This is a genomic window from Janthinobacterium sp. AD80 (genome assembly GCF_002878455.1).
Lineage (GTDB): Bacteria > Pseudomonadota > Gammaproteobacteria > Burkholderiales > Burkholderiaceae_D > Janthinobacterium.
This window is the reverse complement of the sequence record NZ_NRDQ01000035.1, coordinates 1-92,514: the sequence shown is the minus strand read 5'-3', so window position 1 is coordinate 92,514 and position 92,514 is coordinate 1. Positions and strand designations below refer to the sequence as shown.

The 92,514-nt window shown below is 59.0% G+C and carries 108 protein-coding genes, 1 tRNA gene and 2 pseudogenes; 76 read left to right on the top strand and 35 right to left on the bottom strand.

The annotated features are described in order from the left end of the window. From JaAD80_RS08315 to JaAD80_RS08270, 14 genes are all read right to left on the bottom strand, one after another. Positions 1-1,031 (bottom strand): hypothetical protein (locus tag JaAD80_RS08315; RefSeq protein ID WP_102293747.1); only part of this gene is annotated, 1,031 nt, incomplete at its 3' end. Next, complete coding sequence (locus JaAD80_RS08310) at positions 1,028-1,675, bottom strand: lambda exonuclease family protein (protein WP_102293746.1); 648 nt, start codon at positions 1,673-1,675, stop codon at positions 1,028-1,030. The genes JaAD80_RS08315 and JaAD80_RS08310, both read right to left, overlap by 4 nt. Continuing rightward, positions 1,672-2,811, bottom strand: a complete 1,140-nt coding sequence (locus JaAD80_RS31835) for a RecT family recombinase (RefSeq protein ID WP_308410570.1) — start codon at positions 2,809-2,811, stop codon at positions 1,672-1,674. Before JaAD80_RS31835 ends, JaAD80_RS08310 begins: the two co-directional genes overlap by 4 nt. A gap of 112 nt (positions 2,812-2,923) precedes the next feature. Then, positions 2,924-3,169: a hypothetical protein gene (locus JaAD80_RS08300; RefSeq protein ID WP_102293745.1), complete on the bottom strand. Its 246-nt coding sequence runs from the start codon at positions 3,167-3,169 to the stop codon at positions 2,924-2,926. Then, the gene (locus JaAD80_RS30605; protein ID WP_180979345.1) at positions 3,166-3,306 is read right to left on the bottom strand and encodes a hypothetical protein; all 141 of its coding nucleotides are present in this window, start codon (positions 3,304-3,306) and stop codon (positions 3,166-3,168) included. Before JaAD80_RS30605 ends, JaAD80_RS08300 begins: the two co-directional genes overlap by 4 nt. A gap of 234 nt (positions 3,307-3,540) precedes the next feature. Continuing rightward, on the bottom strand, positions 3,541-3,720 hold the full coding sequence (locus JaAD80_RS08295; protein WP_102293744.1) for a hypothetical protein: 180 nt from the start codon (positions 3,718-3,720) through the stop codon (positions 3,541-3,543). A 146-nt stretch (positions 3,721-3,866) separates the two neighbouring features. Then, entirely contained in the window at positions 3,867-4,100 is a 234-nt protein-coding gene (locus JaAD80_RS30240; protein WP_146012318.1) for a hypothetical protein, read from the bottom strand. Positions 4,101-4,335: 235 nt separating this feature from the next. Beyond that, entirely contained in the window at positions 4,336-4,614 is a 279-nt protein-coding gene (locus JaAD80_RS08290) for a hypothetical protein (RefSeq protein WP_102293743.1), read from the bottom strand. Between the two features lie 99 nt (positions 4,615-4,713). After that, entirely contained in the window at positions 4,714-5,220 is a 507-nt protein-coding gene (locus JaAD80_RS08285) for a hypothetical protein (RefSeq protein WP_146012317.1), read from the bottom strand. Beyond that, positions 5,217-5,552: an STAS-like domain-containing protein gene (locus JaAD80_RS08280; protein WP_102293741.1), complete on the bottom strand. Its 336-nt coding sequence runs from the start codon at positions 5,550-5,552 to the stop codon at positions 5,217-5,219. The genes JaAD80_RS08285 and JaAD80_RS08280 overlap by 4 nt, the downstream gene beginning before the upstream one ends. Beyond that, positions 5,524-6,480, bottom strand: a complete 957-nt coding sequence (locus tag JaAD80_RS30235; RefSeq protein ID WP_180979344.1) for a hypothetical protein — start codon at positions 6,478-6,480, stop codon at positions 5,524-5,526. Before JaAD80_RS30235 ends, JaAD80_RS08280 begins: the two co-directional genes overlap by 29 nt. Before the next feature lie 204 nt (positions 6,481-6,684). Continuing rightward, the gene (locus tag JaAD80_RS08275) at positions 6,685-7,008 is read right to left on the bottom strand and encodes a hypothetical protein (RefSeq protein ID WP_102293740.1); all 324 of its coding nucleotides are present in this window, start codon (positions 7,006-7,008) and stop codon (positions 6,685-6,687) included. Beyond that, on the bottom strand, positions 7,005-7,316 hold the full coding sequence (locus tag JaAD80_RS30230; RefSeq protein WP_146012315.1) for a hypothetical protein: 312 nt from the start codon (positions 7,314-7,316) through the stop codon (positions 7,005-7,007). Before JaAD80_RS30230 ends, JaAD80_RS08275 begins: the two co-directional genes overlap by 4 nt. Next, positions 7,313-8,098 (bottom strand): helix-turn-helix transcriptional regulator, encoded by a 786-nt coding sequence (locus tag JaAD80_RS08270; RefSeq protein WP_102293739.1) that lies wholly within the window; start codon positions 8,096-8,098, stop codon positions 7,313-7,315. Before JaAD80_RS08270 ends, JaAD80_RS30230 begins: the two co-directional genes overlap by 4 nt. 83 nt (positions 8,099-8,181) lie before the next feature. Here JaAD80_RS08270 and JaAD80_RS08265 point away from each other — a divergent pair, with 83 nt between their 5' ends. From JaAD80_RS08265 to JaAD80_RS08235, 9 genes and pseudogenes are all read left to right on the top strand, one after another. Then, complete coding sequence (locus JaAD80_RS08265; protein WP_102293738.1) at positions 8,182-8,517, top strand: DNA-binding transcriptional regulator; 336 nt, start codon at positions 8,182-8,184, stop codon at positions 8,515-8,517. After that, positions 8,514-8,648: a hypothetical protein gene (locus JaAD80_RS31410; RefSeq protein WP_258002872.1), complete on the top strand. Its 135-nt coding sequence runs from the start codon at positions 8,514-8,516 to the stop codon at positions 8,646-8,648. The genes JaAD80_RS08265 and JaAD80_RS31410 overlap by 4 nt, the downstream gene beginning before the upstream one ends. Further along, positions 8,645-8,902 (top strand): hypothetical protein, encoded by a 258-nt coding sequence (locus tag JaAD80_RS30225; RefSeq protein ID WP_146012314.1) that lies wholly within the window; start codon positions 8,645-8,647, stop codon positions 8,900-8,902. Before JaAD80_RS31410 ends, JaAD80_RS30225 begins: the two co-directional genes overlap by 4 nt. 266 nt (positions 8,903-9,168) lie before the next feature. Next, entirely contained in the window at positions 9,169-9,459 is a 291-nt protein-coding gene (locus JaAD80_RS08255; protein WP_102293736.1) for a hypothetical protein, read from the top strand. Between the two features lie 17 nt (positions 9,460-9,476). Next, positions 9,477-9,692 (top strand): hypothetical protein, encoded by a 216-nt coding sequence (locus JaAD80_RS08250; RefSeq protein ID WP_102293735.1) that lies wholly within the window; start codon positions 9,477-9,479, stop codon positions 9,690-9,692. Between the two features lie 76 nt (positions 9,693-9,768). Beyond that, positions 9,769-10,008: pseudogene (locus JaAD80_RS08245) on the top strand (helix-turn-helix domain-containing protein); the annotation flags it as partial. A gap of 20 nt (positions 10,009-10,028) precedes the next feature. After that, a complete protein-coding gene (locus JaAD80_RS30600; RefSeq protein WP_180979343.1) occupies positions 10,029-10,196 on the top strand; it encodes a hypothetical protein in 168 nt (55 codons plus the stop codon). A gap of 27 nt (positions 10,197-10,223) precedes the next feature. Next, entirely contained in the window at positions 10,224-11,012 is a 789-nt protein-coding gene (locus JaAD80_RS08240; protein WP_219726796.1) for a KilA-N domain-containing protein, read from the top strand. After that, the gene (locus tag JaAD80_RS08235) at positions 11,009-11,443 is read left to right on the top strand and encodes a hypothetical protein (RefSeq protein WP_102293733.1); all 435 of its coding nucleotides are present in this window, start codon (positions 11,009-11,011) and stop codon (positions 11,441-11,443) included. The genes JaAD80_RS08240 and JaAD80_RS08235 overlap by 4 nt, the downstream gene beginning before the upstream one ends. A gap of 101 nt (positions 11,444-11,544) precedes the next feature. Here JaAD80_RS08235 and JaAD80_RS08230 read toward each other — a convergent pair whose 3' ends face one another. Then, positions 11,545-12,129 (bottom strand): hypothetical protein, encoded by a 585-nt coding sequence (locus JaAD80_RS08230; protein ID WP_102293732.1) that lies wholly within the window; start codon positions 12,127-12,129, stop codon positions 11,545-11,547. A gap of 35 nt (positions 12,130-12,164) precedes the next feature. Between JaAD80_RS08230 and JaAD80_RS31405 the strand changes: the two genes are divergently transcribed. From JaAD80_RS31405 to JaAD80_RS08215, 3 genes are read left to right on the top strand one after another with little or no spacing between them, the layout of a single operon-like run. Continuing rightward, the gene (locus JaAD80_RS31405) at positions 12,165-14,096 is read left to right on the top strand and encodes a DNA cytosine methyltransferase (protein WP_258002871.1); all 1,932 of its coding nucleotides are present in this window, start codon (positions 12,165-12,167) and stop codon (positions 14,094-14,096) included. Beyond that, positions 14,096-14,878: a hypothetical protein gene (locus JaAD80_RS30220; RefSeq protein WP_146012313.1), complete on the top strand. Its 783-nt coding sequence runs from the start codon at positions 14,096-14,098 to the stop codon at positions 14,876-14,878. Before JaAD80_RS31405 ends, JaAD80_RS30220 begins: the two co-directional genes overlap by 1 nt. A gap of 2 nt (positions 14,879-14,880) precedes the next feature. Further along, the gene (locus tag JaAD80_RS08215) at positions 14,881-16,110 is read left to right on the top strand and encodes a phosphoadenosine phosphosulfate reductase family protein (protein ID WP_102293730.1); all 1,230 of its coding nucleotides are present in this window, start codon (positions 14,881-14,883) and stop codon (positions 16,108-16,110) included. Positions 16,111-16,118: 8 nt separating this feature from the next. Here JaAD80_RS08215 and JaAD80_RS08210 read toward each other — a convergent pair whose 3' ends face one another. Then, positions 16,119-16,775 carry a hypothetical protein gene (locus JaAD80_RS08210; RefSeq protein ID WP_102293729.1) on the bottom strand — a complete coding sequence of 219 codons (657 nt, stop codon included), beginning with the start codon at positions 16,773-16,775 and terminating at the stop codon, positions 16,119-16,121. A 56-nt stretch (positions 16,776-16,831) separates the two neighbouring features. Between JaAD80_RS08210 and JaAD80_RS08205 the strand changes: the two genes are divergently transcribed. The 8 genes from JaAD80_RS08205 to JaAD80_RS08170 all read left to right on the top strand — a co-directional run bounded on the left by JaAD80_RS08205 (position 16,832) and on the right by JaAD80_RS08170 (position 21,722). Continuing rightward, the gene (locus tag JaAD80_RS08205; RefSeq protein WP_219726795.1) at positions 16,832-17,278 is read left to right on the top strand and encodes a nuclease domain-containing protein; all 447 of its coding nucleotides are present in this window, start codon (positions 16,832-16,834) and stop codon (positions 17,276-17,278) included. Between the two features lie 11 nt (positions 17,279-17,289). Then, positions 17,290-18,465, top strand: a complete 1,176-nt coding sequence (locus JaAD80_RS08200) for a site-specific DNA-methyltransferase (protein ID WP_258002870.1) — start codon at positions 17,290-17,292, stop codon at positions 18,463-18,465. After that, entirely contained in the window at positions 18,462-19,097 is a 636-nt protein-coding gene (locus JaAD80_RS08195; protein ID WP_102293727.1) for an HNH endonuclease, read from the top strand. The genes JaAD80_RS08200 and JaAD80_RS08195 overlap by 4 nt, the downstream gene beginning before the upstream one ends. Further along, positions 19,094-19,501, top strand: coding sequence for a hypothetical protein (locus tag JaAD80_RS08190; RefSeq protein ID WP_102293726.1), 408 nt, complete (start codon positions 19,094-19,096; stop codon positions 19,499-19,501). The genes JaAD80_RS08195 and JaAD80_RS08190 overlap by 4 nt, the downstream gene beginning before the upstream one ends. Continuing rightward, positions 19,498-20,310: a YdaU family protein gene (locus tag JaAD80_RS31175; RefSeq protein ID WP_219726794.1), complete on the top strand. Its 813-nt coding sequence runs from the start codon at positions 19,498-19,500 to the stop codon at positions 20,308-20,310. Before JaAD80_RS08190 ends, JaAD80_RS31175 begins: the two co-directional genes overlap by 4 nt. Beyond that, positions 20,297-20,941, top strand: a complete 645-nt coding sequence (locus tag JaAD80_RS08180; protein ID WP_102293725.1) for a DUF6475 domain-containing protein — start codon at positions 20,297-20,299, stop codon at positions 20,939-20,941. The genes JaAD80_RS31175 and JaAD80_RS08180 overlap by 14 nt, the downstream gene beginning before the upstream one ends. 105 nt (positions 20,942-21,046) lie before the next feature. Further along, a complete protein-coding gene (locus tag JaAD80_RS08175) occupies positions 21,047-21,379 on the top strand; it encodes a hypothetical protein (protein ID WP_102293724.1) in 333 nt (110 codons plus the stop codon). A 103-nt stretch (positions 21,380-21,482) separates the two neighbouring features. After that, complete coding sequence (locus tag JaAD80_RS08170) at positions 21,483-21,722, top strand: hypothetical protein (protein ID WP_258002869.1); 240 nt, start codon at positions 21,483-21,485, stop codon at positions 21,720-21,722. 64 nt (positions 21,723-21,786) lie between these two features. Here JaAD80_RS08170 and JaAD80_RS30215 read toward each other — a convergent pair whose 3' ends face one another. Next, the gene (locus JaAD80_RS30215; protein WP_146012312.1) at positions 21,787-22,023 is read right to left on the bottom strand and encodes a hypothetical protein; all 237 of its coding nucleotides are present in this window, start codon (positions 22,021-22,023) and stop codon (positions 21,787-21,789) included. Between the two features lie 11 nt (positions 22,024-22,034). Beyond that, positions 22,035-22,487 (bottom strand): hypothetical protein, encoded by a 453-nt coding sequence (locus JaAD80_RS30210; RefSeq protein ID WP_146012311.1) that lies wholly within the window; start codon positions 22,485-22,487, stop codon positions 22,035-22,037. Between the two features lie 252 nt (positions 22,488-22,739). Between JaAD80_RS30210 and JaAD80_RS08155 the strand changes: the two genes are divergently transcribed. After that, positions 22,740-23,282 carry a hypothetical protein gene (locus JaAD80_RS08155; RefSeq protein ID WP_102293721.1) on the top strand — a complete coding sequence of 181 codons (543 nt, stop codon included), beginning with the start codon at positions 22,740-22,742 and terminating at the stop codon, positions 23,280-23,282. A 243-nt stretch (positions 23,283-23,525) separates the two neighbouring features. Here the strand turns inward: JaAD80_RS08155 and JaAD80_RS30595 are convergent, their stop codons facing one another. After that, positions 23,526-23,699, bottom strand: coding sequence for a hypothetical protein (locus tag JaAD80_RS30595; protein WP_180979342.1), 174 nt, complete (start codon positions 23,697-23,699; stop codon positions 23,526-23,528). A 434-nt stretch (positions 23,700-24,133) separates the two neighbouring features. On the opposite strand from JaAD80_RS30595, the gene JaAD80_RS08150 reads away from it, so the two are divergent. Continuing rightward, positions 24,134-24,207: transfer RNA gene (locus JaAD80_RS08150), tRNA-Gly, on the top strand. 118 nt (positions 24,208-24,325) lie between these two features. Then, entirely contained in the window at positions 24,326-24,670 is a 345-nt protein-coding gene (locus JaAD80_RS08145; protein ID WP_180979341.1) for a GrlR family regulatory protein, read from the top strand. Positions 24,671-24,946: 276 nt separating this feature from the next. Here JaAD80_RS08145 and JaAD80_RS30590 read toward each other — a convergent pair whose 3' ends face one another. After that, the gene (locus JaAD80_RS30590) at positions 24,947-25,117 is read right to left on the bottom strand and encodes a hypothetical protein (protein WP_180979340.1); all 171 of its coding nucleotides are present in this window, start codon (positions 25,115-25,117) and stop codon (positions 24,947-24,949) included. A gap of 233 nt (positions 25,118-25,350) precedes the next feature. Between JaAD80_RS30590 and JaAD80_RS08140 the strand changes: the two genes are divergently transcribed. The 27 genes from JaAD80_RS08140 to JaAD80_RS08010 all read left to right on the top strand — a co-directional run bounded on the left by JaAD80_RS08140 (position 25,351) and on the right by JaAD80_RS08010 (position 52,099). Further along, complete coding sequence (locus JaAD80_RS08140; RefSeq protein WP_102293719.1) at positions 25,351-25,599, top strand: hypothetical protein; 249 nt, start codon at positions 25,351-25,353, stop codon at positions 25,597-25,599. Between the two features lie 18 nt (positions 25,600-25,617). Beyond that, on the top strand, positions 25,618-26,166 hold the full coding sequence (locus JaAD80_RS30205) for a Hin recombinase (RefSeq protein ID WP_146012309.1): 549 nt from the start codon (positions 25,618-25,620) through the stop codon (positions 26,164-26,166). Then, a complete protein-coding gene (locus JaAD80_RS08130) occupies positions 26,147-27,433 on the top strand; it encodes a terminase large subunit domain-containing protein (RefSeq protein WP_102293717.1) in 1,287 nt (428 codons plus the stop codon). The genes JaAD80_RS30205 and JaAD80_RS08130 overlap by 20 nt, the downstream gene beginning before the upstream one ends. Positions 27,434-27,447: 14 nt before the next feature. Next, positions 27,448-28,815 (top strand): DUF4055 domain-containing protein, encoded by a 1,368-nt coding sequence (locus tag JaAD80_RS08125; RefSeq protein ID WP_102293716.1) that lies wholly within the window; start codon positions 27,448-27,450, stop codon positions 28,813-28,815. Next, positions 28,816-30,036, top strand: a complete 1,221-nt coding sequence (locus JaAD80_RS08120; RefSeq protein ID WP_146012308.1) for a hypothetical protein — start codon at positions 28,816-28,818, stop codon at positions 30,034-30,036. A gap of 16 nt (positions 30,037-30,052) precedes the next feature. Beyond that, positions 30,053-30,457: a hypothetical protein gene (locus JaAD80_RS08115; RefSeq protein WP_102293714.1), complete on the top strand. Its 405-nt coding sequence runs from the start codon at positions 30,053-30,055 to the stop codon at positions 30,455-30,457. Positions 30,458-30,571: 114 nt separating this feature from the next. After that, on the top strand, positions 30,572-31,384 hold the full coding sequence (locus tag JaAD80_RS08110) for a DUF6651 domain-containing protein (RefSeq protein ID WP_102293713.1): 813 nt from the start codon (positions 30,572-30,574) through the stop codon (positions 31,382-31,384). A gap of 170 nt (positions 31,385-31,554) precedes the next feature. Then, positions 31,555-32,922: a P22 phage major capsid protein family protein gene (locus JaAD80_RS08105; protein WP_102293712.1), complete on the top strand. Its 1,368-nt coding sequence runs from the start codon at positions 31,555-31,557 to the stop codon at positions 32,920-32,922. A gap of 57 nt (positions 32,923-32,979) precedes the next feature. Beyond that, a complete protein-coding gene (locus JaAD80_RS08100) occupies positions 32,980-33,402 on the top strand; it encodes a hypothetical protein (protein ID WP_102293711.1) in 423 nt (140 codons plus the stop codon). Positions 33,403-33,464: 62 nt separating this feature from the next. Further along, on the top strand, positions 33,465-35,033 hold the full coding sequence (locus JaAD80_RS08095; protein ID WP_102293710.1) for an SGNH/GDSL hydrolase family protein: 1,569 nt from the start codon (positions 33,465-33,467) through the stop codon (positions 35,031-35,033). Continuing rightward, a complete protein-coding gene (locus tag JaAD80_RS08090) occupies positions 35,030-35,545 on the top strand; it encodes a DnaT-like ssDNA-binding protein (protein ID WP_102293709.1) in 516 nt (171 codons plus the stop codon). Before JaAD80_RS08095 ends, JaAD80_RS08090 begins: the two co-directional genes overlap by 4 nt. Further along, complete coding sequence (locus JaAD80_RS08085) at positions 35,542-35,913, top strand: hypothetical protein (protein WP_102293708.1); 372 nt, start codon at positions 35,542-35,544, stop codon at positions 35,911-35,913. Before JaAD80_RS08090 ends, JaAD80_RS08085 begins: the two co-directional genes overlap by 4 nt. Next, positions 35,913-36,287: a hypothetical protein gene (locus JaAD80_RS08080; protein WP_102293707.1), complete on the top strand. Its 375-nt coding sequence runs from the start codon at positions 35,913-35,915 to the stop codon at positions 36,285-36,287. The genes JaAD80_RS08085 and JaAD80_RS08080 overlap by 1 nt, the downstream gene beginning before the upstream one ends. Then, positions 36,287-36,784 (top strand): hypothetical protein, encoded by a 498-nt coding sequence (locus JaAD80_RS08075; RefSeq protein ID WP_102293706.1) that lies wholly within the window; start codon positions 36,287-36,289, stop codon positions 36,782-36,784. The genes JaAD80_RS08080 and JaAD80_RS08075 overlap by 1 nt, the downstream gene beginning before the upstream one ends. Continuing rightward, the gene (locus tag JaAD80_RS08070; RefSeq protein ID WP_102293705.1) at positions 36,781-37,182 is read left to right on the top strand and encodes a phage tail terminator-like protein; all 402 of its coding nucleotides are present in this window, start codon (positions 36,781-36,783) and stop codon (positions 37,180-37,182) included. The genes JaAD80_RS08075 and JaAD80_RS08070 overlap by 4 nt, the downstream gene beginning before the upstream one ends. A gap of 67 nt (positions 37,183-37,249) precedes the next feature. Continuing rightward, the gene (locus JaAD80_RS08065) at positions 37,250-38,455 is read left to right on the top strand and encodes a phage tail tube protein (protein WP_102293704.1); all 1,206 of its coding nucleotides are present in this window, start codon (positions 37,250-37,252) and stop codon (positions 38,453-38,455) included. Positions 38,456-38,587: 132 nt separating this feature from the next. Beyond that, positions 38,588-39,061 (top strand): hypothetical protein, encoded by a 474-nt coding sequence (locus tag JaAD80_RS08060; protein ID WP_102293703.1) that lies wholly within the window; start codon positions 38,588-38,590, stop codon positions 39,059-39,061. A gap of 29 nt (positions 39,062-39,090) precedes the next feature. Continuing rightward, entirely contained in the window at positions 39,091-39,408 is a 318-nt protein-coding gene (locus JaAD80_RS08055) for a hypothetical protein (RefSeq protein ID WP_146012307.1), read from the top strand. A gap of 2 nt (positions 39,409-39,410) precedes the next feature. Further along, positions 39,411-45,140, top strand: a complete 5,730-nt coding sequence (locus JaAD80_RS08050) for a phage tail length tape measure family protein (protein WP_102293701.1) — start codon at positions 39,411-39,413, stop codon at positions 45,138-45,140. After that, positions 45,137-46,612, top strand: a complete 1,476-nt coding sequence (locus JaAD80_RS08045; protein WP_102293700.1) for a hypothetical protein — start codon at positions 45,137-45,139, stop codon at positions 46,610-46,612. Before JaAD80_RS08050 ends, JaAD80_RS08045 begins: the two co-directional genes overlap by 4 nt. Continuing rightward, positions 46,609-48,102, top strand: coding sequence for a hypothetical protein (locus JaAD80_RS08040; RefSeq protein ID WP_102293699.1), 1,494 nt, complete (start codon positions 46,609-46,611; stop codon positions 48,100-48,102). The genes JaAD80_RS08045 and JaAD80_RS08040 overlap by 4 nt, the downstream gene beginning before the upstream one ends. Position 48,103: 1 nt before the next feature. Further along, positions 48,104-48,934 (top strand): hypothetical protein, encoded by an 831-nt coding sequence (locus tag JaAD80_RS08035; RefSeq protein ID WP_102293698.1) that lies wholly within the window; start codon positions 48,104-48,106, stop codon positions 48,932-48,934. Next, complete coding sequence (locus tag JaAD80_RS08030) at positions 48,934-50,538, top strand: tail fiber domain-containing protein (protein WP_102293697.1); 1,605 nt, start codon at positions 48,934-48,936, stop codon at positions 50,536-50,538. The genes JaAD80_RS08035 and JaAD80_RS08030 overlap by 1 nt, the downstream gene beginning before the upstream one ends. A gap of 166 nt (positions 50,539-50,704) precedes the next feature. Then, positions 50,705-51,034 carry a hypothetical protein gene (locus JaAD80_RS08025; protein WP_227742029.1) on the top strand — a complete coding sequence of 110 codons (330 nt, stop codon included), beginning with the start codon at positions 50,705-50,707 and terminating at the stop codon, positions 51,032-51,034. Continuing rightward, complete coding sequence (locus tag JaAD80_RS08020) at positions 51,031-51,468, top strand: D-Ala-D-Ala carboxypeptidase family metallohydrolase (protein WP_102293695.1); 438 nt, start codon at positions 51,031-51,033, stop codon at positions 51,466-51,468. The genes JaAD80_RS08025 and JaAD80_RS08020 overlap by 4 nt, the downstream gene beginning before the upstream one ends. Next, a complete protein-coding gene (locus JaAD80_RS08015; protein ID WP_102293694.1) occupies positions 51,465-51,860 on the top strand; it encodes a hypothetical protein in 396 nt (131 codons plus the stop codon). Before JaAD80_RS08020 ends, JaAD80_RS08015 begins: the two co-directional genes overlap by 4 nt. After that, the gene (locus JaAD80_RS08010; protein WP_102293693.1) at positions 51,857-52,099 is read left to right on the top strand and encodes a hypothetical protein; all 243 of its coding nucleotides are present in this window, start codon (positions 51,857-51,859) and stop codon (positions 52,097-52,099) included. The genes JaAD80_RS08015 and JaAD80_RS08010 overlap by 4 nt, the downstream gene beginning before the upstream one ends. Here the strand turns inward: JaAD80_RS08010 and JaAD80_RS30200 are convergent. Both JaAD80_RS30200 and JaAD80_RS30195 read right to left on the bottom strand, forming a co-directional pair. Beyond that, positions 52,080-52,649, bottom strand: a complete 570-nt coding sequence (locus JaAD80_RS30200; protein WP_146012306.1) for a hypothetical protein — start codon at positions 52,647-52,649, stop codon at positions 52,080-52,082. The genes JaAD80_RS08010 and JaAD80_RS30200 overlap by 20 nt on opposite strands. A gap of 197 nt (positions 52,650-52,846) precedes the next feature. Beyond that, positions 52,847-54,319, bottom strand: a complete 1,473-nt coding sequence (locus tag JaAD80_RS30195; RefSeq protein ID WP_146012305.1) for a hypothetical protein — start codon at positions 54,317-54,319, stop codon at positions 52,847-52,849. Between the two features lie 146 nt (positions 54,320-54,465). Here JaAD80_RS30195 and JaAD80_RS08005 point away from each other — a divergent pair, with 146 nt between their 5' ends. From JaAD80_RS08005 to JaAD80_RS07995, 3 genes are all read left to right on the top strand, one after another. Then, positions 54,466-55,149 (top strand): SOS response-associated peptidase, encoded by a 684-nt coding sequence (locus tag JaAD80_RS08005; protein WP_102293692.1) that lies wholly within the window; start codon positions 54,466-54,468, stop codon positions 55,147-55,149. A 71-nt stretch (positions 55,150-55,220) separates the two neighbouring features. After that, positions 55,221-55,694, top strand: a complete 474-nt coding sequence (locus JaAD80_RS08000; RefSeq protein WP_102293691.1) for a LexA family transcriptional regulator — start codon at positions 55,221-55,223, stop codon at positions 55,692-55,694. Position 55,695: 1 nt separating this feature from the next. Beyond that, positions 55,696-56,997, top strand: coding sequence for a Y-family DNA polymerase (locus JaAD80_RS07995; protein ID WP_102293690.1), 1,302 nt, complete (start codon positions 55,696-55,698; stop codon positions 56,995-56,997). Between the two features lie 318 nt (positions 56,998-57,315). Here JaAD80_RS07995 and JaAD80_RS07990 read toward each other — a convergent pair whose 3' ends face one another. Continuing rightward, complete coding sequence (locus tag JaAD80_RS07990) at positions 57,316-57,594, bottom strand: hypothetical protein (protein WP_102293689.1); 279 nt, start codon at positions 57,592-57,594, stop codon at positions 57,316-57,318. A 291-nt stretch (positions 57,595-57,885) separates the two neighbouring features. Here JaAD80_RS07990 and guaB point away from each other — a divergent pair, with 291 nt between their 5' ends. The 3 genes from guaB (at position 57,886) to JaAD80_RS07975 (ending at position 62,622) form a co-directional block, all read left to right on the top strand. Then, positions 57,886-59,346 (top strand): IMP dehydrogenase, encoded by a 1,461-nt coding sequence (gene guaB / locus JaAD80_RS07985; RefSeq protein WP_092804372.1) that lies wholly within the window; start codon positions 57,886-57,888, stop codon positions 59,344-59,346. A 70-nt stretch (positions 59,347-59,416) separates the two neighbouring features. Beyond that, positions 59,417-61,027 carry a glutamine-hydrolyzing GMP synthase gene (guaA, locus tag JaAD80_RS07980; RefSeq protein WP_102293688.1) on the top strand — a complete coding sequence of 537 codons (1,611 nt, stop codon included), beginning with the start codon at positions 59,417-59,419 and terminating at the stop codon, positions 61,025-61,027. A gap of 398 nt (positions 61,028-61,425) precedes the next feature. Further along, complete coding sequence (locus JaAD80_RS07975) at positions 61,426-62,622, top strand: site-specific integrase (protein WP_102293752.1); 1,197 nt, start codon at positions 61,426-61,428, stop codon at positions 62,620-62,622. A 4-nt stretch (positions 62,623-62,626) separates the two neighbouring features. On the opposite strand, the gene JaAD80_RS07970 is transcribed toward JaAD80_RS07975, so the two are convergent. From JaAD80_RS07970 to JaAD80_RS07965, 3 genes are all read right to left on the bottom strand, one after another. Further along, positions 62,627-62,896 carry an AlpA family transcriptional regulator gene (locus JaAD80_RS07970; protein ID WP_258002867.1) on the bottom strand — a complete coding sequence of 90 codons (270 nt, stop codon included), beginning with the start codon at positions 62,894-62,896 and terminating at the stop codon, positions 62,627-62,629. A 279-nt stretch (positions 62,897-63,175) separates the two neighbouring features. Next, the gene (locus tag JaAD80_RS30190) at positions 63,176-63,661 is read right to left on the bottom strand and encodes a hypothetical protein (protein ID WP_146012304.1); all 486 of its coding nucleotides are present in this window, start codon (positions 63,659-63,661) and stop codon (positions 63,176-63,178) included. A 189-nt stretch (positions 63,662-63,850) separates the two neighbouring features. Continuing rightward, positions 63,851-64,636 (bottom strand): DUF1845 domain-containing protein, encoded by a 786-nt coding sequence (locus JaAD80_RS07965; protein ID WP_146012303.1) that lies wholly within the window; start codon positions 64,634-64,636, stop codon positions 63,851-63,853. An 864-nt stretch (positions 64,637-65,500) separates the two neighbouring features. Here JaAD80_RS07965 and istA point away from each other — a divergent pair. Continuing rightward, a complete protein-coding gene (istA, locus tag JaAD80_RS07960) occupies positions 65,501-67,027 on the top strand; it encodes an IS21 family transposase (protein WP_102293751.1) in 1,527 nt (508 codons plus the stop codon). Next, complete coding sequence (gene istB / locus JaAD80_RS07955; protein WP_102293685.1) at positions 67,020-67,823, top strand: IS21-like element helper ATPase IstB; 804 nt, start codon at positions 67,020-67,022, stop codon at positions 67,821-67,823. Before istA ends, istB begins: the two co-directional genes overlap by 8 nt. Positions 67,824-67,937: 114 nt before the next feature. Here istB and JaAD80_RS07950 read toward each other — a convergent pair whose 3' ends face one another. Next, positions 67,938-68,882, bottom strand: a complete 945-nt coding sequence (locus tag JaAD80_RS07950) for a LysR family transcriptional regulator (RefSeq protein ID WP_102293750.1) — start codon at positions 68,880-68,882, stop codon at positions 67,938-67,940. Positions 68,883-69,013: 131 nt separating this feature from the next. Between JaAD80_RS07950 and JaAD80_RS07945 the strand changes: the two genes are divergently transcribed. From JaAD80_RS07945 to JaAD80_RS07930, 4 genes are all read left to right on the top strand, one after another. Next, positions 69,014-69,589, top strand: coding sequence for a YceI family protein (locus tag JaAD80_RS07945; RefSeq protein WP_102293749.1), 576 nt, complete (start codon positions 69,014-69,016; stop codon positions 69,587-69,589). Positions 69,590-69,628: 39 nt separating this feature from the next. After that, positions 69,629-70,237 carry an FMN-dependent NADH-azoreductase gene (locus JaAD80_RS07940; protein ID WP_102293684.1) on the top strand — a complete coding sequence of 203 codons (609 nt, stop codon included), beginning with the start codon at positions 69,629-69,631 and terminating at the stop codon, positions 70,235-70,237. Positions 70,238-70,265: 28 nt separating this feature from the next. Next, positions 70,266-70,853 (top strand): NADPH-dependent F420 reductase, encoded by a 588-nt coding sequence (locus JaAD80_RS07935; protein WP_102293683.1) that lies wholly within the window; start codon positions 70,266-70,268, stop codon positions 70,851-70,853. A 378-nt stretch (positions 70,854-71,231) separates the two neighbouring features. Beyond that, a complete protein-coding gene (locus JaAD80_RS07930; protein WP_258002865.1) occupies positions 71,232-72,086 on the top strand; it encodes a pirin family protein in 855 nt (284 codons plus the stop codon). A gap of 955 nt (positions 72,087-73,041) precedes the next feature. On the opposite strand, the gene JaAD80_RS07925 is transcribed toward JaAD80_RS07930, so the two are convergent. Together JaAD80_RS07925 and JaAD80_RS07920 are read right to left on the bottom strand one after the other, a co-directional pair. After that, complete coding sequence (locus JaAD80_RS07925; RefSeq protein ID WP_102293681.1) at positions 73,042-73,479, bottom strand: helix-turn-helix domain-containing protein; 438 nt, start codon at positions 73,477-73,479, stop codon at positions 73,042-73,044. A 457-nt stretch (positions 73,480-73,936) separates the two neighbouring features. Next, positions 73,937-74,539, bottom strand: a complete 603-nt coding sequence (locus JaAD80_RS07920) for a DUF4291 domain-containing protein (protein WP_102293680.1) — start codon at positions 74,537-74,539, stop codon at positions 73,937-73,939. Between the two features lie 199 nt (positions 74,540-74,738). On the opposite strand from JaAD80_RS07920, the gene JaAD80_RS30585 reads away from it, so the two are divergent. Continuing rightward, complete coding sequence (locus tag JaAD80_RS30585) at positions 74,739-74,882, top strand: hypothetical protein (protein ID WP_180979339.1); 144 nt, start codon at positions 74,739-74,741, stop codon at positions 74,880-74,882. Positions 74,883-74,945: 63 nt separating this feature from the next. Here JaAD80_RS30585 and JaAD80_RS07915 read toward each other — a convergent pair whose 3' ends face one another. From JaAD80_RS07915 to JaAD80_RS07905, 3 genes are all read right to left on the bottom strand, one after another. Next, positions 74,946-75,479 carry an ankyrin repeat domain-containing protein gene (locus JaAD80_RS07915; RefSeq protein ID WP_102293679.1) on the bottom strand — a complete coding sequence of 178 codons (534 nt, stop codon included), beginning with the start codon at positions 75,477-75,479 and terminating at the stop codon, positions 74,946-74,948. A gap of 61 nt (positions 75,480-75,540) precedes the next feature. Next, positions 75,541-76,053 (bottom strand): superoxide dismutase family protein, encoded by a 513-nt coding sequence (gene sodC / locus JaAD80_RS07910; protein WP_102293678.1) that lies wholly within the window; start codon positions 76,051-76,053, stop codon positions 75,541-75,543. Between the two features lie 93 nt (positions 76,054-76,146). Then, the gene (locus tag JaAD80_RS07905; RefSeq protein WP_102293677.1) at positions 76,147-77,361 is read right to left on the bottom strand and encodes a YbfB/YjiJ family MFS transporter; all 1,215 of its coding nucleotides are present in this window, start codon (positions 77,359-77,361) and stop codon (positions 76,147-76,149) included. Between the two features lie 337 nt (positions 77,362-77,698). Here JaAD80_RS07905 and JaAD80_RS07900 point away from each other — a divergent pair, with 337 nt between their 5' ends. From JaAD80_RS07900 to JaAD80_RS07880, 5 genes are all read left to right on the top strand, one after another. Then, positions 77,699-78,373, top strand: a complete 675-nt coding sequence (locus tag JaAD80_RS07900) for a CsgG/HfaB family protein (protein WP_046684981.1) — start codon at positions 77,699-77,701, stop codon at positions 78,371-78,373. Between the two features lie 8 nt (positions 78,374-78,381). Continuing rightward, on the top strand, positions 78,382-78,753 hold the full coding sequence (locus JaAD80_RS07895) for a DUF4810 domain-containing protein (RefSeq protein ID WP_258002864.1): 372 nt from the start codon (positions 78,382-78,384) through the stop codon (positions 78,751-78,753). Continuing rightward, positions 78,750-79,412, top strand: coding sequence for a DUF799 domain-containing protein (locus tag JaAD80_RS07890; protein WP_102293676.1), 663 nt, complete (start codon positions 78,750-78,752; stop codon positions 79,410-79,412). The genes JaAD80_RS07895 and JaAD80_RS07890 overlap by 4 nt, the downstream gene beginning before the upstream one ends. Before the next feature lie 170 nt (positions 79,413-79,582). Beyond that, complete coding sequence (locus JaAD80_RS07885) at positions 79,583-80,026, top strand: hypothetical protein (protein WP_102293675.1); 444 nt, start codon at positions 79,583-79,585, stop codon at positions 80,024-80,026. Between the two features lie 208 nt (positions 80,027-80,234). After that, entirely contained in the window at positions 80,235-81,062 is an 828-nt protein-coding gene (locus JaAD80_RS07880; protein WP_146012302.1) for a hypothetical protein, read from the top strand. Here JaAD80_RS07880 and JaAD80_RS07875 read toward each other — a convergent pair. Genes JaAD80_RS07875 through JaAD80_RS07865 form a run of 3 tightly spaced genes read right to left on the bottom strand, consistent with a single transcriptional unit; the run spans position 80,981 to position 84,664 of the window. Beyond that, positions 80,981-81,382: a hypothetical protein gene (locus tag JaAD80_RS07875; protein WP_102293673.1), complete on the bottom strand. Its 402-nt coding sequence runs from the start codon at positions 81,380-81,382 to the stop codon at positions 80,981-80,983. The two genes, JaAD80_RS07880 and JaAD80_RS07875, sit on opposite strands and share 82 nt — an antisense overlap. Before the next feature lie 11 nt (positions 81,383-81,393). Then, complete coding sequence (locus tag JaAD80_RS07870) at positions 81,394-83,043, bottom strand: lipopolysaccharide assembly protein LapB (protein ID WP_102293672.1); 1,650 nt, start codon at positions 83,041-83,043, stop codon at positions 81,394-81,396. Beyond that, the gene (locus tag JaAD80_RS07865) at positions 83,018-84,664 is read right to left on the bottom strand and encodes a winged helix-turn-helix domain-containing protein (protein ID WP_102293671.1); all 1,647 of its coding nucleotides are present in this window, start codon (positions 84,662-84,664) and stop codon (positions 83,018-83,020) included. Before JaAD80_RS07865 ends, JaAD80_RS07870 begins: the two co-directional genes overlap by 26 nt. Positions 84,665-84,722: 58 nt before the next feature. On the opposite strand from JaAD80_RS07865, the gene JaAD80_RS07860 reads away from it, so the two are divergent. The 8 genes and pseudogenes from JaAD80_RS07860 to JaAD80_RS07825 form a co-directional block, all read left to right on the top strand. After that, positions 84,723-86,222: a DNA/RNA non-specific endonuclease gene (locus JaAD80_RS07860; protein ID WP_102293670.1), complete on the top strand. Its 1,500-nt coding sequence runs from the start codon at positions 84,723-84,725 to the stop codon at positions 86,220-86,222. Positions 86,223-86,428: 206 nt separating this feature from the next. Beyond that, entirely contained in the window at positions 86,429-86,986 is a 558-nt protein-coding gene (gene tssB, locus JaAD80_RS07855; RefSeq protein ID WP_102293669.1) for a type VI secretion system contractile sheath small subunit, read from the top strand. A 47-nt stretch (positions 86,987-87,033) separates the two neighbouring features. Next, positions 87,034-88,521: a type VI secretion system contractile sheath large subunit gene (gene tssC / locus JaAD80_RS07850; protein ID WP_102293668.1), complete on the top strand. Its 1,488-nt coding sequence runs from the start codon at positions 87,034-87,036 to the stop codon at positions 88,519-88,521. Between the two features lie 73 nt (positions 88,522-88,594). Beyond that, positions 88,595-89,080, top strand: coding sequence for a type VI secretion system tube protein Hcp (locus JaAD80_RS07845; RefSeq protein WP_102293667.1), 486 nt, complete (start codon positions 88,595-88,597; stop codon positions 89,078-89,080). 182 nt (positions 89,081-89,262) lie between these two features. Beyond that, a complete protein-coding gene (locus JaAD80_RS07840; RefSeq protein ID WP_102293666.1) occupies positions 89,263-89,943 on the top strand; it encodes a GIY-YIG nuclease family protein in 681 nt (226 codons plus the stop codon). Between the two features lie 177 nt (positions 89,944-90,120). Further along, a complete protein-coding gene (locus tag JaAD80_RS07835; RefSeq protein ID WP_102293665.1) occupies positions 90,121-90,645 on the top strand; it encodes a hypothetical protein in 525 nt (174 codons plus the stop codon). 166 nt (positions 90,646-90,811) lie between these two features. Beyond that, complete coding sequence (locus tag JaAD80_RS07830; RefSeq protein WP_102293664.1) at positions 90,812-92,020, top strand: hypothetical protein; 1,209 nt, start codon at positions 90,812-90,814, stop codon at positions 92,018-92,020. Between the two features lie 175 nt (positions 92,021-92,195). Beyond that, positions 92,196-92,514: pseudogene (locus tag JaAD80_RS07825) on the top strand (hypothetical protein); the annotation flags it as partial.

The window sequence follows — 92,514 nt, the reverse complement described above, 5'->3', positions numbered from 1 at the left end:
GGCGCGGCAACTTGAGCGGCTTGCTCGGCGGCGCGCGCCACGGCGAGCTGTGCGGCTTGCTCGGCTTGCACAGCTTCATTGGCCAATCGGTCGGCGTCGACCTGGGCCAGCCGTGCGGCTTCTGCTGCAGCGGTTTGCATGTCCAGCAGTTCCTGGCGCTGGCGTGCGATTTCCGCTTGCTCCAGCCGGTTCTGCTCTGCTTGGGCGTCTGCCTGCTTTTTCAATTCAGCGGCATGGGCTTCGCGCTGGCGCAGCTCCTCCGCTTCCTGCTCGGCGACCAGCACCGCGCGGCGGTCGTCTTCGGCTTGGCGTTCGGCAGCGATACGCTCAGCTTCCACCTGGGCGATGCGCCGGGCCTCGGCAGCCGCTTCGCGCAGCTGCGCCAGTTCGGCGCGCTCGGCGGCAATGCGGGCGGCTTCTTCTTCGTTCGCCACTGCTGCGGCATGCAGGCTGGCCAGCTTGGCGCTCACTTCGGCAACGACCTTGGCAGCATCCTTCTCGAATTCGGCAAAGCGCTCCTTATTCACGACGATGGCAGCCACGGTAGCTGCAGCCGCCTGAATATCGGCAGCGGACTTGCCCACCAGTTCCAGCGGCGCATCATGGATTGCCGCAATGTCAGCCTGGATCGCAGTAATGCGTTCGCGCTCCTTCGCAATCGCAGCTTGCTTTTCGGCCTCGACCTTGGTGTCGTAGGCGTCGCGCAGCTCGAACACGCGATTTTCTTCTGGCGTGATCAGCGCAATCAGGTCTTTTTCCTTGGCAATCACCGCCTTGCTGAAGTCTGTCGCGTCTTTGCGTGCGGCCTCACCAACGGCCTTGATGCCGGTGCGAAGTTTCAGCAGGTTCATGCCGATACGGTGTGCCTGCTCGCGCCCGGCCGGATCGATGACGGCGGAGATATCGGTCGAGGCGGCGACCTGCTCTTTGATTTTTGCCTCGTAGTCGACGGCGCCCAATGCTAAGGCCGCGCGCTGCGGCAGGGTGAGGGCGGTGGCGGCCGGCGCGGCCTGGGTGGTTTCGGTGATCATGCTGCCTCCTTCATTCGTAAAATTGTTTCGTTTTCAGTAACCAGTTTTTCAAAATCGACCAGGTCGAGCACCATCGCGTCGATGTAGGCGTCGTCGCGCTCGACGCGACGGAACCACAGCTCTTTGCCGACTGGAGCCAGAGCAGGGCAGTACAGGCAGAAATCCCACCAGCGGCGGCCTGTGATCCACATGCAGCCCTGCACCTGGTCCATGAATTCGCTGAAATCGCCGTTTATCAGAACGTCGCGGAGGCGTTCGGGTGAGATCAGGCATTTGTATTCGCTGCCTCCGTCATCGCCGATCAGCCCGTCCGCACTGGCTCCAAACAAGCGATCTTCGGTAAGGACAAAGCCAGCGCGTTCAACAACGTGACCGCTTTGCACCTCGTGCTCGTGGCGTGCGGCCGGCTCCAGGTCATGGCCGCGTCGCATGGCATAAGTTTCGAATCCTTCGTCGAGCGGCATGCCGCTGATGCGCTCGATGGCCAGGCGGAAGGCGTAATCATTGGCTGCTGACGTGGGCTGGCCTTTGTTTGCACCCGATTTCAGCTTGGCGCGCGCCACCACGAACATGCTGGCGGTGATTACCCCGGCTCGGGCGGCATGCCATTCGGGGCTTCCTTGCTCGCAGGTAAGGATGATCATTTGGACACCTCGACAGCTTCTGCGCGTGCCTTCATTGCAGGGTAGGCGCCGGCCAGCTTGTCCTGCGTGGTCTTGGAGAGCCGATCCCAAGCGCCAACAAATGCTTCCAGGCCCTCTTCAGCGACCGCGCCAAGGTCGGCAGCCAACTCTTCCATTTCAGGCGAAAGTGGGGGAGGGGTTGCACTGGCCAACGGCGCCGCATCAACCGTACGGCTTTGATCTGCAGCCACAGCTTTTGCTTTCAGTCTTTCGTGATCGGCAGCCAGGGCTTTCCGGTTCGGTACGCCAGTGTCAGTCCAGAATTTTTGATACGCAGTTACGCCTTTGCCTGCGGCCGCTTCGGCCGCGTCGATCAATGCTTGCGATGCCTGGGCTGGCGCTGGTGCGCGCATGCCTCCGGTATCCGGCGTAATATCGCGCGCCTCGCGGTTGCCTTCGTCCAGCTCGTCGGGGGTGTAGACACCCAGGATCACGTCGGGGGAGTAGAGGCGGGTCCAGCGTTTCACGGCCAGGTACGCCAGCTGCTGTTTCGGGTCGGTCGCCCACAGCGGGGAATTACGCACGCTGGCCTGCACCAGCAGCAGTTCGAGCACGCGTGGCTCAGCCTCACCGCGTAACGTCGCCCAGATGCGCACGCCCAGGCCATCCTCGTCCTTGAGGTCGTAGTCCGGCACGCGGAACTGGTACTCCTTTTTGTAACCGTTCTCGCCGGGCTTGCCCTTGGCCGGCGCATTGCAGACGCGCGTCTTGCCGATGATCTTTTCCCAAGAGCCGTACCATTCGTAGTTGAAGCGGTCGCGCGTGACACCGCTGGACTGGATCACGGCATTGACCAACTGCGCCTCGTAACCCAGCGCGCCGTTCACCAAGTGCGTTTTCTGCGCCACCGCAAAGGGATTCATGCGCCACTGGATGGCCTGCATGATGACGGCGGCGCAGTCGGCCGGGCTACCGCGCAGGTGCTCCGGGATGGTGGCGCGGCCTTTGGCCATGATGTCGGCCAGGCGCATCATGCTGTCCATACTTGCGCTGTCCAGGATCAGCGAGGCGCTACTGGTGGCTACCACGGGCAGGTCGCCTTGTTCGTACTGCGTTGTCTGCATGGCGGTTCGGCTTTCTTGCGTAACTGCGTTCATGACTTTTTCCTTGTGAGTTTTATGATTTCTGCCTTCAACAGCGCTAGGCGAACGGCGTAGACGATGGCTTGGCCGGCATGCCAGTTGCGCAAGGCCTGGCTGGCCACGTCGATCACGGCTTGGCTGACGACGTCCACTGCGCCTCCCGGTGGGCGCGGCCCAGCTGCTTCACGCGCGCGGCGGATGCGTCCAGGTCGATCAACGCTTCAATCTTTGCGGTGATCAGTTCCTTGCGCAGTTCTTCCAGCCCGGCCAGTTCGCGGCACACGCCGGCCAGGCGCATCTTGTTCATGTGGTGCTGGTGCTGCGCTTGGTAGTAGCGGTGGGTGGCCAGGAGGCGGTGGAAGAGGGCGATCATGGCCGCACCATCGCAGTCACGCCCAGGGCGCCGTCGTCGTAGGCCGCATCAATCAGTGCCGCCAGGTTGCCGATGGCCGCGAAGTGCGCGACATCTTCGGCGCGCGGGCCGGTGCGGATGGTGATCATGTAGCTCATGTCCTGCTCCTCTGGTTAATTGGCTGTTGACGACCCGGTCAATCCGTCGGGCGCGTGATTCCTGCGGCTGGTGGGCCGCCAACACATGACCATCGAGAATCCCTCATGGGACGCCGACACCAGGTGATTAATCTGGCCGTACCTGCTCGGCAATCACCCCGGCAGATTCGATGGTCATGTCTTGGCCGCCGGTTACGCCGGCGAAACGGGCCAGGGCGACTGGCCGGGGTGAAATTAGGCTGCCGACACCTGCGAAGGGCGGAAGCGTTGGCTTTGCGTCGAGCCGTCCAGCACCACTTCCACGAAGTCGCCGCGCACGCCCGGATGCGTTTGCACGAACTTGCCAGGGCGCGGCAGTGGCGCAGTTTTCGTGCCCTTCACATTCACTTTCTGGTCTTTTTTAAAATTCGACATGCTGTGTTTCCTTTAAGGTTGGTTGTGGCGCCGGGCTTCCCCGGGCGCCTGATCCTCACGAAGATCAATCGGGGCATGCTGATCCCACAGGGCATTTTTCTGGCCCGCCGGCCTGTCCCGCCTTGAACTACGGCGGCGGGCGACCGCTAAACTTTTGCCAGCTCTGCAGTCCAGCCCAGCTCGCGGCCATAAAACGTGCCGTTGCAAGACGCCATGCGCGCATCTACTCGAGCCAGCTCATGCGCTTGATTCGGGCTTACTGCCCAGGCAACTGCCTCAAAATTCCCATCCTCAAACTTGATTGACACGTTGTACTTGCGCAGCGTTGCGCGCGCCGGTGGGGCGGTGAACAGGCCGGGCAGGGCGTCACGGGCGCTCATGACGATTAGCCGCGTGCTGGGATTGCGATTGCCGGGATCACTTCGCCGTGGGCGACGAGGACCGCTTCGAGTGCTGCAAGTTCGGCTGGGGACATGGTGTACTCCTGTGTTTGCTTGTTCGATGACGAATATTAGTCCGACTGCTAAGTACATGTCAACAGTCGGACTAATAAATAGTGAAATATTTATCGACGGACGAAAAAAAGCCTCGAATCATCGAGGCTGGGATGCGTATTTAAAAAGGCAGTTCGGGTGGTGGAGGCGGCCGGTAGTCTTGCCAGACGATTTCGTCAGCGTTAATCTGGCTGATCAGCGGCGCGATATCGAACGCGGAGTAGCTACGCGAGAAGCCGCCGACGCGCGGCGACAGCAGCAAAATAGGCAGGGTAGGGAAGAACCGTTGTGCATGGAGCAGGGCGGCCGGGCCAGTGGACGGCCAGGTATGCTCTGGCTGGACCTGGACCACGGCCAACTGAATTTGCTTGATGTTGATGATCGCTGCGCATAGTTGCATGAATGCATTATGCGTCGAATATTGCTAAGTTGGAAGTGATCGGAAATTCTATGAGACTAAAAAGCCCGCTCGCAGCGGGCTTAATGTGACTTTTTGATGTCAAGGGCTAGGGTTCTTGATTCCGTCGAACTTCATTAGAAAAAGACTATGAAGAGATTCTATCAGGGTGAGGGCGTGTACTTGGGCTTTTTGAGCATGAGCGGCAATCAGCTCGCCAGGGATACGCTTACCTGTTTCAAAGTAGTCGCCGGTACAATGATCGAAGAGCATTGCAACGTTTGCAGAGCAAGGATCCATGTAAAGTCCTAAATCGCCACCTTTTTGACGCTTCTTAAGGCGATCCCAACGAAAAAAAAGCTCCTGAAACTTCCCTTTGATCTCGATCTCCAAGGAAACTGCATCATCATCACGACTAGGCTTCTTCAAATAGGTCATCAAGTTGGAAGTGATTTCCTTTACAACTTTTTCAATAAGATCTATTTCTGCACGAAATTCTTTGCGCTTTTCTCGATGATTCGAAGTCTTGTTGTTATAAAACAAGCTTCCAAATGCTAATGCCCAAGCAACCGGGGGGCCATAATCTTTAATTATGTCAGCGAAACTCATTTTCCTGCGCCGAACTTGCGCGATGAAGCTTCGTCAATATAGTGCCAAATACGACTTTTATACATAGAAGTTTTTGACAATATTTCTAGTTTGTCATGTAGGTCGCGCCCTTTGAAGCCCGCGCGGACCAATCCGCCAAACGCTTCCTCCAAAAAGGATGAGCCAAAACCCAGCGCGCCATCTAGATCCACTGTCACTCTGCTACTACTTTGCAGTGCTGGCAGTAGCCAGTCTTCCCTGAATCGCTGGCCTGAATTTGGGCCATCTGTGCGATATCTGCCAGCGGGGTTTTCTGAGAAATTTTTAGGAATTGATATCATCGTATCTTGCATTTTCTTGCTCCTTGCGGAACGGTATAGACCATAGGACGAGGGTGCCAGGCAATCTGCTTTTCATTTTGTGGCATCGCTCTACGCGCCGTTGTGCATTATAGGTCATGCCGCCATGCTGACTCCAAATCGAAAGGCCACCATCCTTAAGCTGCTCACTGAACTCTAACATTTCGGGAAGACCTTTGCCGCGATGCGGCAAACGTGTGCGTGTTAGCTTGCTGTCGATAGCGGCTTGAATGAGGATGCCGTCATTGTAAGTCCGACGCTTAAAGTACTCAAAAAATTTTGGTTTTCGCTTCAGTGAGCCAGGTATCCCAATGCCTTGGTCGTAGATTGCAACAAAAAGCTCATCATCCTTTAGGAGCGACAGCATCCACCACTTGCGCTGATCTTCCGGAGGCATGCCTTTGAACGGATGCTCGTAAGCATGGCCAACGGTGTTCGCAACCGCTTCGTTCAAGCAGTCTGCAAAAGTCTCTTTTGCGGGATGAACGATTCCTTCCCTTGTGGCGCGAGTTAGATCAGAGTACGTGGCTGAGTTGAGGTCTTTTCCATAGTGGTAATGCCAATGCTTGACTCTCTCATGGGCTATAGATTTTCGTGAGGTTAGGCCTAACTTTGACAATGCAGACACATGCTGCAGCAACTCTTCCACTACAGGGTCCCTGGGGTAATTACACGACACTCTTCCGGGATACCGATCTACCCAGAGATCAAGATGGGACAGGAAAATTAGTGTCCCGCATGGATGCACTTCTTCAGTGTTGTCGAAGTTGATCTTAACCCTAAAATTGGCGTCGAGTTTGCTTTTTACAAGAGATAAAAAGTCAAATAACGGTTTCTGATCAGCGACTCCGAGGAAATAGAACTTTTGAGGCGCAAGCACGCGGCATGACCTCAGCGTGGTCACTCTTGCTCGCTTCTTCATCGGAGGGCGCGATCTCGCATGCATAGTACGACAGCACTCGCGTATAAGCCATTGGCGTCTACGAGCAGATATTTTTTTCATTTATTGTAATTGGCTCAGGTGATGTGCATGTTGACAATGAGCATGGTGAGCGTGCTGCTTACCTCTGCGCCGTTTTATAATTTCAGCAGAGCGTCATTTGCCCATCCCTGCTTGTGAAAACGTTTACTTGAGCAGGCGAATTCCGTGCCCTGGAGACGCGATACCCATCAACTTGCCTTTGCGGTAGAACATGATCTCCCGGGCGGCGCCTCCCAGGCACGCATCCATATCAGCATAGGTTGTGATCATCTGCAGGCGCTTCGCCTCGGGTTGCTTCTCGATTGCGTAGACCCAATGCACGGCAAGGTGATCGCCTTCGATGTGCCACTTGGCAAATTCTCGGATGCCGAACTGCACGTCTTGGGCGGCTGCCTTGTTGCATGGCTCTGCAGTGGCCGCGATTGGCAGCGCCAGCACAGCCGCAAAGAAAATAGATTTTAGGATCATGGCGTCAGGCGGTATGTTTGTTCGTAGTGTGCCTGCATAAGCTGGCAGGCATCTTGGGCAATTTTCGCTTCACTCGAACCGGCCGGCAACGCTGTGGCGCGGCTGCGGCACAATTCAACGGCATGCTTGGCGGCAGATTTCTCTTGGGCGAACACTTGCTGTTGGCTTGGAACTGCGCCTTCCGGCTCTCGGTGAACTGATCCATAAACGAAGAACAGCAGGGCTACCAAAGCCGCAGCGACAGCTGGGAAAAGGATCTTCTGTAAAGCGCCACGCGCCGAGTTGTTGCCGCCCGAAGATGGGCTCATAGACGATCCTTGAAATTGCGCGGCTCGAAGCGCACGACACGGCCGACGACATTGCATTCGCCGTTGCGGCAAGGCTCTTGTTTGAAGTCCGGATTTTCGGACGCAAGATACCACTCCCTACGCTCATATTTCAGCCGCTTCACCAGGGCCTGACCTTTGAAGTTGACGGCGAAAACACCGCCGTTGACTCGATTTCTGTCGTGCACGTTAATCACCGCAATGTCACCCTCGTACATCATCGGCACCATACTGTCGCCACGGATTTTTATGGCCAGGAGCCGCTGCGGATCGAGGTCATTCTCTTCAATCCACTGGCGAGGCACGTGCAGCTTGCCACCATCTTCATAGCTTTCCTCAGTCTCAAACCCCGTGGCGCCCGCTTGGAGATGCAGGGCAACCATCTTAATGGGTACTGTGATGGGCGCGTGATTATCGTCGTCGGTCACAGGACGTGCGCCAGGTAGGCTTGCTGCACTGATATCATCGGTATGCGGGGCGACAGCATCCGCGATCTTCCCGGCATGCTCTGCAAGCGCTGGGCTGAAATCGGAAAGCGACACGCCCAACAAGTTTGCAAGCTTTACGCCGGCAGTCACATTTAGCGGAATTTTTCCATTGAGATATTGCGTGAGCGCGCTTTGGCCAAAACCAAGCGCAGCTGCTGCTGCCTCTTGTGAGTGAGGGAGGTTGCTTTCTTTGCGCGAGCGCTGCCACTCCTGAAAGAGAGTTTTGAGCCTTGAGGCATCGGCGAGCTGTTCGTCTGATAAGGGGAGTGCGGGCATCGTAGGAGGTTATAAGGAAAACTAATAATTTTCAAACAGTCAGACTGTTGACATATTCAAACAGTCCGACTAATATTCGTCGCATGAACCCAATTCAAACCATCCGTGTACGCCTGCGCGTCACCCAAGCGGCTCTTGCCAAAGAGCTTGGCGTCACGCAGGGCAACATATCTCACTACGAACAAGGTCAGGAAGTTCCACCGTCGGTCGCAAAGCTGCTGATTAAATTTGCCGCATCAAAGGGGGAGGCAGTTACCTATAACGACATTTACGGCGAGCCCATCCCAGCCTCGCGTCGCGCATCTGATCCGGCACAAGGACCAGGCCACGCTGGCCGCCAGCCGCCCACCACCAATGCCATCTTCGACACCGCGCCTGCGGGGGCCGCCGTCGGTATCGACGTGGGCGCCAAGCCATGATCCGCCTTATTCCCATTTCCCCACCGAGCCCGGCGGACGATTTCGTGCACATCCCGCTGCTCGAACTGCACCAGCTGCCGCCTGGCGTGCCGTTCGATGAATGCCTCAAAGAACTGAAGGAGCCGACATGAACAAAACCGAAATCCACGCGAGGTGGCGTGTCCTGCCAGTCCATCTGGTCGCCAAGCTGTTTGGCGTCCTGGTCAAGGTTGAGGGAATGCCATTCGGTTCGGCTCGCATTTACCGGGCCAGCCCGCAGGTATCCGCAAAAAACGGCTGCAGCGGCTCACCAGCACCTACTGACGCTCCCCTCTCGAAATCCATTCTTGAAGATGAGATGAGAAGGCGCGGAGTTCTTCGAGATACCCCTCCGGGTACTGCGTGAGCAGAGATAGGTCGACGACACGCTCCGTATTGCTTTCCAGCGCGGATAGGAAAGCTTGATCAGTTCCCAGGCCGTTGTGCTTCACAACAGTGCAAAGCAAAACGCTTAACGCTTCGATGCGAGCCTCCAGTTTTGCAACGTAATTTTGATCTACCACGGGGATTTCCTCGAATTGTTGTTGTGGAGATTGCAATGTAGCACGAAGGAATTTCCCGCCCATTTTCGTTGTACCCAAACCCTGTAACACCGACCACCAGGAGAAAACCATGAAACAGAAGCAAAAACGTACTGCGCTCGTCAAGGGCTACATCACCGACGAGAACAAAGATGCCTTGCAAGCCGCATGCACTGCGATGCGCAAGTCAGTTAGCGATGTGCTGAACGAATGCACGATCGTGATCATCCGCAATCATCTGGACGCCAGGCCGAAACGGAATGATACGCCGCCGTTTTCAAGCGGAGCTAGGCCCAAATCAGGAAATAACAGGGCCCAGTTTTTCCCGGCACCGCGCCCGTGTTTCGGCGTCGTCCCGCGCGTCGTGCGGATGCGGGTTTAACGGCATGGAGGCAGCTATTGAATAAACCAGCCGAGGTCACGGCCGAGGAAAAGGAGCTGGTTTTCCAGCGTTCGATGATTTACCGCCAGGCCGAGAAAGACTTGCAGGGCGCGAAGGACGGGGAGGGCGAGAGTGCGGCGAAGGCCGCGCACAAGGAAGCGCGCCAGAAATGGCGCGATGCCACCGACAGGGTGGCGAAGAAATACGAGGTGCCGCGGCGCGAGCCGCCATAACGCAGCCGCACCCGACAGCTACAGCATCGCATGGCCGGATTCGGCCACTTTAATCACCATCAATTAGGAATATGACATGACGCAAACAACTGCAATCAAGCCGTACCGCTCGCTGGACGACGCCCACGGCAATAACGAATTGCTCGACATGCTGCTGGCCAAGGGCCCAAAGAACGACGCAGCTCTGGCACGCGCGCTGGAAGTGGCGCCGCCTGTGATTTCCAAGATTCGCCACGGCCGCTTGCCGATCGGCGCCTCGCTGCTGATCCGCATGCACGAGGTGTTCGACGTGTCGATCCGCGAGCTCAAGCGCATCGCGCGCGCCGAGGTGGCGGCTTGACCTGTTCGACCGCGCAGCCCGAGGCCGGTACCGGCGCGGCGCAGGCCGAGCAGGGCATCCAGCAGCAAGAGCACGGCGAGCGCGAATTGCCGGTCGACCCGGGCCACGTGCGTACGCGCAAGCACTACGAAGCAATGCTGCAGGAACTGCAAGGCCAGAAATGAAAAAAGCCCGCTTGCAGGCGGGCTTCCTTGAAACAACAAAAATTCGCGAAAGAATTTATGACCGAAATTGTACATCACAAAGGCATCACGATAGCGAATACGCTGATCGCGGTCGATAAAAAAGGCCGCTTTTGCCTCAACGACCTGCACAAAGCCGCTGGTGCGGAAAGCCGCCACCAGCCTGCATTCTTCTTCCGTCGCCCGGAAATTCAAGAGCTGGAAGCGGAATTAAACTCTGCGCCCGCACAGAGTTTGTCGACCATCACCACCCAAGGTCGCAACGGCGGCACCTACGTGTGCAAGGAGCTGGTGTACGCCTACGCCATGTGGATCAGCCCCAAGTTCCACCTGGAGGTAATCCGCACCTTCGACGCTGTGGCCACGGGCCAAGCGCCGATCGCCGCGCCCGCGCGCAGCGTGCTCTCGCCGGCCAAGGAATTCCGCGCAATCTTCGGCATTGCGCGCCTGATCGGCCTAGACAAGAATGCTGCGGCTATCAGCGCGAACCAGGGCACGGCCGCGCTCACCGGCGTCAACATGCTGCAGCTGATGGAGCGCACGCACCTGGCCACGCCCGGGCAGGAAATTTATTACACGCCGACGGAGCTGGGCAGCCGCTTCGTCAAGAGCGCCAAGGCGTTCAATCAGTTGCTGGTGCAAGCCGGCCTTCAAGAGAACATTGCCGGCCATTGGGTGCCGACGGAAAAAGGCAGGGAGCATGCCTATGTGATGGACACCGGCAAGGCGCATTCCAGCGGCGCGCCCATCCAGCAAGTGAAATGGCGCGATTCCGTGCTTGCAGAGGTGGCCTTGTGAATAGCCAAGCTGACAATCGCGCGTGCCCGCCTGCTGGCGTAGCCGCCACCCGTAATTCCGCCAACGCCGACCGCGCAGCCGATATCCTGGCCATGGTCAAGCGCTGCGGCGCCGCCACCATCATTGACATCGCCGACGATCTGACCCTGCACCAGGAAACTGTGCGCAAGCGCCTGGCCAAGCTGGTCAAGGCCGGGCACCTCGTGCTGATCGAGGCCGCAGCAACCCATTCCCGCGCCCTGTACGGCATGCCTGATCTGGACGACCAGGCCGAATTCGACCTGTACCGCTCTCGCAGCAGCAACTGGCCGCGCGGTGAGCACGGCCGTGATCCGTTGGTGGAAGCTATTTTCGGTGCACCCGTGACAACGATCGCCTCCAGTCCGCCATGCGCTCATTTTGCACTACAGTTTGCCGAGGTGCATCCATGAAGCGAAACGCCTTCATCCTTTCCCTCGATCTGCGTAGCAAACTGATCCATACCAACTTCGCTCATGAGTGCGATATTGAAAGAGGTGGAGTGATTGCAGATTTACGGAAATTTAGCCAATTCGCGGCCGACGATCTCAATGTGCGCTGTCAGGGGCTGCAGAATTTTATTCAGGCTTCTAGCGATAGATTGGCACTTTGCGGACGTGTTGCTTCCGAAATTTCCATTCACCGAAGCTTCATTAAGCTGAACAATTGTATCGTTGAGATATCCGTGTATTTGCAGAGCAAATTCCATTGTGGGCCTATCCGTATTGCGACGAAATACAGCTTCGATTCCAACGCGAAGACGATCAACGCGATCAATAACGATATTCAGGTCTTTCCCGGAAGTCTCTCGTATGGTTACTTCAGCCTCTTGTGCGGCATAAAAAGCATACGAACGAAATCTTTCGATTATCTGAAGTGCAATCACTGTGTTCTGAAGGTCATCGCGCAATTTTTCCGTTCTCATGCGGCGAGTTTGGCTGCTTGCAATGTATGCGGCACCAGCAATTGCTCCAATGGATCCAATTGCCGGCACCCAATAAGCCCATTGCTCTCTAGTCAACTCGATCGCGACACCTGCCGCGATGGCAATAATGAGGGTGTAGATGCCAATGCCCCAACCGTCAGCCTTGATTCTCATTTCTTTTCCAAAAGTTGTTTGAAAGGAATCTTAGCATGAAGCGCGATTCCTTCACTACGGCCATGCCTATTACTTTCGGTTCGGTATGCAGCGGTCTTGAGGCTGCCAGCGTCGCCTGGGGGCCGCTCGGCTGGCGCGCCGCCTGGCTGGCCGAGATCGAGCCATTCCCCTGCGCCGTGCTGGCGCACCACTATCCGGACGTGCCGAACCTGGGTGACATGACCAAGGTTGCCGCCCTGATTCGCGACGGCTTTGTGCCCGCGCCGGACGTGTTTTGCGGCGGCACGCCGTGCCAAGCATTCTCGATCGCCGGCTTGCGCAATTCGCTCGACGACGAACGCGGCAACCTTTCCCTTGTTTTTTGTGAGATTGCAGATGAAATTGATGCACGACGCGCTGCAGCTGGACTTCTTCCAGCCGTTGTCTTCTGGGAAAACGTCCCTGGCGTTCTCTCCACAAAAGACAATGCCTTCGGCTGCTTCCTTGCTGGCCTTGCCGGCGAAGATGATCCAATCGAACCGGCAGGGGGTAAATGGGCGTACGCTGGTTGTGTGTATGGCCCCGCGCGAACAGTCGCGTGGCGGACCCTCGACGCCCAATATTTCGGAGTGGCCCAACGACGCCGCCGTGTGTTCGTTATCGCAAGTGCTGGAGAAGGGTTCGATCCCGCACAGGTACTTTTTGAGTTCGACGGCTTGCGCAGGGATTCTCCGCCGAGCAGAGAATCGCCGCAAGACATTGCCGGCACAGTTAGAGCGAGCGCTGCGCGCCGTGGCGGAGTGCAGGACGAATGCGGCCTCGGGTTGCAGCCAGTCAGTACCGAGGATATTGGCGGAGCACGACAGGTCGACGGGAAAGACATTGCTTTCGGTGCTTCCGTAGCCGCTCCAGTGGCGCGCAGCGTTGAGCGCCCACGTGGCGATGGTTTGGACACGCTGATTGCCGGTACGCTGCAGGCGAACGGAAAAGCTGCAGGTAGCGCCACGCAGCAAGATGCCGAAGCCGGCATGCTTATCCCTATGGCTTTCGGCGGCAATAACCAGGCAGGCGAAATTCATGTTGCCACCGCCTGCCGCGCGCATGCCGGGCCACACCTCGATTTTGAGAGCGAGACATTCCTGGTTCAGCAGGTGGCGTATCCAATCCAAAACGCTACCCGCGGCAAGGATCAAAACGGCCTGGGTATCGGCGACGCCGGCGCACCGATGTACACGCTAGACAACGGGTCGCAACACGGCGTGGCGCTCGCGCCAATCGCCTTTAGCAGCAAGGACTACGGTGGCGACGCCTGCTACGACCTGTCACCGACGCTACGCGCTGGAAACCACGCCGGCAGTCATGCCAACGCCGGCATCCCACCGGCTATCGCCTTCGACGCGCGCCAGGACTGCGTGAGCAGTACCAGCGTCTTGGGCGCTCTGGGCACGTCCAGCCCGCAAGCGCAGGCGGTCTGCATCATCGGCGACATCACCCACACTCTTAAGGCCGAAGGCTTCGATGCCAGCGAGGATGGCACTGGGCGCGGGCAGCCGATTGTGGCCGCCTTCGCTGAGAACAGTCGCGCAGAGATTCGTCTTGAAGGTGGCGATGGCAGCCGCACTGGCGCGTTGTCCACTGGCGGTGGAAAGCCTGGCCAAGGCGTGCCAATGGTGCTGGCGGGCATGGCAGTCCGTCGCCTGACGCCTCGCGAGTGCGAGCGCCTTCAGGCTTTCCCTGACGACTACACCCTCATACCCTTCGGCCGCACCATGCGCCCTGAAAAGCTTGACCAGGACTGGATCAAATACCTGCTCCGTGGTGGGGTGATGACGCGCGACCAGGTTGCTCGCGCAGCAGCTGACGGCCCGCGATACAAGGCCATCGGCAACAGCTGGGCCGTGTCAAATGTCGCCTGGCTCGGCCGCCGGATTGATGCTGCTATGCGCGCCAACTTCGCGCATGAGCGCGAGATTGCGAGGGTGGCGTGATGTTGGCGAACTCAAAAACGCAAACTATGGTTGAGGAAGGCGCTATTCCATCAAGCAGTCTCTCGATCTGGAAGGCGCGGTCCAAGCGTTGCTTCCTTGTGAACGATATTCAATCCTGTCGGCGTGTGATCCCGAACGCTCAGAATCTCGTACACGTAAAGCTCATCGTCACGAGTAAATGTCACAAATCCACCAACTTCCGGGAAAGTCCTGTCAAGAGGATCAAAAGTTGGGGTGGAGTGGCCATAGGGCCTGGTAGCTATTGGATCTTTTGGATCACTAAAGACAAAGGAAACGGGTGGTCGATTGCCCATTACGAACTCCATAGAATTAACCTAGTTGAAAGATACCATATGGTTATCAGCCCCGCCAAAACAATCCGCCACCATCATGCCATCCAGGCGACGTCAGTCTATTCGCTCGACCGCAAGCGCTGCGCCTGCGGCAAGGCCAGCACTGCCAAGCAGCTGGCCCAGCACGGCAAATGCGCCGCCTGCGCGCTGGCCGCCGTCCGCGACTCGATCATGCCTGGCGACTTCGCCAAGCTGCAGCACATGCTGGGCGCCGTGCCAGAACGCCGGAAATATCACTGGGGTTTGCGTAATTACTACTGCGCGAACATTTCTGGTGCCGCGCGGGAAGCAATGCAGCGCCTGGTCGATGCTGGCCTGGCCATGACCGGCCACGAAAGCGAAACGCAGGCCTACTTCCACGCTACCCGCCAGGGCTGCAAGGCTGCTGGCCTCGACGCCGCTGGCATCAAGCGTGCGATGGAGGACTGACGATGAACCAAGCTGACATTTTCTCTGCCGGCGGGCAGCGCCTGCAAATGACGGATTCGATCGATCTGACGATCCAGTCGCTGCTGGCCTACGGCGCCACGCATGAGCACTGGGGCATTGCCTGGTCGGGCGGCAAAGACTCCAGCGCCACACTGACACTGATAACCTACTTGCTCGACACCGGCAAGATCGCGCGCCCCAAGTCGTTGACTGTCTTCTACGCCGACACCCGCCAGGAGCTGCCTCCGCTGGCCATCGCAGCGCGCCAGATCATGGACGAGCTGGAAGAGCGCGGCATTCGCGTGGAAGTCGTCACAGCGCCGATGGATAAGCGTTTCATGGTCTACATCCTGGGCCGCGGCGTGCCGCCGCCGAACAACAACACGCTGCGCTGGTGCACCCGCCAGATCAAGATCGACCCGATGGAACAGGCACTGCGCGACCGCCTGGACCAGCTCGATGGCCAGATCCTGATGATCACCGGCGTGCGCCAGGGTGAAAGTGCCATCCGCGATCGCCGCATCGAAATGAGCTGCAGCAAGGATGGCGCCGAATGCGGCCAAGGCTGGTATCAGCAGGTGCTGCCGAACGCCAAGGGCCTGCGCGGCCGGTTGTCGACGCTGGCGCCGCTGCTGCACTGGCGCGTCTGCCATGTGTGGGAGTGGTTGCGCCACTGGGCGCCACAGGCCGAATTCGGCGACTGGAGCACGGCGATCATTGCCGACGCCTATGGTGGCGACGAGGCCGAAGAGGTCAATGCGCGCACCGGCTGCATCGGGTGCCCACTGGCGGCTGAAGACAAGGCGCTCGATACCATCCTGCTGAACCCGCAATGGGCCTACTTGGCGCCACTCAAAGGCATCAAGTTGCTGTGGCGCGAACTGCGCGAGCCGCAGCACCGCCTGCGCAAAGCCGGGCGCGAGATCCTGAAAAGTGGCGCTGTGGCCGCCAATCCGCAGCGCATGGGACCGCTCACGTTCGAAGCGCGGCTGATGGGCTTGGGTCGTATTTTGACCATCCAGGCCACGGTGAACGCGGTGGCGCGCGCCACCGGCCGGCCCGAGATCGACCTGATCAACGCCGAGGAGGAGGCGCGCATCCGTGAGCTGATCGCTTTGGAAACTTGGCCGCATGGATGGGACGGTGACGAGCCGATCGCCACGACCATCATGGACACGGTCTACGCTAATGGCGCGGTACAGCCTCGCTTGTTTTCAGAGAGAGAGTTATGAAACAAAAACTATCTCAGCACGGCATTCAGTTGCGACAACGTCTTGCCAATCTCCCCTTTAGCAAGCAGCCACTGACTCCTCAGCAAGGGGCCATACGACTCCAGTTCTCGCCGCGCATCCGCTACTGCGTGCAAGTCCTCGGGACTTTGTGTGCGACGCGCTTGCATATTCAGTTGATTCCAAGCACTTGCGAGGCGATTGTTATAGGAGAAATTCATCGCAAGTCCACCACATGCATTCGAGGCGCGAACGATTTGAGTACGCAACTCGGCAGGCTGAACGATGCCGATTTTAGGAAGAAGTGCATTGAAGATTTCGACAGGGTTTGCCGGCACTGGATATTCCGCCAAAAAAGCTCCGTTCTGCTCATCCGCTTCAAGCATAGGGCCGACGGTAGTTTGAAGTGCCTCAATGTTCATCAAAAGTTCGAGCTCCAAGAGCTCGAGCAACGCGCGCATCTCGTTTGCAGCCGTCCGTTCAGCGCTCTGAGCAGCCAGCCGCTGTTGATGCCAAGGGATCCAGATGGCCGTAAAAATGGCGACTATAGATCCGACAGCCTGGACCCAGGCAGGAGCATTATTACTGGCCCAATCGAGTTGCACGCCGATATATCCAACCGCAAAGCTCACGATTCCGATGCCGCAGCATGCTTGCCAAATTTTCATTTTTATCCAGTTTTTTATTGGCGTAATCGTACCACGGTGCCAATTGGCGGTGGGAAATGAAGCGCTCTTCCATGAAGCCGGGAAAACCCATGGCGCGCACGCCATTTAAGCGCACCACTCCCATGCCCAGCACCGGCATGCTCTCCGTGCAGTCGCACCAGCGCACGGCGCCGAAGCGCAAGGCCGGCATGAAGTCGAAAGGCCCGGTCTCGACGCCGATCCGGCGCGCCGCGCGCGGCCAGGACTGCACGCTGCGCCTGGCTATCTGCAACTTCGACCCTGATACCACCGTGCTCTGCCATTCAAACTTTCTGGTGGACGGGAAGGGCATGTGCCTGAAGGCGCCGGACACGGCCGCTGCGTTTGGTTGCAGCGCTTGCCATGATGTGCTCGACGGCCGGCGCCCGCGCCCGGCTGATCTGTCGCTGGCTGGCCTGGAGGCTGCCTTTCGCGCGGCAGTCAGCACCACACACGAAATCCTGAAAGCTGAGGGACTTTTATGACCGTAACAATAATGATTGGCGACGTGCGCGAGCAGCTACGCGCGCTGCCGGCCGAATCCGTGCACTGCATCGTCACCAGCCCGCCATACTGGGGCTTGCGCGACTATGGCGTCGACGGCCAGATCGGTCTGGAAGCCACCCCAGCGGAATTTATCGCGGTGATGGTCGACGTCTTCAACGAGGCACGCCGCGTGCTACGCGCTGACGGCACTTGCTGGATCAATATGGGCGACAGCTATGCCACCGGCGCGGGCGCCGTCGGCCGCGCGCCAGGTGGCGGCGACCAAGGCGAGCGATTTATCCGCCGCGGCATGGTCAATACGCAGCCCAACCGCAAAAAACTGGAGGGATTCAAACCAAAGGACCTGTGCATGATGCCGCACCGCCTTGCCATCGCCCTGCAGGATGCCGGCTGGTGGGTGCGCCAGGACATCGTTTGGAGCAAGCCAAATCCGATGCCCGAGTCGGTGCGGGATCGCTGCACCAAGAGCCACGAGTACATTTTCCTGCTGACGAAGAGCGCGAATTATTACTACGATGCCGAGGCGATCAAGGAGCCGGCCGCCGGCGCCGCGGACCACCCGCGAAACAGCTTCGGCACCAAGGATTACGAGGTGCCGGGCCAGAAACCGCAGAAGCGCACAGCTCGCGGCGTCGGGTTTGGTCATGGCACCGATGCCGATGCGCGTCAACGTGGCCGCGTCATGGCTTGCAGCAAAGACGATGGGCGCGACGAGCAGGGCTTGCGCACCGCCGCGCGCATGGGCGGTGGTGCCGGCTTCCGCGAGGATCCCGCAGCCCGCCCCGATATGCGCAACAAGCGTAGCGTCTGGACCATGGCCACGCATTCATTCGCCGAGGCCCACTTCGCCACGTTCCCGCCGGAATTGCCCGAGATTTGTATCCGCGCCGGCTGCCCACCTAGCGGCACGGTGCTGGATCCGTTCTTCGGGGCCGGCACCACCGGTCTTGTCGCCGACCGGCTGCAGCGCGACTGCATCGGCATCGAGCTGAACCCGGCATACGCCGAGATCGCGCGCAAGCGTATCCAAGGGGAATCTAGTTTGCTCGCAGACGTCCATCTGGTGGTCGGCACGCCTGTGCCTCGTGTCGGCGAAGCGCACTTGTCACTGATTCCTGAGGTCGCCCCTCGGCAAATCGCAATATTAGAAATGGAAGCAGTATGAGCAAAACACAATCAACCATCGCCCGCCCCACGGACGAGCACCTGGCAGAGCTTTATACGGTCCAACGCCTTGGCTGCCCCGATATAGGGAAGCTCTACCAGCGCGATGCCAAGACCGTCCATTATTGGCTGAAGCGCGCCGGCATCGCTACGCGGCCGCGTGGAAGCGACCCTGCGCAGTGGTTCGCACGTGGCGGCGATCCACGCAGCTTCTCTGGCACCAAACACAGCGCCGCAAGCCGCACGCTCATCGCCATTGGCTCGAAAGGACGCAAACCGTACCTGCGGGATGGCATGCACTGGCTTCATACGGTGCCTGCAGACCAAAACCCTAATTGGAAGGGCGGTGCAACCCCGGAACGTCAGGAGTTCTATCGCACACCAGAATGGAAGGCGACCGCCAAGGCTGTTTGGCGCCGGGAAGACGCGTGCTGCCAGCGCTGCAAGCTGGATTGGCGCACGGTCGACCGCGCCAGCACGCCCACCTTTCATATCCATCATGTGATTTCCTTCGCCGTGCGCGAGCAGCGCGCAGTCGTCAGCAACCTGGTCCTGCTGTGCCGGCCGTGCCACTACTGGGTGCACAGCAACGAAAATGAGCGGCGTGCCTTCCTTGCGGAGCGTGAAGCATGACGCGCGCAAATTTCAGTGGATTCGTGCTGGGCGCGATGCCCGGCACCAAGGCCGAGATCGTCATCAAGTCGGGCGTCAGCCAGGCAGCCGTGCTGCGGTGGGTGCGCCTGCTGCATGCCGAGCGCAAGATTTACATCGCAAGCTGGAAGCCGCACCCACGTGCCGGCGCCGCCATGGCCGTGTATGCCGTCGGCAATCTGCCAGACGCTCCCTGCAAGCTGCAGCACCAGACCAAGCGTCAGACGCGACTGCGCTTCGAGGCCAAGGCCAAGCAGGACGGCCGCTGGGACTCGATGAAGGCGCGCTGGCGCAGTAAGTACTGGATCCGCAAGGCGGGTGCCGTGGGTGATCCGCTGGTGGCTGCGCTGTTCGGCGGGGCGCGCGCGCAGGAGGCTCGACCTTGAATTATTACCCTTTTCACATCGGCGACTTCCGCTCCGGGACGGTGAACATGTCGCGCCAGGCGCGCTGGATTTACCGCGACATGATGGACGTCTACTACGACGTCGAGGCGCCACTTCCGCTCGACATCGATGTGTTGTGCGACGCCCTGGGCGTCGAGGCGGCGGACGAGCGCGCGATTGTCGAGCGACTGCTTCGCTTCAAGTTCCTCAAGACAGATGCGGGCTACCGGCACGACGTCTGCGAGCAGGTGATCGCGGACTACCAAGTCAAGGCTGAGACAGCGAAAGCAAATGGCAAGCTGGGTGGTCGCCCGCGCAAGCAAACGGCAACCAATCAAGAACCCAGCGGGTTTCCATCCGGTTCTGATTCGGATGCTATCGACAACCCAGCTAAAACCGGATCAAAAACTAACCAAGAACCAATAACCAATAACCATAAACCAGTAAAGACAAAAGACAAGTCGCCTCCGGCTCCCGATGCCCTGTTCCCCGACGTCGATTCGCAGATCGTCGCCGACTTCAAGGCGCTGCGGACGAAGCACAAGGCGCCCATCACGCGCACGGCCATGCAGGGCATTGTGCGTGAGGCCGAAAAAGCCGGGCTGACCCTGGAAGGCGCTTTGCGCATCTGCTGCGAGCGTGGCTGGCGCGGGTTCAAGGCCGAATGGATCACTCAGCACGCCGTGCGCGCCGGGCCAGGGCAGGGGGCTGGAACGGTCTACGCGCAGACCATGGCCGCCGCCGAGCGCGCCAAGGCCAGAATCTTTGGTAACGCAGCACAGCAGGGAGAAAAGCATGACGCAGGATGACTACGAGGATTTTGCAGGCATGGTGGGCGCGATCACCGAGCTCTACGGCCGGGCCGCAAGCGAGTTTGCGATCACGATCTGGTGGGGCGCGCTGCGCCAGTACGACTTGGCAGCTGTGCGCCAGGCATTCGACCGTCATGTCCGCAATCCCGATACTGGGCAGTTTGCGCCGAAGCCGGCCGACCTGATCCGGATGATGGGCGGAACTACGCAGGACTCGGCGCTTGTGGCTTGGTCGAAGGTCGACCGAGCACTGCGCGTCGTCGGTCCATATCGAAGCGTCGTATTCGATGATCCGCTGATCCACCGTGTCCTGGTCGAGATGGGCGGTTGGGTCTCGCTGGGCGCGAAGACGGAGCACGAGTGGCCATTCGTCGGCAAGGAGTTCGAAAACCGGTATCGCGGCTATCGCATGCGCAACGAACGGCCGGATTACTCGCCGGTGCTGGTGGGTATGTCGGAAGCGCAAAACCAGCGCGCCGGTTTTGGCGTGGAGCCGCCGATGATGATCGGTGACCAGAAGCTGGCTGCGCTGGTGATGGCGGGTGGAACGTCGCAGCAAATCATCGCCATGGCGCCAGTCGGCGCGCTTGCAGCGCCGCTGGCTCGCATTAATGGGCGCGCAGCATAGCGGCAAAAGCTGCTCAGGCTTGCGGAGCGGTTCGCTACAGCACGAACGTGGCGGGGCCGCTACCAAGCCTCATCCGATACGAAAAGAATTGAATACAGAGGCTCTATGCAAAATCAAGAAAACAAAATCGCAGCAAACAAACGCTTGGCCGAGCTGCTCGGCTGGACCAGCCTCATCGAGGTGGGTGGTGCCCTGGTCGGCACGCCGCCGGCGGGCGCCGCCGAAAGTCGTGGCCAGGCGCTCGTACCGGACTGGCTGGGCGACTGGACGGCGTCCGCGCCGCTGCTTGTGCAGTTCGAGCTCCGGCTGATGCCGATGTCGGCAGGCGTCGACGCAGCCGGTTTCCTGGAGTGGTACCGGTTTTATCCGGATAAAGATGCCGCGGCGCGCGCCGCAATCGTCAAGGCGGCCACGCATCGGCTGGAGAAAGCGCGATGATGGCCCGTGGCTTGCAGGCGCTTGGCCGCCTCAAGGTCGGCGCCATGAACAAGACCGAGGCCGCGTATGCGCAGACGCTGGAGCTGCGCAAGGCGCCGGCGAGGTGGCCTGGTACAAGTTCGAGGGCGTCAAGTTCCGCCTGGCTGACAACACTTTTTACACTCCGGATTTTGCCGTGCTGCTGACGGGCGGCGCGCTGGAGGCGCACGAAGTGAAAGGTCACTGGCAAGACGACGCGCGCGCGAAGATCAAAATCGCGGCCGACATGTATCCGCTGCGCTTTGTTGCCGTGCAGTCGCTGCCGAAGAAGGCGGGCGGCGGCTGGAAAGTGGAGGCTTTCTAAAGCAATATTCAAGATTCGGCGCAATGTTCAGACGCCGAATCATTCTGTGGCTAAATTGGACGAGCTATGCCCTGCCCGAACCACCACAAGCGCCGCACTTTTCACCGGACGGAAATGCTGAAATGGTGTTTGCGTTAATTGACTTGTTAAACGATTCGTTGGTCGGAATCATTTTTTTTCGTTCAAAAGTAACCTGTACGTACTCTACCGACGTCGTGCCAACTCTTATATCGACGGTATCAATTAATTTACCTGAATATGCAAATTCCCGTGCGGCGCTCTCAATTAATTTTTTGTCCATTTTTATCCTATTTAAATTTTATCAATCTTGTCACGATTTAATTCGTCTTCTACCAGTTTTTTATAGAATTTCATCGCAGCCTTATTTTGCTTCAGTAAGGCTTCACCATCGAGGGTGCTACTTGGAAAAACTCCACACTTGTATATTTCATCATAATGTTTCATATATCCATCCCTGAAAGTTCGCAATATGACTTTTTCGTCAATCATGCCTCCTTCGCAGCAAAGAGCCACTAACTCCAAGGTGTTTACAATTTTTATTGCGTCTGGCGTAATCGGATTAGCGGGATCTATACTATTTAGAGTAGACATGTGATCCCAAAGGGGCAGTAACAATTGTCGTTGGCTAAGAAGTTTTTGATTTTTGTGGACTTTGAAGGCCACGATAATTCCTACTGATGCTGCGATCCCAGATAGGGTGGCGCCTAGTGCTGTCATTAAATTTTGAACGATTGTCCAATCCATTTGTTGCCCTCGTGAAATAATTTATAAATGATATCAATAATTTCAACGTATAAACTCTCCAATTGTCACGATTCTCATTTGAAATGCGACAACTTTTTATCAATCTTAGAATTTTCAGAGCGGTGTTGTTGCCCGCTCCGAGGGAGAGGAGTGGTCATGATCGACCCGTCAAAGTGTTCTAAAATGTGGATTGGGAGGACTGTTTTAAGCTGGAAATGGGTGTTAACATTGCTCCACAACTGAAAGGCAAACATGGGCTTCACTGATCGCTACATCGCTTCAATCGGATCGTCCAATCTGATGGACGACGCTCAACACCACCAGACGGACCCGTTGGCCGCTGCGGCTCTGGCCGGCGATGTCGGCGCGCTGCTGTGCCGCGTGAAGTACGCCGATGGCACACTCAACCGCATGTTCGAGGGCAATCAGCAGAACTTGGCGCAGTTGCTGCGTATTTGGACGGTCGAGGTTATCAAGCGCGCCCGCGCGCGCCGCTGGGTGCCGGAAAACACGGCCTGGGATGCGGCAGCGGCTCAAGCGCTTTACCGGCGCGTAGCCGAGAAGTCGCTGGCGCACTGGCTCGACGGCACGTGCAAGGGCTGCAGTGGCACCGGCGTCAAAGTGCTGCTGGGGAATGGTATCTGCACGAGCTGCAAAGGAACCGGTGTCGCGGCAGTGTACGGTGTGGCCGGTCTGGAACTTGAGCGCGTCAAGGATATGGTCAGCGAGCTGAGCTCAATTCACGACAGTCATTCTGGCCGGGCAGGCAGCTTGTTACGCGGCGGAGACATGTAGCGCAAGTTTTCTTTAAGCCTGTGTTTACAAACAGTACTTCTGCGGTATACTTCAATCCTCAGTTCAAGAAAATTCTTCCGGAAATCGTAATGTGCGCATCGCGCCACCGATAGCTGGAACTCGCGACAGTACCCGGACCCAGCGCCGTACCTGCACGCCTTGAATTTGCCGCTCACCACGCGCTATAGTCGTGGGAGCAAAAAATAAGCCACCTCATGGGTGGCTTTTCATTTTGCGAGAGTTTTATCGAATTCGCATTTTCAGTTGTTCGATCTCATCTTTTAGCTCCTCGATTTCTTTGTTCAGAGCGAAAACTACTTGCCCTGTATCGCGGCAGTTTTGCGCAAGGATCTCCAAAGCAGCTTGCGTTGATTTTCCACTAATATCCGGGCCGCCGTTGAATGTTAAGTTTCGCATTTCTCTCCTTTGTGATTACACGCCAGGTCGTGGCGTAGTCGCTTGAAGTTGCCATTATTGCATATAAAAATCGAGAGATTGCATAGGTCGAATGCAGTGAACGCATATGAGTTGGCCAGATGCGCGCGTGATCATGCCGCCGCAGGCCTGAAAAGGAGGTGCACCGTGAAGTAGCGATCCAGCAACCAAGCAAGTCAATCAATCAGTCGGGCGCCGCCGCGAGGCTGCTCGCCAAACCTACGCTGGGACGCTGTCACCCGGCACCAACAATCCTAAGTGTTATCTCAGTTAGCAACTTTGCAATCGTGCAAAGTTGTGCTGCGCGCTGTGTGTAGAGCCAGAAAAAATCGTATTTGGTCATAGAGGCCTCATTGGTTGTTTGTTCAATCATGAGGGCAATGCAAATACGATTCCTCTGGTGGGTTTTCCAGAACGCGGGCGTAGCTCAATGGCAGAGCGGAAGCCTTCCAAGCTTTCCACGAGGGTTCGATTCCCTTCGCCCGCTCCAGCTGAGTTGCAATGCCAGCCTTTTGCTGATGCTAGCTTTTTTATCGACTGCTTTAACTAATCCGGCTACTATCTGTAGAGCTATGGCAATAATGCTAAGCAAAAACACGGAGATTTTTATGTCGATTATCAAAGACGGTTTCTACAAAGTTGCTTTCGCGGCCGGACTTCCTGGGGAAGGAGGCCTCGTGGTGGCAAAGGATGACTCGGTTTATGGTGGTGACAGCCAGTTTCTCTACAGCGGCAAGGCAACTGGCGATCAATCGCAGGTAACTTCAGCGATTACAGTTTCCGCGCTGTCAGGCACGGCTAAGTCGGTCTTTGGTAGCACCGGTGGCAAGTTCATGCTGCAGGCGAAGGGAACCGCGAGTGGTACGAGCTTCCACCTTGCGGCACCGGCGCCTATTCCAGGCGCGCAAGGGATTGTAATTACGGGAACTTGGATTGCGCCGCTAGAGTTGTAATAATAAGCTTATGTTGATGTAAGCCCGCTGCGCTGCGGGCTTTTTACATTTCAGATATCTGTTTCTCCCTTGGCTTTCGCCGCTGGCCGCATCACTGCGCTGGCGGCTTTTTTATATGAGGTGAAGCATGTCCAACTTCGATACGGCAGTATGAGCATGCTCGCCATCCTGATGATCCTGTGCGGCACCGACCATCCCACGTCGGCGCGAACCACGCCACGCGCGCCAGTGGCCAGCACTTGGCCGTACAAATGACGATGCGCAGGTGTCGTGGGCTCAGTCGCGGTAGCGCTCGGGACAGGGCGTATTGGCCTCGATCCAGTAGTGAAGCAGCTGAATCTGCTTCGCGATGCGAACTCGCCTGAGGGGGCTGCAAGGAGTTGAGGGTAGTGGCATTTCCAGCGCCACATAGCGATCAAGACGGGAAAAGTAGTTTTTTTCGAACATGACGTCCTCCGGTGGTTAAGAGACCATTTTAAGGGCGTTTCGCAGCCTCCAGATTCAGCAGCAGCTCAAATCAATTTTGCGTAGGCGTGTTTGCTTGCAATTTGCCAGCGCGCTCCAGTGACAGGGCTTACAAAACGGGCGCAGCTCACCGACGTAGCAATGATCCAGAGGACTCCAGCCGCGATGCACCGCGGCGCCTGCTGGGGGAGCGCGGTGACACAACGAAAGCCGAAATGCAGAAAATCCAACATCCATCGAATAACGGCGTGCTCGGCGCACCTGCAGGCTGGGACCAGGGCGAGTTGCCATGCAACGCGCTGCCGATCACGCGCACGCACGCGGGCGACCTGCCGGCCGTGCTGTCGTACTGGTGCCTCGATGCTGACGAACTGGCCGCGCTGAACGCCGGCGGCGCCGTCCGGCTGTGGGTGGTGGGCGCAACGATGCCGCCTGTGATGCTCGATGTGGAGCCATCCCCGTAGCAAAGAAATGGAATACACATGGGGCGCAAATCAGCACTGACCGAAAAGCAGTGGGCAGCGATAGGCCAGCGACTCCTCAAGGGGGAGGCGGCCCGAGCGCTTGGCCGAGAATTCGGCGTATCCGAAGCCGCGATCAGAAAACGCTTTGGTGCGCAGACGAAACAAATAAAAGACGTTGCAAATCAATTGGTTGCGGCGGAGTCGGCATTTAGTGCGCTGCCGATTGGTGCGCAGATAAGTGCGCGCACTTTGGCCGACGAGCTGAAAGAAATCTCGATGCACCTGGCTGGCGCCGCACGATATGGTGCTGCCACCGCGCACCGGCTGTCCGGCATCGCGCACAACAAGGCAGGCGAGATCGATGACGCCGAACCGCTGGACGACCAGAGCCGCTTGGCCTTGGGCGATATTGCCGTGCTGACGAGGATGGCCAACGGCGCCGCCGAGATCGGCATGAACCTGCTGAAAGCCAGTAAGGACGTGAAGCCGGACGACGACGCGCCAACACCTGTCGCCATCACCTTCGGCGTGAAAGACGCCAAGCGCCATGACGACAATCCAGTTTGACCTGAACGTCCCGCAATCGAGCTTCCTGCAGCTGCCGCACAAGTTCAAGGCCTACGTGGCCGGGTTCGGCTCGGGCAAGACGTTTGTGGGCTGCGCCGGCATCTGCGCCCACTTTTGGGTGTGGCCAGGCATCAACCAGGGCTACTTTGCGCCGACCTATCCGCAGATCCGCGACATCTTCTATCCCACGATGGAAGAGGTGGCCTTTGCGATGGGCTTGCGCATCAAGGTGAAGCAGGGCGACCACGAAGTCGAGGTCTACGAGGGCCGGCGCTATCGCGGCACGGTCATCTGCCGCTCGATGGAAAAGCCGGAAACCATCGTCGGCTTCAAGATCGGCCATGCGCTGATCGATGAACTGGACGTGATGCCGCTGAAGAAGGCGCAGATGGCCTGGCGCAAGATCATCGCCCGGATGCGCTACAACGTGCCCGGTCTTATGAACGGCATCGACGTGACGACGACGCCCGAGGGTTTCAAGTTTGTTTATCAGCAGTTCGTGAAGGCAATCCGCGACAAACCTGAGCTGGCCAGCCTGTACGGCTTGATCCAGGCCAGCACCTTTGACAATGAACTGAACCTTCCCGACGACTATATCCCGTCGCTGATGGCCAGTTACCCGCCGGCGCTGATCGATGCCTACCTGCGCGGCAAGTTCACCAACTTGACCAGCGGCAGCGTGTACGCCGACTTTGACCGCGCGCTGAACCACACGAACGAGATCATCCTGCCGGGCGAGCCGCTGATGGTGGGCCTGGACTTCAACGTCCAGAACATGACCGCCTGCGTGAACGTGGTGCGCGACGGCCTGCCGCGCACGCTGGCCGAGCGTGTGCAGGTGCGCGATACGCCGGCCATGGCCAGGATCCTGAAGGAAGACTTTAAGGACAAAGGCCACCAGGTAAAGATTTTCCCGGATGCCTCCGGCCAGAACACCAGCAGCAAGAACGCCAGCGAGTCCGACCTGTCCATTTTGCGCCAGGCGGGCTTCCTGCTCGAAGTAAACCACTCAAACCCAGCGGTCAAGGACCGGGTCAACGCCTACAACGGCATGATCCTGAACGCGCAGGGCGAGCGCCGCTGGAAGATCAACACCGACCAGTGCCCGACCACCACCGAGGCACTGGAGCAGCAGGTGTGGGGCGCCGACGGCCAGCCGGACAAGAAGTCTGGCCACGATCACCCGAATGACGCGAATGGCTACTTCCTCGTGAAGCGCTACCCGATCGTGAAGAGCACGACGACCACCGCGCCGCTGCGCATGTAACAACAAGGATTTCCATGACCGACGCCGTACGCAAACAATCAGCCGAAGCCGCGAAGCTGAACGAGGATTGCTCCCTGGTTGCCGCGCTGCTGGGCGGCACCAAGGCCATGCGGGTCGCCGGCAAGACGTATTTGCCGCAGTGGCCAGGCGAGGATGACGAAACCTATAAGCTCCGCTTGGCGGTGGCCACGCTGTTCCCGGCTTACGCCCGCACCATTGACGTGCTGTCGGCCAAGCCGTTCAGCAAGCCCGTGACGCTGGGCGAGGACGTGCCGGAACGCTTGAAGCCTTGGTTGCAAAATGTCGACCTGGCCGGCCGTGATCTGCACAGCTTTCTCTCGGAGATTACCCAGGAGGCGATGGGATTCGGCTTCTCGGGCATCCTGGTCGACTTCCCCAAGGCTGGCAATCTGGTCACGAAGGCAGACGAGCAGGCCGCTGGCGTGCGCCCGTACTTCGTCCAGGTGCATGTGCAAAACATCCTGGGCTGGCTGCCGAAGAATGCCACCAGCCTGGAAGGCTTGACCCAGCTGCGGTTGCTGGAAAGCGTGTCCGAACCGGATGGCGACTTCGATACCAAGGAAATCGAGCAGGTGCGCGTCCTGGGGCGCGGCACCTGGCAGACCTGGCGCCAACGCGAAACGGCAGGCAAAAAGGACTGGGTGCTGCACGAGGAGGGCGCCACCACACTGAAGCGCATCGCGTTCGTGCCCGTCTACGGCAAGCGCCTGGGCTACATGCAAGCCACGCCGCCGCTGCTCGAGCTGGCGCACAGCAACGTCGAGCATTGGCAGAGCAAAAGCGACCAGCAGAACATCCTGCACGTCGCGCGCGTGCCGATCCTGTTTGCCAAGATGCTGGGCGAGGGCGGCATTACCGTCGGCGCCGGCAGCGCAGTCAAGTCCGAAGCGCCCGAAGGTGACCTGAAATTCGTGGAACATGGCGGCAAGGCCATCGAGGCGGGCCGCCTGTCCATCCTCGATCTGGAAGACCGCATGCGCCAGGCGGGCGCCGAACTGCTGGTGATTAAGCCCGGCAACGTGACCGAATCGCAGACGCTGGCCGACAACGAGCAGGGCGCATGCGCGCTGCAGAAGATCGCGGGCAACGTCGAAGACGCCGCAGATCAGGCGCTGCAGCTGATGGCTGACTGGGTGAATGAGCCGGAAGGAGGTCACGTTACGATTTTCAAGGACTTTGGTGCTGCGTCGCTGGCCGAGGCCAGTGCTGAGTTGCTGTTCAAGAGCGCCGCCGGCGGGAAAATCTCGGGCGAAACCTACTTCAGCGAGCTGCAACGCCGCGGCATCCTGTCGCCAGACCTGAAATGGGAGGATGAGCAGGAGCGCATCCAGTCTGCTGTACCCGACCTGATGGTGGCATAGGTGGGCGCGCTCGAAGAGTGGCTTGCTGAGATGTTCCTCGTGCACTCCCTGAACCTGCTGCGTTTCTCGGCCGGCACGCAAGACAAGATCCTCGTGCTGATGGCGGCGATGTCGAAGGAATTGACGGCCAAACTGAACGAGGGCGAGGTATCGACCTATGGCAAGCAGCGCCTGGGCGCGCTGTTGCGCGAGTCGAACGCCTTGATCTCGTCGCACTACACCGGCATGCAGGCCGAAATGGCCCGCGACCTGGCCGGCATGGTGCGCATCGAGGCCGATTACACGGCCAAGGTGCTGACGCAGGGGCTCAAGATCGAGCTGGGCGCCAAGCTGCCGCCGGCGAACTACCTCGAAAAGCTGATCGGCGACACGCTGCTCAAGGGCGCATCGTCGGCGGACTGGTGGAAGCGCCAGGCCCTCGACACGCAATTTCGATTCGCCAGCCAGGTGCGGCTCGGCGCAGCGCAGGGCGAAACGACGTCACAGATCGTGTCGCGCGTGCTGGGCAAGAGCTCGAAGGCGGCTGATTCGCTGGCCAACAAGCCGGCATTGCCTGCTACGCCTCCAATGCCCGATGCGAAGGCGCCGCCCGCCGGGCCGGCAACGAAGCCGGGTGTACCGCCAGCTGATCCGGCCGCCAAGCCTCCCGGGGCCGCACCGGATCCTGTTGCACCAGGTGAGCAGGGTATCTTGAAAACGTCAGCCGCAAATGCTCGTGCGCTGGTGCACAGCTCGGTGCAGGCTGTGGCCAATGCTGCGCGGCTGGCTTCATTCCAGCAGAACGCGGACCTGATCGAGTGCCTTGTCTGGCTCAGCACGCTCGATTCGCATACCTGCCTGCTGTGCGCAATGCGCGACTTGCACGAGTATTCGCTGCACGACCAGGAGCCGATCAACCATACCCACGAGTGGGCAGGCGGGCCTGGCGCTATTCATTTCAGCTGCCGCTGCGTGCTCAGCACGCGCACCAAGTCGTTCGCGGACCTGGGCATTGAACTGGACGAGCCGGGCGAGAGCACCCGGCCCAGCGACGGCGGGGCGGTCAGCAGCAAGATGAACTTCAAGGACTTCCTGGCCAGCAAGGACAAGGCCTGGCGGGCTGAGTACCTGGGCCCGGGCCGTGCCGAGATGTACGAGGCGGGCAAGATCACGCTGAATGACTTAATGAACCTCAAGGGACGCAAGCTGACGCTGGAAGAACTGCAGGCGAAGTACAAATAAAAAAAAGTGAGGGCGAATGGAAATTGCACTGAAAGTTGCGGCTGGCGTATGGGGCGCGTGGGTCATCCTAAACCTGCTGATGATCGCTCTCGCGGCGACTGTTCTGCCGGTGCACCAGGTGCACTTCGACGGATTCCGGGCGCGGCTGCCGACCTCGTTGCCGACGCTGCTGGCGCCGGCTGAGATTGCCGCTGTCGTCGCACACGAGCATGGCCACGGCCATCACCTGCATATCTGGACCAATCTGCTGTTGCGATGCCTGCTTTTGACGCCCGGGCCGCAGCGCCGGCGCCGACAGGAAATCGAGGCCGATGACTATGCTGTGGCGCGCGGACACGGCGCCCACTTGGCCAGCGCGCTGCGCAAGCTGTCGAGCCATCCCGACGATGTATCGCGAGCCGAGCGCCTGGAGCGCATGTAGCACAAACGATTTCACAGACCGCCCTTGAGGTGGTTTTTTATTGCCGCGAGCGGACGCGACGCGGCGCACGGCCGGAAGGTCATTGATAGGGCGGATGCCCAGAAAGAAACAACCATGCCATTCAAATTCAACGCAGACGGAACCATTGCAATCGACGGCGAGAAGAAGCTGCCGATCTTTATCCATCCCAACGGTACCGAAGCACCATTCGACGCGGATACCACGCTGGGCACAATCACCCGCTTGAACGGCGAGGCCAAGACCCACCGCGAGGCGAAGGAGGTTGCAGAAGCCAAGCTGAAGACCTTTGAAGGCATCGAAGACGGTGTGGCCGCCCTGGCCGCGCTGAATACGGTGAAAAGCCTGAGTTCCGGCGAACTGAAGACGGCGGCCCAGGTCAAGGAAATCCAAGACGCGGCCGCCAAGACCGCGCAAGAGCAAGTCGCCGCCCAAGCGAAGGCGAGCGCCACGCAGTTGCAGGAACTGACCGCGCAGCTGGATAAGCGCACCAACGAATTGAACACCCACATGATCGGCGGCGGCTTCGCCAGTTCGAAGCTGCTGACCGACGATAAGCACCCGAGCCGCCTGGCGATCCCGACCGAGATGGCAAAAGCCTATTTCGGCAGCCATTTCAAGGTCGAGGACGGCAAGATGGTGCCGTACGACGCCGCCGGCAACAAGATTTTCTCGCCGACTCGCCCGGGTGAAGTGGCCGACTTCGATGAAGGTCTGGCGCAGCTGGTTGCCGCCTGCCCGTTCAAAGATCAGATCCTGAAGGGCTCCGGCGCATCTGGCGGCGGCGCGCAAGGCGGTGGCTCGGGCGGCAGCGGAAGCGCCAAGCAGGTCACGCGCGCCCAGTACGAAGCGGCCGATCCATCGGCACGCGCCGGCCTGCTGAGTGGCGGCGCCGTGCTGGTCGACTGATCCCGATTTCCCCGTTTCTCCGAATGGCCTGCCGTGTGCAGGCTTTTTCGTATCTGCACTAACGCATCACCGCAATACATTTGCCGGCGCCTGGATGGGCTAAGTCGGTGCTTTGGGCCGGATGGCCTGCTGCTGGATATCCCAAACCACTTACCTTTAAGGCAATCAACATGAAAAAAATGTTCGCTTTTGCCGTGGCGCTCGCCGCCATGGCATTCTCCACTGCCGCCTCGACCGCAACCGCCAGCGCCCAGACTGTGCAGCGTTTCGCTGCGCCAGCCATCAACAAGGCAGTCTTCTGCGTACGCGTGGCGCGCGAGCTGGCGTATGGTTGCATCTGGAACTATGCCGCCAAAACCGGCCTGGTGCTCGGCCCCAACAACCTGACAGGCCTGATCAATACGCTGTATAACGCGATGGACGTGGTGTCCCGTGAACAGATCGGCATGATTTCCGCCGTATCGAGCGACATGACTTTCGCGCGTGCTGCGGTCGGCCAGACCGTGACTTCGCCAGTTGCGCCGCCTGCGACGGCAACGGATATCGTGCCGGCCGTTACGCCACCGGATGACGGCAACCAGAACATCGGTAACAAGGGCGTCACCTTGACGAAGGCGCGCCGCGTGCCGATCCGCTGGAACGGCGAAGAAAAGCTGGCCCTCGACAACAGCGGTAACAGCTACAACATCATCCTGCGCGACCAGTTCGCGCAAGCGATGCGCACGCTGGCCAATGAAGTCGAAAGCGACCTGACGGCGCTGCACGTCAAGGCGTCGCGCGCTTACGGTACCCCGGGCACCGCCCCGTTTGGCATCGCCAACGAACTGAATGACACTGCCGGTGCGCTGCGCATCCTGGAAGACAATGGCGCCCAAGGCCTCGACTTCCAGCTGGTCCTGGGAAGCGCCGCCATGCAAAACATGCGCAGCAAGCAGTCGGGCCTGTTCAAAGTCAATGAAGCGGGCCGGGAAGACATGCTGCGTAACGGTATCACCGACCGCTTGCAGAATCTGGCGCTGCGCCAGTCGTCCCAGATCAAGCGCCCAGCCAAGGGCACTGCGGCCGGCGCAACCACCAATGCGGCTGGCTATGCCTTCGGCGCCACCGTCATCACGCTGGCGGCAGCTGGTACCGGCACGTTCGTTGCTGGCGATGTGGTCAGCATTGCCGGCGATCCGGAAAACAAGTATGTGGTTGCCTCCGGTGATGCGGACGCCTCGAACGGCGGCACCATCACCCTGGCTGCTCCCGGCCTGATGCAGGCAATCCCTGCTGCCGCAACGGCGATCACCGTTGCCAACGTTGGCTTCCGCAACCTGTTCTTCGCCCGTTCGGCGATCGTGCTGGCCACCCGCGTGCCAGCGTTGCCAGCGCAAGGCGACTCGGCTGTTGACCGCACCATCATCACCGATCCGGTGTCGGGCCTGTCGTTCGAGGTGAGCATGTACATGCAGTACCGTCAGGTGCAGTACGAGATCGCACTGGTATGGGGCTGCGGCACCGCCAAGGACGAGCACTTCGGCATCCTGCTGGGCTAACCACCAACTCGGCCCGGCCAGCACTGCGGTGCTGCCGGGCCTCACCTGGATATCATCATGACATTTAAAATTGTTTCCACCGACCCGGCCAGTCAAGGCCCATTCGTCGTGATCAATAAATCCGACTTTAACCCCGACGTGCACGAGTTGTACGGCGACGACAACGACCTCGGCGCACCAGCCGAACGCGCGCCAACCATGGCCGAACTGCTGGCCACCCGCGATCAGCTGCTGGAGCGTGAGCGCGAATTGGCAAAGCACCAAGAGCGCATTGCCGAGCAAGCGCGCGAGAATGAAGCTGCTGCGGACCGCGTCGCCGAGCAGTCCCGGGTCAACGATGTCGAAGCGCAGCGCCTGCGCGACGAAGCGGTAAACCTCCAGCTCGCCAAGGATGCCGCTGCTGCCGCCACGCAGACGCAAGCTGCATCGGCAACGGCCACTGCCGCGGCCGAAAAGCCAGCTAAAGCCGCCAAGCCGTAATCCCTGGCCAGCACCGCCCCGCACGCCGGGGCGCCATATAAACCGCACTCCCGAAAGCCAATATGCCAACCATCACCGCCGGCGGCACGCCGCAAACCATCACGCTGCCCGAGGGCCAAGTCCTGAATGTCAGCGGCTCGGCAGGCACGGCCGGCGTGGTGTACCGTCTCAACCAGGCCCTGGGCGGCACGAATTCACTGCAGTCCTGGCCCGTAAAGTTGGGCATTCTGGCTGCCATTGGCCCGTACGCCGGCCAGCAGCAGTTCCTGGTGACATGCGCAGCCGGGGAAGTGACGGCCAATGTCGCCGCGGCGCGCCCGCCAAGCCAGCGGCAGCGGTCGAGTATCGGCACTGAGCTTATTGGTGGATACTTGGCGCCGCCCGTTGTTGTCGGGGCGACTCCATATAACGAGCTGATGCAGTTCACGTTGCCGACGGACTGCGATGCGATGGCTGTCACGTTGCTGAATGCCGATGCAGCAGAAGTTACCGGCGTCAAGGTTAGCGTGGGCTTCGGCTCTACACTTGGCGCCGCAAATGGCACACTGGGACTGGCGGCATCCGGTTTGCCGGCTGGCGGAGCGCTGACAAAGTGCACTCAAAACGGTAATGCGACAGGCACGCTGTCAGCGGCAAGCGAGGTTTCCACCGGGCCAGCCGGGTCGAACATTGGCGGCTCGGCATGCGGATATGGCACGTTTGACATGACTTTTTGCCCAACGGTTCCGCGCGTCGACGGCAACGATCTGGATAAGCCCGTGGGCTATATCAGCATCACTTGGCCGCCAGGCTCGAAGCGTACGTTCATCGAAATGAATGGCACCACGTCGCTGAGCTGGCAAAACGAGGGGTCACAGGCAGCGCGCATCGCACCGTATGGACACCCTCGTCGTGTGATGACGTCGACTGGTGGAGACGCGCAGAACAATCCGGCGTTTTATCTTGCATCGAATGGTGCTACTCGCAGCCATACGCAGTTTCCAGCAGCCATGATCCACTTTTCGATGCGGAGCGGCGAGGTCGAGACTTGGCTTCTTCCAGGCGATTCGCTCGCTGCGGGCAGCGGCGCGACGCCGCAGTATTGCTGTTTACTTGACGAAATCCGTGCCCTTGTTTCGACGCCCAAAAATCCGATGTGTGTGGTGAACTTGGCAGTTCCTGGTTCGGACATGACAAAGATTTTGCAGCGAGTTCGGTCGGTAATTGATCTTTTTGCAGGCGTGAATGCTTTGGTTGCCTCCGCGACGGTGAATTCACTGGGCTCGCCGATAACGCAAACCAGCCTGAACCTTATCCGCCGGGATTATGCTGGTATCCGAAAACTGCTGGACCGTCAGCGCATCTTTAATGTCACCGCGACGTGCCCAGCCACGGGGACGACGTGGAAGCAATATGGCTACTCCGATTCCTTGCGTCTTGCCAACAATGATTTCTATCTGACGTCAGGTATCCCATGTTTGCCGCTGGCTGAATCGATCGTTGGGCCGACGGTGACAGTGCCAACCGGGCCCCAGGCAGGTCAACCGCAGCAGTCGATCGCGCCGAAGTACACGATTGACGAGATCCATCCGATTACGCCCGGCTACCAGAAGCAGGCGGATGATGTTTGCCCGATGTGGATGGCATTATGAGCATAACCGTCGAAACTGGCGCCGGCCTGCCTGGCGCCGACTCCTATGCCAGCATCATCGAGGCGGATGCGCGCTGCGCCAGCCTGGGCGCTACCGCTTGGGCAGCGCTCGGGGAGGAGGGCAAGGAAATCGCGCTACGCAAGGCCACTTTGTTTATGGCCACCTACCGCACGCGCTGGGCTGGGCGCCGTGTTTATCAGCAGCAGGCGCTGGACTGGCCACGCTACAATGTGCTGGTCGATGGCTTCACCGTGCCCAGTACCATCGTACCAGCGGATGTCGTCAATGCCTGCATCGACCTGGCCGTGCGCGCCGGCAGCGGCGAGGATCTGCTGCCGGACCTCGACACTGGCTCGAACGCGATCAAGAAAGACAAGACCGGGCCGCTGGAAACGGAGTACTTCCAGAACACTACGGATGCGCGCGAGCGCTTCGTTGCCGTGGATGCGCTCTTGGCACCTTATTTCGGTTCGGCCGGTGGCGGCAATTCGGTCAGGGTGGTGCGAGCATGAGCACGTTCCCCGTGGTGCAAATCGAGGGCTGCGCTGCGCACGAGAATACGTACAGCCATAACGGCAAGGTGTGGACGGTCACAAACCTCATCGCTCGCTCCAAGGATCTGGAGCCGTTTGACCTGCCACTGGCGGCTATCTATCTCGGCACCGAAGTCTGGACGCCAGAAGGCTCACCGTTCGGCATGGCGCACCACATGCGGCGCGCGCTGGATGTTGACACTCGCCACCCGGTGATTCTGAGCCAAGAGGGCTTCATCATGGACGGCTGGCATCGCGTGCTGCGCGCGCTGATCGACGGCATGTCTTCCATCAAGGCGGTCCGTTTCAGCAAGACCCCGCCGCATGACTATCTGAAGGCTGACTGATGAGCGACTATGCAAAGACGGCTGCGCGCGCTGACGCCTCGCTGCGCCGCAAAGGCGGCATCGTGGTGCTGCGCCACGTCGTGACCGGCGAATACGACCCTGACTTGGGCACGGCACCCAGCACCACCGCCGACTACGAAGGCACGGGCGTCAAGATCAACTACGAGGCCGAGAACATCGACGGGACGCTGATCCAGGCGGGCGACCAACAGCTACTGCTGTCGCCGCTGCAGCGCAACGGTTTGCCGATCCCGCAGCCTACTGCCGCCGACCTGGTGCTCTTTGGCGGCGCCAGCTACACGGTGAAGGCCGTCGAAACCACAGCGCCGGTCGACGTGGCCGTGCTGCACACGCTGCAACTGAGGGGGATTTGATGGCCAGTCTGTCGTTTTCCATGCAGATCGCTGAATTCATTGCCAAGACCAAGGCCAACCAGGACTTGGTGGTGCGTGCCATCACCATGAAGATCGACAACAAGCTGGTACAGCGCTCGCCGGTCGGTGACGCCAAGTTCTGGAAGCACAAGCCGCCACCTGGTTACACCGGCGGCCGCTTCCGTGCCAACTGGCAGCTTTCCATCGGCTCGCCAGCTGCTGGCGTACGCGACCTGATCGACAAAGACGGTAGCGCCACAATCGCCGCCCACGGCAGCACTATCAGCGCGGCAAAGGCGGGTGACGTGATCTACCTCGTCAACAACTTGCCATACGCGAAGCGTATTGAGGAGGGCTGGTCGCGCCAGGCACCCGTCGGCGTTGTGATGCTGACTGTCGTGGAATTTCGAACCATTGTGGACAACGCGGTGAACGGCGTGCGCGACGGAAGCACTGCAAGCGAGTTCGCCCAAGGCTATTCGACCTATAAATTATGAGCCAACCAACAATACGCGCAGCGCTGGAGGCAGCACTGGTCAGCCTCTTGCCAGCCATCGATACCGCATGGCAGAACGTGCCGTACATGCCAGTCACCGGCCGCCCGTATCAAGCGGCATATTTGCTTCCTGCGGAGCCAGACAATCATTCCCTGGGCGACGGCTCGCGCCAGGAGCGCGGTATCTTTCAGGTCAGCCTGTTGTTTCCGGCAGGGCAGGGCACTGCAGCCGCCGGCGCCCGCGCTGAAATGATCAGGGAGCTGTTCCGCCGCGGCGCAAGCTTCACGAAGGGCGATGTGACCGTGCAGATCGAGCGCACGCCTGAAATCGCGGACGGCCGCGAGGATGGTGATCGCTGGATGGTGCCAGTTAAGATCCGGTATTTCTGCAACCTGTAACCCGCATTCACCCACATAGATCGCCTCGGCGGTCTTTTTTTTCGACCAAAGAAAGGCAATCCCCACCATGACCACTGCAAACGGCATCGACAGCCTGCTCGTTATCGGCAAGCAAACAGCGGAAGGCACGAAGGCGCTTGCCGCCGCCGGCCGCCTGTATCCGCGCGTGACCGCGACCTTCGACACGGACGCCGACAAGTACAGCTCGGCCGAAATCGACCCCAGCCAGCAGCAGAGCGATACGCGCCTGGGCAACTTCCGCACGTCGGGCGCCATCAAGGGCGAGGCCAGCTGCGGCACCTACGCCGTCCTGCTGGCTGCTCTGCTGCGCCGTGACTTTACGACCGGCGGTACCACCGCGGCACAAAATACCATCGCATCGGGCGCAACTGGCCTGACCCGCAGCGCCGGCTCGTTCCTGGCTGACGGCCACCGCGCGGGCACGGTCGTGCGCATCGGCGGCTTCCTGACCACCGGCGCGGCCAATAATGCCAAGAACTTCTTCGTCACCTCGGCCACCGCGCTGAAGCTGGCGGGCCAATTCATGGACGGTAGCGCCATGACGGTGAAGGTGGAGGGCGATCCGGTGACCGTGACGGCAACCGGCAAGCGCTCCTTCACGCCGCTGACCGGGCATACCACGGACTGGTTCACTGCGGAAGTGCAGGATCCTGGCATCGCCGTGAATCGTTGCTTCATCGACCAGCTGGTGAGCAAGGTCGACATCGCTGTGCAGCCGAACGGCATCACGAGCATGGACTTCACCCTGATAGGCAAACTGGAAGGTGCGACCACGCCGGCGGCGTACTTCGCGGCGCCGGCCGCCACGCCTGGTACCGGCAAATTCTCCGGCGCTACTGCAATGCTCTCGGTCGCCGGCATCCCGTCGCAAATCTGCACGGGCATGTCGCTGTCGCTGGATGGCCAGGTCAAGATCGATCCCGTGATCGGCTCGAAGTTCGCCACGGCCGCCTCGCGCGGCAAGGTGCTGGGCAGTGGCCAGTTCACGGTGCTGATGCAGGATTCGGCGTACATCGATTACTTCAAGCAGGAAGTTGAGCTGCCCCTGGCCTACGCCATGGCGGCCAGCACGGCGCCGCTGGCCGAGGTCATGACCATCGCCATGGGCCGCATCAAGATCACCAGCGCCAAGGTCGATGATGGCGAGAAAAACAAGATCGTGACCTGTGCATTCGACATCCTGCGCTACCAGGGCGCCGATGCGCAGCACGAGGCCACCACTGTGGCGTTCCAGGATACGAGCCTGGTGTAACCCTCCCGCCCGGCCCCGTGCCGGGTTTTCATTTTGGCGCAAGCGCCACCCCAGCACCGACCGGTCGCTGTCGCCTTCGTGGGCGCGGCGGCCGGCACGGGCACTTATTAAAACCCACGAAAGGCATTACCCATGAACACCACCCAAGCACCTGCAGTCCTGAACGCCGTTCAAGCCATCGCCGTCGCCGGTTTCGACATCGCCAACCTGTCCGCGCCGGCCGCGCGCGTGACCTTCGACGTGCCCGTAATCTTCGACGCCGACGGCGAGCCCGTGGCCGGCCTCAAGATCGTTGGCAAGAATTCCGACGAATACCGCAAGGAAAGCCATGCCGTGCGCGCCGAAGGCTACAAGAAGTCCGCCAAGCGCAAGACGGCCATCGATGCGTCGACCGATGAAGGCTCCAACCAGCTGGTGCACGTCATCGATGACAACCAGAAGCGCCTGGCGCTGGCTGTGGTCGTCGACTGGTACGGCTTCACCAGCAACGGCGTCGTCGTGCCGTTCGACAAGAGCCTGATCGCCATGGCGTTCGACAAATACCCGACCTGGCAAGAGCGCGTCACGGCCGCCCTGGAAAATGACGCCAATTTTTTGAAGGTCTAACCCAGGCCCTGCTGCTGTACGCCGATCACTTGTTTGATCGGGCTGCAGCGGCAGGCGACGGCAATGCCAAAGGTGATCACCTGGACACCGCCCGGCAAAATCCGCTTTACCGGGTGCCCGAAGCGCCGGCGGTGCCACAGCTGCCGCCCGAGCTGGCGTACATCTGGACCTGGTTCACCCAACTGAACCAGAAGCGTCAGTGCGGCATGGCTGTGAATGCCCTGACCAGTGCCGAGATATTGGCCTGGCAGGTGCGCCACGGTATCCGCTTCGATCCGTTCGAAGAGGTCGTGATTGATCGCCTCGATGCTTTGTTTATATATCATCAACACAAGAAGGACAAATAAAAATGCCTGATATCGCCGAGCTTGGTCTTTCTATCGATACGCGTCAGTTGGAGCAGGGCGCCCAGGCTATGGACCGCCTCGGTGCTGCCAGTGAGAGTGTCGAGAAGAAGGTTGACAGCGCGACAACGGCCATTGACAAGCTCGGCAAGGCGAGCACTGACGCCAAGGGGAAAACTGCTGAAGGTGCGGCGGCCGTCGACGCGGTCGGTGAGGCCGGCGCGCGCGTGGTGCAAAAGGTGGATGCAGCCACGTCCTCTATCGATGCGATGAGCGCCACCGCCACCCGCATTCGGACTGTCTTCCTCGGCGGCAGCAACACGCTCGACGGCTTCATGGGTTCGTCGATGGGCGTCTGGCGTAGCAGCGAGGCGGCCGCTGCTGGAATTGATAGTCTCGGCAACGCAGCGGAACGCACCTGGAAGAAGCAGGCCGACTACAACGGTGCGATGGCCGACACGGCCCGCATCATGCGGCAGGCCGCCGATGCTGCGCGCACCCTGGAAGAGTCCAACCACCGAATGTTGCTTGAGCTGCAGCGCGAGATCGAAACTTTCGGCATGGCGCGCGGCGAACTGGAGCGCTATCGCGCCGCCGAATTGGGCCTGGGCAGCGCAGCTCAAACCAAGGCGGCAGCCCTGGGCAATAGCATTGATGCGATGCACCGCGAAGAGCGGGCTGCTCGCGATGCTGCCGGTGCGCAGGACCGCGCCGCCCAGGCAGGTGATCGCTTTATCAAAAGCCTGCAAGACCAGGTGGCCACGCTGGGCATGAGCACTCAGCAGCTGCAATCGTATCGTGCCGCCCAGTTGGGCGTATCAGATGCGGCTGCGCCATTAATTAATAAATTGGCTGAGGCGGGGGCTGGTGCGAAGTCGGCAGGCGGTCACATGGAGGGCCTGAGCTTTCAGTCAGCCAGTGCCAAACGTGAACTTTTGGTGCTCGCCCACGAATTGAGTCAAGGTCAGTTTCAGCGCTTTGGAGGCTCTATGATGGTGCTGGGCGAACAGACCGGTGCCGCAGGCTTGCTGTTTAGTAGCACCGGCCTGGCTGTGCTGGGCTTCGCGGCCGCGTTGGCAACGGTGACCTACGCAATGATCAAAGGCGCCAGCACGCAGCGCGAAATGAACAATGCGCTGATCTCGACCAATAACTACGCGGGCGTGACCAGCGACAAACTGAATGATCTTGCGCATGCCGCGACTGCCGTTCACGGCAGCATTGGCGAGGCAAAAAAGGTTGTAACGGAACTAGCGGGTACCGGTAAGTTCACGGGAGATCAGATCGCCTATATCACCGATGCTGTTATTGCGCTTGAGTATGCGACGGGTGAATCCGTCAAAAAGACCATCAAAGAGTTTGAGTCTCTTGCTGTGCAGTCGACTGGCAGCACCAACCGCGCCACGGAGGTGATCACTCGCGCAACCGTCAAGTTGGATGACACCTATCACTTCTTGACGCTTTCCGTATATGAAGCCATCCGTGCTTTGGAGAAAGATGGGGATGCCAAAGGTGCGTCTGCTGCTGCTACGGAGGCCTTCGCAAAAGCGACCAAGGATGGCGCGGAGCAAATGATTGCCAACCTTGGCAGCGTTGCGCGGGCATGGCATGGCGTAAAGGAGGCTGTAGGTGGCGCGATGGACGCTATTGGAAATTACGGCAAAAAGGACACTGCAGCTTCCGATGTCAAAAAATACAGCTTCCGTCTGTCGGAATTCGATAAGGGTCTGGCTGATAGCAATCTGCGCTTGGGTCGCGCCCCTGATGCCATTACACCCGAACTCCAGGCGACTCGCACCCAGATTTTGCTCGGCTTGACCGATGCCGTGGATAAATTGAATAAAGCTGATGCAGTAGCGCTGGCTCAAGGCGAACTGGCGACAAAAAATTCGCGCGCGGTGCACGCTGCGGCGATGATCCACGCTGAAGATATCCGCCTGCAAAAGAAAGGAATGGGGGAGCTGGCAGTTTCTTTAGATGCTTACCGCCAGAACCTTTCTGCAATCAAAGCTGTCGATCCGGCCTCGCCACTGCTCACGCCTGAGGCTGTTGCCGCTGGCATTGCCGCCAGAACAAAAGCACATACGGAGCAAGCGAAACCGAATGCGGATCAGGTCGAAAACACCCAACTCGCCGACCAGATCAAGCAGTACGCGAAAGAAGCTGTGACTGCAAAGGCGCACTACGATGCGCTCGGTCGGCTCGATGATATGTACCTGAAGGGTGGTGAGCTGTCTGTCCAGCAGGCATACGAGAACAAGCGCAGCTACGCCCTCAAAACTTATGAGGCGGAAGTGGATGCATACGACCTCCAAATTAGCGCGCTGCAAGGCCACCACAATGCGACCAAGGCTGAGGCCGCCAAGCATCAGAAGGAGCTGAACGAGATCCTGGGCAAACGCGATGCTGCCGAAAAGGCCTTCTTCGACGCGAGTTTCAGTCGTGACGAGGAGGAGCGCCTTCGCCAAGCGGCGATCGCCACCGCGGCATCGGATGCTGCAAACAAGGAAATTGCGGCGATTAACGCCCAGGTCGCGGCCGTTGAGGAGCAAATTCGCGCGTACAACTTGTTGCCGGCGCAAAAAACCGCCCTGGCTGTCGCTGACCTTCAAGAACAAAAGGCGGCCCTTGCTAGCTTCGAGGGCAACGAGAAGGTTATCGACGGCATCAATAGAAAAATTGAAGCATTGAACCGCCTTAGCATTGTGCAGGGCAAGGCTTCGGCGCAAGAGCAGGGTAGCGACGTGGCCAAGGCCAAAGAGCTGCTGGATATCCTGACGGCTGTCGACACCGCAACGAAGTCGGCAGCGCAGGGTATGACGGCGTCGTTTGGCGCGGTTGGCACGGCCATCGGTGGACTGACGACAGCATTGTCTGGTTATGCCGTGCAGCAGCAGGCAATCGCTGCACAATTGGCAGCATCCACCAAGGATGCGCACGGGGATCCCAACAAGGTCGCAAAAGCCCAAGCGGCGGCCGCGCAGCAGGGCGCCCAAGCACAGGTCAAGAGCTACGGCGACATGGCCAGCGCTGCCAAGGGATTTTTCAAAGAGAACTCGGCCGGTTACAAGGCGATGGAGGGCGTAGAGAAAGCGTACCGCGCGTATGAAATGGCTATGGCCGTCCAGAGCATGCTTGCTAAAAGTGGCTTGCTTACCGCATTCACCGGGCTGTTCGTCACGTCGAAAGCTGCCGAGATGACCGCAACCGTGGCGACCGTACCGGTTACCGTGGCCGCCGAGGGCGTGAAGCAGGGCGCCCTGGCGACAACTGCCATGGCCGGCGCAATCGCCGTGCCATTCCCTGGCAATCTGGTTGCGGTCGGTATTGTTGCAGCAATGCTCGCAGCCATCGGCCTAGCCAGTGGCGGGGGCGGCGGCTCATCGATCAGCCTGTCCCAGCAGCGCCAGGCCGCCACCGGCACCGGTTCGGTGCTGGGCGACTCGTCCGCGAAATCCGAATCGATCGCGCACAGCCTGGCCATCATGGAGAAAAACAGCGGGCTGGGCCTGGCGCATACCATTTCGATGGACTCGTCGTTGAAGCAGATGGTGGCCGGCATCGGCAACCTGGGGAGCCTGCTTGCACGCTCGGGCATCACTGCCGCTGGGGCTGGCGCTACGGCGGGCATCGCGACCGGCAGCACGCCCACGTTGGGTAAGGTCGGACAAGGCGTTTTGACTGGTGCTGCGACGTACGGCGGCGCGGTGCTGGGCGGCAGTATTGCCGGTGCTATGACCATGGGCACCATCGGCAGCAGCCTGACCATGATGGGCGCCGTCGCGGGCCCCATCGGCATGGCCATCGGCGCCGCCATCGGTTTTGTGGTGTCGAAATTGATCAAAACGTCCGTGTCGGTCAAGGACTCAGGGATCACGGGCGCGGCCACATCGCTGGGCAACGTCGACGCACTGGGCTTCAATGCCCAGGCGTATGCCGACATCAATGTCAAAAAGAAGGCGTTCGGTATCAGCTACAGCAGCAAAAACAGCACGCAGACGGCTGCGCTGTCGGACGAAATGAACGACCAGTTCACCATGATCATTACCAGCATGGGCGACACCATCCGCAGCGCAGCCGACGTGCTGGGACTCGGTGGTGCTGCGTTCAATGCGCACCTCAATTCTTTCGTGGTGGACCTGGGCAAGATCTCGTTGAAAGACTTGTCGGGCGAAGAGCAGCAGAAAGCCCTGGAGACGGCGTTTTCCAAGATGGGAGACGACATGGCCAAGTTCGGCGTGGCCGGCCTGGCGCAATACCAGGCTGTCGGCGAGGGTTATCTGGAAACCCTGGTGCGCGTGACTAATGATTTCATTCAGGTGTCCGACGTACTGGCGGTCCTGGGTAAATCTTTCAACGCTACCGGTCTGGGCGCAGTGGCGCTGAGCGAAAGCCTGATCACTGCGGCCGGCGGTCTGGAGGCGCTGACCAGCGGCACCAGCTATTTTGTCGAAAACTTCCTGACCGAAGCCGAACGTATGGCGCCGATCACCAAGTCGGTGAACGATGCCATGGGCAAGTTGGGCGTTTCAGGCGTGACAACAGTCGACCAGTTCAAGGCCTTGGTGCTGGCGCAGGACCTGAGCACGGCGGCCGGCCAGGCGATGTATACGCAGCTAATCGCCATCGCTGAACCATTTAAGAAGGCCGCAGACTACGCGGCTGAGCTGGCGGCGGCAACCGGCGATTTTGTTGCCGTGGCGAAAACCGCCAGCGAAATCGCCAGCGAGCGCCGCGACCTGCAGCAGCAGCTGAACGAATTGACGAAAAGCGAAACCGAGCTGCTGGCCCTCCAGCGCGCCGGCATTGCCGACGTCAACAAGACGCTGTTCGACCAGGTGCAAGCGGCTCGGGCGGTGGTATCGGCCAAGGATGCCCTGGCCAAGGCCTACGACACGGAATCGGCGGCGGCCAAGACGGCGCTGGAAAAGTCGAAATCGTGGGTGGCAACCTTGAACAGCCTGAACGCCAGCACGGCGCTGGGCAGCCAGTCCATCCTGACGCCGGAACAGCGTTATGCCGAGGCGCGGGCCCAGTTCGAGAAAACCTTGGCGGCAGCCAATGCCGGCGACACGGTGGCGCAGTCTGGACTGTCGGCCGCCGAGCAGGCATTTCTGACGGCCTCGCAGGTGGTCAACGCCTCCGATGCCAAGTACGCGGCTGATTACGCGCGCGTCATCGCGGCCAACGACGAGGCTGCGAAATGGGCATCGGCGCAGGTCGACGTGCAGCAGGCCAGCCTGGACGCCTTGAAGGCGCAGGTGTCGGGCCTGATCACCATCAACGACAGCGTGCTGACGGTGGCGCAAGCCATCGCCAACTTGCATGCGGCGATGGGCACGGCAACCGGCCTGGGGGTGCAGTTCGACGGCTCGCATGCTGGCGGCCTGGCCAATGTGCCATTCGATGGCTACGCCGCCGAGTTGCACGAAGGCGAAGTGGTGGTCGATGCACCTGCCGCTGCTGCCATGCGGCGCTACTTCGGCGGCGCGCCGAGCCAGGGTGGCGGCAACACGGATGCGCTGGTGGTCGAAATTCGCGGTTTGCGCGAGGACAACATGGCCATGCGCGAAGAGATCAAGGGGTTGCGGGCGGATCAGTCCAAGCAGACCGGCGATTCCATCCGTGCCACTGTCGAGTCGAACGCCAGTGCCGCCAGGACGGTAGTGGCTGGCGTTGATAAATCAGCCAAAGGCTCGGCCTGGGCCAATACCGTGAAAGGTGAATACGCATGACCGACGAGCAATTTTTACAATGGCTACAAAGCCCGTCGGCCGTCCGCATGGTCCTGATCGAGGCCCAGGTGAACGTGGCCGGCCAAGAGGTGACGCGGTACATCGCCTCCCGGCCGTATGTCACCGGTCCGGCTGAGGTGCCGGCCAACACCGAGTATCTGCCGCTGGCCACCGGCGGCCTGGCCTTTACGGAACAGGTCAGCCTGACGGGCGAGGCTGGCTTGTCGGGCGGCGACATCGAGCTGGACAATGGTGATGGGGCGCTCGACGGCTGGCTGGGCGATGTGTGGCGCAACCGTGCCATCAAAGCCTGGACGGGCGACCCCAGCTGGCCGCGCGCCGATTTCCGCCTGGTGTTCGACGGCATCATCGATGACGTGGGCAGCTCCAGCCGCGAGACGATCAACCTGGTGCTGCGCGACAAGCTGCAGCGCTTGAATACGCCGATCACCGAGGCCAAACTGGGCGGCACCAGCCAGAACAAGGACGCGATCCTGCCAATCCCGTTCGGCGAATGCCACAACGTCACGCCGCTGCTGCTCAACCCCGCCAACCTGGAATATGGGTTCCTGGGGCCGGTCGAGTGGTTCATCAACGACGAAGCGCGCACCAGCGGCAAGCCGGTACCGACCGAGATCGATTTGGTCACGGGCCGTTTCAAGTTGCCGATCAACCCGCTGGCCAATGCGGTGACCACCAGCGTGCAAGGCGACAACGTGGGCGGCTACGCGCCGCGCATCGCGCCGCTGGTGCAGCGCATCGCCACCGGCTACGGCAAGGCGGCCGACCGCTTCACGGTGGCGGATCTGGATCTGGCGAACCTGGCCGCCTTTGACGCTGCCCACCCGCAAATGGTGGGCCTGTACATCGCCGACCGCACCAACCAGGCGCAGGCCATTCAGCAGCTGGCCGCCAGCGTGGGCGCGCAGGCGCTGATGTCGCGCACGGGCCAGTTGCGCCTGGTGCAGATCGCCTTGCCCGCGCTCGGCGTGCCGGTGGAGATCGGGCCGGATCAGATGCTGGAGCATTCGCTGCGGCCGGTGCAGCGCCTGCCGGTGGCTGCGGCCGTCAAGATCGCTTTCGACCGCAATTACACCGTGCAGGCAAGCCTGGCCACATCCATCCCGCCGGTGCATGCCGATCTGTATGCGGCGGAATGGCTGACCGAAACGGTCGTCGATGAAGCGGTGCGCGCGCGCTACCGCCTGACCGACGACCCTGTGCAGGTTGAAACGTGCCTGAAATCGCGCGCCGATGCGCATGCCGAGGCTGTGCGGCGCCTGGCCATGAACAAGGTGCCGCGCACCATTTATGAACTTGACGGAGAGCCTGAATTGATGATGCTGGAACTAGGGCAACCCGTACTGCTGCGTGATGCGCGCTTCGGCCTGCAGGATGGCTTGCCTGGCGTGGTGGTGCTGCTGTCGCGCTACTGGCTGACAGGCCGCGTCACCGTGGGAGTGCTGGTATGAGGCTCGTCGCGGGTGAGCGCGACAATCTCATCATGAATACCGTGCCGCGCTTCCAGCCGGCCAACGACCGCGTGCTGCTGCTGGCGGCGACGGCGCAGGCATTTAAGGTTGCGGCCACGACCATCGCAACACCGGCCAGTATCGATTTCACGGCGGGGCTGGTAAATATGCAGGGCCAGGTAGCATTTTCCGCTAGCAATGCCAGCGTGCTGACGCGCGTCGGCAATGTGGCCACGCTGACGTCTGGCGGCATGGTGGGCGACAGTGTGACGGTCACGGCCACCATTGTTGTGGATGGCCTGACCTACACCGCCAGCCAGACGGTCAGCAAGGTTTTTGACGGAGTGACTGGCAATTCCTCGCGGGTCTGCTACAGCAAGACGAGCTTGTCATCGCTGGCCAGCGCGCCGGCAACGATCAGCACGGAGGGGAGCGCGTCTTTCCCGCCGCTCAATACCTGGGGGGCGGGCACTGTGTGGGAGGGATCGCCGCAGGCGTTTGGCGCTGGCGAATCGTTGTACCGGTCGGACGGCATTTTCAATCCGGCCAGCGGCACCACGAGCTGGGCGGCGCCATACCTGAATGCATTGAAAGTAGGGCAGCTGAGTGCGATCACAGCCGATTTGGGCAGAGTCACCGCCGGCGATATGCAAGCGGTGACTATTCACGGCGGCCCAGGCTACGCTCATAGCACGCCGACCTGGCCAACGGATGGCCTGGGCGGCTTCCACCTTAGCGCCGCAGGCTTGCTGATTGGTAATTACAACACAGGTAAATATTTCCAGGCGACGCCGGACGGGAATGTTTATATGCCAGGGGTGAAGGTAGAGGGCGGTTTGGCCACCTTTTCGGGCAACATCACTACAGGATCCGGTACCGGCTTTCGCATCGAGATGGGGCCGACCGATCCCATCTATGCAATGTGGGCGGGCGCAGGCGCAAAAAACGACGTCAATGCCGTTTTCTACTTGAAGCGAGATGGCGCAGGATACTTCGGCGGGGCGTTGACGGCCGGCACGTTGAGAACTGCCGTTACCAGCCCGGAGATAAACCCGAATGCCCAACTAGTCAACGGGCCTTTTGGCTCGAATGGCGGGTTGATCACTGTGATCTGCAGCTTTGCGTGGAGCCGTACCCTCGGCTCTACGCGCGCCACGTACACGGCGGGCGCCGGAAATACCCAGGCAGTGGTCAGGCTGTACCGGGGGCTTGCAGGTGGCCCTACGGATACCTTGCTGGCAACCTCTACTTTTACAGGCCCGCCGGCGGCTATCGAAAACACGATCATTTTTGAAGAGATGTCTACGTGCAGCCTGGGCGTGTCCGGTTCTTTTACTTTTACAGACGATGCGCGCAGTAATGCTGACCATACCTACCGTGTAACGGTGGCCATGGTGGAGCAAGCCGTAACGATCGGCAGTCGTCCTGGCGCTGATCGCCCCCCGTTGAATGCAGTGATTCAGCGTTTATCCAATACCACTGCGGAATAGTATGACTAATTTACGCATCATCTACGACAACGCCGCTGACCGTGCCGTGCTCGCCGCATCAAGTCAGGCTGGTGCGCTGGGACCGGCCAACCTGCAGCGCGAGCGCAAGTCGGCGGTGCTGCGCTCGGCGGGCACGGCGCAGACCATCACCGCCACACTGCCGTTGGGCGAGATTGTCGGCGGCGTGGTGCTGCCGTTCTGCAATCTCACCTCGAACGCCACAATCCGCGTGCGCGGCTTTGCCGAGCCTGGCGACGCGGTGCCGGTGATCGATACCGGCAAGGTGCTGGCATGCGCCTATGCGCCGCTAGGCGGCTGGGACTGGGGGGCCACCGCGTTGGCCGTCAACGCCTTTTCGTTCGGCGGCGGCACCTACGCGCGCGCCTGGTTCCCGCGTCGGACGGCGCGCTACTTTGTCATCGAACTCGCCGACCCCGGCAACCCGGCCGGCTATATCGAGTGCTCGCGCTTGGTGATGGGCAACTACTGGGAGCCTGACGTCAACGCCAGCTATGGCGCCAGCGTGACGCCGGTCGACACGTCGACGCAATACCGCAAGGGGTCAGGAGAGCAAGGCGTGGAGGCGGGCAGTGCGTATCGCAAGCTGACGCTCGCGTTTGAGCACATGACGCCGCTGGACCGGGCCAGCGTCTGGCGCCTGGTGCGCGGCAGCGGCAAGCGGCGGCCAATCCTGGTGAGCCTGTTTCCAGATAATGCCGATCCCGAACTGGAGCAAGCCCACCAGCTATATGGCCGCCTCAGCGACCTGGCCGGCATTTCGACGCCGTATTTTGACACCTATGCAACATCGCTTGATATCGAGGAATTGTGATGGAAGACATTTTTTACCCAGGCATGCCCGATTGGCTCAACGCGCTCAATCAGCTGGCGAAGGGGCAGTTGCAGCCAATTCAGATCGACTGGAACGCGGCACCGGGTTCCGTCAAGGCGATCTTGAACAAGCCGGACCTGACGTTAAAGGTAGATTCCCGAAACCCAGTCCTGAGCGGCGTGATTGGCGGGGACATGTCGAACGGAGTGCACGATGCTAGGGTGTTGTTTCGGACGACAGCAGCTAACGCTGCAACAACACTGGGTGTGGTCCCGAATGGCGCCGGGCCGGCGGCTAGCATCAACTTCTATGCCGAAGATCATCCGGCAAACTGCTCTGTGGCCCAGGTGTCCATGATCGCCGGCGACTGCATGCGCCTAAGCTCGGCGATGATCGGCACCGGGACGTATTTGCCGATGAAGTTCTACACGGCGGGTTTTGAATCAATGGTAATCGGGGTGGCCGGGAATATCTCAATCGGATCGAATCGTTCGCAAGACAATGGCCCGCGTAGTTTCGATGTGCAGAACCTGTCGACAGTCGGTACTCCATCTGTCGTTCTGCGGTGGGTCACAAGCGCTGCTTCTGGCTCCGGTACGGCGGCTTTTGAAGTAACCAAGACAAAAGCGGGCGCTGTGGTGCTGGCTAATACCGAGGCAGCAAATTCGGCTACGTTGCAAATAAAAACGGTAGCATCGAATGCAGTGTTGTTTACCGGTGGTTTTCAGGTCAATTCAGCAGTGTCGAACACGATTGTTTCGCATTCCGACTCTGGCTATGCAGCGTTAGGTCTGGATGCAGCTGCCGGAACTCCCTCGTATTTGTTCAGCTACGGCGCTGGGGTGGAGCACGCGCGGGCCTGGTTCGATAATAATGCGACGTTAGGGGCGTTCAACATTTCTGTAAAGCGCGCGGGCCAGCTAAAGAATATTTTAGTTGTGCAAGGGGATTACGTCTATCCGGCTGAAGACAATACTATTGGATTAGGCAGTTTTAATAGGCGATGGACTAATGTATATGCCGCTACAGGCGCGATTCAAACGTCCGACGCCGAGCACAAGACGGCGGTTATTCCTCTGGATGAACGAGAGATTTCTGCCGCGATGGACCTGGCGAAGGAAATTGGTAAATATCAATTTCTCGACGCAGTTGCCGAAAAGGGGGAGCAGGCGCGCTATCACATTGGCATGACAGTGCAACGTGCAATCGCGGTAATGGAAGCTCATGGTCTTGACCCGCTGACTTATGGCTTTATCTGCCACGATGAATGGGGTGAAGTGGTGATCGAGCATCCTGAAATCAAAGCACCAGACATTCATCACCCGGCTGTAACGATGCACCACGCTGCATCTGATGCATGTGAAGCTTATGACGAAGTGATCGTCGAAGGATTTATGGAATCGGGGGCCGTACAGCAGGGGGCCTTTCAGGAAGTCCGACCAGCTGGGAGTATCTATAGCTTCCGGCCGGACCAATTGAATCTGTTCATCATGCGGGGGCAGGCCGCGGCACTTCTCGAAGACCGGAAAGTGATCGCGCAAATTCACGCGCAGCTGGAGACTGCACTGGAGCGCATTGATGCGCTGGAAGCCCCGACTGCGTAAATGCAGCATCGCACCACAGGCCGCCTTCGGGCGGCTTTTTTCATTTCCACCACCTGAAAGGCACTACATGGCCCTCGAAACAACCGCCGCCGGCGGCGCACTGATCAAAATTTTTGGTATCCCGGTCCTGGCCGGCGCTGCCGCAACCTCACTCGGATTCATGTTCATGTGGCCAAAAACAGCCAAGGAAGCGGGCGTGCGCTTCTTCGTCACCATTCTCTTTTCCGCCCTGATGGGCCCGGCTCTGGTCGTGGTCGTGCGTAACTGGATGCCGGGCCTGTTCGACAGCGCGCGCGCCGTCGCTGTGCTGTACGGCAGCGACCCGGCGCTGGGCTTCCTGTTCATCGCCGCGCCGCTGATGGTGGCGGCCGGCTTGCCCGCCTGGTGGGTGCTGGGCGCCACGGTACGCTGGTTCGACAAGCGCCGCGACAAGGATATCGGCGAGCTGGCGCGCGACGCGGCCGCCGTCGTCAAGGATGTGCGGGGTGGCCTGTGAACCTGAGCCCACATTTCAGCCTGGCAGAACTGGTCGCCTCGCAGGTGGCCACCCGCAAAGGTATCGACAATACGCCGGCGCCCGCAATCGTCGCCAACCTCACGCGCCTGGCCGCGCTGCTGGAGCAGGTGCGCGCGCTGGTGGGCGCGCCCATCACTATTTCCAGCGGCTACCGCTCCCCGGCGCTCAACCGGGCGGTGGGCGGCGCAGCCAGCAGCGCTCACGTGCTGGGCCTGGCCGCCGACATCAGCACCAACAAGCTGGCGCCCAAGGCGCTGGCCCTGCTGATCCGGCAGAGCGGCATTGTCTTCGATCAGCTGATCTACGAGGGCACGTGGGTGCACATTGCCCTGTCGGCTGGCGCGCCGCGGTGCCAGGTGCTGACAGCCAAGTTTGCCAGCGGCGGTGTCAGCTACGTGGCGGGCATCGTATGAGCGCCCTAGGCACGCTGGCGGGGGCCGCCGTTAGCGGAATCTGGAAGGCGGCGGCCATCGTCCTGGCCGGTGCGCTGCTGGCGGTGTCCAGTTCCACCGGCACGGGCTGGTGGCTCGCCGCTGGCGAACGGGATGCAGCGCGCGCGGCGCTGGCGCGGGAGCAGGGTGTCAGCGCTGCGCTGCGCACATCGATCGGCGAGCAAAACAGCGCCATCGATGGCATGGCCAAGGCAACCCTGGCGGCGCAGGAGCGCGGCGCTGCGGCACGGGCGGCGGCCGCTGCCAAGGGCAAGAAGTATGATGCCGCCCTGACGCAAGTCAGCGGCGCGCGCGCCGCAACGTGCGACGAGGCGATGCCGGCCGTCAGGCTGCTGCTGGAGGGCGTGCGATGAAATGGATGCTTATATTGCTGCTGGCCGGCTGCGGCAGCGCGCCGCTGGCGCCGCAGCGCGTCGAAGTTCCCACCTCTACACCATGTGTAAAGGTGGTGCCGCAGCGCCCGGCCTACGATTTTGACCAGCTGGCACCATCGGCAACGGATGGTGAGATCGTCTTGGCGCTGGCGAGAGATTGGCCGCGCGGTCGGAAGTACGAGGACGAACTGGGAGCAATTATTGCGGGCTGTCGCTGAATGGTAAAAACTGCCTGATTTTTTCATCGTGGCGTTTTTTTAGAAAAGCAATATGATCCCATCCATGCGGGGGAGATTCTGGCCTACCTAAATTATATTCGCTTCGAATTTTTGAAGCTAATTGGGCGGCTCGATAACCACATAGCCCAGCCTGAGCGCTCGGTTCGTTTGTGCCCTCATTGGCCAAGTCAAGGTCGATGGCAAATGAAATTGCGCCATTTGCATCTCGTAATTCGTTTTCAAAAGAAAGTACTTTATTCACAATATGCAGTGGGAATAATTGCCACTCAACTTCTGGAAGTGTTAGCAATGGCATGGCATTGAAGGGCGCGCCGGCAGTTCCTTGTGATGCGTCATAATTGGATTGGTTATTAATGGAGTCGGCGCATTCGATTGAAAAGCGCTCAAGAGCTAAGCATAGACGCAAACCTTGATATTTTACTTTCTCTCTCTTGCTTCCTCGCTCCTTGTATGCTATGGCTAGTTGATTCAAAATAAATGTTATTATTGCTGCACTAGTCGAAAATGATAATATTTGTATTAAATTCATATGAATGTACGTAAATAATTTATCGGCAATATTTAGAAGGCAGCGAAGTTTTATTGAAATTCAACTTCATGGTTCATGAAATAATTTCCATTGTTATCATTATTGTTTCATATTATTCTCCACTAATTTGTGTTTTTAATTTGTTTCTTTTGTAAATAAACTCATATGATTTATTATTCCAGTATTTTGAATTTTCGTTAATTAGATTTATTCCGTCGTTGAAATTGTTTTCGCATATTTGTCGCAAGGTATTGTTCAAGTATGGAGCGCCTTTTTTTTTCAATATGCATGCTGAATAGCATGCATTGGGTTTCTGGTTTGCTATCCTTTATTACGGATGATTTCAAGATTTCATTTATACTATGTTTTTTTTGCGACTCCATTTCGATAAGCATTTCCAAATCATCAATGGTTATGTAGTAAATATTATTTAGCGGTATTGGGATATGTCCGAATTTTTTAATTAATGTATCTGAAAGTTCGGGGTATATTAATTCTTGGATTGTCGTTCCTGATGAAATATAATGATCTTGATGTACGACAACTAATAGAAAATTCTCACCGGTGTCCAATGTCTTATTTTGCGTAAGGGTATGGCAACATTCCTGCCCTTGAAATATCGCCTTGATGTAGCTTGCCTCTAGGCTTCTTTTTAAAACATCAGGATCGTGTGATGTGGTTACCAAACTATTTGGTTCAATCGCTTTTGAGTCTAAGTAAATATTGACGTCCCCGATAATTATGAAGTCTACGATTTTAGATTTTTTTCCAAGTTTCTTGTATATTTCACTAATATCTGCTTCATTTAAGTGAGTGATTCCATGATTTTTAAATAACTCATCAATGTAATTCTCCATGGTTTTTCCAAAGTTATTTTTGAAATGAATGTCTCCTGCCTTTAGTGTCCTTGAAACGAAATCTGATGCGGATCTGAGGAATAAATCTTTTTCGATGAATGAAATAGAGTCCTCGTTGATTAGAAGTGGCTTGTTGATAAGCGGCGTATCAGCAAAGTATTCCCAGATTGGATTTTCATCTAATTCAAAATTCTTCAGGTAGCTTGATATGTTTCCCGGCTTCAATGATAGTAGCTTAATTGTTGCGGCTATCTCTTCTATACTTATTTTTGGTGATAGTTGAGTTACCAAATTGCTAAAATTTATATATTCTATTTTTTTAGCCAAGGGTATAGCGCATGCGGAAATATAGAACGCTATCGAGTAAAAACTACTAAGTGAAATCCCAGTAATTTTTTTAAAACTTACATTGTAAGGTGAGTCATCTTTTCCTTCGAACCAATATTTTTGTCGACTTAATGTTATTAGGTAATGTTGATAATTTTTTTGTGGTATTGTTTGCTGCATTAACATTACTCTTAGTTTTAAACCAAAATTTCCATTAGGGTTTAAATTTGCGGCAAGATTCTGCACCTTGAAAATTTTGTTGATGATTTTCGAGAACTCTTTCGCGGAAATTTTTATTTTATTATGGCCTTTTGAAAGCATGCTCCATTTTATTAATAGGTAGATTATGTGTGGCATCGCCCTTGCACGTTCTTCATATCCAATCCCTATGCTCGAAAGATACCCTAATGATTCATTTAGGATTGAGTGTTTTGAATAATTTCCAATTTCTGAGATTATTTTTTTTATGGATTCATTGTAGGTCATATGTAGAATTTTAGTGATGGCGTGATATTTGGTAATTTTTTTGAGTAAAGTATAATTTGGCTTATTGTATTTCGTTAAAATATTTGTGGAATATTTAAACTGATATCACGATTGTGAAAATTTGCTATTCAAGATATTATCATTGAATGTGTGCTGACTACACCCCCAGCGGTAAAGAACAGATCGAAGACCGCTTCGGTGTTCGATCGTCTCAACTCGATCTCCCGCCTGAAGCATGGCCCGGCTACATGGCGCCCATCCTGCGCGGCTCGCACGAGGCGCCCGGCGAGATGGAAGTCGCCCCGGCTATGTTCGGCATGGTGCCCCACTGGGCTGACCATAAGCTGGCCCGCCAGACCTACAACGCTCGCACCGAGACAGTGGCCAGCAAGCCATCCTTCCGCAGCGCCTGGAAGCGTAAGCAGTTCTGCATCATCCCGGCGGCCAACTTCTTCGAGCCCAACTACGAAACAGGCACGCCCGTGCGCTGGCGCATCGAACGCGCCGACGGTGGCCCGGTGGCCATTGCCGGCATCTGGGAATATCGGCCGGCCGACCAGCTGCTCTCGTTTTCAATGCTGACGATCAATGCCGACGGGCATCCGCTGATGAAGCGCTTTCACAAGCCGGACGACGAAAAACGCATGGTGATGATCCTGGACCCGGACCAATATCAGGGCTGGCTGAACGGCTCGCTGGTGTCCGAAGAGGATGTTTATCGGCAGTATCCCGCGGAGCTGCTTGTCGCGCAGCCCGACCCGTTGCCACCTCGGACAAGAGCGAAACCGGCCGCGAAGGCTGACTCGGCGCCGCCAGACTCACTTTTCTAGAAACAATTTTATACTTCCTGTTTCTTGCTTCGGTCGATATACTGTATAAAAACACAGTATATTGGCCAGCCATGAATGCAACATTATTAATACTTCAACCTAGCCAGCCCGGTGTGTCGCAGTCGCCACTGCCGCTAGCACAGTACCCAATTGCCAGTGCGCGGCCGGAGATTTCGCACCGTATATCCGCGGGGTTCCCGTCGCCGGCCGCCGACTACACAGAGGACGGCCTGGACCTGAATGCGCTGCTGGTGCAGCACAAGGCAGCCTCATTTTTCTTTACGGTCGAGGGCGACTCGATGCGCGACGCCGGCATACTGGATGGCGACAAGGTGGTGGTAGACCGCTCCGTCGCGCCTTTGCACGGTCACATTGTCATTGCCGTCATCGATGCCGAATACACCCTCAAGCGCCTTTATTGTCAGCGGGGTAGGGTAGAGCTGCGTCCTGACAACCCTGCATACAAGTCGATTTGCCTGGCCGAAGGTAGCGAGTTGCAGATATGGGGTGTGGTGACGGGCGTCGTGCGAAAGCTGCGGGTGTGAAATGGGCGACCCGACCAAGCAGATTTTTGCGCTTGTCGACGTGAACAACATGTACGTCAGCTGCGAGCGCGCCTTCAATCCCCGCTTGCGCGATCGCCCGGTGGTGGTGCTGTCCAATAACGATGGCTGCGCCGTGGCCAGGTCGAACGAGGTGAAGGCCCTGGGCGTGCCGATGGGAGCGCCGTGGTTCCAGATGCGCGACCTGGTGCGCCAGCACGGCATCGTAGGCCTTTCCTCCAATTACACCTTGTACGCGGACATGAGCAATCGCATCATGACCATCCTTCGGACCTACAGCCCCAATGTCGAGGTCTACTCGATCGATGAATCGTTTCTCAGCCTGAACGGCCTGGGCGGCCTTTGGGATTCGCCGACAGCCATGGGGCAGGATATCCGCGCGAAGGTGGCGCAGTGGACCAGCTTGCCCGTATGCGTCGGTGTGGGGCCGTCGAAGACCTTGGCCAAGCTGGCCAACCACGTGGCAAAGAAATTTCCTCTATTTAACAGCGTTGCCGACTTCACGACCATGTCGGATGCCCGGACCGCCTGGTTACTGCAGCGCATCGACGTTGGCGAGGTATGGGGAGTCGGCAGGCGCATTGGTGCCAAGCTGCGGGCCATGGGCATCAGCACGGTGCAGGATTTGAAGGATGCGCCGCCCAGCACCATGCGGGCCCACTTCGGCGTCGTGCTCGAGCGCACGTGTAATGAGCTGCGCGGAATTTCCTGCCTGGAGCTGGAAGAGGTGGCACCGCCGCGCAAGGAAATTGTGTCGTCGCGTTCCTTCGGCACAATGGTCATGACGTGCGCCGAGCTGGGCGAATCGATATCCACCTATGCCGCGCGCGCCGGCGAGAAGCTGCGTGGCCAGCGCTCCCTGTGCGGTGCCGTGCATGTTTTCGTGCAAACGAACCGGTTCCGTGAAAAGGACGAGCAATACAGCAATGGCATTACCATCCCGCTGGTTGAGCCCAGCGCGGACAACCGCGCGCTGGCCGGAGCGGCGCTGCACGGCCTGGGCATGATCTTTCGCGAGGGCTTCAAATACAAGAAGGCCGGGATCATGCTGATGGACCTGCGGCCGGACACCCAACGCCAGGGTGTCCTGTTTGATGCGGACCCCGATCGTGCGCGTTCAGTGCGCGCCATGGAGGCGCTGGATGCCCTGAATGAACGGTTCGGCCGGGATACTGTGCACCTCGGTTCGGCCGGCCTGGTCAGGCGCTGGACAATGTTGTCGGAAAACCGCACGCCGCGGTATACGACGAACTGGATGGAGCTGCCGAAGGTGATGGCGCATTAGCGTCTACGGTTCTGGATTCAGTAATATTCAATTGAAAATTTGGCAAAGGTGTAGGGATATGGGCAAGCATCGAAGACCTCTAAGTAGTGCAGAGTTGACGGAAATTCGTATAAGAAGCGACTCGCCAGATATACGTGCGCTGCTTTGGGAAATTCACCGCATGAGACAGATCGCAGGAAGGGCAGACCAGCTAGATCGCAGTCTTGGGCCGCGAGTCGGCGCCTTGGGCCTTATCCGGGCGGAGCTGCGCGTACTGCTCGATAACGAGCCGTGCATTGTGGAAATGCCGCGTATTGACCTAAGCTCAAGGTAGTAGCGTTAGCGAACCCGTTTCTCGCACATTGAGCCTGATGAGGCCCAGCCGGCCACGCGCTGCTGCTGGTCGACCAGCACAACGAGTTGGCAGCCGACGGCCGCGCTGCCATAGTTCAGCTGCAGGTAATCGCCCTGGTACTGGTAGGTGGCAGGCGTGCCGTAGCGGGCGGCGAGGGCGAAGCTGTCCAGTCCGATCAAGTCGCCTCCATGGCGCTCGTTAATGCCGCCAGCAGCGCAGCTGAGTAGGCCAGGTAAAATGAGGATGCCCAGCGCAGGCTTCATTGCAATTTTCCATTTTGACGTTATGCTTGTGGGTGACGCGCTCCATCGTTGAGTATGTTGTGGCCCGCGCCGTTGATCTTGCGCAGGCTCATAGAAGTGGCCACGTCGGTCAGCAGAGCGGTTAAATATCCGGGCGAAATTTGGGCGAAAACGCAGACTTTTCCAGACTTTTCCAGACATTTTAAGGAAAGCGAAAACGGCATTCGTACTATGTCTACAGCGGTTTGCGAATGTTTAAGACAGGAATCACGAATTTCTGTATAATCTGCTTTTGCGCCAATAGGAAATGCTATGCGTCTACTTCAAAAAGCACTCACATTCGATGACGTGCTGCTCGTCCCAGCCTACTCCAACGTTCTGCCCGCCGATACGTCCCTCAAAACTCGCCTGACCCGCAACATCACCCTGAATATTCCCTTGCTGTCCGCAGCCATGGACACGGTGACGGAAGCCCGCCTCGCGATCGCGATGGCCCAGGAAGGCGGCATCGGCATCATTCACAAGAATTTGAATCCGAAAGACCAGGCACGTGAAGTGGCCCGCGTGAAGCGTTTCGAAGCCGGCGTGCTGCGCGACCCGATTACCATTCCGCCGGATATGAAAATCCGCGACGTGATCGCCCTGACGGAACAATATGGCATCAGCGGTTTCCCTGTTGTCAAAGGCAAGGAAGTCGTCGGCATCATCACCAACCGCGACTTGCGTTTTGAACAGGAACTCGACGCGGAAGCCTCCGCCAAGATGACCCCGCGCGAAAAACTCGTGGTCGTCAACGAAGACGCCGATACGGCCGAAGCCAAGCGCCTGATGAACAAGCACCGCCTCGAGCGCGTGCTGGTCGTCAACGACGCGTTCGAACTGCGCGGCCTGATCACCGTCAAGGATATCCAGAAGTCGACTTCGCACCCGTTCGCGTCGAAAGACAGCCAGGGCAAGCTGCTGGTCGGCGCTGCCGTCGGCGTTGGCGCCAAGGATGAAGAGCGCATCGACCTGCTGGTCGCCGCCGGCGTTGACGTGCTGGTGGTCGATACGGCCCACGGCCACTCGCAAGGCATCCTCGACCGCGTGAAGTGGATCAAGACCAAGTACCCGCAAGTGGAAGTTATCGGCGGCAATATCGCCACGGCCGCCGCCGCCAAGGCACTGGTCGAATACGGCGCTGACGCCGTCAAGGTCGGCATCGGTCCTGGCTCGATCTGCACCACGCGTATCGTCGCTGGCGTGGGCGTGCCGCAAATCACGGCCATTTCGAACGTGGCTGAAGCACTGGAAGGCACGGGCGTGCCGTGTATCGCCGACGGCGGTATCCGCTTCTCGGGCGATATTTCCAAGGCGCTGGCCGCTGGCGCCTCGACCGTCATGATGGGTTCCATGTTTGCCGGTACGGAAGAAGCACCTGGCGAAGTGATCCTGTACCAGGGCCGCAGCTACAAGTCCTACCGCGGCATGGGTTCGCTGGGCGCGATGTCCGATGGTTCGGCTGACCGCTATTTCCAGGACGCCACCATGAAGGCCGATAAGTTCGTGCCTGAAGGTATCGAAGGCCGCGTTGCCTACAAGGGCAGCGTGCTGGCGATCATCTTCCAGCTGGTGGGCGGCGTGCGCCAATCGATGGGCTATTGCGGTTGCGCCACCATCGACGAACTGCGCGAGAAAGCGGAATTCGTGGAAATCACCTCGGCCGGCATGCGCGAATCGCATGTCCATGATGTGCAGATCACGAAAGAAGCGCCAAATTATCGCTCCGAGTAAGCGGTAACGAAAGTCCAGACCGGCGCCCAGTGCGCCGGTTTTGCAATTGACCTTGAATAAAGCTCCGACCATGCATTCTAAAATCCTCATTCTCGATTTCGGTTCCCAAGTCACCCAGTTGATCGCCCGCCGCGTGCGCGATTCCGGCGTGTTTTCCGAAGTCTTCCCGTATGACGTCAGCGACGAATTCGTGCGCAACTATGGCGCCGCCGGCGTGATTCTGTCGGGCAGCCACAATTCCACCCTGGACGGCGACTCGCCGCGCGCGCCGCAAGCCGTGTTCGAACTGGGCGTGCCTGTGCTGGGCATCTGCTACGGCATGCAAACCATGGCGGCCCAGCTGGGCGGCCAAGTTGAAAACGGCCTGGTGCGTGAATTCGGCTACGCCGAAGTGCGCGCCCGCAGCCATACCAAGCTGCTCAATGGTATTGCCGATTTCGTCACCGACGAAGGCCACGGCATGCTGAAAGTGTGGATGAGCCACGGCGACAAGGTATTGGAAATGCCGCCAGGCTTCAAGCTGATGGGCAACACCCCGAGCTGCCCGATCGCCGCCATGGCCGACGAAGAGCGCCAGTTCTACGGCGTGCAGTTCCACCCGGAAGTGACGCACACGGTGCAGGGCAAGGCCATCATCGGCCGTTTCGTGCATGAAATCTGCGGCTGCAAATCGGACTGGAACATGCCTGACTACATCAGCGAAGCGGTGGAAAAGATCCGCGCGCAAGTGGGCACGGATGAAGTCATCCTGGGTCTGTCCGGCGGCGTCGATTCGTCCGTCGCGGCAGCACTGATCCACCGCGCCATCGGCGACCAGCTGACCTGCGTCTTCGTCGACCATGGCCTGCTGCGCCTGGACGAAGGCAAGATGGTGATGGACATGTTCGCCAAGAACCTGGGCGTGAAAGTCATCCGCATCGACGCGGAAGACCAGTTCATGGGCCACCTGGCCGGCGTTGCCGACCCTGAGCAGAAGCGCAAGATCATCGGCCGCGAATTCGTCGAAGTGTTCCAGGTCGAGTCGGGCAAGCTGGTGAATGCCAAATGGCTGGCGCAAGGCACGATTTACCCGGACGTGATCGAATCGGCCGGCAAGGGCAAGAAAGGCCAGACCATCAAGAGCCACCACAACGTGGGCGGCTTGCCGGACACCATGAAGCTCAAACTGCTCGAACCCCTGCGCGAACTGTTCAAGGACGAAGTGCGCAAGCTGGGCGTGGCCCTGGGCTTGCCGCATGACATGGTTTACCGTCACCCGTTCCCAGGCCCTGGCCTGGGTGTGCGCATTCTCGGCGAAGTCAAGAAAGAATTCGCCGACCTGCTGCGCCGTGCCGACGCCATCTTCATCGAAGAGCTGCGCAACACGCCGTATGAGCCGGTCGTGGTGCCAGGCTTCGACCAGGATAGCGTGCCGACCAATTGGTACGAAGCGACGAGCCAGGCGTTCGCCGTCTTCCTGCCAGTCAAGTCGGTCGGCGTGATGGGCGATGGCCGTACCTACGAATACGTGGTGGCCCTGCGCGCCGTGCAAACGCAGGACTTCATGACGGCCCACTGGGCACACCTGCCGCACAGCTTGCTTGGCAAGGTCTCCAACCGCATCATCAACGAAGTGCGCGGCATCAACCGTGTCGTCTACGATATTTCGGGCAAGCCGCCGGCGACCATTGAGTGGGAATAATTACCCGTCCGGCACCGTAAGGTAACGCCGGGTCATTGAAACAGCTAAGCCCCTGATTTTTCAGGGGCTTTTTTTATTTTGTTTGGCAAACGCAAGCAATCCACGGCAGAGCCAAGCGCGGCTTTTTGTGGGTATGTTTGTAGGTACTCAAATTGCCGTGAGGAATATTTAACATTTGGTTCTTACTGTCCATTTCCACGGCGAGGGTATCAATGAGGGTATTTTTTGTGCTAAGTAATTGATTTTAAAGTTAATTTTAGGTTCCTGGAAACCTCGGCGGGGTGAGGGTATCTGGACCTCGTCAATGGCGGCCGATGTAACTTTTTTTTCGGCTAAGTGATTGATTGTTTGAAATGAATCCGGTGCCAGTACAGACTGAGTATGAATGGGAGGTGCCCATGCTGACCGATACGAAATTGAAGAACCTGAAACCAGCAGAGAAAGCCTACAAGGTGCCGGATCGTGATGGTATGTATGCAACGGTCCTTCCCAGTGGCACGATCTCGTTTCGCTATAACTACCGCGTCAATGGCCGATACGAAACCTTGGTTCTTGGACGATACGGGGCGGGTGGCTTGAGTTTGCAAGAGGCGAGGGAGCGCCTGCAGGAAGCGAAGAAAGCGCAATCGGCAGGCAAGTCCCCGTCGCGGCTCAAAGCCCAATCGCGCAATCAGCTGGCCGATGGGGAGCCTTTCAGCGTGTGGGCCGAACGTTGGTTAGTAAAGTACAAAATGGCGGAGTCGACGCGGGATATGCGGCGCTCGGTGTACGAACGCGATCTGAAACGCCCATTTGGCAGTCTCCTGCTGCATGAGATTACGCACAACGAGTTGCGTTCCGTATGCGATGCCATCCTCGCACGTGGCGCCCCTGCGACGGCCGTGCATGCGCGCGATATCGTCAAACTGGTCTTCAAGTATGCGGAACAACGCGGACAACAGATAATCAACCCGGCGGATCTGGTGGCTCCCTCATCCATTGCCGTATTTGAGCCGCGCGACCGCGCCTTGGGTGCCGAAGAGATCGCGCTGTTCTACGAATATATCGAATACGTGCAGTGCGCGCCGACCTTGCGCCTGGCTTGCAAATTACTGTTGCTTACCATGGTGCGTAAGTCCGAACTGACGGACGCAACATGGACCGAGGTCAATTTTACCGATGCTCTGTGGACCATTCCGGCCAGGCGGATGAAGCGTCGCAATCCCCATAACGTCTATCTGTCACGCCAGGCGCTCGATATGTTCGTCGCGCTACGTACCTGCGCGGGTACGTCCCCTTACATTTTGCCGTCGCGCTATGACCCGGATGTGCCGATGAATGGCGCTTCGCTTAATCGTATTCTGGTGTCTGTCTGCGCTATAGCGCGAGACTGCGGGAAGCCGCTGGCCGACTTCTCGCCGCATGATTTGCGGCGAACGGCATCGACCCAGCTGCATGAAGCCGGCTACAACACCGATTGGATCGAAAAATGTCTCGCACACGAGCAGAAGGGGGTGAGAGCTGTGTACAACAAGGCTGAATACTCAGTCCAGCGCCGGACCATGCTGCAGGAGTGGGCAGACATGATCGACGCCTGGACAAAGCCGAGAGATTAAGGTGTTACTTGGAAGGGCGGCGTGGTACTGGGTGTGCCTGCGGCACGCCGGGCAGACGGGCGGCCGTCTGCTGTTCGGCGATCCATGCGTCCACCTCTTTGAGGTCCCAGGCAACCAGGCGCGAGGTAATGGTAAAGCGCCGGGGAAATTGCCCTCTTTTTTCAAGGTTCAGGATGGTGCGCTCGCATAGCGGCACTTTTTGCAGCAACTGGCGGCGTTTGATGAGAACCCGGCCCGGTACCTTGAGTTCACTCTCGGTCAGGACACGTGCCACGCGAAGTGGGCGGCCGACTTGCGGTGTGGAGCGACGCCGGCGTATGAGACCGCCGACATATGCCCGCTGGCCAGCGATAGGGAGCATCGAGGTGGGAAAGGGCGATTGGTTCGAAGGGGGGGGTGTATTTCATGATGACTTGTCTCCATGAGCGATGAAAGATGAAAGATGAAAGATGATTCTGCGCCATGGTGTCTGTGCTGATCATGGACATCAAGTTGAAAACCGGCTTAGTCAGCTGGCAATTCAAGGCATTTAGTGGTTGGCGCGATACCTATGTCAGGGACGCGTGGTGGATGGACGATCACGCTGTGAGAAACGGTTGCCATGGCCATCGGCATAGCCTTCGGGATGTCTTCTCCGCTCCGGACCCTTGTGAGGTGTCCCTGTGCGTCGAACACTGGTTACCGCGCTACTGCGATGCTGCTGGCAGCGTAGGCCGGAACAACAGAGGTGGGCAGTGCGCTGGACGGCTTTTAGCGTTGGCACGAACATCTCTTCGAAAAGGTGGAGCGTGCCGGCGCAGGAACGCCATTCAATACAGAGCGGCGCATGTGTGGCAATGATGTCCAGCGCGATGCTATGGCTGAGTCCGTAAAATTCCCGCTCTTCATCTGTTAAAACCCCACATGCCAGCACCACCTTGTCGTGAGCATGGCACCATTCGATTAGGCGCCGGACATCCTGCGGGACGAACCTGGATACCTGCTCGATCACTATTGTTTCTATGCCGCTTGGTAGTTGCGGCATATCCAGAGGCGACATGCCGTCGCCCCCTGGTTCCACTCGATAGGACGGACCAAACGCGGTTTGCATCGCCGCTAAGCACCATGCCGGTGCTACTGGCGCTTCACTGCGGAGTAACATTGTGAGGCACATGGCATCCTCCGTGCCAGCTGGTTGATGTAATAGTCTTCCTATCCGGGATGCCGGTAGGAAGGCTTGTAAGGCTCGTCAGGGGCTTGTCGGCACTTCGTCGCCAAACGGAGTGGCTGGAGTGCTTAAAACGCGCCCAGGGACCGGATTTGGCTCTGGGTGGTCTGGTGATTGATGCGCTCCATTGAAGGCGGACGAGCCAGCTGAGCCATCGCCCGGGGAGGGCGGAGTGCTCGGTGCGGTGGGTTTGCGCTCGGATACGGGCAGGGCATTGATGCGTTTGAGTAGACCGAGGGACAGCGCGCGCGTGGTGGCGGTCACTGCCCGTACGGTTTTCTTGATCTGCGATTTTTCGTTGATCAGTTCGCTTGTCGAGATCGCCTCATCAATGCACAAGGTTTCGAGCATGGGCATGAGCTGGTCGACTTTGCTGATCAATTCCAGTAAGCGCCTGCCGAACATGGAAAACACTTTCGCTTCGATGGCAAGTGGTTCGATGTCATAGCTAGCCAAGTCGGTGATGCCGTGTTGATGGCACAGTTTTTCGAAAGCGACGATACGCTGGTTCGCCAGGGCGATGCGCGCGTCGAGCATGGTGCGCAATTCCTGTTCCACTTTATCGACATCCTCGGCTGGTAATTTCATCCTGGCAAAGACGGAAATAAAATGGAAATTCGCTTGTGATACATAGAAGCAACGCAGGTACAAGCGCTTGCCTTCAGGGCTGGCGAGCGTGATATTGACCTTGCGGCTCGCTGATTCGACGCGTGTCAGATCGGCGACGGCCTCCTTGGCCAGCAACTTCCTGTTGGTTTCGCCTTGATCTCGCGTGACGATCAAATGGGTGGGAGCTGGGTGGTTCATGGTGATGTCCTCAATAATGCCCATGGGGCTACATGACATGGTGTACTCGCCATTCCGGTGATTCAAGAGGAATGCACGGAGCTTTGGAAGCGTATTTGCGAGTACTACGCACGTCAGCTAAGGAATGTCGAAAAACGTTTTGATAGGTAAGCAACCGCGTGTTTCTACATCCGCCGATGTGCCGGTAGCATTTTTCGTCGAACCTAAGTTGACACGCAGGTGAGGGCAGCCTAAAGTCAGTCAATGTTTGCAGTAGCTAGCCCTGCATCGTCCGGCAAGCCTTATCAATTGCGCCCATCGCGCTGCTGTACCGATTGGACAGTCACCTGTTACCAGGTGCGACGTCCGTGTTCCTGAATGCCGAGAGTTTTTTGACGCGCCACGCGCACCGCGCAGTTACGTCAAAGCACTTTGCATGCGTTTTCAGGACGGTAGCTGGCATCCCCGCCGAAACGGCATCAGCCGACAGTATCAAGCCAGTCAATTGAAGTTCCGGTGCGTCGCAGCAACCGGATGATTTATTTCCCCCTTTGGGACGATGCGTCCCGCGAGGGAGTCGCCTCGTCTCTCTTTCTTGTGCGAGGCAATCATGAGCAGATCTCAGATCAACCATTGTCGCGTCCTTCAGGGTAGGACCACACCTTCCCAGCCGGACGTGTTACGGGCACCTGTGAGCAAGGTATCGGCGTGCGAAAGCCACGACGATGTGATTGAATTTTCAGAAGAGGAGTTGGTGGCATTGCACTGGTTGTTGACGCCGACCGAAAACTGACCCACCTATAGGCCTTCTGCCGACTTAAAATTGACCCAGGTGTTCTACTACTCCCGCCTAATTTTTGGGCAGGAGATAAAAAGGTGATCACCATGGAAATGTTAGGCAAAGTTCGACGGATGTATTTGCGCGATAAGCTATCGCTTCACGAGATTTCGAGGCGCACGGGGTTGTCCCGCAACACGCTGCGCAAGTGGGTCAGAGTCCCCGAAGAGAGTGTGGCGCCGCCGCTCTATCAACGAGAGCAGAAGCCGACCAGATTGAGTCCCTATCACGCCGTGCTGGAGCAAGCCCTCAAGGCCGACGCGCACCGCATCAAACAGAACCGGCGCAGCGCCAAGGCCTTGTTTGCGCAAATCACGACCAGCGGTTACGCGGGCAGCTATAGCCGCGTCACCGATTTCATCCGCGACTGGCGCGCCACCGGGGGTAAGGCGCCGCATGCATTCGTGCCGCTGTCCTTCGAGCTGGGCGAGGCATTCCAGTTCGACTGGAGCGAGGAAGGCCTGGTTATCGGCGGCAACTACCGGCGCATTCAGGTGTCGCACCTCAAGCTATGCGCCAGCCGGGCATTCTGGCTCGCCGCTTACCCGAGCCAGGGCCATGAGATGCTGTTCGACGCGCACACCCGCTCCTTCGCGGCGCTGGGCGGGGTCAGCCGGCGCGGAATCTACGACAACATGAAGACGGCGGTCGACAAGGTCAACAAGGGCAAGGGACGCATCGTCAATGCGCGCTTTGCCTCGATGTGTTCGCACTACCTGTTCGACGCTGACTTCTGCAATCGCGCTTCGGGTTGGGAAAAAGGCGTGGTCGAGAAGAACGTACAGGACAGCCGCCGCCGGATCTGGCTCGATGCGCAGAGTCGCCAATTCTGCTCGTTTGCGGAACTCAATGCCTGGCTGGGCGAGCGCTGCAAGGCGCTATGGAGTGAATTGCGTCACCCGGAATATCCAACCTTGAGCGTAGCCGATATGCTCGAACAGGAGCAAGCGCAGATGATGCCCATGCCCACTCCGTTCGACGGCTATGTTGAGAAGCCGGCGCGCGTGTCGAGCACCTGCCTGGTCACCGTGCACCGCAATCGCTATTCGGTGCCTTGCGAACTGGCCGGGCAGATGGTCAGCGTGCGCCTGTATCCAGCGCGTGTGAGCATCGTCGCCGGCGATGCCATCATCGCCAGCCATGAGCGGCTGGCCGACCGAGGCTGTGTGCGCTACGACTGGCAGCACTACATCCCGCTGGTCGAACGCAAGCCAGGAGCGCTGCGCAACGGTGCGCCGTTCGCCGACCTGCCGGCGCCACTGATGCAACTCAAGCATGGCCTGATGCGGCATGCAGGCGGCGATCGCCTGATGGCACAGGTGCTGGCTGCCGTACCCACGGCAGGCTTGCCAGCGGTGCTGGTGGCGGTGGAGCTGGTGATCGAGTCCGGCGTATTCAGCGTTGAGCATGTCGAGAACGTGCTGGCGCGGCTCAACGCAACACCGCCGCCGGCGAGCGTAGAAACAAGTCTGCAACTGAAGGAGTCGCCGGTGGCCAATACCAGCCGTTACGACAGCCTGCGCGCCATCGACGACAAAGCGGCGAACAGCGCGCAGGAGGTCGACCATGCATGACGTCGCGAAGGAATTGAAGGACCTGCGCCTGCATGGCATGGTCAGCGCCTGGACGGACTTGCTGGCGCAAGGCGAGGACTCGTTGGCGTCTTCCAAGTGGCTCATCGAACATCTGCTGCGCGCCGAGTTTACGGAGCGTGCCATGCGTTCGGTCAGCCATCAAATGACGGCGGCGAAGTTCCCTGTCCACCGGGATCTGGCCGGCTTCGACTTCGATTCGTCGAAAGTCGATCAGGCACTGGTGCGGCAGCTGGCCACGCTGACATTTACCGATACGGCGCAGAACGCCGTGCTGATTGGCGGACCCGGAACCGGCAAAACCCACCTTGCCACTGCCATCGCGGTATCGGGCATCGCTTCGAAGGGTAAGCGGGTCCGGTTCTACTCGACAGTCGACCTGGTCAACTTGCTGGAGCGGGAAAAGCGTGAAGGCAAGGCGGGACGTATCGCTTTGTCTCTGATGCGCATGGACCTCGTGATCCTCGACGAGCTCGGCTATCTTCCGTTCAGTCAAGCCGGTGGCGCCTTGCTGTTCCACCTGCTGTCGAAGCTCTACGAGCACACCAGCGTCATCATCACAACCAACCTTAGCTTCGCCGAATGGTCGAGCGTGTTCGGCGATGCAAAGATGACCACGGCGCTGCTGGACCGACTGACTCACCACTGTCATATCGTCGAAACAGGGAACGAATCTTTCCGTTTCCAGCAAAGCAGCATCGATGCCAAAGGGCGCATCAAGGCCAGGGAGCAAAGGTGCAAGGGTGGGAAAGGAGCATCCCCGGAGGAGCCGTTCTGAAAATTGCGCTGCAGTTGATGTGATTAATAGTATAAATCGTTTATATAAATAACTGCGGCGCAGTAAATGGAGGGCAATTCGCTATGGGCTTCGCCCCGTGCGAATTGCCCTTTGCTATTTCGTACGCTTATCCACAACCGCTGTTTCAAAACTCGGCGACTGTCCTGCTGACCAGCCCTTAAGATGGTCTATAAACCACCGTCCTGCAGGCCCTGGAGGAGCAGCTGCTTGATGGACAGCGGACATTGCCAATGGATAGCCGGAACGTGGCATGTCGTCTACTTCCAACACGATCAATGCCCCGATATCTATGTCATGCTCTACTAAGTGAAGCGGCATGCTGCCCCATCCCACGGAGTCCCTCAGAAAAGCGTATTTGGTTGAAAGGTCCGCCAATCTCCACGTGGACGGCGACATCACACCATAGTCTCGCCCCGCCGATAGCTCTGACCTGTCCGTCAATACTAATTGCACGTACTTTGCAAGCTCGGACTTAGGAATTCGTCCACTGAACTGTGCGAGAGGATGCTCTTTCGAGGCGACGACTACTAGAGGTATTTCCCCCAATCGTTCACTGACAAGTGAGGGGAATACGCCAGGAAGTGCGCCCAAAATACCGAGACTGCAGCGTCCGTCCAGGATAGGCTGATAGCCGGCTCCAAGTCCTTCTACAAAAAGCCGCAGCGGCGTGAATGGAAACTTTTCCGCAAATGCTTTCACGGTCGCACTGACGGCATAGGTCGGAAAGAAGACGTCCACAACAACAGAGAGCTCAGCTTCAAGCCCAGCCGCCATCAATTTAGCCCTGGCCTTTAGCGTATTCACTCCCGAAACGATGTGGCGAGCATCGGCCAATAACAGAACGCCTTCGGCGGTTAGTTTCGGGAACCGACCAGTGCGGTCGAACAGCACCACCCCGATTTGCGCTTCCAGAGCGCTGACCCAGCCGCTAACCGCAGACTGGACCCGGTTTAGCTTCCTGGCTGCAGCCGAAAAACTGCCTTCATCCACAGCAGCGATAAAGGTTCTAAGTTGGTCCAACGACACACCGTCCAGCATAGCCACTCCCAATCCATCCCAAAAATAGATGGTTCACATCTCAATATATCATCTTTTCTAATCTCCCAATGCCGCGCATCATGAGTCTCATTGCAAACCCCGTTCCCTATCATTTTCTAAAGGAGATTTTCATGCGTACTACTCTTATCGCTGCCGCTCTGGCCAGCTCGGCTCTACTCAGCACCGCTCATGCCGAGGTGGCGACCTACACCATTGACCCAACACATACCTTCGTGACTTTCGAAGTACCGCACTTTGGGACATCGACGAATCGAGGTCGTTTCGACAAGAAGCAGGGGACCATCGTCCTCGACAAGGCAGCAAAAACGGGCAAGGTCGAGTTGACACTCGAGACCGCATCCATCAACACCGGCACGGTGCCATTCGATAAGCATCTGCAAAGCGACAACTTCTTCGATTCCGCCAAGTTCCCTGAGGCGAAGTTCGTTGCAAACAATTTCAGCTTCTCAGGCGATAAAGTCAGCGAAGTCGTCGGGCAACTTACCCTCTTGGGAAAAACGCGTCCGGTGATGCTGAAGTCGAGCAACTTCAACTGCTACATAAACCCCATGCTCAAGCGCGAAGTGTGCGGTGGCGATTTCGAAACCACTATCCAGCGCAGCCAATGGGGCATGGGTTGGGGTGTAGACATGGGCATCCCCGACAGTGTGAAGCTCGCAGTGCAAGTCGAAGCGGTCAAACAGTAATCCATTCGATAAATTATTTACCTAAACCCGAGGCAAACTATGCATATCCTTCATCTTGATTCCAGCGTACTTGGCGCCGCTTCCGTGAGCCGCCAACTCTCCGCCGGTATCGTCGCTCGCTATCATGCGCAGTATCCGGACCTCACCATCGTTTCGAGAGACCTCGCATCCGACCCGGCCTTGCACCTTTCCGGGGCGCACATGGCTGCTTTCCAGGGAGCCGTTGTGGATGACGCTACCATGATGGCAGACCTTACTAAAGGCAATGCCTACATGGATGAACTGTTCGCGGCGGACGTCATCGTAATCGGCGCACCGATGTACAACCTGTCGATTCCTACATCGCTGAAGGCGTGGATCGACCGCATCGCAATCGCCGGCAAGACCTTTCAATACACGGCGACAGGCCCCGAGGGCTTGTTGAAGAACAAGCGTGCTTTCATCGCGTCGGCGCGTGGAGGTGTCTATTCGGCTGGTAGTCCCGCCGCAGCGTTGGAACACCAAGAGAGTTACCTCATCGGGCTGTTGGCCTTCTTGGGGATCACGCACGTGACAGTTGTACGCGCAGAAGGCATCGCCTTTGGTCCAGAGGCCAAAGAAGCTGCCGTATCCCAAGCATTGAAAGATATCGCAGCAATCCCTGCATAAAAATCTCATAACTCTTTAGGAAATTATCATGACCTATTCCATCATCGGTTCCGGCAACGTTGGTACAGCATTGGCCCGTCAATTCACCCGCAATGGCATCCCAGTTGGCATCGCCAACACCCGTGGCCCGGACTCTCTGGCCGAGCTCGCAAGCGAACTTGGAAGCAACGTAACGGCACTAAGCCTGCAAGATGCAATCAAGGCTGATTTCATCATTCTGGCCGTGCCATTTCTCGCACACACATCAGTAGCGTCTGCAGCCTTGAATTGGGCTGGCAAGACCATTGTCGATGCTATGAACACCTACGGTGTGCCACCAGAAATGCTTGCGGGCAGAGCCTCAAGCGATATCGTTGCAGCGGCATTCCCTGGCGCCAACGTAGTCAAAACGCTGAATCAATTGCCGGCAAAACTCCTTGCTTCACCGCCTGCCGAAGGTAGTGGTCGTCGCGTTATGTTTGTCGCAGGCAACGATGCCAACGCTACCGCAGCAGCTGTCCAGTTGGTAGCGGACCTCGGCTTCGCGCCCATCATGCTGGGAAAGCTTAACGAAGGAGGTGTTTTGCTCGAGAAAGGCGGCCCGTTGGTCCTTCAGAACCTAGTCAAATTGGGGTAAGGCTACTCAACAGGAGCCTTGGGGCATCGAGGCTCCTGTCCACCGAGTTAAATGCGGCATTGACGACTCGGTTGGCGCGGGAGAGCGCTTTTTGCGATTCCGCGAGCGACTAATGCCCATAGGCGTCGACAGGCGGAACCTCTATGGGACGCCTACAAAGGCAAGCGCCGAGCTCCACTTCTTCAAATCAACTTGCGGCCAATTCTCTGCGCAAGCGCCCTTCGAATGCTCAAAATGACTTCCACAATCCTAAAAATTGAACCCCTTGGGTCGCCATGGAAAACGATTGACCCCTTCCTAATCTGCGCGTACCACGTGGACAACTACCCATCCGGGAACGACGACCTCGGGCCTGATACGGCTCACCCCAATAGCTCCATGGACGGGGATTCAGACGGTACGGCCAATTGGAGTATGTACTACGGCCGTAAAGTTCCAGGTTTTCCGGCGCATCCACACCGGGGCTTCGAGACAATCACCATTCTGCGCAAGGGCGTGGTGGACCACGCAGACTCGATGGGCAATAGCGCACGCTATGCAGCGGGCGATGTCCAGTGGCTAACTGCCGGAAGAGGTATCAATCATTCTGAAATGTTTCCGCTACTGAACCGCGAAGCGCCGAATCCTCTTGAGCTATTTCAGATATGGCTCAATCTGCCCGCCCGCAGCAAGATGGTGGCGCCGGACTTCAAGATGCTCTGGGCCGAGAATATTCCGGTCTACCAAATTCAGGACAAAATTGGCTGCGTTGAAATTCGGTGCATTGTTGGGAGTCCTGGCGAAGAGTTCCCTAAGTCTCCCCCAACGCCACCCAACGATTCCTGGGCATCCGCGCCAAACTCTGACTTGGCAATTTGGACCATCAAACTGTCTCCTCACGCAAAATGGACGTTGCCGCCGGCGTCGGGGAGTGGCACACGTAGGCAGCTGTTTTACTTCATGGGCGAGGGCATGTCGATGGGCGGGCATCAGGTTGACGCGTTCACCTCAGTCGAGGTGTCTTGCGACGAACCGATGGAATTAATCAATGGTTCAGAGGTAAGCGAGCTTCTCATGTTGCAGGGACGGCCCATTGGCGAACTGGTTATCCAAGATGGTCCCTTTGTGATGAATTCGGCCTACGAAATTGGTCAGGCATATGAAGATTATCGGCAAACGCAATTCGGTGGATGGGGCTGGCCAAGCAAAGACCCTGTTCATGATAAAGACAGGTCCCGGTTCGAGTCTCGCTAGTCGCAATATTTGGTACACTTATCCACAGCTGCTACTCAAAAATGCAGCGTCCCGCCCTGGGTCATATTTGGATCGGCGCCTTGGGTCAATATTAGATCGGCGCCAACAGTGAGGATTGCTGCAGCGGCAAAATCAATATCTGAAAAACTTGCTAATCGAATCGAGCGTGAAAAAGAGCGTGAACAACGAGAGCATAAGGGGCGCGAACAGCGGTTCGAGTGAAGTAAGTCTACTTTAATGACTAATTGTTATTTAAAACCGAGGGCCGTTGATGATCAGAACGATCATTAACGGTCGTTGTCATTTTCATAGCGATGCCAAGTCGCTGCGATGTGCTTTGCCGAGAGGGGGCGGTCCGCCATTCGCACACGATCTCGGCTCTGGCCTTCTCGATCTGCAGGGGGACAGTGCGGGGCTGAAAATTGGCGTATCCTTAAGTTCATCGGGTCGCTGCGATTGCTGATGTGCTGAAATGAACGCGTCGTCGCTGAGAAAAATCTGAATTCAGGTGTTTGCGAGTGGGCTAGATCTTCCCGTCTCGGCTGACAACAAACCCGTAATAACGGATTTTGGCGATGAGGGTATTTTTGAGGGTATCGGTAACTGAAAGGTTTGGAAACCACTGAAAAATCAAGCGCTTAGCGGTCTCGTTGATAATCGAGTGGGAATGATGAATTCGCTTTAACTATTTGATTTAAAGTGAAAAATATATGGCCATTGATCATTTCAAAAGAATGATTAATGGCTATTTTTTATGTGCATTGGGTTTATCGTTCGCGCCAAGTAAATACTTGCATTGACGTCCACACTGTGATCCCAGGTCAATAACTCCATCTAGCCGTCAGGTGGATTTTTGATTTCGCGGGTTAGCGCATGGATCGCGCTCTGCGTATTGTCCCTCGTGCGCTGCACCACCCACCAAGCGCGAAGGTCGGTGAGCAGGGTAGTGATCCGGCTATTTCTCGTTCTTGCTTGCGGACTCGTCGCAAGCCAAGGTTCTTTTGTGCAAGGCTTCGAGGCCTCGATGCGCGAGGTCCAGCAGCTCTATTTCTAAGGTGCTGCCATTTTGCATGGACAGGTGCTTTACTGCGGAGGCAAGCACGGGGGGAAGTTCCAGAACATTCAGGATTAGCGCTTCTCCGGTCGGCACTGGCGGGTCGATTTGCGCCCCTCTGGCGATGGGCAACGTCCCATGCACAAGCCAGGCGGTGCTCACGCCAAGGGCCGCAGCAATTTTCTCCGCCGCTTCCATAAGCAGTTTGGCTTTGCCTGATTCATAGCGATACAGTTGCGTGGGATTGATGACCGCCAGTTCGGCAAGCAGTACTTGTGACATGTGAAGATTCTCGCGGCTGCTTTTGAGGCGCTCAGAAATTTGGGAGTTGCCAGACATACATGTTGCCTTTCAAATACAACGTTCGTGAATGAGCGGCTGTGACGCAGCTGTTGCCATGATGATGAAAGGAACAAGAGGGTTTTGCTAGCCACAGCTTGGCCAACCGCCATGATTTTACCGCCTGGGAGCGGCATTGCGGCATCTCCTTGTTTTCGTATTCCTTCCTGTCGGCCTGTATCAATTTCCGTGGATAAACCCATGGCGCCGTCTTGAGGCCGAAACGTTCTGTGAGCGCCATGAATGGCAAAGCGTCGGAGCGGGTCAGCGATTTGGTTGTATAAATAACAGCTTTCTACACGTCGGCGCGGCCAAATGTCGAGATCGTGTACGGATGCCGGATATGGCCCCGCCACGCGCAGGGGAGGGCGCCGGGCGCAGTTGAGATTGCCGAGAGGCGCCTGCGCTGCATGGGCGACCTTGCTTGACCTCGCTCTCAGGTCCTGGATGTCAGCGCTCAGGATGGATGAAATACTGACGGATACGGTTTTTCTTGCGGCAGCATGTGCCTTGCTTCCTCAAATTTCCCGTGGGCGAGCAATGCATGGATTGAATGGGCCAACGGCGTCACATCAACCACCCTGGTTATCCATTGATATACGTAAAGTTCTACCGCCTTTTTGCTGAGGCCGATCTGAATGGCTCTGTGAGCCTGCGGCCGCAACAGCAGATCCCGTTCTGGATCCCATTGGATGCGCACGGGCGATGCATCTTTTTTCGCCGACCATTCGTCCTTGCTCATGGATGCATCCGCGTGGCTCAGGCAGCCGTGCTCCAGTGCCCACTCAAATCCCGCTCTGCTGATATCGATCGCCAATATGCGTTGCTGACCAGTGTCTTTGAAGCCCCAGCCGGCGCGATACATCATCCATAAGAAAGACGGTTTAATCCAGGTCATGCGTTCCATCTTGAATGGCGGTGAAATGAATGTACCGTTCGTCAGGGCCGTATCCGCGATCTCATCCGAATAGGCTTGATAGACGCGGATGGTCGCGTCGTCGTAGGAGGCCCTGATCTGACGCTCAGGTATGATTGAGGTTGCTTGAGAATGATCTTGCATTGTTTTCTTGTAGAAGGCGGGGCGAGTCCCGGCATGTGTTAATACGACGCAGACGGCGCCGTTCTTACTATCCTGTGCGTGGCCTGAAGACCTACGCTGCAAGCCATCCGTATCGGTACACCTCGCCGGTGTTCGTATCATTGCCAAGGCAAGGGCCTGGCTGGCGACGCGGGCCTTGGCAAGGCTGGTAAATCTAACATTGCCACACCTGCCGCAGCACCTGGCCTTGCAGTTCAACGTGTACAAGCTGGCGGACAAGACGTACTACGACAAGTCCTACCGTAAATACGCTTCCGTGGCTGCGGCACGCTCGGCAGTCTTCACGGCCCACTTCTCGTATTGAACGGTGCCGGCGCGCTTCCGCTTGCGAAGGCGCGCTTTTTTCTGGCCACAACAGCTGCGGCGTTTAGGGTGTCTGCCCCAGGCTGACCAGCTTGCCCAGGGTATCTTGCGCGTTCATGGACTTGGCCAGGGTGACGGCGCGCATGCCGCGGCTGTCGGCGGCGTCGATGCGGGCGCCGTGTCGCAGCAGCAGTTCCAGGATGGCCAGGCGGTTGAACATGGCTGCCATCATCAACGGCGTCTTGCCGTCCGGGCTGGCGCCTTCCACGTTGGCGCCATGCCGCAGTAGCAGCTCGGCGATCTCCAGGTAGCCCTTGTAGGCCACGCCGGCCAGCGGCGTCTGGCCCTGGTCGTTGGGCACGTTGGCGTCGGCGCCCGCTTCGAGCAGCAGGCGCGAGGTTTCCAGGTGACCGTGGTAAGCGGCCAGCATGATCAGGCTGTCGCCTTTTTCATTGCGGAAGTTGACGGGCACGCCGTACGCCAGCATGGCGCCCAGCTGCTGCGTGTCGCCTTCGCGCACCAGGGCGAACAGGCCCTGGATGAAGGCCAGCGTCTCGGCATCCATCGTCGGCGGGGTTGTCGGTGTTTCGGCGTTCATGGGGTTCTTTCCGCAAAAGTGGTCGGGGCGCCCAGCTTACTATGCCTGCGCCCCGCCTGTCTTACTTCACCACGCCGCAGGCCATGCGCGCGCCGCCGCCGCCGAGTTTTTCCGGGTGGTCGCTGTGGTTGTCGCCGCCCACGTGCACCATCAGGGCGTGGCCCTTGAATGCATCGGCCTTCAGGCGCGGTGCCAGCACCGGGTAGGTAGCCGTGCCATCGGCTGCGACGTAGATGGCGGGCAAGTCGCCCTGGTGGCCGGTCGCGTTGTACGGTCCCTTGTGCGCCGCCGTCTTGGCCGGATCCCAGTGGCCGCCCGCCGCGCCGGCTGGCGTCGGCTTGCCATCGGTGACGGTGGCGTCGCACGACGGTTTTTCGTGCAGGTGGAAGCCGTGCGTGCCTGCGGGCAAGCCCTTCAGGTCAGGCGTGAGCAGGGCGCCGTAGGGCGTCTGCGTGATACTGATGGTGCCTGCCGCCTGTTCGGCGCCATGCGGCCCGGCAAAGAACAATTCCACCGTTTGCGCCTGCGCCAAAGGCGCGCCGCATAGCAGCACTGCCGTCAATACTAGTTTCATGCGTATCTCCTCAATCTCGCTTGTCGAACAGGGCCAGGCCCCTTGCCGTGAACATTGTCGCATCGTGCCTGGATTTACCGCGCCCGCTTGCCGTTAGCCATGCAAACCGGTGGCCGGCGGCGCCAGCGCTTTTTGCCGCGCGGCCAGCACAGCGCCGATGAAGAGGGCGATGGCCGAGGCGATCAAGCCCCGCTCCAGGCCCGCCGGGCCATCGGCGATCCAGCCGACGACGATGGGGCCGGCGATCTGCCCCAGCGCGAACACCGTCGTATAGGCGCTGATACCGGCCGTCCACGATGCCTGCGGCAGGTTATGCCGCACCAGCGCCGTGGTCGAGGCGACGACGGACAGGAAGACGCCGCCGAAGACCAGGCCCGAGAGGAAAACCACGGGGGCAAAGCTGGTCAGCGCCGGCAGCACGGTTACCACGCCCAGCAGGCCATTCAAAATGGCCAGCGATTCGCCGCCCTTGTAGCGGTCCAGCATGCGCGCCCAGATGCGCGACGACGCCACCACCGCCAGCCCCAGCAAGGTGTAGAAGATGGTGACGAGGGTGGGCGTCATGCCTTGCTGCCTGAGCAGGGCGATGACAAAGGTCATATAGCCGATGTAGCCGACGCCAAACATGAAGTAGCCGGCCAGACTGGGGGCAAAGTCGCGCCAGGCGAAGCGCCGTCCTTTGTCTGGAGCGCGCGGCGCTTCGCCGATGGCCCTGGCCGGTGCCGCCATGATGGCGGTGGCCAGCAGGCAGGCGACGCCCAGTGCCAGCCATGGCCATTGCCAGGCATGCGCGGCGCCGTGGCCATGTGCTGCGCTTAAGGCGGCCGGCACCAGCAGGGCCGACAGGGCGATGCCGAAACCCGTGCCGCCGTAGTACAGCCCGATATAGAAGCCGGCGCGCTGGCTGTGCATGGAGCCGAGCCGCGCCGCCAGCACGCCGCCGGCGATGAAAATGAAGGCGCTGGCCACGCCCGCGCACACGCGCTGCAGGAACAGGGCGGCCGTGTCGCTGACCAGGCCCGAGATCAGCATGAAGATGCTCGCCAGCACGCAGCCGGCCATCAGCAGGCGCCACACGCCCAGGCGGCGCATCAGGGGCGGCGTGGCCAGGGCGCCGAGAAAGTAGCCGAGCGCATTGAAAGTATTCATGGCCCCCGCCAGCAGGTAGGACCAGCCCAGGTCGTCGCGCATGGGCGGCAGCAGTAAGCCATACGAAAAGCGCGACAGGCCGAGGGCGATGGCGGCGCCCAGCGAGAGCGCCAGGGCGGTGGCCAGCGGATGGGCAGGAGAGTGGTCGTGTGACGGCATGGAGACCCGTGTAGGTGGTAGCGTGCGGTGAAGCCGGCCGCCGCACTGCGGTTTGCCGGCTGGCAGGGTCTGTTGGCGGCGGCGCGCTACGCGGCGTGCTGCACATTCTTGTTTAGCAATAATTTACTAGTAAGTTAATGAATATCAGTTTAGAAGTCAAGCAATCGCTGGCGACGTGGAGAACCGGAATTGTTGCTGGCAATAATGCAATTATTGTCATTGTGACTTTTGGAGATAATTGTGAGACATGCAATCCCATATAATTGCATTTAGGAAATTAACTTGCCTAAATTCAATTTCGCGAGTTACTCCTGATCCTATATCTCATAAGGGCACTATGAATAAGAATAAACCTGGCGCATTGTTGATCGCAGCGCTGATTGGCGCGGCATTAGCTGGCTGCGCTTCCGAATCGTCGCAAGCCCTGGCTGTTCCCACGGTCGCCAGCGCCGCCCGTCCCTACGTTGGTCCACGCACCCTGATCGCGGTCGGCAAATTCGACAACCGCTCCAATTTCATGCGCGGCATCTTTTCCGACGGCGTCGACCGCCTGGGCAGCCAGTCGAAGACGATTTTGATTGCGCACCTGCAGACGTCCAACCGTTTCAACGTGCTCGACCGTGACAACATGGCCGAACTCAAGCAGGAAGCGGACTTCAAGAAGCAGGGCCAGAACATCAAGGGCGCGGACTTCGTCGTCACGGGCGACGTTACCGAATTCGGCCGCAAGGAAGTGGGCGACAAGCAGTTGTTCGGTATCATGGGCCGCGGCAAGACGCAAGTGGCGTACGCCAAGGTCACCTTGAACGTCGTCAACATCGCTACGTCCGAAGTCGTGTTTTCGGCCGGCGGCGCCGGTGAATACAGCCTGTCGAACCGCGAAGTGCTGGGCTTTGGCGGCACCGCCAGCTATGACGCCACCCTCAACGGCAAGGTATTGGATCTGGCCATGCGCGAAGCCGTCGAGCGCCTGGTTGCCGGTGTCGAAGCGGGCGCACTGCGCAAACAATAAGGTATCCCATGAAACAGACAATGATGAACAAGGGCGCTGCCCTGCTGGCGCTGCTCGCCTGCGCCGCACTGACCGGTTGCGCCACGCAATCGAAGACCCTGTATCAATGGGAAGGCTACCAGCCGCAAGTGTATGAATACCTGAAGGGTGAAAGCCCGGAGCAGCAGATTGCCGCCATGGAAAAAGACTTGCAAGTGATAGCCGCGAAGGGCAACCACGCGCCGCCGGGTTTCCACGCCCACCTGGGCATGCTGTACTCGATCGCCGGCAAGCCGGAACAGGTCGCCGCGCAGTTCGAAGACGAGAAGAAGCTGTTCCCGGAATCGGCGCCGTACATGGACTTCCTGTTGGGTAAAATGAAAAAAGGCGAAAAATTATGATGTCGCGCATGTTGAAAATGGCCCTGTGCCTGGGTCCCGCCATCTTCATGGTCGGTTGCGCCACCAAACAGGCGGCCTATGACTATACGGCCTTCAAGGCGGCCAAGCCCCGCTCGATCGTGGTCTTGCCGCCGTTGAACAATTCACCGGAAGTCAATGCCGGCAACAGCGTCTACGCGCAAGTGACATATCCGCTGGCCGAAGCGGGCTATTATGTGCTGCCGGTGGCCGTGGTGGGCGAGACCTTCAAGCAGAACGGCTTGACGAACGCCGCCGATATCCACGGCGTCGATGCCAAGAAGCTCAACGAGATCTTTGGCGCCGATGCGGGCCTGTACGTGACGATTTCCAAGTACGGCACGACGTACGCCGTGATCGACAGCGTGACGGTGGTGTCGGTTGATGCCAAGCTGGTCGACCTGAAGACGGGCGTCTTGCTGTGGCAGGGCGCGGCCAGCGCATCTAGCAATGAAGGCAACAATAACGGTGGTGGCGGCCTGATCGGCGCGCTGGTGACGGCGGCGGTCAAGCAGATCATCAACACCACGACCGATGCCAGCCATCCTATCGCCGGCACGGCGAATGCGCGCCTGCTGTCGGCCGGGGTCCCCAACGGCCTGCTGTACGGTCCCCGTTCGGAACGCTACCTGGCGCAGTAAGCGCGCCGCACCACCGCGCGCGGGCCCTGCCGGGCCTTGCCGCGCGGTGGCGTTTGCCGGGCGGTAGCGTGGACCAGCCCGTTCCGAGTAAAGAATGCCCGTTCCAGGTAGGCAGGCACCACATTACTGAATAATCCTTTACTGACTATTCACGCCTATCATGGAGCAACATGCCGAACGAGAACGCAGCGCAACTCTCCGCAAGACAGGCCAATTTCACCGTTTTCCATCAGGAGCTGGCGCAAGTGCTGGTTGATTTCATCGGCCGCATCGGCATCGAGCCCGCTGTGCCCGTGTTGAAGCAGGCGGCGCAGTACGTGCCACTGGTCGAACAGGCCCTGCGCGACATGGCCGTTGCCGATGAGGCGGACCGGACCTGGCTGACGGCGCGCATCGCCTATTTTGTCGGCGAAGTGTTTGTGCAGCAATATGATGGCTGCTGGTATGTTAACGACGCGCCCGGTTCGCCGCTGCATGCGCGATACGTGGTGGGGAAATTTTGCCAAACCCGCACAGGCGGCCATGCCGGTCGATCCCTTCGGGCTGGCGCAAGCCTATGTCGCTGCGTCGGTGCCTCGCGCCTTGGCACCCTTGCTGGCGGACGTGCACGCTAAGCTGGGGGGCGAACCCCAGCTTTCTTCCCTTGCGCGCCTGCGGCAATTTTTGCGTGGCCGCTGAGGCCCTTTGCTCCGCGCGCACGGGCAAAATCAAGGAAAAATGTACCGTAAGGTGATCGTAAGGTAAGCATTCAACGCTTCCGTTAGAGTAATTTCCAACACGCAACACACTCCCTTTGGAAAATGCTACTCACCGGAATCTCTCATGAATGCTCGACTCAAGCTGCCGGCGCAAGCCCATGATATCCCTGTTTCGCAAGATGCGGTTTGGTTGTCAGTGCGGCAACTGTTGGCCAGTCCCACGTTTGTCAAGGCGCCGCGCATGTGCCGGCTGCTGTCCTACCTGGTGGAAAAAAAGCTGGGCGGCCTCGAGCATCAGATCAGCGAATATGCGATCGGCCTGGAAGTGTTTCGCCGCGACGCGCACCTGTATGACACGGGCCTCGATCCTGTCGTGCGGGTACAGATGGGCCGCTTGCGCGGGCGCCTGGCAGCGTATTACGCCTGCCTGGCGACGTCGCCCGGCGTGCGGATCAGTATTCCGCTAGGCAAATATATTCCCGTGTTGACGCCATGCGAGCCAGCGTCGCGGCCCCCGCCGCAACAGCAGTTGCAACTGGCGCCGCTGCGCAACCTGACCTGCGAGAACGGTGGCAATGCCTTCGTCAGCGGCCTGGAAGAGGAATTGGGCTACAAGCTGTATCAGACTTTTGGCGCAGCCGTCCGCTTGGTCGAGGCAAGTCCGGTATCGGCTGGCGCTGCCAGGCTGGGATTGGCGCACCGCCTGGAGGGCAGCATCCGCGTCGAGCACAGCCATGTGCGCGTCAGCATGCGCCTCGTCGATGCCGATGCGGGCCAGATCGCGTGGCTGTCGCAGTTCGATCGCGAGGGCGAACTGGGCATGCATTTGCAGGAAGAGCTGGCCAGTGCAATCTGTGGCCAGCTCCAGCATTACATGGTTGGTTGGAGCGGGGGGATATTGCCCTCCTGGGGATCGATCGCCAGCTCGGCGCCAGTGATGGTGTTGCGGTAGTTGATATAGAAGTTGTAGGTGTCGAGCGAGGTGTACGGATTGATGGTCATCACCGACAGGTGTCTTGCGCCAGGTACTTGTTCCAGCACAGGCGAGCTGCCTTTTGGCGTGGTGTTGACGATCGTCCAGCCATGGCGCGTCGCTTCGAAGTCGAGGATGAACAGGCAATCGGTGGGCTGGTTGCAATTGATGTCGCAGCTGGGGCTGTTTTGATAGCTGAGGCCGGAAAGAGGCGACCAGAAGCTGTACAGGGCTTGCGCGTTGTGGTCGGTGCCGAGGATGCTGATGGTGATGGTACGCTGCGGTGTGGCAAATTTCATATGCTTCCTTCCTATCGGGTGGAGATGAAGTGGACGTAAGATTGTTCGCGATAACCGATCTGCTTCAGGCGGCTGGCCGCCAGCTGGACTGCCTCATCGTTCTGCAGGCAGGCATTCACGCGCACCCAGGGATCGAGGATTTGATGGTTCATCGTTGAAGCGCCTTCCTCCTTGATCATGCCATACGCTTGTTTACAAGTCATCATTAATGATATGAAATCTTTTTGTTCGTGTTGCAACGTTGCCTGCAGCAGCAAGGTTTCGATCAGCGCCAGCCGGCCGCTCAGGCTGGAGGGGTTGCGAGCGTACAGTTGTTGCAGGGCCGCGCCTGCTTTGCCGATCTCTTTCTGTGCCGCTTGCACTTGGCCCGTTGCCCGCAGCGCGCCCCCCATGCGGGCGCGGGCGAGCGCTTCGCGGCGCGCCCAGGACGCATTCTTCGGATCGAGCGCCAGCATGGCTTGCAGCTGCGCATGCACGGCCGTCAGCCTCGGCAGTGCCTTCTCCGCCGGCATGCCACGGGCGAGCACGCGCAGCCGTTCCTGTTCCAGGTTCGTCAACTCTCCCTGCCAGGCCCGGTTGTTGCGGTCCTGTCCCACGATTTGGGTAAACAGTTGCTTCGCTTCGTCGTAGTCGCGCAGCGCCTCGGCATCCATGCCGCGCGCCACGCCCAGCATGGCCCGGTGCTGCAAGGCACGCACGAGGCGGTAGATCCACATCGATTCGCCGGGAAAGCGTTCGCGCAGGCCCAGCGCCAGCTGCATTTCGTGCGCATACAGCTGCTGTGCCTCGTCCAGTTCGCCCAGCGACTCCTTGGCCGAGGCCAGCCAGGAATAGCTGTCGGCCAGCTCGGCGGCCACGCTGTGCGAGTTGGGCGCGTGTTCCAGCGCGCGCCGTTTCAGGGCGATCGATTGCAGGAACTGCGGCACGGCCTGCTGCGGCATGCCGCGCGTCTGCGCCAGCGCGCCCAGGTTGTTGTGGGCATACGATTGCTCCACCCACCACTCGACATTTTCCGGCTCCAGCCGGTGCAGCAGGTCGGCAAACTTCTGGTACTCGTGCCAGGCATCTTCGGCCGCCTGCCAGTTGTTCTGGTCCTTGTGCATTTGCCCCACCCAGTAGGCGTTCGCGCCCAGGTTCTTCAGCACCTGCGTATCTTGCGGCGCCATGCGGTGCTGGCGCATCAGGATGGCGTTTGCTTGCTGCAAGGCATCGATGGCGTGCTTCGAATCGCCTCGGGAACGGCTGACTTCGCCGATGACTTGCAAGGCCCGGGCGCGCAAGGTCAGCGCGTTCGGGCTCAGGTCATCGCCTTGCGAGCCGCTCAGGTAACGCAGGGCCTTCAGGCTGACTGATTCGAGGAATTCCAGGCGTCCCAGCGGACGCAGCTTGTCGGCGAAGTCGCCCAGCATGTAGTCCATCAGGCTTTCCGCTTCGCCGCGCCGCAATTCCGCCGTGCGCTTGGCCGCCAGCGCACTCAGGCCCAGGATCGACGCCAGCAGCGCCAGTACCACGATCAGCGCCAGGGCCAGCACGCGCACGCGGTCGCGCTGGCGCGCGCGCCGCTCGGAACTGCGGATGAATTCGCTTTCCAGTTCCGTCAGCGACAGCACGCCCGCCTGCCGCAGCTCCTTCGCCTCATCGAGTGGCTTTCCTTGTGGCAATAAAAAAGTCCACGGGCCGGCCTTCGTCGCGCCAGCGTCCCGCCTGCTGTGCCAGGCGTCCGCGCGCGCGCAAGGCACCGCGGTGCGCCGTGATCCAGTCCGTCATGCGTGGCCAGCGCCGCAGGATGGCGTCGTGGGCGATGCCGAACACGGGCACGCCGCCCACCAGGTCGCTGACGAACAGGCGCGATTCGACCAGCGCATCCATCGCCTGGCGCGCCGCCTCGCCGCGCAGGGCCGACCACGGCGCGCGCTGGCTGCTGACATTTTCCTCATCGATCGACAGCACGCTGACGAGGGACATGATGTGCGGCAGGAATGCCTGCTGGGCCTCGCTCATGGCCAGCACGACCTGTTCGGCGCGCAGACCGATGGCGCCTTCCAGATCACCCAGCTGGTGGAAGGCATCGAAGCTCAGTTCACCGGCGGGCATGCGCATGCGGTACAGCTCATGCAGGCAGTATTGCAGCAGGGGCAGGGCGTCGGGACTGTCGGCCGCGCATTTGCACAGCACATCATCGAGCCGCGCCAGCGAGACGGGGTCGACGCCGAACGTCAGCCTGGCCGCCGCCGCCGGCTTGCGGATGATTTCCGCAAAGTCGCTGACGCCAGGCGGGCCCAGGTCGAAGTGGCCGCCGTGGCGCTTGCCTTCGGTCAGCAGGGCATAGCGGGCCAGGCTGGGATAGAAATCATTGCGGCAGGCAAGCACCAGCACGGCGACGCTGCTGCGCGCCAGCTGTTCCAGCGTGTGCAGGAAGGCGCGCCGCTGCGGCTCGCTGATGCGCGTGACGTTGAACAGCGCCTCGAAGCGGTCGATGAAGATGCCAAAGCGCGTGCCAGGCGGCTTGCGTTCGGCCAGCGCGGCGGCCAGTTCGGCGATGACGCTGGCGCAGCCCTGTTCCAGGCGCGTGCCGAGGGAGACGGCGTTCTCGCCGGGAAACGCCCAGCGGTCTTCCCATTGCAAGTCCAGCAGTGTGCCCGCCAGTGCCGTAAACAGGGTCTGTTCGCCCTGGTCGATCAGGTCGAAGGTAGTGCTGGCCAGCAAGCGCGTTTCGGCGCCCGCGCGTTCGCGCGACAAGGCGGGCAGCAGGCCTGCCTGGATCAGCGAAGTCTTGCCAGAGCCGCTGGGACCCAGCACCAGCATCAGCGCAAAGCCGCTGTTGACTTGCGCCTGCACGGCGTCGCACAGCTGGCGGATGCTTTCATCGCGCCCGAAAAACACGTCCGCATGGCTTTCATCGAAGGCCAGCAAGCCGCGAAACGGCGAGCCTGTCCGCCAGTTCTTGCGTGCCGCGCTGTCCCGCACATCAAATTCCAGGGGCGCCAGGGCGCGGTAGCCGCGCTTGCGTATGGTTTCAATGTAGACGGGAGAAGTGGCGTTATCGCCGAGGATGCGGCGTAGTTGCGCGATATTCTTGTGCACGGGGCTGTCGCCGTACAAGGTGCTGCCCCAGCATTGCGCCAGCAGCTCATCCGCGCTGACGATGTCGCCCTTGGCCATGCACAGCGCCAGGAGCACATCCATGGTGCGCGGTTCCATCTGGCGCCGCTCGTCGCCATTGTCGATGCTGTTGGTGGATGGATGGACGAACCAGGCACCAAAGCGGAAGCGGCTTTTCATGTGGCGGCAAGGGACAGGGAAGAGGTGCGTAACGGGAACATGGTGATATGTTACTTAGATGCAATTTTTATATCTTATCACGGTTATTTCCCGTATCGCCAGCAATTCCGCGGCAGGCAGCCGGCTGTTGTTACTTGTGTTACGCGGACGCCGCCAACTAGACTTTTCTCGCCGACGGAAGCGTCAACAGGAGCGTGAAGCGATGCCAAAAATCTTAGCCTGGAGTGTGGAAATACAGACTTTCATGCATCAGCCTGCGCTGCACATGCCCGTTGGCCTCGCTTCCGTCACGCAGCTGCGCGAACGCGTCACGCAGATGTACGCCTTGCTCGACGCCAGCGCCGGGAATGGCCAGGAACGCAGCAGCCTGATCTCCTATCCGCTGGCCTTGCGCGTGGCCGGTGGCGGACCGTTCCATCTCGGCGACGACTATGACGAAATGCCGCCGCATACGGAGCGCGGGCATCTGCTGGCCGATGTGTTCGGCGGTGAAGACAATGAACGCAACCTTGTTCCCATGCCGCGTGCGTTCAACCAGCAAACCTGGAAGAACGAGGTGGAAGGGACGCTGAAGGCGCTCGGCCTGCAGCACCCTGGCACCATGCTGGGCATGAAAATCGACTGCGAATACGCCGGGCAAGATCCGCGCATACCGTCGCGCTACGCCGTCAACCTGTACAGTTTCGGGAGAAAAGATGCGCTGCGTGAGATGGTTGGCTGGGAAAACGTTCTGGCCCGTCCAAATGCCCTGTTTGGTGATATCCCGCGCGGCTACCAGGAAAACATAGGGCGGCTCTTCAACCCGTTCAACTACGCCCACATTCTGACGCGCAATCTCAGCCCGGGCTTGCCAAGTCCCATCCTGCCTGAACACGAATCGGTGGTGGGAACCTTGACGCTGGCCAGCCTGTGCGAACTGGCCGAAACCTTGCGCGTTCCCATGCTCGACGCCTACCGCGCCATGCTGCATGCGAACTGGACGCTGGAAGATACGGGGCAGGCGTTGCGCCACACCTTCCAGCTGCCGCCCGCGCACCGCCGTCCTTATGCCGTGCTGGACTACATGCTGGAGAGAGGGGAGCTGCAGGGCGTCCATCCCCGGCTGGAAAGGAAGACCTTGGGCCGGTGTTTCCAGTCCAAGGGCTTTTCAGACTGGCAGCGCGAATTGATCTTTGCCGCAAACCTGATCCTGCATGGCAATCGCCAGCTGATTATCTCGGACCATGAGGACGACGAAGTCTATCGTCAAGTGGTGGTGGATTACGCCTCGGGTTCCGGCGAGGTCGCGACCATGGGGCGCTACGAATATGCCGTGCGCGAGTGGGTGCGGGCCGTCAACCTGGCACCGGGCCTGAAGGTGCCACGGGGTGCGCTTTTCCTGAATTCCACGGCGTTTGCGCCGCAGGTCGACCATGTAGTTGCCAAGGCCGGGGTGGGAAACGGCATCGATGCATTCAGCAATGCGCAAGTGGTCAGCGGGCGCTGGAACCGCTCCAAGTCGGACAATGTGATTGAACAGGGCGCCGTCGCACGCACGCGCATGCTGTTTTCCCGTTAAGGAGCGGCGTGGCCGGCGCCATGTGATACCGCGTTGATACTTGTGTTACGCCGCAACGCAGTCCTACCATCATTTCCGAACTACCCGATTTACCCCATGTGTGGACGGTATCTTCAACGGTTGGCCCGGGCTTGCGCAAGCTGTACGGCGCTTCACCCACCCACCAGGCCGTCTCTCCGCTGCATAAAATTTCTAGTGAGGGTGTGATGTCAGACAGCTTGCAAAAATGGGTGGGACGCAACCGTCCGCCGCGCGTGCAGATTACCTACGACGTGGAAGTAGGTGGCGCCATCGAGAAGAAAGAATTGCCGCTGGTGGTGGGCCTGCTGGCCGACCTGTCCGGCCAGCCGCTGGTGGCGCCGCCGAAACTCAAGGCGCGCCGCCTGGTCGATATCGACCGCGACAATTTCAACGAAGTCATGGCGAAGATCGCGCCGCGCCTCGACCTGTCCGTGCCGGATACGTATAAAAAGGACGGCAACCTGAAGATCGAACTGAACTTCAAGCACTTCGACGATTTCCATCCGGAAGCCATCACCAGGCAAATCCCGCGGCTGGCCAAGCTGCTGGAAGCGCGCCAGCAATTGCGCGATCTGCTGGGCAAGCTCGATGGCAACGACGAGCTCGACTCCTTGCTGGAAAACATCGTGCAGAACACGGAAGAGCTCAAGACCCTGCAAGCCGAGGGCGGCGCGGCCACTCCGGCCGCCACGTCGCCGGCGCCGGAAGCGGCCGCCGAGAGCGCCGAGCCCGCCGCATCTTGATAGCGCCCACGCGCTGTTTTCTCCCACATTCAGAGAAAGAAACCATCATGGCCAGCAAGCAAGCGGTACAGGCCGGTGCAAGCACCACCAACCAGGAAATCAGCCTGTTGGATCGCATCGTCCAGGAAGGAAAAATGGCAGTCGAGCCATCGCAAAACGCCTACGCGCGCACGCTCCTGGGGCAGTTCGCCACCCAGGTGCTCGACGAAGGCATGAAAAAAGCGCCCGACAAGGGCATCGTCACCATGATCAACGAGCGCGTGGCGCAGATCGACAAGATCCTCAGCGAGCAGATCAATGCCATCGTGCACGACAAGGATTTCCAGGCGCTGGAAGGCTCGTGGCGCGGCTTGCACGACATGGTGATGGGCACGGAAACGGGCAGCAAGCTGAAACTGCGCCTGCTCAACGTGTCGAAGAAGGAATTGCTGAAAGACCTCGAAGGTGCCGTCGACCACGACATGAGCGTGCTCTTCAAGAAAGTGTATGAAGAGGAATACGGCACCTTTGGCGGCCATCCCTACTCGCTGTTCATCGGCGACTATTACTTTGGCCGCGATGCGGCCGACATGGCTTTGCTGCAGCGCCTGTCGAAGGTGGCCGCCGCCGCCCATGCGCCATTCATCGCCGCCGCGTCGCCATCGCTGTTCGACATGAACTCGTTTACAGAACTGGGCGTGCCGCGCGACCTGTCGAAAATCTTCGAGAGCGCCGAGCTGACCACCTGGCGCGGTTTCCGCGAAACGGAAGACTCGCGCTACGTGGCCCTGGTGCTGCCGCGCTACGCGGCGCGCCTGCCGTACGGTGCCAAGACCAACCCGGTCGAGTCGTTTGCCTACGAGGAAGATGTCGACGGCAAGGACCACAGCAAATACCTGTGGGCCAATGCGGCCTACCAGCTGGGCCTGCGCATCACGGATTCCTTCGCCAAGCACAGCTGGACGACGGCCATCCGCGGCGTGGAAGGCGGCGGCAAGATCACGGGCCTGACGGCGCACTCGTTCAAGACGGACGAGGGCGACGTGGTACTCAAATGCCCGACCGAAGTGGCGATCACGGACCGGCGCGAAAAGGAACTCAACGATCTCGGCTTCATCGCGGTGGTCAATTCCAAAGGTTCGGACATGGCGGCCTTCTTTGGCGGCCAGTCCGTCAACAAGCCCAAACTGTACAACCTGGACGCGGCCAACGCCAATGCGGCGCTGTCCTCGCGGCTGCCGTACGTGCTGGCCGCCTCGCGCTTCGCCCATTACATCAAGGTGATCATGCGCGACAAGGTGGGCAGCTTCCAGACGCGCTCGAGCGTGGAAAACTTCCTCAACAACTGGCTCAGCGACTATGTGCTGCTCAGTTCCAACGCCTCGCAGGGCGAGAAGGCGCGCTTCCCGCTGTCCGAGGGGCGGGTCGACGTAACTGAAGTGGCCGGCAAGCCGGGTGCCTACTCGGCCACCGTGTTCCTCAAGCCGCACTTCCAGATGGAAGAGCTGACCACCTCGATACGCCTGGTGGCGGAATTGCCGGCCTCGGCCGCTTGATCGTACTTTTCCAACGCATCGACGCACGGCAGCGGCATGATGCCGCCGCCGCGTTCACCTTACGGAGCTATTCATGTCAGACGTACTCATCCTCGATCTGGGCGCCACCATCAAGGGCAACTGCACCATCACCGGCTATCCCGACAAGATCATCGTCAGCTCGTTTTCCCACAACGCCTACCTGCCGATGGGCAGCGACGCGGGCAACACGGAACGCACCATGGGCCGCGCCGTGCTGTCGGAAATGTCATTCTCCAAGTCGTCCGACCTGTCGACCACGGAACTGTTCAAGGCCTGCACTCAGGGCACCAAGATCGGCCCCGCCAAGCTGAACATCGGCCGCGTGGAAAACGGCGTGTACATGAACTTCATGACCTACGTCATGGACAACGCCATGATTTCGCAAATGAGCTGCAGCGGCGGAGGCGGCATCCCGAACGACTCGTTCTCGATCAACTTCACCAAGATCAAGGCCGACTTCACGCAGCAGAAAACGGATTCCACCTCCAAGGGCACGGGCACGTGGAACTGGAACCTGGAGACGATGAAGGCGGATTGATCAGGCGTCGCCGACAGCGGGCCATCGTGCTGCTGGCACTCTGTTTCTACCGGTCGGCAATCCGGCAGGGCCAGCATGGCCCGCCATCCCTGTGTCGGATGCCGCGTTGTGCCGAAGGGGGCGGCCATTTGGCATTCGCCGGGCCGGCGCGGCTATCCGGGACAGGATAATGAAGGGCACAAATGGGCTACATCAACTTTGACCTATCCAGTGCGGGAAGCCTGCACACGCTCGCATCGGCTGGGGCAGGCCTGGCCGGCGCATTGCCAGCCGGTATACCGGGCAATGGCGGACTTTATCTGATTTACAACCAGGCCAATGACAATCGCTATATCGGCAAATCCGGGAATCTCCGCCAGCGCTTTGACGGCAGGATGCTGACAGTCAATGAATTCGGTTTGAGCCAGGGAAATCTGGCGAATATCGGCGTCTTCTGGGGGGAAGTCGATACCTGGAACACACCCGCGCCCATCATGGGCGTACCCGCGCCATTGATCAACACCTTGGTGGCACCTGTCGCTCCGGCCGCCATGGGTTTCCAGGTGATCAGAAACGCCGGTGGCGCACCGCTACCGCTGCCAAACGCCGTGATAGGCACAATGGGCGGTGCCATCAATTATGCGGCTCCTCAGGTGATCACTGCGATTGATGGGGTCAACGTGAATGTCGAAGCATTATTAATTCGTTTCTTCCGCCAGGCAATCGGTGTTGGCGGCACGTTTACAAATGGTGTCTACATGGGGGCCTTCACCAACCCGACCAACCATGAATTGATCGTTCAGGTGGAATGGGCTGCATGTCCCGTCGTGAATGTGCCGGCGGCCCACTACTGTATTGCGATTCCAGCCCACGGCGCCTTTTGAATCTTCGTGGGGGCAGTTGCGACATTCGACATGATCTGGGCTGGATGTCCGGATGCCGGACTGGCCCCGGTAAGGGGGCGGTGGAAGCTGGTAGGCAAGCAAGCAGGTAATGACTCATCCCTTTCTTTCACTGAAGAGGACTTTGCCGCTTCATGGACATACACTGGAGAAATGAAAATGGTTGCCAAATTAATCGTCGTCGCCGGCCATGCAGACGCCGTGATGCAACAAGCAGCAGAAGGCATGCGACGATGCAAGATGCCTGACGCTCCGGAAAATACGTCCATTGCGCTGGAGACGGCGCCACCACACTTGCTCAATACGCTAGACAACGATGGCACGCTGTACACCGACGCGCATGGCGCTGCGACAGTGCCCGCCGACGTGACACAGGCAGCACAATTTTTCGCGCAGGTGACGCCAGAACAGCCTGCACATTTGCTCATGTCCAAAGGTCTGAAGAGCACGTTTCAAGGAAAGCTGGTATTGAACGGTTGTCAATCTGAAAACGGCCATGGCCAGCAATATGTACTGCGCTTTCAATATGCCATGGCAACGCGCACGGTACTTTGCAGTGTCAAAGGCCATGCAGGCTCCAGTCAGATCAATGAATGCGGCAAGGCAGCCGTTATCGCCTCCGCGCCCACGAGTGACGGCGGTGCTGCCCGCGCGTATCGCAGCCAGCGTCTTGTTGCCCGCTGATAAAACAGGCCGATATGGGGCACGACCAGCGTTCCGGTGTGTGCTCATGCCGATAGCGGCATGGCTGCTGCTGGCCAGGGAAGGCTTTCGCCATCGTTCGACTCCGTATCCGTGCTGGTCCCGTCCAGGAACCCTGGGCAGTCTGGTCATTGATTGAATTGCATCCATGTATAAAATCGCCATCAAATTCACCCCGGACGAGCGCAAGGACAGGGCGGTCATCTGCGATAGTTTCAAGGATTGCCTGGCGGAGCACCGGGATGGCCCGGTCTTCGTCATCGGCAGCTGGCAAACCGGTGATTTTTGCCACATCTACGCCGCGGCGATTCACCATTTCTCGGTCGATCCATCGAGGCCATTTGCGATACTGCTCGTTGAGGCGGAAGAGTTTGGCGCGGCGGGCCTGTTCAACGATATTCAATTCGCGATACAGCCGACTCTCCAGGTCGGCAACCGGTTTACCCTGTACCACACCGATCCGCTGACGAAGAACTGGGCGATGGTGGGTATGTCGGCGGTAGCGAATCTCGACAATGCCCGCACACCGTATGACGCCACGTTCTATGCGAAAGACGCGGTGCAGCAAATGGCCAAAGGGCAGCCTTTGAGTCCGGTCTGGGCCGATATCGTGCGCGGCGGGGAACAAGTGCAGTCCAAGGCCTACAACGACATCTGCATGTCGTTCATGCAGGAATACATAGACCGTTTCGGCAGGTCCACTGGCCGCGAAAAGTTCATCTGCATGTGGGGCCGCACGTCCGGCGCACCGAATCCGTCGCGCGCACTGGGCGGCGCCAACCCGCACTATGACTCCTCCGAAACGGGCAATTTTCAGCTGTGCGCTGCGCTGTACGCGTTCTGTAATGTGAAGGCCATTTTTCTCGTGGGCGATGGTTTTAACGAGGAAACCGTGGCATTGCCATTCGTCTTCAATCTCGGCGCATTCTGGAAGCGCAGCCGACGGAAAGGCTTCATGGGGCGATTCCAGGAGAACGGCTTTTTCAATTACATGACCACATTCTATGACTGCGACGTGGTGCACGTCGGCATGAAAAGCGGCGGCATGGACGCGCTGGGATTGTGGGGACAGAAAGTGGTCTTCATGGATACCCTGACGTCGCCACAGGTAACGATCAACAGGGTCGAGGCCTGGCACACGCCGAATATCGTCCCGGTGACGATCAGTGCCATGCCGACCTCGATGGGCAAGGCGATCGAAGCGGAGCGGCGGCGTGATCCCACCGCATTCAAGACCACGTTTGGCAGCAAGGGCAAGGTGAGTGCGATGGCCGAGAGCGCATCAAATCTGTCGGATTCACTCAAGCTGGCCGACATGAAGAAAGTTGCGGCGGCAGTCATGCATCTGTTCGACTAGCCGCACCGCAGTCCTGCTCCGTCCACCCGGCAACGCTTCGCGTCCCTGATACCCACCTGTTACTTGTGTTACGCCATCCCCCGGTCCTACCATCAATCCGCACTCTCCGTTTCCCCAGGCGCGCCTTGCCACGGCAGGGCGCTGGACTTTCCCGTACCACCTGAATGGGCTTCCCATGCATGCCACGCCTGCCGGTTCGCTAGTTCCCCTGTTCGACCGCCTCGGCGGCGAGCTGGCCGCGTCCGCCGATGGGCGCGTGCTCGATGTGGATGGCTTGCGCCATTCGCTGCAGCAAGACCTGGTGCGGCTGTTCAATGTGCGCAATGGCTTGAGCATCGCGCAGTTCCTCGGCGAGGCGCCCACGGTGCTCGATTACGGCTTGCCCGATACCCTGGCGCTGTCGCCGCAGTCGGCCGCCGACCTGGCCCTGTGGCAGGCAGGTGCTGGCGCGCGCCATCGCCCTGTACGAACCGCGCCTGTCGGGCGTGACGGTG

What these genes read in the sequence shown, in the direction of transcription:
- JaAD80_RS08045 (WP_102293700.1), top strand. Translation starts at nt 45,137, where the DNA reads ATGACCGACGAGCAATTTTTACAATGGCTACAAAGCCCGTCGGCCGTC.
- JaAD80_RS30190 (WP_146012304.1), bottom strand. Translation starts at nt 63,661, where the DNA reads ATGTCGCCTCTGGATATGCCGCAACTACCAAGCGGCATAGAAACAATA.
- JaAD80_RS08210 (WP_102293729.1), bottom strand. Translation starts at nt 16,775, where the DNA reads ATGAAAATTTGGCAAGCATGCTGCGGCATCGGAATCGTGAGCTTTGCG.
- JaAD80_RS08310 (WP_102293746.1), bottom strand. Translation starts at nt 1,675, where the DNA reads ATGATCATCCTTACCTGCGAGCAAGGAAGCCCCGAATGGCATGCCGCC.
- JaAD80_RS30590 (WP_180979340.1), bottom strand. Translation starts at nt 25,117, where the DNA reads ATGTTCGAAAAAAACTACTTTTCCCGTCTTGATCGCTATGTGGCGCTG.
- JaAD80_RS08195 (WP_102293727.1), top strand. Translation starts at nt 18,462, where the DNA reads ATGAGCAAAACACAATCAACCATCGCCCGCCCCACGGACGAGCACCTG.
- JaAD80_RS08105 (WP_102293712.1), top strand. Translation starts at nt 31,555, where the DNA reads ATGAAAAAAATGTTCGCTTTTGCCGTGGCGCTCGCCGCCATGGCATTC.
- JaAD80_RS30195 (WP_146012305.1), bottom strand. Translation starts at nt 54,319, where the DNA reads ATGACCTACAATGAATCCATAAAAAAAATAATCTCAGAAATTGGAAAT.
- JaAD80_RS07920 (WP_102293680.1), bottom strand. Translation starts at nt 74,539, where the DNA reads ATGCAAGATCATTCTCAAGCAACCTCAATCATACCTGAGCGTCAGATC.
- sodC (WP_102293678.1), bottom strand. Translation starts at nt 76,053, where the DNA reads ATGAAACTAGTATTGACGGCAGTGCTGCTATGCGGCGCGCCTTTGGCG.
- JaAD80_RS08125 (WP_102293716.1), top strand. Translation starts at nt 27,448, where the DNA reads ATGACCGACGCCGTACGCAAACAATCAGCCGAAGCCGCGAAGCTGAAC.
- JaAD80_RS08000 (WP_102293691.1), top strand. Translation starts at nt 55,221, where the DNA reads ATGAATGCAACATTATTAATACTTCAACCTAGCCAGCCCGGTGTGTCG.
- JaAD80_RS08200 (WP_258002870.1), top strand. Translation starts at nt 17,290, where the DNA reads ATGATTGGCGACGTGCGCGAGCAGCTACGCGCGCTGCCGGCCGAATCC.
- JaAD80_RS07875 (WP_102293673.1), bottom strand. Translation starts at nt 81,382, where the DNA reads ATGAAATTTGCCACACCGCAGCGTACCATCACCATCAGCATCCTCGGC.
- JaAD80_RS07880 (WP_146012302.1), top strand. Translation starts at nt 80,235, where the DNA reads ATGAATGCTCGACTCAAGCTGCCGGCGCAAGCCCATGATATCCCTGTT.
- JaAD80_RS08190 (WP_102293726.1), top strand. Translation starts at nt 19,094, where the DNA reads ATGACGCGCGCAAATTTCAGTGGATTCGTGCTGGGCGCGATGCCCGGC.
- tssC (WP_102293668.1), top strand. Translation starts at nt 87,034, where the DNA reads ATGGCCAGCAAGCAAGCGGTACAGGCCGGTGCAAGCACCACCAACCAG.
- JaAD80_RS07975 (WP_102293752.1), top strand. Translation starts at nt 61,426, where the DNA reads ATGCTGACCGATACGAAATTGAAGAACCTGAAACCAGCAGAGAAAGCC.
- JaAD80_RS08270 (WP_102293739.1), bottom strand. Translation starts at nt 8,098, where the DNA reads ATGCCCGCACTCCCCTTATCAGACGAACAGCTCGCCGATGCCTCAAGG.
- JaAD80_RS31405 (WP_258002871.1), top strand. Translation starts at nt 12,165, where the DNA reads ATGAAGCGCGATTCCTTCACTACGGCCATGCCTATTACTTTCGGTTCG.
- JaAD80_RS31410 (WP_258002872.1), top strand. Translation starts at nt 8,514, where the DNA reads ATGATCCGCCTTATTCCCATTTCCCCACCGAGCCCGGCGGACGATTTC.
- JaAD80_RS08025 (WP_227742029.1), top strand. Translation starts at nt 50,705, where the DNA reads ATGTGGCCAAAAACAGCCAAGGAAGCGGGCGTGCGCTTCTTCGTCACC.
- JaAD80_RS07830 (WP_102293664.1), top strand. Translation starts at nt 90,812, where the DNA reads ATGTATAAAATCGCCATCAAATTCACCCCGGACGAGCGCAAGGACAGG.
- JaAD80_RS08030 (WP_102293697.1), top strand. Translation starts at nt 48,934, where the DNA reads ATGGAAGACATTTTTTACCCAGGCATGCCCGATTGGCTCAACGCGCTC.
- JaAD80_RS07840 (WP_102293666.1), top strand. Translation starts at nt 89,263, where the DNA reads ATGGGCTACATCAACTTTGACCTATCCAGTGCGGGAAGCCTGCACACG.
- JaAD80_RS08115 (WP_102293714.1), top strand. Translation starts at nt 30,053, where the DNA reads ATGGAAATTGCACTGAAAGTTGCGGCTGGCGTATGGGGCGCGTGGGTC.
- JaAD80_RS08075 (WP_102293706.1), top strand. Translation starts at nt 36,287, where the DNA reads ATGGCCAGTCTGTCGTTTTCCATGCAGATCGCTGAATTCATTGCCAAG.
- istA (WP_102293751.1), top strand. Translation starts at nt 65,501, where the DNA reads ATGGAAATGTTAGGCAAAGTTCGACGGATGTATTTGCGCGATAAGCTA.
- JaAD80_RS08255 (WP_102293736.1), top strand. Translation starts at nt 9,169, where the DNA reads ATGAAACAGAAGCAAAAACGTACTGCGCTCGTCAAGGGCTACATCACC.
- JaAD80_RS08110 (WP_102293713.1), top strand. Translation starts at nt 30,572, where the DNA reads ATGCCATTCAAATTCAACGCAGACGGAACCATTGCAATCGACGGCGAG.
- JaAD80_RS08015 (WP_102293694.1), top strand. Translation starts at nt 51,465, where the DNA reads ATGAGCGCCCTAGGCACGCTGGCGGGGGCCGCCGTTAGCGGAATCTGG.
- JaAD80_RS30200 (WP_146012306.1), bottom strand. Translation starts at nt 52,649, where the DNA reads ATGAATTTAATACAAATATTATCATTTTCGACTAGTGCAGCAATAATA.
- JaAD80_RS07885 (WP_102293675.1), top strand. Translation starts at nt 79,583, where the DNA reads ATGCCGAACGAGAACGCAGCGCAACTCTCCGCAAGACAGGCCAATTTC.
- JaAD80_RS08300 (WP_102293745.1), bottom strand. Translation starts at nt 3,169, where the DNA reads ATGATCGCCCTCTTCCACCGCCTCCTGGCCACCCACCGCTACTACCAA.
- JaAD80_RS30230 (WP_146012315.1), bottom strand. Translation starts at nt 7,316, where the DNA reads ATGAGCCCATCTTCGGGCGGCAACAACTCGGCGCGTGGCGCTTTACAG.
- JaAD80_RS08010 (WP_102293693.1), top strand. Translation starts at nt 51,857, where the DNA reads ATGAAATGGATGCTTATATTGCTGCTGGCCGGCTGCGGCAGCGCGCCG.
- JaAD80_RS07835 (WP_102293665.1), top strand. Translation starts at nt 90,121, where the DNA reads ATGGTTGCCAAATTAATCGTCGTCGCCGGCCATGCAGACGCCGTGATG.
- JaAD80_RS07915 (WP_102293679.1), bottom strand. Translation starts at nt 75,479, where the DNA reads ATGAACGCCGAAACACCGACAACCCCGCCGACGATGGATGCCGAGACG.
- JaAD80_RS08155 (WP_102293721.1), top strand. Translation starts at nt 22,740, where the DNA reads ATGGGCTTCACTGATCGCTACATCGCTTCAATCGGATCGTCCAATCTG.
- JaAD80_RS08280 (WP_102293741.1), bottom strand. Translation starts at nt 5,552, where the DNA reads ATGCAAGATACGATGATATCAATTCCTAAAAATTTCTCAGAAAACCCC.
- istB (WP_102293685.1), top strand. Translation starts at nt 67,020, where the DNA reads ATGCATGACGTCGCGAAGGAATTGAAGGACCTGCGCCTGCATGGCATG.
- JaAD80_RS08295 (WP_102293744.1), bottom strand. Translation starts at nt 3,720, where the DNA reads ATGTCGAATTTTAAAAAAGACCAGAAAGTGAATGTGAAGGGCACGAAA.
- JaAD80_RS07865 (WP_102293671.1), bottom strand. Translation starts at nt 84,664, where the DNA reads ATGAAAAGCCGCTTCCGCTTTGGTGCCTGGTTCGTCCATCCATCCACC.
- JaAD80_RS07845 (WP_102293667.1), top strand. Translation starts at nt 88,595, where the DNA reads ATGTCAGACGTACTCATCCTCGATCTGGGCGCCACCATCAAGGGCAAC.
- JaAD80_RS30605 (WP_180979345.1), bottom strand. Translation starts at nt 3,306, where the DNA reads ATGAGCTACATGATCACCATCCGCACCGGCCCGCGCGCCGAAGATGTC.
- tssB (WP_102293669.1), top strand. Translation starts at nt 86,429, where the DNA reads ATGTCAGACAGCTTGCAAAAATGGGTGGGACGCAACCGTCCGCCGCGC.
- JaAD80_RS08265 (WP_102293738.1), top strand. Translation starts at nt 8,182, where the DNA reads ATGAACCCAATTCAAACCATCCGTGTACGCCTGCGCGTCACCCAAGCG.
- JaAD80_RS07925 (WP_102293681.1), bottom strand. Translation starts at nt 73,479, where the DNA reads ATGTCTGGCAACTCCCAAATTTCTGAGCGCCTCAAAAGCAGCCGCGAG.
- JaAD80_RS08090 (WP_102293709.1), top strand. Translation starts at nt 35,030, where the DNA reads ATGAGCATAACCGTCGAAACTGGCGCCGGCCTGCCTGGCGCCGACTCC.
- JaAD80_RS07935 (WP_102293683.1), top strand. Translation starts at nt 70,266, where the DNA reads ATGACCTATTCCATCATCGGTTCCGGCAACGTTGGTACAGCATTGGCC.
- JaAD80_RS07930 (WP_258002865.1), top strand. Translation starts at nt 71,232, where the DNA reads ATGGACGGGGATTCAGACGGTACGGCCAATTGGAGTATGTACTACGGC.
- JaAD80_RS07905 (WP_102293677.1), bottom strand. Translation starts at nt 77,361, where the DNA reads ATGCCGTCACACGACCACTCTCCTGCCCATCCGCTGGCCACCGCCCTG.
- JaAD80_RS08290 (WP_102293743.1), bottom strand. Translation starts at nt 4,614, where the DNA reads ATGCAACTATGCGCAGCGATCATCAACATCAAGCAAATTCAGTTGGCC.
- JaAD80_RS08040 (WP_102293699.1), top strand. Translation starts at nt 46,609, where the DNA reads ATGAGGCTCGTCGCGGGTGAGCGCGACAATCTCATCATGAATACCGTG.
- guaB (WP_092804372.1), top strand. Translation starts at nt 57,886, where the DNA reads ATGCGTCTACTTCAAAAAGCACTCACATTCGATGACGTGCTGCTCGTC.
- JaAD80_RS08175 (WP_102293724.1), top strand. Translation starts at nt 21,047, where the DNA reads ATGCAAAATCAAGAAAACAAAATCGCAGCAAACAAACGCTTGGCCGAG.
- JaAD80_RS07895 (WP_258002864.1), top strand. Translation starts at nt 78,382, where the DNA reads ATGAAACAGACAATGATGAACAAGGGCGCTGCCCTGCTGGCGCTGCTC.
- JaAD80_RS07995 (WP_102293690.1), top strand. Translation starts at nt 55,696, where the DNA reads ATGGGCGACCCGACCAAGCAGATTTTTGCGCTTGTCGACGTGAACAAC.
- JaAD80_RS30205 (WP_146012309.1), top strand. Translation starts at nt 25,618, where the DNA reads ATGGGGCGCAAATCAGCACTGACCGAAAAGCAGTGGGCAGCGATAGGC.
- JaAD80_RS07990 (WP_102293689.1), bottom strand. Translation starts at nt 57,594, where the DNA reads ATGAAGCCTGCGCTGGGCATCCTCATTTTACCTGGCCTACTCAGCTGC.
- JaAD80_RS30235 (WP_180979344.1), bottom strand. Translation starts at nt 6,480, where the DNA reads ATGAAGAAGCGAGCAAGAGTGACCACGCTGAGGTCATGCCGCGTGCTT.
- JaAD80_RS07965 (WP_146012303.1), bottom strand. Translation starts at nt 64,636, where the DNA reads ATGAACCACCCAGCTCCCACCCATTTGATCGTCACGCGAGATCAAGGC.
- JaAD80_RS07950 (WP_102293750.1), bottom strand. Translation starts at nt 68,882, where the DNA reads ATGCTGGACGGTGTGTCGTTGGACCAACTTAGAACCTTTATCGCTGCT.
- JaAD80_RS30215 (WP_146012312.1), bottom strand. Translation starts at nt 22,023, where the DNA reads ATGGACAAAAAATTAATTGAGAGCGCCGCACGGGAATTTGCATATTCA.
- JaAD80_RS30225 (WP_146012314.1), top strand. Translation starts at nt 8,645, where the DNA reads ATGAACAAAACCGAAATCCACGCGAGGTGGCGTGTCCTGCCAGTCCAT.
- guaA (WP_102293688.1), top strand. Translation starts at nt 59,417, where the DNA reads ATGCATTCTAAAATCCTCATTCTCGATTTCGGTTCCCAAGTCACCCAG.
- JaAD80_RS08130 (WP_102293717.1), top strand. Translation starts at nt 26,147, where the DNA reads ATGACGACAATCCAGTTTGACCTGAACGTCCCGCAATCGAGCTTCCTG.
- JaAD80_RS08060 (WP_102293703.1), top strand. Translation starts at nt 38,588, where the DNA reads ATGAACACCACCCAAGCACCTGCAGTCCTGAACGCCGTTCAAGCCATC.
- JaAD80_RS30595 (WP_180979342.1), bottom strand. Translation starts at nt 23,699, where the DNA reads ATGCGAAACTTAACATTCAACGGCGGCCCGGATATTAGTGGAAAATCA.
- JaAD80_RS08085 (WP_102293708.1), top strand. Translation starts at nt 35,542, where the DNA reads ATGAGCACGTTCCCCGTGGTGCAAATCGAGGGCTGCGCTGCGCACGAG.
- JaAD80_RS08145 (WP_180979341.1), top strand. Translation starts at nt 24,326, where the DNA reads ATGTCGATTATCAAAGACGGTTTCTACAAAGTTGCTTTCGCGGCCGGA.
- JaAD80_RS08275 (WP_102293740.1), bottom strand. Translation starts at nt 7,008, where the DNA reads ATGATCCTAAAATCTATTTTCTTTGCGGCTGTGCTGGCGCTGCCAATC.
- JaAD80_RS30220 (WP_146012313.1), top strand. Translation starts at nt 14,096, where the DNA reads ATGTTGGCGAACTCAAAAACGCAAACTATGGTTGAGGAAGGCGCTATT.
- JaAD80_RS30210 (WP_146012311.1), bottom strand. Translation starts at nt 22,487, where the DNA reads ATGGATTGGACAATCGTTCAAAATTTAATGACAGCACTAGGCGCCACC.
- JaAD80_RS08205 (WP_219726795.1), top strand. Translation starts at nt 16,832, where the DNA reads ATGAAGCGCTCTTCCATGAAGCCGGGAAAACCCATGGCGCGCACGCCA.
- JaAD80_RS07890 (WP_102293676.1), top strand. Translation starts at nt 78,750, where the DNA reads ATGATGTCGCGCATGTTGAAAATGGCCCTGTGCCTGGGTCCCGCCATC.
- JaAD80_RS07860 (WP_102293670.1), top strand. Translation starts at nt 84,723, where the DNA reads ATGCAATTTTTATATCTTATCACGGTTATTTCCCGTATCGCCAGCAAT.
- JaAD80_RS08230 (WP_102293732.1), bottom strand. Translation starts at nt 12,129, where the DNA reads ATGAGAATCAAGGCTGACGGTTGGGGCATTGGCATCTACACCCTCATT.
- JaAD80_RS07945 (WP_102293749.1), top strand. Translation starts at nt 69,014, where the DNA reads ATGCGTACTACTCTTATCGCTGCCGCTCTGGCCAGCTCGGCTCTACTC.
- JaAD80_RS08005 (WP_102293692.1), top strand. Translation starts at nt 54,466, where the DNA reads ATGTGTGCTGACTACACCCCCAGCGGTAAAGAACAGATCGAAGACCGC.
- JaAD80_RS08035 (WP_102293698.1), top strand. Translation starts at nt 48,104, where the DNA reads ATGACTAATTTACGCATCATCTACGACAACGCCGCTGACCGTGCCGTG.
- JaAD80_RS08100 (WP_102293711.1), top strand. Translation starts at nt 32,980, where the DNA reads ATGACATTTAAAATTGTTTCCACCGACCCGGCCAGTCAAGGCCCATTC.
- JaAD80_RS07900 (WP_046684981.1), top strand. Translation starts at nt 77,699, where the DNA reads ATGAATAAGAATAAACCTGGCGCATTGTTGATCGCAGCGCTGATTGGC.
- JaAD80_RS08065 (WP_102293704.1), top strand. Translation starts at nt 37,250, where the DNA reads ATGACCACTGCAAACGGCATCGACAGCCTGCTCGTTATCGGCAAGCAA.
- JaAD80_RS08285 (WP_146012317.1), bottom strand. Translation starts at nt 5,220, where the DNA reads ATGAGTTTCGCTGACATAATTAAAGATTATGGCCCCCCGGTTGCTTGG.
- JaAD80_RS31835 (WP_308410570.1), bottom strand. Translation starts at nt 2,811, where the DNA reads ATGAACGCAGTTACGCAAGAAAGCCGAACCGCCATGCAGACAACGCAG.
- JaAD80_RS08095 (WP_102293710.1), top strand. Translation starts at nt 33,465, where the DNA reads ATGCCAACCATCACCGCCGGCGGCACGCCGCAAACCATCACGCTGCCC.
- JaAD80_RS08180 (WP_102293725.1), top strand. Translation starts at nt 20,297, where the DNA reads ATGACGCAGGATGACTACGAGGATTTTGCAGGCATGGTGGGCGCGATC.
- JaAD80_RS08070 (WP_102293705.1), top strand. Translation starts at nt 36,781, where the DNA reads ATGAGCCAACCAACAATACGCGCAGCGCTGGAGGCAGCACTGGTCAGC.
- JaAD80_RS08050 (WP_102293701.1), top strand. Translation starts at nt 39,411, where the DNA reads ATGCCTGATATCGCCGAGCTTGGTCTTTCTATCGATACGCGTCAGTTG.
- JaAD80_RS08140 (WP_102293719.1), top strand. Translation starts at nt 25,351, where the DNA reads ATGCAGAAAATCCAACATCCATCGAATAACGGCGTGCTCGGCGCACCT.
- JaAD80_RS07940 (WP_102293684.1), top strand. Translation starts at nt 69,629, where the DNA reads ATGCATATCCTTCATCTTGATTCCAGCGTACTTGGCGCCGCTTCCGTG.
- JaAD80_RS30240 (WP_146012318.1), bottom strand. Translation starts at nt 4,100, where the DNA reads ATGAGCGCCCGTGACGCCCTGCCCGGCCTGTTCACCGCCCCACCGGCG.
- JaAD80_RS08215 (WP_102293730.1), top strand. Translation starts at nt 14,881, where the DNA reads ATGAACCAAGCTGACATTTTCTCTGCCGGCGGGCAGCGCCTGCAAATG.
- JaAD80_RS08080 (WP_102293707.1), top strand. Translation starts at nt 35,913, where the DNA reads ATGAGCGACTATGCAAAGACGGCTGCGCGCGCTGACGCCTCGCTGCGC.